Source organism: Amycolatopsis sp. NPDC104863 (assembly GCF_055582965.1).
Window position 1 is genome coordinate 620,720 of sequence record NZ_JBVJOW010000001.1, and the last position, 115,343, is coordinate 736,062.

At 73.4% G+C, this 115,343-nt stretch carries 80 protein-coding genes and 1 pseudogene (1 of these 81 cut by a window edge); 42 read left to right on the forward strand and 39 right to left on the reverse strand.

Annotation, left to right across the window (positions count from 1 at the left end; translation table 11 throughout):
- Positions 1-150: 150 nt before the first annotated feature.
- The 3 genes from ACZ63J_RS02940 to ACZ63J_RS02950 form a co-directional block, all read right to left on the reverse strand.
- Positions 151-1,362 (reverse strand): MFS transporter, encoded by a 1,212-nt coding sequence (locus ACZ63J_RS02940; protein WP_465408736.1) that lies wholly within the window; start codon positions 1,360-1,362, stop codon positions 151-153.
- Between the two features lie 54 nt (positions 1,363-1,416).
- A complete protein-coding gene (locus ACZ63J_RS02945; protein ID WP_465408735.1) occupies positions 1,417-3,456 on the reverse strand; it encodes a golvesin C-terminal-like domain-containing protein in 2,040 nt (679 codons plus the stop codon).
- Between the two features lie 88 nt (positions 3,457-3,544).
- Complete coding sequence (locus ACZ63J_RS02950) at positions 3,545-4,540, reverse strand: LacI family DNA-binding transcriptional regulator (protein WP_465408733.1); 996 nt, start codon at positions 4,538-4,540, stop codon at positions 3,545-3,547.
- 112 nt (positions 4,541-4,652) lie between these two features.
- Between ACZ63J_RS02950 and ACZ63J_RS02955 the strand changes: the two genes are divergently transcribed.
- From ACZ63J_RS02955 to ACZ63J_RS02965, 3 genes are read left to right on the forward strand one after another with little or no spacing between them, the layout of a single operon-like run.
- On the forward strand, positions 4,653-5,189 hold the full coding sequence (locus tag ACZ63J_RS02955; RefSeq protein ID WP_465312223.1) for an NADPH-dependent FMN reductase: 537 nt from the start codon (positions 4,653-4,655) through the stop codon (positions 5,187-5,189).
- Positions 5,190-5,200: 11 nt separating this feature from the next.
- Positions 5,201-6,178, forward strand: a complete 978-nt coding sequence (locus ACZ63J_RS02960; protein WP_465408731.1) for an ATP-binding cassette domain-containing protein — start codon at positions 5,201-5,203, stop codon at positions 6,176-6,178.
- Positions 6,175-7,020: an ABC transporter permease gene (locus ACZ63J_RS02965; protein WP_465408729.1), complete on the forward strand. Its 846-nt coding sequence runs from the start codon at positions 6,175-6,177 to the stop codon at positions 7,018-7,020. Before ACZ63J_RS02960 ends, ACZ63J_RS02965 begins: the two co-directional genes overlap by 4 nt.
- A gap of 520 nt (positions 7,021-7,540) precedes the next feature.
- Here the strand turns inward: ACZ63J_RS02965 and ACZ63J_RS02970 are convergent.
- Positions 7,541-10,615 carry an ATP-binding protein gene (locus tag ACZ63J_RS02970; RefSeq protein WP_465408727.1) on the reverse strand — a complete coding sequence of 1,025 codons (3,075 nt, stop codon included), beginning with the start codon at positions 10,613-10,615 and terminating at the stop codon, positions 7,541-7,543.
- 111 nt (positions 10,616-10,726) lie between these two features.
- On the opposite strand from ACZ63J_RS02970, the gene ACZ63J_RS02975 reads away from it, so the two are divergent.
- On the forward strand, positions 10,727-12,388 hold the full coding sequence (locus tag ACZ63J_RS02975; RefSeq protein ID WP_465408725.1) for a peptide-N4-asparagine amidase: 1,662 nt from the start codon (positions 10,727-10,729) through the stop codon (positions 12,386-12,388).
- Between the two features lie 53 nt (positions 12,389-12,441).
- On the forward strand, positions 12,442-13,719 hold the full coding sequence (locus ACZ63J_RS02980) for a cytochrome P450 (RefSeq protein WP_465408723.1): 1,278 nt from the start codon (positions 12,442-12,444) through the stop codon (positions 13,717-13,719).
- 3 nt (positions 13,720-13,722) lie between these two features.
- On the opposite strand, the gene ACZ63J_RS02985 is transcribed toward ACZ63J_RS02980, so the two are convergent.
- From ACZ63J_RS02985 to ACZ63J_RS02995, 3 genes are all read right to left on the reverse strand, one after another.
- The gene (locus ACZ63J_RS02985) at positions 13,723-14,679 is read right to left on the reverse strand and encodes a DUF1152 domain-containing protein (RefSeq protein ID WP_465408721.1); all 957 of its coding nucleotides are present in this window, start codon (positions 14,677-14,679) and stop codon (positions 13,723-13,725) included.
- Positions 14,680-14,960: 281 nt separating this feature from the next.
- The gene (locus tag ACZ63J_RS02990; RefSeq protein ID WP_395922712.1) at positions 14,961-15,587 is read right to left on the reverse strand and encodes an alpha-ketoglutarate-dependent dioxygenase AlkB; all 627 of its coding nucleotides are present in this window, start codon (positions 15,585-15,587) and stop codon (positions 14,961-14,963) included.
- A gap of 37 nt (positions 15,588-15,624) precedes the next feature.
- Positions 15,625-16,200 carry a dihydrofolate reductase family protein gene (locus tag ACZ63J_RS02995; RefSeq protein ID WP_465408719.1) on the reverse strand — a complete coding sequence of 192 codons (576 nt, stop codon included), beginning with the start codon at positions 16,198-16,200 and terminating at the stop codon, positions 15,625-15,627.
- A gap of 240 nt (positions 16,201-16,440) precedes the next feature.
- Between ACZ63J_RS02995 and ACZ63J_RS03000 the strand changes: the two genes are divergently transcribed.
- Positions 16,441-17,019 carry a hypothetical protein gene (locus ACZ63J_RS03000; protein WP_465339469.1) on the forward strand — a complete coding sequence of 193 codons (579 nt, stop codon included), beginning with the start codon at positions 16,441-16,443 and terminating at the stop codon, positions 17,017-17,019.
- Positions 17,020-17,042: 23 nt separating this feature from the next.
- Here ACZ63J_RS03000 and ACZ63J_RS03005 read toward each other — a convergent pair whose 3' ends face one another.
- Genes ACZ63J_RS03005 through ACZ63J_RS03015 form a run of 3 tightly spaced genes read right to left on the reverse strand, consistent with a single transcriptional unit; the run spans position 17,043 to position 18,977 of the window.
- Positions 17,043-17,630 (reverse strand): cadmium resistance transporter, encoded by a 588-nt coding sequence (locus ACZ63J_RS03005; RefSeq protein ID WP_465408717.1) that lies wholly within the window; start codon positions 17,628-17,630, stop codon positions 17,043-17,045.
- On the reverse strand, positions 17,627-18,568 hold the full coding sequence (locus ACZ63J_RS03010; protein ID WP_465408715.1) for an RluA family pseudouridine synthase: 942 nt from the start codon (positions 18,566-18,568) through the stop codon (positions 17,627-17,629). The genes ACZ63J_RS03005 and ACZ63J_RS03010 overlap by 4 nt, the downstream gene beginning before the upstream one ends.
- Positions 18,569-18,584: 16 nt before the next feature.
- A complete protein-coding gene (locus tag ACZ63J_RS03015) occupies positions 18,585-18,977 on the reverse strand; it encodes a DUF5313 domain-containing protein (protein WP_465408714.1) in 393 nt (130 codons plus the stop codon).
- 70 nt (positions 18,978-19,047) lie between these two features.
- On the opposite strand from ACZ63J_RS03015, the gene ACZ63J_RS03020 reads away from it, so the two are divergent.
- Both ACZ63J_RS03020 and ACZ63J_RS03025 read left to right on the forward strand, forming a co-directional pair.
- Positions 19,048-19,485: a MarR family winged helix-turn-helix transcriptional regulator gene (locus ACZ63J_RS03020; RefSeq protein WP_465312210.1), complete on the forward strand. Its 438-nt coding sequence runs from the start codon at positions 19,048-19,050 to the stop codon at positions 19,483-19,485.
- A 60-nt stretch (positions 19,486-19,545) separates the two neighbouring features.
- On the forward strand, positions 19,546-20,427 hold the full coding sequence (locus ACZ63J_RS03025) for a TIGR03854 family LLM class F420-dependent oxidoreductase (protein ID WP_465408712.1): 882 nt from the start codon (positions 19,546-19,548) through the stop codon (positions 20,425-20,427).
- A gap of 5 nt (positions 20,428-20,432) precedes the next feature.
- Here the strand turns inward: ACZ63J_RS03025 and ACZ63J_RS03030 are convergent, their stop codons facing one another.
- On the reverse strand, positions 20,433-21,950 hold the full coding sequence (locus tag ACZ63J_RS03030) for an MDR family MFS transporter (RefSeq protein WP_465408710.1): 1,518 nt from the start codon (positions 21,948-21,950) through the stop codon (positions 20,433-20,435).
- Positions 21,951-22,075: 125 nt separating this feature from the next.
- Here ACZ63J_RS03030 and ACZ63J_RS03035 point away from each other — a divergent pair, with 125 nt between their 5' ends.
- Entirely contained in the window at positions 22,076-23,236 is a 1,161-nt protein-coding gene (locus ACZ63J_RS03035; protein WP_465408708.1) for a DUF1015 family protein, read from the forward strand.
- Here the strand turns inward: ACZ63J_RS03035 and ACZ63J_RS03040 are convergent.
- The 3 genes from ACZ63J_RS03040 to ACZ63J_RS03050 are packed head-to-tail and all read right to left on the reverse strand — an operon-like array spanning position 23,193 to position 25,000.
- Positions 23,193-23,549 carry a hypothetical protein gene (locus ACZ63J_RS03040; RefSeq protein ID WP_465408706.1) on the reverse strand — a complete coding sequence of 119 codons (357 nt, stop codon included), beginning with the start codon at positions 23,547-23,549 and terminating at the stop codon, positions 23,193-23,195. The two genes, ACZ63J_RS03035 and ACZ63J_RS03040, sit on opposite strands and share 44 nt — an antisense overlap.
- Positions 23,550-23,570: 21 nt before the next feature.
- Entirely contained in the window at positions 23,571-24,494 is a 924-nt protein-coding gene (locus tag ACZ63J_RS03045; protein WP_465439290.1) for a prenyltransferase/squalene oxidase repeat-containing protein, read from the reverse strand.
- Positions 24,494-25,000 carry a DinB family protein gene (locus ACZ63J_RS03050; RefSeq protein ID WP_465339411.1) on the reverse strand — a complete coding sequence of 169 codons (507 nt, stop codon included), beginning with the start codon at positions 24,998-25,000 and terminating at the stop codon, positions 24,494-24,496. The genes ACZ63J_RS03045 and ACZ63J_RS03050 overlap by 1 nt, the downstream gene beginning before the upstream one ends.
- Positions 25,001-25,054: 54 nt before the next feature.
- Between ACZ63J_RS03050 and ACZ63J_RS03055 the strand changes: the two genes are divergently transcribed.
- Genes ACZ63J_RS03055 through ACZ63J_RS03065 form a run of 3 tightly spaced genes read left to right on the forward strand, consistent with a single transcriptional unit; the run spans position 25,055 to position 27,598 of the window.
- Entirely contained in the window at positions 25,055-26,134 is a 1,080-nt protein-coding gene (locus tag ACZ63J_RS03055; RefSeq protein WP_465439292.1) for an ATP-dependent DNA ligase, read from the forward strand.
- Entirely contained in the window at positions 26,131-27,135 is a 1,005-nt protein-coding gene (gene ligD / locus ACZ63J_RS03060) for a non-homologous end-joining DNA ligase (RefSeq protein WP_465439294.1), read from the forward strand. The genes ACZ63J_RS03055 and ligD overlap by 4 nt, the downstream gene beginning before the upstream one ends.
- Before the next feature lies 1 nt (position 27,136).
- A complete protein-coding gene (locus ACZ63J_RS03065; RefSeq protein ID WP_465408698.1) occupies positions 27,137-27,598 on the forward strand; it encodes a GNAT family N-acetyltransferase in 462 nt (153 codons plus the stop codon).
- On the opposite strand, the gene ACZ63J_RS03070 is transcribed toward ACZ63J_RS03065, so the two are convergent.
- From ACZ63J_RS03070 to ACZ63J_RS03080, 3 genes are all read right to left on the reverse strand, one after another.
- A complete protein-coding gene (locus tag ACZ63J_RS03070; protein WP_465439295.1) occupies positions 27,575-27,835 on the reverse strand; it encodes a hypothetical protein in 261 nt (86 codons plus the stop codon). The genes ACZ63J_RS03065 and ACZ63J_RS03070 overlap by 24 nt on opposite strands.
- 79 nt (positions 27,836-27,914) lie before the next feature.
- On the reverse strand, positions 27,915-28,937 hold the full coding sequence (locus tag ACZ63J_RS03075; protein ID WP_465439297.1) for a CobW family GTP-binding protein: 1,023 nt from the start codon (positions 28,935-28,937) through the stop codon (positions 27,915-27,917).
- Positions 28,934-29,290: a hypothetical protein gene (locus tag ACZ63J_RS03080; protein ID WP_465439299.1), complete on the reverse strand. Its 357-nt coding sequence runs from the start codon at positions 29,288-29,290 to the stop codon at positions 28,934-28,936. The genes ACZ63J_RS03075 and ACZ63J_RS03080 overlap by 4 nt, the downstream gene beginning before the upstream one ends.
- An 84-nt stretch (positions 29,291-29,374) precedes the next feature.
- On the opposite strand from ACZ63J_RS03080, the gene ACZ63J_RS03085 reads away from it, so the two are divergent.
- From ACZ63J_RS03085 to ACZ63J_RS03095, 3 genes are all read left to right on the forward strand, one after another.
- On the forward strand, positions 29,375-30,520 hold the full coding sequence (locus tag ACZ63J_RS03085; protein WP_465439379.1) for a nitric oxide synthase oxygenase: 1,146 nt from the start codon (positions 29,375-29,377) through the stop codon (positions 30,518-30,520).
- A gap of 94 nt (positions 30,521-30,614) precedes the next feature.
- Complete coding sequence (locus tag ACZ63J_RS03090; RefSeq protein WP_465312192.1) at positions 30,615-31,121, forward strand: flavodoxin domain-containing protein; 507 nt, start codon at positions 30,615-30,617, stop codon at positions 31,119-31,121.
- A gap of 80 nt (positions 31,122-31,201) precedes the next feature.
- The gene (locus tag ACZ63J_RS03095; RefSeq protein ID WP_465339418.1) at positions 31,202-32,497 is read left to right on the forward strand and encodes an MFS transporter; all 1,296 of its coding nucleotides are present in this window, start codon (positions 31,202-31,204) and stop codon (positions 32,495-32,497) included.
- 1 nt (position 32,498) lies between these two features.
- Here ACZ63J_RS03095 and ACZ63J_RS03100 read toward each other — a convergent pair whose 3' ends face one another.
- Genes ACZ63J_RS03100 through ACZ63J_RS03110 form a run of 3 tightly spaced genes read right to left on the reverse strand, consistent with a single transcriptional unit; the run spans position 32,499 to position 36,379 of the window.
- Positions 32,499-34,475, reverse strand: a complete 1,977-nt coding sequence (locus ACZ63J_RS03100; protein WP_465408691.1) for a hypothetical protein — start codon at positions 34,473-34,475, stop codon at positions 32,499-32,501.
- 35 nt (positions 34,476-34,510) lie between these two features.
- A complete protein-coding gene (locus ACZ63J_RS03105) occupies positions 34,511-35,170 on the reverse strand; it encodes a response regulator transcription factor (RefSeq protein ID WP_465408689.1) in 660 nt (219 codons plus the stop codon).
- 9 nt (positions 35,171-35,179) lie between these two features.
- The gene (locus tag ACZ63J_RS03110; protein ID WP_465408687.1) at positions 35,180-36,379 is read right to left on the reverse strand and encodes a sensor histidine kinase; all 1,200 of its coding nucleotides are present in this window, start codon (positions 36,377-36,379) and stop codon (positions 35,180-35,182) included.
- Between the two features lie 169 nt (positions 36,380-36,548).
- Between ACZ63J_RS03110 and ACZ63J_RS03115 the strand changes: the two genes are divergently transcribed.
- Complete coding sequence (locus ACZ63J_RS03115) at positions 36,549-37,163, forward strand: MmpS family transport accessory protein (RefSeq protein WP_465339421.1); 615 nt, start codon at positions 36,549-36,551, stop codon at positions 37,161-37,163.
- 85 nt (positions 37,164-37,248) lie between these two features.
- Here the strand turns inward: ACZ63J_RS03115 and ACZ63J_RS03120 are convergent, their stop codons facing one another.
- Together ACZ63J_RS03120 and ACZ63J_RS03125 are read right to left on the reverse strand one after the other, a co-directional pair.
- Positions 37,249-38,733 carry a sialidase family protein gene (locus ACZ63J_RS03120; protein WP_465399985.1) on the reverse strand — a complete coding sequence of 495 codons (1,485 nt, stop codon included), beginning with the start codon at positions 38,731-38,733 and terminating at the stop codon, positions 37,249-37,251.
- A gap of 118 nt (positions 38,734-38,851) precedes the next feature.
- Positions 38,852-39,826 carry a YeiH family protein gene (locus tag ACZ63J_RS03125; protein WP_465399984.1) on the reverse strand — a complete coding sequence of 325 codons (975 nt, stop codon included), beginning with the start codon at positions 39,824-39,826 and terminating at the stop codon, positions 38,852-38,854.
- Positions 39,827-39,897: 71 nt separating this feature from the next.
- Between ACZ63J_RS03125 and ACZ63J_RS03130 the strand changes: the two genes are divergently transcribed.
- The 3 genes from ACZ63J_RS03130 (at position 39,898) to ACZ63J_RS03140 (ending at position 43,324) form a co-directional block, all read left to right on the forward strand.
- On the forward strand, positions 39,898-40,800 hold the full coding sequence (locus ACZ63J_RS03130; protein WP_465399983.1) for a LysR family transcriptional regulator: 903 nt from the start codon (positions 39,898-39,900) through the stop codon (positions 40,798-40,800).
- 653 nt (positions 40,801-41,453) lie between these two features.
- Positions 41,454-42,233 carry a PadR family transcriptional regulator gene (locus ACZ63J_RS03135; RefSeq protein WP_465399982.1) on the forward strand — a complete coding sequence of 260 codons (780 nt, stop codon included), beginning with the start codon at positions 41,454-41,456 and terminating at the stop codon, positions 42,231-42,233.
- 59 nt (positions 42,234-42,292) lie between these two features.
- Positions 42,293-43,324, forward strand: coding sequence for a class I SAM-dependent methyltransferase (locus ACZ63J_RS03140; protein WP_465399981.1), 1,032 nt, complete (start codon positions 42,293-42,295; stop codon positions 43,322-43,324).
- Position 43,325: 1 nt separating this feature from the next.
- Here the strand turns inward: ACZ63J_RS03140 and ACZ63J_RS03145 are convergent, their stop codons facing one another.
- Complete coding sequence (locus ACZ63J_RS03145; RefSeq protein WP_465399980.1) at positions 43,326-44,645, reverse strand: M14 family zinc carboxypeptidase; 1,320 nt, start codon at positions 44,643-44,645, stop codon at positions 43,326-43,328.
- Between the two features lie 202 nt (positions 44,646-44,847).
- Here ACZ63J_RS03145 and folP point away from each other — a divergent pair, with 202 nt between their 5' ends.
- From folP to ACZ63J_RS03160, 3 genes are read left to right on the forward strand one after another with little or no spacing between them, the layout of a single operon-like run.
- Positions 44,848-45,711: a dihydropteroate synthase gene (gene folP / locus ACZ63J_RS03150; protein WP_465399997.1), complete on the forward strand. Its 864-nt coding sequence runs from the start codon at positions 44,848-44,850 to the stop codon at positions 45,709-45,711.
- A complete protein-coding gene (locus ACZ63J_RS03155) occupies positions 45,702-46,478 on the forward strand; it encodes a dihydrofolate reductase family protein (protein ID WP_465399979.1) in 777 nt (258 codons plus the stop codon). The genes folP and ACZ63J_RS03155 overlap by 10 nt, the downstream gene beginning before the upstream one ends.
- Entirely contained in the window at positions 46,475-46,975 is a 501-nt protein-coding gene (locus ACZ63J_RS03160; protein WP_465399978.1) for a DUF6630 family protein, read from the forward strand. The genes ACZ63J_RS03155 and ACZ63J_RS03160 overlap by 4 nt, the downstream gene beginning before the upstream one ends.
- 39 nt (positions 46,976-47,014) lie before the next feature.
- Here ACZ63J_RS03160 and ACZ63J_RS03165 read toward each other — a convergent pair whose 3' ends face one another.
- The 4 genes from ACZ63J_RS03165 to ACZ63J_RS03180 form a co-directional block, all read right to left on the reverse strand.
- Complete coding sequence (locus ACZ63J_RS03165; protein WP_465399977.1) at positions 47,015-52,486, reverse strand: ATP-binding protein; 5,472 nt, start codon at positions 52,484-52,486, stop codon at positions 47,015-47,017.
- Between the two features lie 263 nt (positions 52,487-52,749).
- Positions 52,750-52,989, reverse strand: a complete 240-nt coding sequence (locus ACZ63J_RS03170) for a hypothetical protein (protein ID WP_465399976.1) — start codon at positions 52,987-52,989, stop codon at positions 52,750-52,752.
- Between the two features lie 180 nt (positions 52,990-53,169).
- Complete coding sequence (locus tag ACZ63J_RS03175; RefSeq protein WP_465399975.1) at positions 53,170-54,786, reverse strand: DUF6345 domain-containing protein; 1,617 nt, start codon at positions 54,784-54,786, stop codon at positions 53,170-53,172.
- A gap of 146 nt (positions 54,787-54,932) precedes the next feature.
- Positions 54,933-56,258, reverse strand: coding sequence for a hypothetical protein (locus tag ACZ63J_RS03180; protein WP_465399974.1), 1,326 nt, complete (start codon positions 56,256-56,258; stop codon positions 54,933-54,935).
- Positions 56,259-56,350: 92 nt separating this feature from the next.
- Between ACZ63J_RS03180 and ACZ63J_RS03185 the strand changes: the two genes are divergently transcribed.
- The 3 genes from ACZ63J_RS03185 to ACZ63J_RS03195 all read left to right on the forward strand — a co-directional run bounded on the left by ACZ63J_RS03185 (position 56,351) and on the right by ACZ63J_RS03195 (position 59,153).
- Entirely contained in the window at positions 56,351-56,677 is a 327-nt protein-coding gene (locus ACZ63J_RS03185) for a hypothetical protein (protein ID WP_465339435.1), read from the forward strand.
- Between the two features lie 76 nt (positions 56,678-56,753).
- Entirely contained in the window at positions 56,754-58,271 is a 1,518-nt protein-coding gene (locus tag ACZ63J_RS03190; RefSeq protein ID WP_465399973.1) for a CehA/McbA family metallohydrolase, read from the forward strand.
- An 87-nt stretch (positions 58,272-58,358) separates the two neighbouring features.
- Entirely contained in the window at positions 58,359-59,153 is a 795-nt protein-coding gene (locus ACZ63J_RS03195; protein ID WP_465399972.1) for a hypothetical protein, read from the forward strand.
- 112 nt (positions 59,154-59,265) lie between these two features.
- Here the strand turns inward: ACZ63J_RS03195 and ACZ63J_RS03200 are convergent, their stop codons facing one another.
- The 3 genes from ACZ63J_RS03200 to ACZ63J_RS03210 are packed head-to-tail and all read right to left on the reverse strand — an operon-like array spanning position 59,266 to position 61,974.
- The gene (locus ACZ63J_RS03200; protein WP_465399971.1) at positions 59,266-60,291 is read right to left on the reverse strand and encodes an NAD(P)-dependent alcohol dehydrogenase; all 1,026 of its coding nucleotides are present in this window, start codon (positions 60,289-60,291) and stop codon (positions 59,266-59,268) included.
- A complete protein-coding gene (locus tag ACZ63J_RS03205) occupies positions 60,288-60,959 on the reverse strand; it encodes an iron-sulfur cluster assembly protein (protein WP_465399970.1) in 672 nt (223 codons plus the stop codon). The genes ACZ63J_RS03200 and ACZ63J_RS03205 overlap by 4 nt, the downstream gene beginning before the upstream one ends.
- A 1-nt stretch (position 60,960) precedes the next feature.
- On the reverse strand, positions 60,961-61,974 hold the full coding sequence (locus ACZ63J_RS03210; RefSeq protein WP_465399969.1) for an amidohydrolase family protein: 1,014 nt from the start codon (positions 61,972-61,974) through the stop codon (positions 60,961-60,963).
- Positions 61,975-62,136: 162 nt separating this feature from the next.
- Between ACZ63J_RS03210 and ACZ63J_RS03215 the strand changes: the two genes are divergently transcribed.
- Positions 62,137-63,600: an AAA-type ATPase lid domain-containing protein gene (locus ACZ63J_RS03215; RefSeq protein WP_465399968.1), complete on the forward strand. Its 1,464-nt coding sequence runs from the start codon at positions 62,137-62,139 to the stop codon at positions 63,598-63,600.
- Here ACZ63J_RS03215 and ACZ63J_RS03220 read toward each other — a convergent pair.
- The gene (locus ACZ63J_RS03220) at positions 63,575-64,801 is read right to left on the reverse strand and encodes an MFS transporter (protein WP_465399967.1); all 1,227 of its coding nucleotides are present in this window, start codon (positions 64,799-64,801) and stop codon (positions 63,575-63,577) included. The genes ACZ63J_RS03215 and ACZ63J_RS03220 overlap by 26 nt on opposite strands.
- Positions 64,802-64,882: 81 nt before the next feature.
- On the opposite strand from ACZ63J_RS03220, the gene pdxR reads away from it, so the two are divergent.
- A complete protein-coding gene (pdxR, locus tag ACZ63J_RS03225) occupies positions 64,883-66,292 on the forward strand; it encodes a MocR-like pyridoxine biosynthesis transcription factor PdxR (RefSeq protein WP_465399966.1) in 1,410 nt (469 codons plus the stop codon).
- Here pdxR and ACZ63J_RS03230 read toward each other — a convergent pair.
- Together ACZ63J_RS03230 and ACZ63J_RS03235 are read right to left on the reverse strand one after the other, a co-directional pair.
- Entirely contained in the window at positions 66,289-67,683 is a 1,395-nt protein-coding gene (locus ACZ63J_RS03230) for an MFS transporter (protein WP_465399965.1), read from the reverse strand. The genes pdxR and ACZ63J_RS03230 overlap by 4 nt on opposite strands.
- 81 nt (positions 67,684-67,764) lie before the next feature.
- On the reverse strand, positions 67,765-68,241 hold the full coding sequence (locus ACZ63J_RS03235) for an SRPBCC family protein (RefSeq protein WP_465312163.1): 477 nt from the start codon (positions 68,239-68,241) through the stop codon (positions 67,765-67,767).
- Between the two features lie 159 nt (positions 68,242-68,400).
- On the opposite strand from ACZ63J_RS03235, the gene ACZ63J_RS03240 reads away from it, so the two are divergent.
- The gene (locus ACZ63J_RS03240) at positions 68,401-68,916 is read left to right on the forward strand and encodes a bifunctional nuclease family protein (protein WP_465399964.1); all 516 of its coding nucleotides are present in this window, start codon (positions 68,401-68,403) and stop codon (positions 68,914-68,916) included.
- A 77-nt stretch (positions 68,917-68,993) separates the two neighbouring features.
- The gene (locus ACZ63J_RS03245; protein WP_465399963.1) at positions 68,994-69,935 is read left to right on the forward strand and encodes a sigma-70 family RNA polymerase sigma factor; all 942 of its coding nucleotides are present in this window, start codon (positions 68,994-68,996) and stop codon (positions 69,933-69,935) included.
- Between the two features lie 37 nt (positions 69,936-69,972).
- Here ACZ63J_RS03245 and ACZ63J_RS03250 read toward each other — a convergent pair whose 3' ends face one another.
- Positions 69,973-70,458: a DUF2087 domain-containing protein gene (locus ACZ63J_RS03250; protein WP_465399962.1), complete on the reverse strand. Its 486-nt coding sequence runs from the start codon at positions 70,456-70,458 to the stop codon at positions 69,973-69,975.
- 588 nt (positions 70,459-71,046) lie between these two features.
- Between ACZ63J_RS03250 and ACZ63J_RS03255 the strand changes: the two genes are divergently transcribed.
- The 8 genes from ACZ63J_RS03255 (at position 71,047) to ACZ63J_RS03290 (ending at position 83,455) form a co-directional block, all read left to right on the forward strand.
- Positions 71,047-71,733 (forward strand): helix-turn-helix transcriptional regulator, encoded by a 687-nt coding sequence (locus tag ACZ63J_RS03255; protein WP_465312159.1) that lies wholly within the window; start codon positions 71,047-71,049, stop codon positions 71,731-71,733.
- 402 nt (positions 71,734-72,135) lie between these two features.
- A complete protein-coding gene (locus ACZ63J_RS03260) occupies positions 72,136-74,850 on the forward strand; it encodes an AAA family ATPase (RefSeq protein ID WP_465399961.1) in 2,715 nt (904 codons plus the stop codon).
- Positions 74,847-75,032, forward strand: coding sequence for a hypothetical protein (locus ACZ63J_RS03265; protein WP_465399960.1), 186 nt, complete (start codon positions 74,847-74,849; stop codon positions 75,030-75,032). The genes ACZ63J_RS03260 and ACZ63J_RS03265 overlap by 4 nt, the downstream gene beginning before the upstream one ends.
- Complete coding sequence (locus tag ACZ63J_RS03270) at positions 75,029-77,794, forward strand: AAA family ATPase (protein ID WP_465399959.1); 2,766 nt, start codon at positions 75,029-75,031, stop codon at positions 77,792-77,794. The genes ACZ63J_RS03265 and ACZ63J_RS03270 overlap by 4 nt, the downstream gene beginning before the upstream one ends.
- A gap of 9 nt (positions 77,795-77,803) precedes the next feature.
- On the forward strand, positions 77,804-80,542 hold the full coding sequence (locus ACZ63J_RS03275; RefSeq protein ID WP_465399958.1) for an AAA family ATPase: 2,739 nt from the start codon (positions 77,804-77,806) through the stop codon (positions 80,540-80,542).
- Between the two features lie 531 nt (positions 80,543-81,073).
- Positions 81,074-81,517, forward strand: a complete 444-nt coding sequence (locus ACZ63J_RS03280; RefSeq protein ID WP_465312155.1) for a MarR family winged helix-turn-helix transcriptional regulator — start codon at positions 81,074-81,076, stop codon at positions 81,515-81,517.
- Positions 81,514-82,884 (forward strand): MFS transporter, encoded by a 1,371-nt coding sequence (locus tag ACZ63J_RS03285; protein WP_465399957.1) that lies wholly within the window; start codon positions 81,514-81,516, stop codon positions 82,882-82,884. The genes ACZ63J_RS03280 and ACZ63J_RS03285 overlap by 4 nt, the downstream gene beginning before the upstream one ends.
- On the forward strand, positions 82,877-83,455 hold the full coding sequence (locus tag ACZ63J_RS03290) for a cysteine hydrolase family protein (protein WP_465439301.1): 579 nt from the start codon (positions 82,877-82,879) through the stop codon (positions 83,453-83,455). The genes ACZ63J_RS03285 and ACZ63J_RS03290 overlap by 8 nt, the downstream gene beginning before the upstream one ends.
- 1 nt (position 83,456) lies before the next feature.
- On the opposite strand, the gene ACZ63J_RS03295 is transcribed toward ACZ63J_RS03290, so the two are convergent.
- Positions 83,457-86,138, reverse strand: coding sequence for a helix-turn-helix transcriptional regulator (locus tag ACZ63J_RS03295; RefSeq protein WP_465399955.1), 2,682 nt, complete (start codon positions 86,136-86,138; stop codon positions 83,457-83,459).
- 208 nt (positions 86,139-86,346) lie between these two features.
- Here ACZ63J_RS03295 and ACZ63J_RS03300 point away from each other — a divergent pair, with 208 nt between their 5' ends.
- Positions 86,347-89,106 carry an AAA family ATPase gene (locus ACZ63J_RS03300; protein ID WP_465399954.1) on the forward strand — a complete coding sequence of 920 codons (2,760 nt, stop codon included), beginning with the start codon at positions 86,347-86,349 and terminating at the stop codon, positions 89,104-89,106.
- A gap of 10 nt (positions 89,107-89,116) precedes the next feature.
- On the opposite strand, the gene ACZ63J_RS03305 is transcribed toward ACZ63J_RS03300, so the two are convergent.
- From ACZ63J_RS03305 to ACZ63J_RS03320, 4 genes are read right to left on the reverse strand one after another with little or no spacing between them, the layout of a single operon-like run.
- The gene (locus ACZ63J_RS03305; RefSeq protein ID WP_465399953.1) at positions 89,117-90,658 is read right to left on the reverse strand and encodes an MFS transporter; all 1,542 of its coding nucleotides are present in this window, start codon (positions 90,656-90,658) and stop codon (positions 89,117-89,119) included.
- A complete protein-coding gene (locus ACZ63J_RS03310; protein WP_465399952.1) occupies positions 90,655-91,590 on the reverse strand; it encodes an ACP S-malonyltransferase in 936 nt (311 codons plus the stop codon). Before ACZ63J_RS03310 ends, ACZ63J_RS03305 begins: the two co-directional genes overlap by 4 nt.
- Before the next feature lie 27 nt (positions 91,591-91,617).
- On the reverse strand, positions 91,618-93,030 hold the full coding sequence (locus tag ACZ63J_RS03315; RefSeq protein WP_465399951.1) for a class I adenylate-forming enzyme family protein: 1,413 nt from the start codon (positions 93,028-93,030) through the stop codon (positions 91,618-91,620).
- A 19-nt stretch (positions 93,031-93,049) separates the two neighbouring features.
- On the reverse strand, positions 93,050-94,738 hold the full coding sequence (locus tag ACZ63J_RS03320; protein ID WP_465399950.1) for a flavin monoamine oxidase family protein: 1,689 nt from the start codon (positions 94,736-94,738) through the stop codon (positions 93,050-93,052).
- 352 nt (positions 94,739-95,090) lie between these two features.
- Between ACZ63J_RS03320 and ACZ63J_RS03325 the strand changes: the two are divergent.
- The 4 genes and pseudogenes from ACZ63J_RS03325 to ACZ63J_RS03340 all read left to right on the forward strand — a co-directional run.
- Positions 95,091-101,357 (forward strand): annotated as a pseudogene (locus ACZ63J_RS03325) (SDR family NAD(P)-dependent oxidoreductase); the annotation flags it as partial.
- Positions 101,357-101,575, forward strand: coding sequence for a hypothetical protein (locus ACZ63J_RS03330; RefSeq protein ID WP_465341177.1), 219 nt, complete (start codon positions 101,357-101,359; stop codon positions 101,573-101,575). The pseudogene ACZ63J_RS03325 and the gene ACZ63J_RS03330, both read left to right, overlap by 1 nt.
- Positions 101,576-101,591: 16 nt before the next feature.
- Complete coding sequence (locus tag ACZ63J_RS03335) at positions 101,592-111,485, forward strand: SDR family NAD(P)-dependent oxidoreductase (protein ID WP_465399996.1); 9,894 nt, start codon at positions 101,592-101,594, stop codon at positions 111,483-111,485.
- Between the two features lie 170 nt (positions 111,486-111,655).
- On the forward strand, positions 111,656-115,343 hold the 5' portion of the coding sequence (locus ACZ63J_RS03340) for a type I polyketide synthase (protein WP_465439381.1). The gene runs 674 nt beyond the window's last position; the window shows 3,688 of its 4,362 coding nt (coding positions 1-3,688); the start codon lies at positions 111,656-111,658; the stop codon falls past the right edge of the window.

The window sequence follows — 115,343 nt, forward strand, 5'->3', positions numbered from 1 at the left end:
TCCCCTCTTCGCACCGAGACTTGTCCCGGTCGGGTACTTTGCCGTTGTGGGGGGGGCCTCCCCCTCCCCCCCCCCCCCCCCTCCCCCCCCCCCCCCCCCCCCGCCCGGCATCAAAGGGGCCTTTCCGAGACAGGGGAGGGCCCCCGTGTGTCAGCTCGCGGTCTCGGCTGTCGCTAGTTCCGTGCGGCGGAACGCTTCCGGCGACAGCTGGATCCACACCAGGACCGCGCTCACCGCCTGGATCGCCGCCACCACCAGCCAGACGCCGCGCAGGCTCCAGTGCGCCGCGACCAGGCCGCCGGTCAACGCGCCCAGCGGGGTCAGGCCCCAGGCCAGCGCGCGGTGGCTGGTCAGCACCCGGCCCAGCAACGGCGTCGGCGTGAAGCGCTGGCGGCTCGACTGGGAGCAGACGTTCCAGACCAGCACCGTCGAGGTCAGGAACACCAGCACCACCCCGATCAGCGGCGGCCACGGCGGCAGCACGGCCAGCAGCAGCGGCGCCACCACCCCGAGGCTCTGCGCCCACCGCATCGACCACGAGTACCCGAGCCGGTCGACGATCTTCTGCACCACGAACGACGACGCCACCCAGCCGACCGCCAGGCAGGCCAGCAGCAGCCCGTAACCCACCGAGCCGACGTGCAGGATCTGCGTCGCGTACAGCACGAACATCGAGTTCCCGGCGCTGGCGGCGAACGACCCCAGCGCGACGTTCATCGTGATCGACCGCAGCAGCGGCGTCCGGACCAGGTGCCTGAGCCCGGCCGAGAGGTCCTTCAGCGGGTGGGTGCGCGCGGCCACCACGGACGCCGACGGGATGCGCCGCGTCAGGAGCAGGGCGAGCAGCGCGCAGGCCGCCGCGAGCCACGCGGGAGCCCCCGCGGTGACGGCGACCAGGAAGCCGGTCAGCGGCGGCACGACGAACTGCACGACACCCCGGTCGATCACCGTGAGGCGCGCGTTGGCGTGGGCGAGACGGTCCGGCTCGACGAGCTCGGGCACGAGCGCGCCGCTGGCGCCGTCCCCGAGCACCTGCGCCGAGGTGACCACGAACGCGACGACCAGCAGCACGGGCAGGCTGAGCACCCCGGCCGAGGCGACGGCGCCCAGCACCAGCGCCGCCCCGACCTGCACGGCGTAGGCCCAGGCGAGCACCGCCGTCCGCCGCACGCGGTCGATGAGCACCCCGGCGAACAGCGACAGCAGCAGCCACGGCGCCTGCCCGGCGACGTTGACCAGCGAGATCTCCCGCGGGTCGGTGGTGACCGACACCGCGAGCAGCGGGATCGCGGCCAGCATCAGGCCTTCGGCGGAGGAACCGGACACCGCGACGGCCTGCAGCCGCACCCATCTGCTCGTCACGCCCGCATCCCCATGATCGGCAGGATCTCACAGGCCGCCAACCGATTTAGCCGGTCATTGGCGGATCAGCCGGATGGCGTCCGCGATGACAAAGCCGTCGGCGTCGTCGCTCTGCGACACCGTGGTCCCCGCCGCGAGCCCGCCGGTCAGCCGGAACGTGCCCAGCGAGACCCACTGCCCGCTGCGGACGTCGGCGGCGCCGGTGACACGCTGGTCGACGCGGACCAGGCTGGTGCCCGTGGCGTGCTTGACGTAGTAGGGCGCGTTCGACGCCCGGTTCGGGTCCGCGGTGTAGCTGGCCTGGATCTGGTAGAGGCCGTCGTCGGGGACGACGAGCCGGAACCGCACGACGTTGTCGCCCGCGCCCGCGGCGTGGGTCTTGTACCCGCTGCCCCAGTAGCCCGCGACGCCGGTCGCCGCGTTCCAGGTGCCGGCCCACTCGGTGTAGCCGAGGTCGTCGGTGTCGACCAGGACCTCGTTGCGCACGTCGGCCGCGCCGCGCGCGGTGACGAGGTTCAGCTCGTCGAACGAGAGGGTCGTGCCGCCGCCCCGGCCCGCTCCGGCGAGCCGGAACCGGACGACGCTGCGCCCGGCCGGCAGGGTGAGCGTGCCGAGGTGGGCGACGTCGTAGCCGTCCTCCCGCTCGCGGGTCAGGTCGAGGAAGGCCTGCCGGGGCCGGGTCCCGTTCACCGTCACCTCGACCAGGCCGCCGTCGGCCGGCCGGTAGTGGCGCAGCAGGAGGTCATACGACCCGGCGCGCGGCACGTCGACGGCGTACTCGGCGAAGTCGCCCACCGCCTTCGGGATCCAGACCGACCGCTTCCCGCTGCGGGCGACCGCGTCGCTGACGGTCGTGAGGGTGCCCGCCGACACCGTGGCCGCGGCGTCGAGCGCGGTCCGGCTTTCGGTGTAGCCGGGCCCGGCCGCCAGGCTGTCCCGGCCCGAGGTGAGCCAGTCCAGGTCGAACCGCGCGACCACGACCCGGCGGGGGTAGCTCGCGACGTCGCCGTCGCGGCCGTAGACGAGCACTATCGTCCCGTCGGACAGCCGGGCGATGTCGGAGTAGTAGGACCGCGCCGTGGTGATGACGCGGCTGTAGCGGAACGAATGGCCTTCGTCGTAGCTCACCGACACGGTCATGTTCCGGCGCACCGGGGCGTCCGGCCGGCTGAACAGCAGCCGGTCGACCTCACCGCTGCCCGGCCCGCCGGTGTAGCGGACCAGCCCGGCGTCGCAGGCGTTGAACTTGCCGGTCGCGCCGTCCAGCTTCGGGTTCGACCAGGTGAGCCCCCGGTCGCCGCTCACCGCGACGATCCGGTGGCGGCTGCCGCCTGCCGCGTCCCGGCCGTTGACGAGGACCGTGCCGTCGCGGCGCTGCACCAGGCGCGCCTCGTTGATCTGGAAGTCGGGCGACACCGGGATCTCGCCGCCCGCGTGCCAGGTGTCGCCGTGGTCGTCGCTGTAGATCACCGAGACCCCGCGCAGGATCGGGCTGCCGCCGCGGCGGTGGATGACGTTGAGCAGCAGCCGCCCGTCGGCCAGCTGGATGCCGTGGCCCGGGCCGGGCCCGTGCGAGGTCCAGGCGTAGGCGGAGCCGTCGAAGAGCCCGGGCAGCGTGCGCGGCGCCGACCAGGTCGCGCCGCCGTCGGTGCTGGAAAGGTAGTAGAGCGGGCTGTTCGCGGGGGAGAACCCGTAGAACAGGAACACCTTGCCGGTCCGGCGGTCGACGACGAAGGTGGGGTTGGCCCAGCCGTCGTCACCCACCGACTCGACGAGGGTCCGCGACGTCTGCCAGGTGGCCCCACGGTCGACACTGCGCCGCAGCAGCAGCGAGCGCCACCCGGAGTCCGACGTCGCGCTCTTGCGCCCTTCGGTGGCCACCAGGATCGTGTCGTCGGGCAGCACGGCCAGGCCGTGCACGTGGTAACAGGCGAGCGGGCCCACTTCGGCGTCCCACAGGGTCGTCTCGGTGAAGGACCCCGCGGCCGCGGCCCGTCCCGGGAGGGCGCCGGCGACGGCGGCGCCGAGGACCGCGCCGGTCAGGCCGAGCACGAAGGTGCGTCGGCGGATCGAGGGGAGGTCGTGTGCGGTCATCACCAAGTCCTTGTCGCTCGGCCGGGTTGCCGGCGACGAGTCTGGACGCGCGCCGTACACACGACGTACAAAGAACGTCCACAAAGGACTAGCGGCGCACCCGGGTCGACTCGCGGACGACCAGCTCGGGGGTGAACACCACGGCCTGGTGCTCGGCCTTCGTGTCCGCCGTCTCGGCCAGCAGCAGCTCCGCCGCCGTGCGGCCGAGGCGCTTCGCCGGCTGGCGGACCGAGGTCAGGGGAACCGCCGCCGCGCCCGCGAACTCGATGTCGTCGTACCCGACGATCGCCATCTCGTCCGGGACCCGGACACCGGCGCCGACCATCGCCTGCAGCACGCCGAGCGCCAGCAGGTCGTTCGCGCAGAACACCGCCGTCGGCCGGGGGCTCGTGCCCAGCAGGCGGGCGCCCGCGTCGCGCCCCGAGGAGACGTCGAGGCCGATCGCCTCCAGCACCGTCAGCTCGGCCGTCGAGCCGGAAAGCGCGCTGCGGACGCCCTGTTCGCGGTCGCGGCACTGCGCGAGGATCGCGGGCCCGTTGACAAACGCGATCCGGTGGTGGCCGGTCTCCAGCAGGTGCCGGGCCGCCAGCGAGCCGCCCGCGACGTCGTCGACCGACACCGAGCTGGCCTCCGACGCCGGCGCCTTGCGGTCGACCAGGACGTACGGCGTGCCGCTGCGGCGGAACGCGTGCAGGGCCTCGCCGGTGGTCGCGACCGGGCTCAGCAGCACCCCGCGGACCCGCTGCTCGGCGAACATCGCGAGGTAGGACGCCTCGAGGTCGGAGCGCTGGCTGCTGTTCGCCGTGATGACGTTGAGGCCCTCGGCGTGTGCGGCCTGCTCGGCGCCGCGCGCGACGTCGACGAAGAACGGGTTGCCGAGGTCGAGCACGAGCAGGCCCATGATCCGGCTGCGGCCCGCGCGCAGCTGGCGGGCGGACTCGTCGCGGACGTAGCCGAGCTCCTCGATGACCGAGAGCACGCGGTTGCGGGTGGCCGCGGCGACCACGTGCGGCCGGTTGACCACATTGGACACCGTGCCGATCGAGACGCCGGCCCGCTTGGCGACGTCCTTGATGCCGACCAAAGCACCCCCTCGCAGAGAAGGCGTGAGCCTATCACGCGCGGTGAAACGTTTCAGCCAGATTCGATCTGGCGGCGCGTCTCGCGCCTTCCCCATGAGACGAGGGGAGGACGGCATGGACGACGCGCTGCGGGTGACGGTGCTCGTCGGCAGCACCCGCGAAGGCCGGGCCGGCGGGCGCGTCGGCCGGTGGTTCACGGCCGCGGCCGCCGCCCGGCCGGGGCTCGCGCTCGACCCCCTCGACCTCGCCGACGCCGGCCTCCCGGCGGGCTACCCGGCGGCGCCGACCCCGGCGCTGAGCCGGTTCCGGGAGCGCATCGCCCGGGCGGAGGCGTACGTCGTCGTCACCCCCGAGTACAACCGCAGCTTCCCCGGGCCGCTCAAGCAGGCGATCGACTTCGCCTACGACGAATGGCACGCGAAGCCGGTCGGTTTTGTCTCCTACGGCTACCGCGCCCGCGGCCGCCACGCCGTCGAGCAGCTGCGGGAGGTCTTCCTGGAGCTGCACACGGTGACGATGCGCGACGCGGTCGCCCTCGACCTGCTCGCCCCGGCGTTCGACGACGAGTGCGTGACCGCGCTGCTCGACGAGCTCACCTGGTGGGGGCTCGCGCTGCGCGACGCCCGCCGGACCCGCCCCTACTGCGCGTGAAAGGACCGCAGATGAACGCACCCGCGATCGAAACCTCCGGACTGGTCAAGGTTTTCGGCGACACCCGGGCGGTCGACGGTGTCGACCTCGTGGTGCCCGCCGGCACCGTCTACGGCGTCCTCGGGCCCAACGGCGCCGGCAAGACCACGACCGTCCGGATGCTCGCCACCCTGCTCCGCCCGGACGGCGGTGAAGCCACGGTCTTCGGCCACGACGTCGTCCGCGACGCCGACGCCGTCCGCAGCCGGGTCAGCCTCACCGGGCAGTACGCGTCGGTGGACGAAGACCTGACCGGCAGCGAAAACCTGGTGCTGCTGGGCCGCCTGCTCGGCCACCCCCGGGCCGCGGCGCGCGACCGGGCGGCGCAGCTGCTCGCCGCGTTCGGCCTCACCGAAGCCGCGGCGAAGCAGGTGAAGCAGTACTCGGGCGGGATGCGGCGGCGCATCGACATCGCCGCGAGCATCCTGCACACCCCGGACCTGCTGTTCCTCGACGAGCCCACGACCGGGCTGGATCCCCGCAGCCGCAACCAGGTCTGGGACATCGTCCGCGCGATCGTCGCGCAGGGCACCACCGTCCTGCTCACCACGCAGTACCTCGACGAGGCCGACCAGCTGGCGTCCCGGATCGCGGTGATCGACCACGGCCGCGTGATCGCCGAAGGCACCAAGGGCGAGCTGAAGGCGTCGGTCGGCGCGGGCGCGATCCACCTGCGGCTGCGGGACGCGGCCCAGCGCGAGGCCGCTTCGGACGTGCTGGGCCGGGTGGTCGACGCGGCGATCCAGCACGAACCCGACCCGGTCGCGCTGACCGCCCGCCTCACCGCGGCGGCCGGCGAGGCGGCCGCCGCCGAGCAGTCCGCCCGCGCGCTGGCCGAGCTGGCCGCCGCCGGGATCACCGTCGACACGTTCTCACTCGGCCAGCCCAGCCTCGACGAGGTGTTCCTGGCCCTGACCGACCACACCGCGAGCGGAGAGGAAGCAGCGTGAGCGCCACCGCAGTCAAGGAGACCGAACTCGCCGCGCCGAAGGCCGAGGACCTGGCCGCGGTGCTCGTCGCGACCCACCGCCCACCCCGCCCGGGCCCGCTCTCGACGTCGTTCACGTTCGGCTGGCGGGCGGTGCTGAAGATCAAGCACGTGCCCGAGCAGCTGTTCGACGTGACGGCGTTCCCGATCATGATGACGCTGATGTTCACCTACCTCTTCGGCGGCGCGCTGGCCGGTTCGCCGGGGGAGTACCTGCAGTTCTTCCTGCCCGGCATCCTCGCGAGCAGCGTCGTGATGATCACGATGTACACGGGGATAGCGGTCAACACCGACATCGAGAAGGGCGTGTTCGACCGCTTCCGCACTCTGCCGATCTGGCGCCCGTCGGCCATGGTCGGCTACCTGCTGGGCGACGTGCTGCGGTACTTGATCGCCTCGGTGGTGATCATGCTGGTCGGGCTGGTCCTGGGCTTCCGCCCGGGCGGCGGGTTCCTCGGCGTGGCCGCGGGCGTGGCGCTGCTGATGGTGTTCTCGTTCGCGTTCTCGTGGGTGTGGACGATGTTCGGGTTGCTGCTGCGCTCGGAGAAGTCGGTGATGGGGGTCAGCATGATGGTGATCTTCCCGCTGACGTTCCTGTCCAACATCTACGTGAGCCCGACAACGATGCCCGGCTGGCTGCGGGTGTTCGTGGAGGTGAACCCGATCTCGCACCTGGTGACGGGGGTGCGCTCGATGATGGCGGGAGCGTGGGACGTGCCGGCGGTGCTGATCACGCTGGGGGCGTCGGTGCTGCTGGTCGCGGTGTTCGGCACGTTGACCATGCGGCTCTACAACCGCAAGTGATGCCGTTTCGTTGACGAGCTGTTGTGGCTTGGCGGGTGAGCAGAGTGTCTTGCCGCTCGTAGGTCATGGCCGCCCAAGGACCGAAGCGGTGCAGCGATTCCCAGCCGCTTGCGCAACGTGGGCGCGACCACCCGGTGAGGATGAGGCACGGGCGGTCCGTCCCGGGCGGAGGAGTGCGAAGGCGCGCGCCGGATCCACGCGCGACGCTTCCGCCGCTTCGGTCGGGACTGTTCTGGCGGCATCAACCTCGGCGGCGACGCAGTTCCGCCTTCGGGCGTTATGCCGCAGGTGCAGGCCGAAGCCCGAGGCCAAGGCGCGCCACAAGCAACGGGAACAGTTCGTTCGCCGGTGCCCACATTTCGGCGCGCGCCAGCGTCGGCTTGGCCGATGGGTCGCCCGGCAGGTCTCGTCTGCGGATTTCGTCACGCCACCACTCCGCCGGGGTGCGGATCGTCGGCAGCAGAGGCCTGCAGCAGCAGGTCATGGTCATGGCGACCGGGTCGCCCGCCGCACCAAACCGTTACAGCCGCCAGCGGGTCTCCGGCTCCGGCGCATACCTACACGACGCCCCAGTCGTCACCGCGGCCTTGAGATGCTCCGCCAGCTCCGGATGCAGCTCCGTCAGCTTGCGCAACGTGTCGCGGATCCGAGCCGTCACAGCCTTCCGGGCCCGCTCGGCCTCGTCGCCCAGGCGGCGGGTTCGGCCGCCGAGGCCTGCTGCCGTGCGTAGCTCCTGCAACAGGGCCTCGCGCTCGCGGTCCAGGGCTGCCGCTCGGGTGTCGTCGCCGCGGTCGGTGGCCTGGTCGATCTGTGAGTCCAGGTCATCGAGTCTGCGGCGGTACGCGGCCTTCGCCGCCTCGTCCAGGACCGGGTCGCCGCCGAGGCTGCGGGACGCCACCGCCGCTTCGCCGCCTTCCGGGGACAGCAAACGGACCGCCGGCACCTCCGAACCCGGACGGCTCAAGAGAATCTGCAGGTCCCGCAAGCCCTTCGTATCCGGCACCCGCACCTCACGACCCGCGAACCGCAGCGTCCACACCTCGTCGATCCGGCGGAACTCGTTGTCCGGCAGGGGAACCCGCGCCGGCACCGCGGCCGCCAGGTGCGGCATCTCCAGCTCCGCCGCCTCGGCCCGGACCGCCGCCGTCAGCGCCGAAGCCCGTTCCGCATCGCCCGGGGCGCCGCGGGTGGCCAGCACCGAAGCGAGCCGGCTGCGGATCTCCGCCGCCCAGGGGCGCATGCGCATCCGGTCCGCCGACGCGGCCGCCGCCGTCAGGTGCTCGACCGCCGCGTCCCGGCGGCCGAGCGCCGCCTCCAGGAGACCCGCCCACAGGTCGACCGGGCCGCTGATCTCGCAGCCGTACAACGCCACCAGCCACTCGCCGGAGTACGGCGTCAGCTCGCCGAGGAGCCGTTCGCACGCCTCGCGGTCGCCCGTCAGCGCGGCCACCTGTGCCTGGCACCGCAGCCACATCGGCGCGAACTCGCGCGAGAACGGCCCCGTCACCTCACGGGCCGCGGCCGTGTCGCCCCGCTGGGCCGCGGCCAGCGCCGCCAGCAGCTCCGGGTGCGGGTGGTCGCCGGCCGCCAGGCGCGCCACGTGGGCCGCGACGTCGTCGAACCGGCCCTGCAACAGCAGGAAGCTCCAGCGCACCTGGTCTACCATGTACCCGAACTCGTGGCCGAACGCCGTCTCCACCTGCGCCAGGTCCGCGTGCGCCTCGGCGAACCGGCCACGCAGCGCGCGGATGATGCTGCGGTCGAGCAGGCCCGCGAACTCGGCCCCGCGCAGGCCGCTCCCGGCGGTCAGCGCCTGGAACGCCCGGTACTGCTCGAGGTACCGCGGATCACCCTGCTCCAGCAACGCGACCCACTTCAGCGACGACGCGAAGTACTCGTTCTCGCGATCGCCGGTCCGCCGGGCCAGCACGGCCAGCTCGTCGGTCAGCCGCTCCCGCTCCCGCGCGGTGCCCGGCCCCCAGATCAGGTCGTGGCGCGCCCACAGCGTGAACGACAGCTCCTGGTCGTCGTGCCCGTCCCGCGCCAGCACCGCGGCCCGCGCGGTGAGCTCCAGCGTGACGCGGTCGAGCGACAGCGGCTCGGCAGGCTTCCCCGCGAGCCGCTCGTGCGCCGTCAGCAGCAGCTCCGACGTCAGCGCGAGCCGTGGCCCGCTCGGGCCGGTGCGCGAGAGCGTGAGCGCGGCCCGGGCGAGCAGCGCGTCGTCGTCGAGCTCGCGCACCAGCTCGACGGCCTCGTCGAACGACTGCCACGCTTGCTCTTCCTCACCCCAGCGGCTGAGCATCGTGCCGAGGTCGAGCGCGATCACGACCCGCTGCCGCGGCGCGACCGCCCGCTCCAGCGCCCGCCGGTAGTGGCCGATCGACTCGTCGCTCGCCAGCCGCGCGCTCGCGTCACGCGCCGCGGCCACCAGCAGGTCGGCCGCCCGGCCGGGCTCGACCTCCTCGCCCGCGAGGTAGGCGTGGCGGGCGCGGTCGGCCGCGAACACCAGCGGCACCAGCTCGGGTGACGCGTCGAGCGCGCGGACCACCGCGGCGTGTCTTCGCCGGACCTCGGCCGGCTCCAGCTCGGCGTACCGCGACTCCCGCACCAGGTCGTGCGCGAAGGCGAACCGGCCGTCGCCGAGCGTGGTCACCAGCCGCGCCGCGGCCGCGCGGGCCAGCAGCTGGTCGATCTCCGGCGCCGGCGTCGCGGTCAGCGCGGCGAGGATCCGCCGGTGGAACTCCCGGCCGAGCACCGCGGCGTCGGTCAGCAGCCGGGTGACCGGCGCCGGCAGCAGGGAAAGCCGCCGCTGCAACGCGTCCCGCACCCCGGGCGCGACGGCCGACACCGGGCTGCCGCTGTGCCACAGCCGCGCGGTCTGCTCGACGAAGAACGGGTTGCCGCCGGTCCGCAGGTGCACCTCGGCGGCCAGCGCGGGGTCCGGCTCGGCGCCCGCGGTGCGGCTCATCAGCTCGGCCACCTCGGCCGGCGCCAGCCCGGTCAGCGTCACCGTGGTCGCCTTCGCCACCAGCGGCAGGACGAGCTCGCGCAACGGGTGCCCGGGCGCGTCGACCTCGACGTCGCGGTAGGCGCCGACGAGCAGCAGCCGCTCGAACCACGTGTGCCGCGCCGCGAACTCCAGTAGCCGCAGCGACGCCGCGTCGGCCCAGTGCAGGTCGTCGAGCACCACGACGACCGGGCGGTCGTGCGCGGCGGCGGCCAGCGCGGTCGTGACGGCGTCGTGCAGCCGGAAGCCGTCCTCGGCCGGCGCGCCCGCCGACTCGCCGAGCAGCGCCGACAGCGTCGCGGTGTCGGCTCGCGCCCATTCCTCCTCCGGCAGCTCACGCCGCAGCGCGCGCACGACCTGGACCCACGGCCAGTACCCCGGCGCGCTGTCGGAGTCCCAGCAGGCGCCGGCGAGCACGAGCGCGCCACGCCGGCGCGCGTCGTCGGCCAGCCCGGTGACGAGCGTCGTTTTGCCGATCCCGGCCTCGCCGGTCACCAGGACGAGGCCGCCGTGGCTCCCGACGGCCCGGTCGAGCTCGGCCCGCAGCGCGGCGGCGGGGTGGGCCCGCCCGATGAGCGCGGCTGTCATGTCCGGTTCCTCCCGATTCCGGGGCTGAGCCTCTCACGCTTTCCCGCCGTTCGTCGCACGATTACCGCACTAGGCTGCGCAGCGGTGTGCCTGCCGCTGGGAGGAGTCCGGGTGCGGATCTTCACGATCGTCCTGTCCGTGGTGCTGACGTGGGTGCTCGCCGGGGCGGTCGCCTCGGCCGCGCCCATTGTGGAGGGCAGCACCGACAATCCCGTGACGCCGGCGCCCGCGGTCACCCGGCCGGCCACCCCGCACTGCACCGTCACGCTCGCGGACGCCTTCCGCTCCAACACCGCCGACGGCACCCCGCAGTTCTACGAAGGCACCCTCACCCCGCCGAAGGCCTGCCCGGGCCCGTGGGCGAAGGTCGTCATGGACCAGACGGTGACCGTGAGCGGCCGCCAGTACGACCGGATCGGCGACCTGAAGATCGGCGCCACCGAGGTCTGGTGGGGGACTACCGAGGAGCCCAGCGGCGAGGGCACCCGCCCGATCACCTACCACTTCGACAAGGACCTCACGCCGTACACGGCGCTGCTGCGCACACCGCAGCCCTTCCACGGCGGCATCGAGAACTTCAACTCGCCGATCTACACCGGCGTCTACGCCCAGACCGTGACGCTCACCTACTACCAGGCGGACCGGAAGCACCCGGCGCCCGACACCGCCGACCACGTCGCCGGGTTCGGCCACGCCGACGCGACACCCGCCGCGCCCACCGTGCACTTCACCGCGAAGGACCTGCCGCGCAACATCATCCGCGCCTACCTCGAGGTCACGCTCGAAGGCCATGCCTGTGACGAGCAGTGGTTCGACGACGTCCCCGACGACGTCTCGGCCAAGTACCCGGCCGCGGGACTCTGCGGCAAGGGGCCGTACCGCGAAGCGAACTTCGCGATCGACGGGACGTCCGCCGGGAGCGCGTTCACCTTCCCGCACATCTACTCCGGCGGCATCGTGCCGCAGCTGTGGCGCCCGATCGTCGCGATCGACACCTTCAGCCTGCACACCGAGACCTACGACGTGACGCCGTTCGCCGGCCGCCTGGTCGACGGCGGGACCCACGACCTGTCGTTCACCGTGCCGGACATCGGCGGCGAGTGGACGGTCGTGCCGACGTTGCTGCTCTACACCGACGACCACGCGGCTCGGACGTCCGGCGCGCTGACCCAGCACGACGTCGCCGCCGCGCCCGCGCGCAAGACCGCCGTGAAGGACATCGAAGGCGGCGTGAACGTGACGGTCACGGCGAAGCGCGACGACGTCACGGCGGGCTACGTCGACACCTCCGCCGGACGCGTCTACACGCGGGTCGAACGCACCCGCGACTACCGCAACAGCGACGACGTCACCGGCGGCGGCTTCACCCAGCACGTCGTGCAGGCCGACTCCGGCCAGCAGACGTCGACGTCCACAGTGGACGGCCGGGTGCGCTCCGCCGCCCGGCACACGTGGTCCTACCCGCTCACCACGGACGCGACCGCGAACGTCACCGACGACCAGAACCTGCGCATCTCCGGCTCGGCCGAGATGACGAAGATCCTGGCCGACTTCACCGGCGACGGCCGCGGCTGGCGCCCGGCGCGCGCGTCGCGGGAGTGGCTGAGCGCGTCCGGCGTGCTGGCCCGCACGAACGGCGTCAACACGGAGGCGGACGGCCGGTCGAAGACGCTGTACACCGGCGCGGACGATCTCGGGCGGCCGTACTTCCACTACGTCGCGAGCGAGCACGGGCTGGTCACCGAGAACCGGGAGCTGCCGCCGCGCGGGTGAGCCCGGTCTCGCGTCGCCTCACCCGATCGGGCTAGTGCGGTACTGTCGGAGGCATGGGGAGTCTCCGCTCACGGATCCTGGGCTGGGTCGGTCGCCGGTACCTCGCGCGGCAGTCCAAAAAGGGCTTCGACCTCGAAAAGATGTCGTCCCTCCTGCCCGACTCGGCGCTGCTGCCGCTGAAGCGGGACGGCCTGGACCCGGTCGCGGAGATGGGCACGACCCGGGCCGAGGCGCCGATCAGCAAGCTCGACCTGCCGTTCGGGATGAACGCCTGGTTGGTCACGGGTTACGACGAAGCGAAAGCCGTGCTCGGCAAGGCGAACGGGTTCTCCAGCGACTTCACCAACCTGGTGGGCAACGCCGGGGTGACCGAGGACCAGAACCCGGGCGGCCTCGGCTTCGCGGACCCGCCGGTGCACACCCGGCTGCGGAAGCTGCTCACACCCGAGTTCACCATGCGCCGGCTCGGTCGGCTGACCCCGCGGATCGACGAGATCGTCGCCGAGCAGCTCGACGCCATGGCCAAGGCCGACGGCCCGGTCGACCTGTGGCAGGCCTTCGCGCTGCCGATCCCGTCGCTGACCATCTGCGAACTGCTCGGTGTGTCCTACGAAGACCGCGAAGACTTCCAGCGGCTGAGCACCGCCCGCTTCGACCTCTTCGGCGGCGCGACCGCGTCGTTCGGCGCGATGTCGGAGTCGCTCGCGTACCTGCTCGAGATCGTGAAGAAGCAACGCGAAGAGCCCGGTGACGGCCTGCTCGGCATGCTGATCAAGGAGCACGGCGACGAGATCTCCGACCGCGAGCTGGCCGGCCTCGCCGACGGTGTGCTCACTGGCGGCCTCGAGACCACCGCGAGCATGCTCGCCCTCGGCGCGCTGGTGCTGCTGCGCGACGAAAAGGCGTTCGACGCCGTCCGCGGGGACGAGCAGTCCGTGCACCGGTTCGTCGAGGAGCTGCTGCGGTACCTGACCGTCGTCCAGATGGCGTTCCCGCGGTTCGCCAAGGAGGACATGGAGATCGCGGGGGTGAAGATCTCCGAAGGGGACATCGTGCTGGTGTCGCTGTCGGCCGCGGACCGCGATCCCAAGCTGGGCAAGGACATGGAGAGTTTCGACGCCGCGCGCGAACCGACGTCACACCTCGCGTTCAGCTACGGCATCCACCGCTGCATCGGCGCGGAGCTGGCCCGGATGGAGCTGCGCACGGCGTACCCGGCGCTGGTGCGCCGGTTCCCGAACATGCGGCTCGCCGTGCCGGCGGAAGAGCTTGCGTTCCGCAAGGTGTCCATTGTGTACGGTCTGGACGAGCTGCCGGTCCTCGTCGACTGAGCCTCAGTGCGGGATGGCCCGCCGCGGCCGCCGTTCGACGCGGTCACGGTGCGCCTCGATGACAAGCGCGACTTCGGTGGCGGTGGTCGTCTCCGCGAGCTCGCCGAGGTAGCCGACGCCGGCGGCCAGAAGCGCCAGATCCGCCGTGAAGTAGACGCCCATCAGCGGGTTCACGAACAGCTCACTGCCCGCGGTGCGGCTGGTGAACTGCACGTTCCCGAACTCGCCGCGCAGCGCGGCGGCGATCTGGCCCTGCACGATGCTCGGCCGGTCCGGGGTCGTGCGCTGCGCGTGGGCGACCGCGTCCAGGTAGGCGTGGGCTTCCGGGGATGCGGACGGGATCGACAGCGCGCCCAGGTACCCGCCTTCGCGATCGAGCGCGGCGAGGTTCTCGAGCACGTGGGCGTGGCAGACGCCGTGGAAGGCGTCGATGCCGAAGCCGAGGCTGACGACCAGGCGGTCGACGCCGTCGAGCGCCGCCACCGCGGCGAGGCTGGTCATGTCCTCTTCGGGAGTGCCGAGCCCGGCTTCGTCCCCGCGCAGGAGGATGTCGGTGCCGCCGTCGACGAGCACGACGGCGTCCAGCCCGAGGTGGGTCGCGAGCTCCCGGTAGGCCTCGCGCACCGGCCGGACGCCGACGCGCGGGAAGGCGTGGACGACCGGCTCCCAGCCCTGGGTTTCGAGCCACCGGGCGAGCGTGCGTTCCGGGAAGTACGCGTCGTCACCGGCGCTGCCGGGCCGCACCCGCGCGAGGCCGGGGGAGAGCCAGTCGTCGAGGTCGAGCCGGTTCAGGTCGCTGAAGGCGAGGTTGGCCAGGTGCACCTCTTTGCCCTGCGCGCGCAACGCGCTCGCGAGCGGCAGCCCGGCATAGACGTCGAAACCGCCCCCCGCCCCGGCGATCAGCACCCGCCGCGCGGGCCGCAGGCGGGCGAAGAGCGGAGGTTCGGCGAGAGTGTGCACTTCGCCATCGTACGGAGGCGGCGCCAGTCCTTTTGCGACGCGAGTTCCGCCCGCAGTCACGCGAGTTCCGGCTTCAGTCACGTGAGTTCCGCCTGCGGTCACGCGAGTTCGGGATTCGGTCACGGAGATCCGAGTTCAATCACGCGAGATCCGCCGGCAATCACGCAACATCCGGCTTCGGCCACGCGAGTTCCGCCCGCAATCACGCGAGGTCCGACTCGGTCACGCGAGATCCGCCTGCAAACACGCGAGAGCCGCCCGCAGTCACGCGAGATCCGGATTCAGTTCACCCCGCGCGGCCGGAACTGAACGCTGATCCGCGGCCCGACCGGCTTGGCCGTCTTCGGGATCGAGTGCTCCCACGTGCGCTGGCAGCTGCCGCCCATCACGAGCAGGTCGCCGTGGCCCAGGGGGCGGGCCAGGGTCTTGCCGCCGCCGCCCCGGGGGCGCAGCGCGAGCGTGCGCGCCGCGCCCACGGAGAGGATCGCGATCATGGTGTCCTCGCGGGCGCCCCGGCCGATGCGGTCGCCGTGCCAGGCCACGCTGTCACGGCCGTCGCGGTAGTAGCACAGCCCGGCCGTGCGGAACGGCTCGCGCAGCTCCCGCAGGTAGTGCTTGCTCAACGCGTCCCGCGCCGCCGTCAAGGCGGGGTGGGGGAGCGGCACGTTCTCGCGGTAGTAGCTGAGCAGCCGCGGCACGGCGACCAGGCGGTCGTACATCTTGCGCTTCTCCGCCTGCCACGGCACACCCTCGACCAGCGCCGCGAACAGCTCGTCGGCGCCCTCGAGCCAGCCGGGCTGGATGTCGACCCACGCGCCCGAGCCGAGGTCGGTCCGCTCGGGCGCGAGCGGGCGCAACGAGATCGAGCCCTGAGCGTCGAACAGCGAGGACTGGAGACCCGGGTTCATGGGCTCACCCTACACCAAGATCGAACACCTGTTCTACTCAGTGGACGACGTCGTAGACGAGCTTCTGGATCCCGTTGCCGTAGGACTCGCTGTCGACGACCTTCAGGTTCTGCTTGTCCTTGTCGGTCTCGCTGAACAGCCGCTTGCCCGCGCCGAGCAGGACGGGGAAGACCAGCAGGTGGTACCGGTCGACCAGGCCGGCGTCGGCGAGGGCGCGGTTCAGGGTCGCGCTGCCGTTCACGATGATCGGCCCGCCCTCGGTCTCCTTGAGCGCCGCGACGTCGTCCAATGAGCGGAGGATGGTGGTCTCGCCCCAGTTCGTCACCAGGTCGGAGTCCTGCAGCGTGGTCGACACGACGTACTTCGGCATCGCGTTGTAGCCCGCGAACTCCACCGTCATGCCCGGCCACACCGGCGCGAACGCCTGGTAGCTGACCCGGCCCAGCAGCAGCGCGGTGGCCTCCTCCTGCTCGGTGCCCTTCATCGCGTAGGCGGCCGGGTCGAACTCGATGTCCTTGAAGGTCCAGCCGGAGTTGCGGTAGCCGGGCTCGCCGCCGGGGCCTTCGACAACGCCGTCGAGCGAGACGAACGAGGTGGAGATCAGGGTGCGCATGCGGTGCTCCTCGGGTGATCTTGCGTGCTTTCACCAGTGTGTCGAACGGCGGCCCGCGGATTCGACAACGCCGCGCGGAAAACTTCGGACGGGGTACGGCCGCCGGAAGTGGGTCTTGTCCGCGGCTGCGCGGACTCGTACAGTCAGGCGCACGCCGGACAAAGGTCTGAACCTGTGTCCGGGCACCGCCGCCTCGAGTGACACAGGAGGTCGACGGTGCGCAGACTTCGCGGAGCGGGCGTGCTCACGGCGGTCGCGGCGGCACTGGTGGTGCTCGCCCCGGCGGCGGGCGCCCAGGTCGGGACGGGCCCGTGGGTTTCGGACTCGCCGGGGTTCTCGACGCAGCAGAAAGGGTGCGGCCAGGTCTCCGGGCTCACCTTCAAGCTCACGTGTTCCACGGCGAGCGGCGAGCAGCGCGCGGAACGCCGGTACAACACCTACACCGGCGGGACCCACCAGTTCGAGGGCTCGTTCAAGATCACCAGCATGTCCGGCTCCCGGATCAGTCTCAAGCAGACGTTCCGGGACGGCTCGGGCGCCGGACCGTACTTCCTGCTGGCGGTCGAGAACGGCGGCCGGATGTACGCGGTGGAAGGCGGAGCGACGCTCGGCAGCGGCGCGACGGTCGGCACCTCGGTGCGGGTGAACACGATCAACCAGGTCGGCAGCTCGCACAAGGTGTACATCAACGGCTCGCTGAAGCAGACGATCTCGAGCCCGAGCGGCAGTTACTACGACAAGTTCGGCAGCTACCGCACGGCCAGCGGCGCCGGCCCGATCACGGTGACGTGGAGCGGCGTGAAGTTCTGGCACAAGTAGGAGCTCGCCCTGGTCGAGGGTGGCTACAGCCCGAAAGCGCCGCCCTCGACCAGGATGAGCACGCCGATGCCGACCAGGACGATCGGGAGCAGGACGTGTCCCCAGCGGGACAGGGCCGCCGCGATCACCGGCCGGGTGGCGAAGTAGCGGCCCGCCGCGATCCACACCGCGAGCAGAACCAGGAACACGATCACATACACGGCCATGCCACCGAGGCCGGCGGTGGCGAAAACCGGCACGTAGACGCCGATGTTGTCCCCTCCGTTGGCGAAGGTGACGGCCGCGACCTCGAAGAACTTCGGGCCGCCGCGCCCGGCCGTCCGCTCGTCGCCGGAGTCGCCGCGCCGGCGCCACGCCTGGACGGCGGCCTTGATCCCGAGCGCGAGGGGCAGCAGCCCGAGATAGGGGACAGCGCTCTCGGGCAGGAAGGTGGCCCCGAACGCCGCGGCGACCGTGACCGCGAGGATGGCCGTGAACCCGAGGTACTGGCCGAGCGCGATGGCTCGGGTCGCCCCGGCTCCTTGGGCGAAGAACAGCGCCAGCACGAGGACGTCGTCGATGTTGGTGACGGCGAAGAGCCCGACGGCCTGGCCGAGGACGGCCGGGTTCACGAACTCCGGCCGGCAGTCCAGGCGTCGAGGTCGTCCCAGGCGGACAGGCGCAGCCCGCTGGTGAAGCGGCGGGGGAGCCCGGTCAGCGGGTCGTCGAACGCGAGGACCTTCGCCAGCAGCTGCAGGGGTTTCGTGAAGTCGTCGAGAGGTTTCTCGCGCACTTCCGGGTAGAAGTCGTCGCCGAGGATCGGGACGCCGAGGCCGCTGAGGTGCACCCGCAGCTGGTGCGTCCGGCCGGTCGCGGGCCGCAGCCGGTAGCGGCCCAGCCCGTCGCGGTGCTCCGCGAGCTCGACGTGCGTCTCGGCGTTCGGCGGGCCCGGCACCTCCTGCGCCGCGAGCACGCCGCGCTCCTTGACGATCCGGCTGCGCACGGTCGTGGGCAGCACCAGCGCCGGGTCGTACGGCGCGATCGCCTCGTACTCCTTGTGCACCTTCCGGTCCCGGAACAGCGTCTGGTACTTGCCGCGCAGCTCCGGCGTGATCACGAACATCACGACGCCGGCGGTGACCCGGTCGAGCCGGTGCGCGGGGGACAGGTGCGGGAGGTCGAGCTCGCGCCGCAGCCGCACGAGCGCCGTCTCGAGGATGTGCCGCCCGCGCGGGATCGTCGCCAGGAAGTGCGGCTTGTCGACGACCAGCAGGTGCTCGTCGCGGTGCACGACGTCGAGGGCGAACGGCACCGGGACCTCGTCGGGCAGGTCGCGGTGGAACCAGATGAAGGAGTCCGGCTCGAAGGGCGTGTCGACGCCGAGCGGGCCGTCGGCGCCGTGGATGCGCTCCTCGCGCAGCATCTCTTCGATGCGCTCGGGCGCGACGCGCGGCAGCCGCTCGACGAGGTGCGCGAGCAGGGTCGGCCACTCGCCCTCGGCGGGCATCTTCAGCCGGGCGGGCTCGAGCCCGTGGCGGGGCGGGATCGGCGGCCGGAGCTTGCGTCTCATCGTCCCCCGACTGTAGCTAACCCTCCGGCGACGTCCGGTAGCGCGCGATGTACCGGGCGTTCACCTCGGCGTTGGCCACCGCGGCGGCCTCGGCGCGGACGCGGCGGCCGGTGTGGTGCGGGAAGCCGTGCCGGCCGAGCCGGTGCTCGATGCTCTCCTCCATGTACGCGCACGAGTAGAAGTACGCGACGAGGGACGCCATGACCACCAGCCCCAGGCGCAGCCAGAGCGAGCCGGGTACCAGCAGCCACACCAGGCACAGCGGCGCGATGCCGACCGAGCTGCGCAGGACGTGGCGGGCGCGCCAGTGTTTCGACGTCGCGTCGTGCAGGACCCACTCCGAGTAGCGCTCAGGCAGCCGTACGCCGACCGCGTAGCCGAACCAGCGAAGCACACCAGGTCGTTCCATGAGAGCGACAGTACACTAATACTTAGTGCACTAATCATTAGTGCGACGAGTGACACGGTAGGATCGGGGCATGATCGACCTGGGTGAGGACCCGCTGAAGCTCGACCGTCAGGTGTGTTTTGCCCTGTCCGTCGCTTCGCGCAGCGTGATCGCGATCTACCGGCCGCTGCTGGAGCCGCACGGGCTCACCCATCCGCAGTACCTGGTGATGCTTGCGCTGTGGGAGCGGTCGCCGCGGTCGGTGAAGGACCTCGGCGCGTCGCTGAGGCACGAGCCGGCGACGCTGTCCCCGCTGCTCAAGCGGCTGGAGGCGCTGGGCTACGTCACGCGTGCCCGGAGCCGTGAAGACGAGCGTCAGCTGACTGTCGAGCTGACCGCGAAGGGACGCGCGCTGCGGGCCGAAGCGGAGAAGATCCCGTACAAAGTCGTCGAAAAGCTCGGGATGGAGCTCAGTGAGCTGGAGGACCTGCACGCGGCGCTGGGGCGCGTCATCGCGGCGACGGCCTGAGCGGCGGAATGCCTGGGCTCGCCGAGCGTTGGTGATGGACATCGACTCCTTGGGGGCAGTGTGCTGAAGATCAGGTTGGGCGTCGCACCAGCGACGGGGACCGGGCCCGCGGAGTTCGCCGGGCTGGCGCGGCGGCTGGAGGAGGCCGGCGTGGACTCGCTGTGGCTGTCCGAGCTGGTCTACTCGCCGGAGGTCGACCCGATGATCGGGATGGCCCACGCGCTGGCGACGACGGAGAACCTCAAGGTCGGCACCGGCGTCGCGATCCTGCCCGGCCGGCACCCGGTGCTGGTCGCCAAGCAGCTCCTGACGCTGGCCGGCCTCGCGCCGAAGCGGGTGCTGCCGGTGTTCGGGCTCCGCCCGGCCCACCCGGCCGAGCACGCCCTGTTCCCGGTGCCGGACGGCCGGCGCGCCGAGGTGTTCGACGAGTCCCTGACCCTCCTGCGGCTGCTGCTGGAGAAGGAAGAGGTCTCGTTCGACGGCGAGTTCTTCCAGGTGTCCGGTGTCCGCCTAGGCCCGCGCCCGCAGAAGCGCCTGGACGTCTGGCTGGGCGGAACGGCCCCGGCGGCCCTGCGCCGCGCCGGCCGTCTCGCGGACGGCTGGCTCGGCAGCTTCCACACACCGTCCCAGGCCCGCGACGCGCGGATCGCCATCCAGACGGCCGCGGCGGAGGCGGGCCGCGAGATCGAGGAGGACCACTTCGGGCTCAGCCTGGCGGTGGTGGACAAGGGCATACCGGCCGAGCTGGCGGCGGTGGCGGCCCGCCGCAGCCCGGGCGCGCGGGTGGAGGACCTGGTGGCAACAAGCTGGCCCGAAGCCCGGCGGCTGGTGGAGCAGCACATCGAGGCGGGCCTGTCGAAGTTCGTGATCCGGCCGGGGCACGGGGACTTCGAGGGGTTCCTGGAGAACTTCCAGGCGGAGCTGCTGCCGCTGCAGAACTAGGACGCTCAGAACTCCAGCTGTTCCGTCTTCCGCGGCATCAGCAGCAGAGCCACCACGGAAAGCACGGCCACAGCGGCCAACCCGACGAACACGTAGTGCGTCGCATCTGCCAGCGCGCCGCGCACGAACACCGCCACCGGCGAATTGTCCGTGTGCCCGCTCAACACCAGACTCGTCGCGTCCACGGACGGCGGCAGGTGGCCCGCCACCTCGGCCGGCGGTGACGCGAAGCGCGAAGCCAGCGTCGCGTTCGCGATCGCGCCGAAGACGGCCGCACCCACCGCGCTGCCCAAGGACCGGCTGAACAGGTTCGTGCCCGTCACCACGCCGCGGCGGTCCCAGCCGACCACCGACTGGACCGCCACCAGCGTCGGGCTCGAGGACAGCCCGAGGCCGACACCCAGGACGAACGCCGCCAGCGCCGCCGACCAGATCGACGAACGCGCGTCCAGCATCGCCACCAGGACGCCGCCCGCGATGATGAACGCGCTGCCGATCAGGGCCGTGTCGCGGAAGCCGATGCGCAGGTAGATCTTGCCCGCCAGGGACGCCGACAGCGGCCAGCCGACCGTCAGCGCGGCCACCGCGAAGCCCGCCACCAGCGCGCCCGCGCCGAGGACTCCTTGCGCATACGTCGGCAGGTACGACGTCAGCCCCATCAGAACCGCGCCCACCACCACCGCGACCAGGTTGCCGCCCACCAGGACCCGGCGGGTGAACACCCACAGCGGCAGCACCGGCTCGACCGCGTGCTTCTCCACGAAGACGAACCCGACGAGCAGCGCCGCGCCCGCGACGAAGATCGCGACGCTCGGCAGCGACCCCCAGCCCCACGCGACGCCGCCTTCGAGCAGGCCCAGGATCACCAGCGAGCAGCCGGCGGTGAGCAGCCCTGCGCCCAGGTAGTCGACCTTGTGGGGCTTGCGCTCGACCCGCTCGGCGAAGTTCCGGAGCAGCATCAGCACGGCGATCGCGCCCAGCGGCAGGTTGATGAAGAAGATCCAGCGCCAGTCCAGGTATTCGGCGAACACCCCGCCGAGCGTCGGGCCGACCACCGACGCGATGCCCCACACGCTCGCGACGTACCCCTGCACCCGGGCGCGTTCCTCGACCGTGTACAGGTCCCCGATCACGGTCATCGACATCGGCTGGATCGCGCCCGCCCCGATGCCCTGCACGGCGCGCGCCGCGATCAGCACCGGCATGCTCCACGCGGCGCCGCACAGCACCGAGCCGACGAGGAACGCCGCGATGCCGAAGAACATCACCGGACGGCGGCCGAGCACGTCGGCGAACTTGCCGTAGAGCGGCACCGTCACGGCCTGGGTGAGCAGGTAGATCGAGAACAGCCACGGGAACTGCGAAAACCCGCCGAGGTCGCGGACCACCGAGGGCACGGCGGTCGCGATGATCGTGCTGTCCAGCGCGACCAGCGCGGTGCTGAGCATGACCGCGATCAGCACGGGGCCGCGTTCGGACCGGAAGCCGACCCCCTTCACGCTGGTGGCGGCGGGTGTCGTCATCGGCGGTGCGCTCCTCGGGACGGTCATGACCGGGGTCAACTACTTTGCAGTCCTAAGCATTCCACCGGCCGACGCCGCACCCCAGCGAATTTCGGTCACAGTCGTCTTCGCGGAAGATGGATCGGATGAGCAACTGGATCCGGCCGATCGGCCAGGGCTGGGTGGTCCGCGACACCGTGCCCGGCCCCGACGTCGACGAGTTCGCCGAGCCCGACCGCGTGGTCGCCGCCCTCGCCGCGCCCGGCGCCGCGGACAGCCTGCTGGCGGTGCAGCACCCGGCCCGCACCCCCGCGGCGCTGGCGCGCGGGCTCGGCCTGGCCGAGGCGGTCCCGGTCGCCCGCGCGGTGCTCGAACGGCTCCGCAAGCGGTACTACCGGCCGGTGCGCGAGTTCGTCGCGCCCTACCGGATCGACGGGCCCGACGGCGTCGCGCTCGGCCTGCTCTGTCTGGTCGACCCGGCCGCGGTGACCGACGACGGCGCCGCGCGGGTCCGGCACACCGAGGACGTCTACCCGGACGTCGTCGCCGAGCGGGCCGCCGTGCTGGCCGGGCTCGGCTGCGCGACCAGCGCCGCGCTGCTGGTCCCCGCGGCCGGCGGCGAGCGGCTGACCGACGAGGTCGACCGGGCGTTCGCCGGGCTCGGCCTGCCCGATCTGTCCACTTCGGACGCGGCCGGGCGGCGGCACGAGCTGTGGGTGGTGCCCGCGGGGCCGCTGCAGGAACGGCTGCTGGCCGCGGTCGCCGGCGCCGACCTGCTGGTGGCCGACGGCAACCACCGCGTGGCCGCGGCCACGGCGGCCGGGCACGGCGCGCTGCTCGCCCTGGTCACCGCCGGCCCGCGGCTGCGGATCGGCGCGATCCACCGCGTCCTCACCGGCACCGGCCTCGGCCCGGAGGAGCTGGTGTCGCGCTGGTGCGAGGCCGGCCTGGACGTCCGCTACGACGAGCACGCGGTCCCGGTCCCCGGCGAGGTCGTGGTGCGGGCGGGCCCGGCGGTGCTGCGGATCCCGCTGCCGTCGCTGGCGGGCCCGCAGCCGGTGATCGACCACGAGGTCGTCGAGCGGGTCCTGTTCGCCGAGGCGCTCGGGCTGGATCCGGACGGGCCGTGCGTGCGCCCGCTGCCCGCCGGCCGCCCGGTGCCGCCGGACGCGGACGCGGTGGTCCAGCTCGCGCCGGTGCGCTACGCCGACGTCCTCGCGGTGCACGCGGCGGGCCGCCGGATGCCGCGGAAAGCCACGTACTTCACGCCGAAACCGCGCAGCGGCTTGGTGCTGGCGGCGCTTTAGCCGGTGCCGGGCGAGCCGCCGAGACAACGCGGACGAGCTTTTCGGACAGCCACATGTCGTCGACGGCCGGCGCCGCACGCTCGTGGTGCCGCAGGTCGATCGCCGCGCGCTCGGCCGCCTGTGCGCTGGTCAGGAACCGTTCGAAGAGGCGGACGCGCTCGAGCCGCCGTGCTTCGACGCGGGCGGACTCCTGGCGCCGGCTCTCCAGCCGCTCGTTCGAGCGCAGGGTCAGCCGCTGCGTCGCGAACGACAGCACGCCGCCGACTACAACACCCGCGAGAGGACCCACCACGGAGACCGCGTCGAAAGCCACGGGGACTTCGTAGCACAGCCGCTAGGCCGCGTCCCACCAGTTCAGGACCCGGGTGGCGAACAGCGTCAGCCACTTCGACGGCTCGCCGGCGGGGACGTCGACGTCGAACCACACGCGGCCGGGGTCGGCGGCGGCCTGCAGCCAGGTGCCGTCCGGTTGCCGGGCCGTGCGGACCAGCTCGACCGCCTCCGCCAGCCGCGGGTCGGGCCGGTCCGCGGCGCGGAAGTAGCCGGCCGCGTTCAGCGCGGTGAACCGCCAGCGGATCGGCGACGAGAACGCGCCCACGTCCGCCACGACCGGCTCGCCCGTCGAGAGCCGCCGCAGGAGCCGTCGCTCCAGCAGGTACTCCTCACCCGCCAGCCGGGCGGCCCGGGTGGCGGGCGAGCCGCCGGTGGCCGATTCCCAGGCGAGGAGGCCTTTGAGGGAGTTCAGAGTCGAGTGGACCGAGGACCGCGTCGAGCCCTCGACCCACTCGCAGTTCCAGCCGCCGTCGGGCAGGCGGTGCTCGACGAACCACTCGGCGATGCCCTCGACGTCCGCGCCGAGCCAGAGCCCGTTCATCAGGGTCCACGCGTTGATGCAGCAGTCGACCTCGCCGCCCCAGTACGGCAGGTCGTCGTACTCCCAGCGGCTGTGCTCGGCCAGCCGAGCAGCCGTGTCGCCCAGCACCGACGCGTCGAGACCCCACTCACGCAGGGAGTTGAGCGACCAGGTCGTGGCCGTCCAGGGCTGGGGCTCGTCCCCGCGGAAGCCCGCCGGGAAGAACGCGCCGCCCGCCCACTGGCCGTCGGGATCCTGGTGCGCCAGCAGCCGGGCGCCGAAGCCTTCCGAGGCCACTCGCGCGCGGGTCGCCTCCCAGACCGGCGGCGGCTCGCCCAGCAGGTCGCGCTCGACCTGCCAGCGCAGGGCCGGGTCGGAGTCGCGCAGCCAGGCGAGCACGTCCATCAGGCCCCCGTGACGCCGTCGATGGCCTCGCGGAGGAAGTCGGCGTGGCCGTTGTGCCGCGCGTACTCGTGGATCATGTGCAGCATCACCAGCCGCAGCGAGACGTCCTCGCCCCAGCGCGGCTGGTAGCCGGTGACGTCCAGCGACTCGGCCGACTCCTCGATCTTGCGCGACTGCTCGACCTCGGTCTGCCACGCCTCGAACGCCTCCGCGCGCGTCGACGAGCTCGCGTCGTAGGCGGCCTGGAAGTCCCCTTCGGGTGACCACCGCAGGGGGACGTCCTCGGCGTTGATCACCCGCCGGAACCAGGTGCGCTCGACCTCGGCCATGTGCCGCACGAGACCCAGCAGCGAAAGGGTCGAGGGCGGGCTGGACGCGCGGCGCAGGTCCTCGTCGGACAGTCCGTCGCACTTCATGGCGAGGGTGGCGCGGTGGAAGTCGAGGAACGTGCGCAGCATTTCGCGCTCGCCCCCGACCAGCGGCGGTTCGGGGCGTTCGGTGGTCACGGAAGAGTGTGTATCACGCCCGGAAATGTCGGTGGGGTCAATTAGGATCGCCGCGTGGACCTGCCCGTGATGCCGCCCGTGCGGCCGATGCTCGCGAAAGCCGTGCACGACGTGCCCCGTGACCCGGGGCTCCTCTACGAGCCCAAGTGGGACGGCTTCCGCTGCATCGTGTTCCGCGACGGCGACGAGATCGAGCTCGGCTCCCGCAACGACCGGCCGCTCACCCGCTACTTCCCGGAGCTGGTGGAGCTGCTCGCCGCCGCGCTGCCGCCGCGGTGTGTGGTCGACGGCGAGATCGTCCTCGTCACCCCGGCGGGCCTCGATTTCGAGGTGCTGCAGCTGCGGCTGCACCCGGCCGCGTCGCGCGTGCGCAAGCTCGCCGAGGAGACGCCGGCCAGCTTCGTCGCCTTCGACCTGCTCGCGCTCGGCGACACCGACCTGACGAACGAGCCCTTCCGCGAGCGGCGCCGGCAGCTGGAGAGCGTGCTGACCACCGACGCCGAAGGGCTGCAGCGCGTCCACTTGACCCCGCTGAGCGAGGATCCGGAGCAGGCCGAGGACTGGTTCACCCGGTTCGAGGGCGCGGGCTTCGACGGGGTCATGGCCAAGCCCGCCGACCTGCCGTACGAGCAGGACAAGCGCGTCATGCTGAAGATCAAGCACGAGCGCACGGCCGACTGCGTCGTCACCGGGTTCCGCTGGCACAAGGACGGCGTGGGCGTCGGCTCGCTGCTGCTGGGCCTGTTCGACGACGAAGGCGTGCTCCACCACGTCGGCGTCGCGAGCAGCTTCACCAAGGCGCGGCGGGCCGAGCTGGTCGACGAGCTGGCGCCGCTGCGGGAGAACGCGCTCGAGAACCACCCGTGGCGGTCGTGGGCCGAGTACGAGCCGACGCCCGGCCGGCAGCCGGGCGCGAACAGCCGGTGGGCGCCGCAGAAGGACCTCTCGTGGGAGCCCGTGCGCCCCGAATGGGTGGCGGAGGTCCGCTACGAGCACCTGCAGGGCGGCCGGTTCCGGCACGGCGGGCGGCTGGTGCGGTTCCGGCCCGACCGCACGCCGGAGTCCTGCACGTACGCCCAGCTCGACGAGGCGCCGCCGGCCGAGCTGGCCAAGCTGTTCGGGGAGGCGAGATGAGCGAAGCCGTGCTGCTCGACGTCGACGGTGTCGAGGTCAAGATCAGCAGCCCCGGCAAGGTCTACTTCCCCGAGCGCGGCGAGACGAAGCTCGACCTCGTCGAGTACTACCGCGCGGTCGCCGGGCCGCTGCTGGCGCGCCTCGGCGGGCGCCCGCTGCTGCTGGAGCGCTACCCGGACGGCGCCGGCGGCAAGAACTGGTTCCAGAAACGCGTCCCGAAAGGCGCGCCGTCGTGGCTGAGCACCACGGTGGTCTCGACACCGAACGGCACGACGAGTGACGCGCTCGTCGCGAAGGACCTCGCGCACATCCTGTGGGCGGTGAACCTGGGCTGTCTCGGGTTCCACGTCTGGCCGTACCTCGCGGACACCCCCGAGGTCACCGACGAGCTGCGTGTCGACCTCGACCCGTCACCGGGGATCGGGTTCGACGAGCTGCGCGAGGCCGCGGTGCTGACCCGGGAGTTCCTGGCCGAGCTCGGCATCGAGGGCCATCTGAAGACGTCCGGTTCGCGTGGGTTGCACCTTTACGTGATGCTCGAGCCGCGCTGGGACGGCTTTCAGGTGCGGGCCGCGGCCGTCGCGTTGGCGCGGGCCTTGGAGCGGCGGCACCCTTCGAAGATCACGGCGCAGTGGTGGAAGGAAGAACGCGGTTCGCGGGTGTTCGTCGACTTCAACCAAAACGCGCCGCACAAAACGGTGTTCGGCGCGTGGTGCGTGCGGCCGCGGGTCGGCGGCCAGGTGTCGACGCCGATCGGGTGGGACGAGCTGGACACCGTCGAGCCCGGCGCGTTCACGCTGAGCACGGTGCCGGCCCGCGTCGCCGGGCGGGGCGATCCGTGGGCCGGGGCGGGGGAGCGGCCGCAGTCGATCGCGCCGCTGCTGGAGATGTCCGAAGCGGACCTGGCGAACGGGCTGATGGACGCGCCGTGGCCGCCGGTGTACCCGAAGATGCCGAACGAGCCGCCGCGGGTCGCGCCGAGCCGGGCGAAGAAGGCCTGACGTGCCCACGGTCGCCGAATGCCCGGCCGACGACGGGTTGCTGCTGGCGCTGATGACCGCGATGACGGCCGAGCTGGTGGTCGTCCACAACCTGCCCCCGGACGCCCGGCCGCGGCCGCTGGACCCCGAGAGCCGGTACCTGCTGGCCCGCGACGGCGAGCGGGCGATCGGCTGCTGCGCGGTCGAACCGGTCGAGCCGGGCCTGTACGAGCTGAAGCGGATGTTCGTCGCACCGGACGCGCGCGGCACCGACCTGTCGGGCGCGCTGGTGGCGGAGTCGGAGCGGCTGGCCCGCCGCCACGGCGCCCGCCGCATCCGGCTGGAGACGGCGGTGCGCCAGCCCGAGGTGATGCGCCTTTACGAGCGCGCGGGCTACCGGCGCGTGCCGAACTTCCCGCCGTACGAAGCCGATCCGGAGGCGGTGTGTTACGAGAAGGTGTTAAAGCTCGAGGTTGAGCGCTAGCTGCCCGAGATCGTCCTCGGCGGTCGTGCCACCGAGGGTGGCGACACACGCGGGGCACGGCGCGAGCTCGGAAGTGGTCAGGTCGACCGGCTTCCAGCTGCGCGACTCCCGCTCGCCGCAGGCCGAGCGCCGGTAGCGGAGGTCGCCGGAGCGGGTCATCAGGTGGGCCAGCGGAACGTCTTCGGGCAGCACGCCGACCAGGTACCAGCGTGGTGCGCTCACCTCGGTGGTCGTCATGGCGGCCAGTCTCCGTCGAGGTGGTGGGGGGAAGGAGCATTTCCCGATCTTCGGCGTGGCGGCGGTCGCCGCAGCGCCGTCAGGCCTCTTCGGGCAGGTAGCGGAGGATGTGCAGCAAGCCGCGTTCGTCCACCACTTCCGGGTCCGGCGCCAGGCACTCACCCAGCTCGGCCAGCACCGCGTCCGTGTCGATCCCCGCGCCGATCAGGACCAGCTCCGTGCGCCGCGGGGCTCGCGGCGGCCACGCCGAACGCTCGAGCTGCACGAACCCGCCGACGGTGTGCAGGTGGAAGCGCGCGCGAGGCCCGGTCGGGCCGAAGTCGGCCTGGCCCTTCATCCGGTACAACCCGGCCGGGCGGCGCTCGAGGAACTCGACGAACGCCCGCGGCACCAGCGGCGTCTCCGCGGTGAACGTGACCGACTGATAAGCCGCGTGCAGGTGCTGCGAGTGGTCGTGGTCGTCGTCCTCGCGCAGGTCGTCGAACGACAGCTGGCCGATGCGGTCGCCGCGGGGCTCGGGGTCGAAGAACAGCCGCGGGTCGACGCGGCCGTGGTCGGTGACCAGCACCGGGCGGCCCGGCGCGAGCTCCTCGACCGTCGCGGTCAGCTTCGCCAGCGCCTCGGCGCCCACCCGGTCGGCCTTGTTCAGCACCACGACGTCGGCCAGCCGCAGGTGGTCGGCTAGTTCGGGGTGACGCTCGCGTGCGGCCTCGAACTCGGCCGCGTCGACCACCTCGGCCAGCCCGCCGTAGCGGATGTCCGGGTTCTCGCTCGCGATCATCAGCCGGATCAGGTCGCGGGGCTCGGCGATGCCGCTGGCCTCGACCACGATCACGTCGATGCCCGCCTCGGCCGACGACAACCGGCCCAGCATCGCGTCGAGCCCGCTCGCGTCGACGGCGCAGCACAGGCACCCGTTGCCGAGCGAAACCATCGTGTCGACCTGCCCGGCGACCGCGAGCGCGTCGACGTTCACGCTGCCGAAGTCGTTGACCACCACGCCGACCCGCGCGCCTTCGCGGTTCGCGAGCAGGTGGTTGAGCAGCGTCGTCTTGCCCGCGCCGAGGAACCCGGCGACGAGGACCACGGGAATCCGGCTCACCCAGCGACTCTAACGTCGTGCTCGCGCGCGCTGATACACGGGTGGCCGCCCCGGTGAAAGGCCGTCCGGCGAAAACCCACGAACAGACGAAAGCATTCCCGCGGGAAAGGATCACGTGCGTTTACGCCGAGCACGTGATCGATTGACGGAAAATGCGCAGAGATATGTCCAGATAACGCTTGGTAGCAGTTATTTTCGCGGTGTTTCCGCTGCTGAAGACGGAGTTCCGTGATCGTCCGGAAGCTGTTCACGTCCGGTGGATTGCGTTCGGCGGAACGGGGAGTATCCTCCGCGGCCTGGCCGGAGGTGCTGCTGTGCAGCGACTTCCGGCCGTCGGCGTTGTCGGTGACCATCGGAGGAACGGTGAACCTTTCCGTCGGGACGCAGATCACGAATCCGGAGAGTGGGGGAGCGCGGTGACGGTTACACCCGAGCGGGTGACGGTCCCGCTGTCGCTGTGCCCCCAGCGTGTCTCGGGGGAGCAGTCCGTCAATTCCGCGGAAGCGGAGGAATTCCTCGACCGGATGTTCGCCGAAGGCGCCGCCGAAGAGGGGGCCCGCTTCGAAACGCGGCTGACGGAGGTCCGTGCGGAAATCGCCGAAACCGGCACCTACCGCCACACCCCGGCCGAGCTGGCGTACGGCGCGCGCGTCGCGTGGCGCAACTCGGCCCGGTGCATCGGCCGGCTGTACTGGAACAGCCTGCGGATCCGCGACCGGCGCCGGGTCACCGACCCCGCCGCGATCGCCGGCGAATGCGTCGCGCACCTCCGCCAGGCCACCCGCAGCGGGCGGATCCGCCCGACCATCACCGTCTTCGCGCCGGACACCCCGGCCGTGCCGGGCCCGCGCATCCACAACGAGCAGCTGATCCGCTACGCCGGGTACCGCCTCGAAGACGGTTCGGTCCTCGGCGACCCGCGCTACACCGAGTTCACCGAGCGCGTGCGAAGACTCGGCTGGCGGCCACCGGAGCGGAGAGGCTCCTTCGACGTCCTCCCGTTGCTGGTCGAAGCGGTCTCCGGCGAGCCGCGGCTGTTCACGCTCCCCGCCGACGCGGTGCTCGAGGTGCCGCTGACCCACCCCGACCACCGCTGGTTCGCCGGGCTGGGCCTGCGCTGGCACGCCGTGCCGGCGATCAGCGACATGCCGCTGGACATCGGCGGTGTCACCTACCCCGCCGCGCCGTTCAACGGCTGGTACCTCGGCACCGAGATCGGCGCCCGCAACCTCGCCGACGAGCAGCGGTACGACCTGCTGCCGGTCATCGCCGAGCTGATGGGCCTGGAGACCGGCTCGGAGCGCACGCTGTGGCGCGACCGGGCGCTCGTCGAGCTGACCCTGGCGGTGCAGCACTCCTTCGACGCCGCCGGCGTCACGATGGCCGACCACCACACCGAGTCGCGGCGGTTCCTGTCCCACCTGGAGCGCGAGGAGCGGGCCGGGCGCGGGTGCCCGGCCGACTGGAGCTGGATCGTGCCACCGCTGTCCAGCGGCCAGACCGCGGTGTTCCACCGCTACTACGACGAGCCCGACCCCGCGGCCCGGCCGGCGTTCCTGCCCCCGGAGGGATCCGCCGGGTGACGTACACGCACGCAGAGCAGCATGGGAGCGCCCGTTCGGCGGATCGTGACCGGCCCACGGCGCAGCCCGGCGCGGGAAGGCCGACAATGGACCCATGCAGGCAGTCCTCGTCGCCTACGCCGGGCGCCACGGCGGAACCCGGCAGATCGCCGAGGTGATCGCCGCGGAGCTCGGCGAAACCGGCCTGACCGTGGACGTGCGCGACGCCGCCGACGTGGCCACCGTGGACCACTACGCCGCGGTCATCGTCGGCAGCGCCCTGTACTACCACCGGTGGCGGCCGGAAGCCGTCCGGCTGCTGGAGCGCAACGCACGGGAGCTCGCCGAACGGCCCGTGTGGCTGTTCCACAGCGGACCGTGCGGCCCGGGCGCGGCGACCCACCAGGTCAGCCTGCCGGCGAACGTGGCGCTGCTGGCCGCGCGCATCGACGCCGAACGCACGGCGACGTTCGGCGGCAAGCTCGACCCGGCGACCGTGCGCGGGCTGGTCCCGCGCCTGATGGCGTCGGGGCGGCGCGCGGGCGACTTCCGCGACTGGGACCGGATCAAGGCCTGGGCGCGCGACGTCGGGCGCCGGGTCCGCACCCGCGTCACGCTCTGAGGGCTCTTGCCCGCGCGGGGTGGTGAGTGCTACACCGTGCCTGAGGTCTTCCGGTGAGGAACCGACGGGACGGGGCAAACGTGACGGATCGGCAGGCGGCGGCGGAACCAGCCAAGAAAGCGCTTACATCGGATCAGCGCAACGCGTTCCTCGCGGCGCTGCTCGGCTGGAGCATGGACTCGTTCGACTACTTCCTCGTGGTGTTCGTCCTGGCCGACATCGCCAAGGACAAGTCGTTCGGCGCGACGGCGACACAGCTGGCGTTCATCACGACGGCCACCCTGGTGATGCGCCCGGTGGGCGCGCTCCTGTTCGGCCTGTGGGCCGACCGGGTGGGCCGGCGGATCCCGCTGATGGCCGACGTCCTGCTGTACTCGGTGGCCGGCCTGCTGTGCGCGTTCGCGCCGAACTTCACCGTGCTGCTGGTGCTGCGGTTCGTCTACGGCATCGGCATGGGTGGCGAGTGGGGGCTGGGTGCGGCGCTGGCGATGGAGAAGATCCCGGTCGCGCGGCGCGGGTTCTTCTCGGGCCTGCTGCAGGTTGGGTATTCGATCGGGTACCTGCTGGCCGCGCTCGCGTACCTGCTGTTCCACTCGGCGCTGAACCTCGAATGGCGCTGGATCTTCGTGCTGAGCATCTTCCCGGCGCTGATCAGCCTGCTGATCCGCGCGCGCGTGCGTGAGTCGGAGGTCTGGGAGACCACGCGCGAGAAGCTGCGCGTGACGCGCACGTCGGTGAAGGACGTGCTGCTGAACGGGAAGGTGATCCGCCGGTTCGGTTACCTGATCCTGCTGATGACGGCGTTCAACTGGATGAGCCACGGCACGCAGGACGTCTACCCGAGCTTCCTGAAGGCCCACGACAACGGCGGCGCGGGCCTCAGTGCATCGACGAGCACGTGGATAGCGGTGCTGTACAACGTCGGCGCGATCATCGGCGGCCTGACGTTCGGCACGCTGTCGGAGCGTTTCGGCCGCCGCCGCACGATCGTGCTGGCGGCGGTGCTCGGCCTCCCGGTGATCCCGATCTTCGCAATCGACCACGGCGCGGGCATGCTGGCGCTGGGGTCGTTCCTGATGCAGATCATGGTCCAGGGCGCGTGGGGCGTGATCCCGGCTCATTTGACGGAGATGTCTCCCGATGCGATCCGCGGGTTCTACCCGGGGGTGACTTATCAGCTGGGGAACCTGTTGGCGGCGTTGAACCTGCCGATCCAGCAGGCGATCGCGGAGTCGCACGGGTACACGTCGGCTCTCGTGTGGACGGTGGCGCCGGGGTTGGTGGCGGTGGCTGTTTTGACGGCGATCGGGAAGGAGGCGAAGGGGATTCGGTTCGGGGAGTCGGCGGTGAGTACGGCGCCGGCGGGAGCGAAGTGAGCTACTGCATGTAGGTCTTGAGCAACTCGGATGCCTGAGGGTGACCCGTTTCGGTGGCGTACCGGTGCAGGTCGTCGACGACTTCTTGTCTCTTCGTGGTGATGAGACAGGTGGCGAAGGTGCGGAGAGCATTGAGGTTCTCAGTGTCGATCGCGTTCCTCGCGGCATCGGTGAATTCACTGAATCGCTCGAAAACGACCAGCCACTCGGCGACGGCCGCCAGGCTTTCGTCCTTGCCGCTGTGTGCAGCGTGTTTCAGGAGTGCGGTGGTGAGAATGGAGTTCGGCATCAGGACGTAGAGTACCCTGAGGACAGCGGCGCCCCTGTTGCTCTCGATCGCGTGCTGAGCGATGTTGTCCAGTTGATCGACGCTGAGCTTGGCCTGGACCCCTGCTGTGACCGGAATGATCATGTCTTCCGGGCCGTGCTCGATGGCAAAGTCGACCAGGGTGCAGAGGTCTGCTGATCGGGTGGTGAGAACCGGGGAAAGCGCGAGGAATGTATCCGGTTGAGAGTTCTCGATCGCCTGGCGGGCGACAACGAAGACTTCCTCAAAAATGCCGTTGAATTCAAGCGCCACGGCGATCGAAAGCAGGGTTTGTTTTTCTTCGGATCGTCCTGCTTCTCGGAGCATCTCGTTGACCTCGGCGAGGCGTCCCATCTTGACCATGGTGATGGTTCTCAGGGTGAGTGCGTCGTTTCCGGCGCGCCGGAGGAACCGTTCCGCCACCTCCAAACGCTTGGCTCGGTAGGCGGCCGTGCCAACCGCGACCAGGTTCTGCTCCGAACCGAGCGAGAACAACACGTCCCAGACGCGATCAAGAACCGGTGCGTCGCCGAGTGGGCTGTCGCCTTCCTGGGCCCGGTCGAGCAGGTAGTCCGAGGCCAGGAACGTCTCGTCCGCCCGCGGCTGCAGGCACGAACTGGCCCCCAGCACCGGCCGTGCCGCCCACTCCAGACCTTCCTCCACCGAGGGAAGGTCACCCCGCTCCCGCCACGGCACCGGCAGATAACCGCGATACAGCTCGGCCAGCACCTCCCGGGGCAGAGGATCCGGATACCCCGCCCGCCGGCAGTCGACCGCCGCGCTGATCAATGCCTGCCCGACGTAGAACAGCGGGCTGTCGCCCACGGACCACCGCTGCATCATCGGCGTCCCCGCCGCCAAATACTCCGCGAACCCCTCGGAAGCCGTCAACGCCCGGCCGATGCGCGGGTCGTGGGCCTCGGCCGCCCGGGCCGACTCCGCCGGTGTCAAATGCTGCTTGATCATCACCAGATGGCTCGGCGGGATCGATGCGATCACGTCGGCCGCCGCCTGGTTGATCGCGCCGTCCAGGGTTCGGTGGGCGGCCAGCTCGTTGTCGCGGATCGTGGCCACCACGCACGCCGATGGGCCCATTCGCTGCAGCAGCCCCACATCGAGGCCGCCCGGCACGAGGAAACGCTCCAGGTCGTCGAGCCACACCACGGTGTCGGTGAGCGGCTCCGAGGACTCGACGATCTTCCGCAACGCCGGGCCGTCGAGCGGCACGAGCAGGTCGTGACCCGGACGCAGGCGCCGCAACGCCTCCGCCGCCGCCCGGCTCTTGCCCGCCGCGGCACGGCCGTGCAGGAGCACCAGGCCGCCGCCGGCGATCGCCCACTCCAGGTCCTCGTCGCGGTCGCGCGGCACGTACCCCGGGAGGTCTTCGCTGCGGAACGTGTCCATCGCCCGCTTGACCCGCAACGCCAGCAGGGACACGTCGGCGACCTTCGGCAGACGCTCGTCGCCGTCGAGGTGGAGCGCGCGACCCTGGTAGACGCCGCGCTCGGCTTCCGCGTGCGGGGCTCGTTGCCTCCGCAGCTCCAGCAGGGTGAGCCCGAGTGCGGCCAGCGCCGCGAGCCAGCTCAGCGCCTCGACCGTCCGGCGGACCGGGCCGCCGTCCGCCACCAGCCAGCTCAGCCACCCCAGCCGCAGCGCCACCAGGATGAGCACCGGCACCAGGATGGCGACGCCGCGGCGGAGCCACCTCACGGCGAGACGAGCCCGGCCTCGTAGGCGAAGATCGTCAACTGGACCCGGTTGCTGACGTCGAGCTTCGCGAACGTCCGCGTGATGTGCGTCTTCACCGTCGCCTCGCTGAGGAACAGCTCCGTCGCGATGTCGGCGTTCGGCTTGCCCTGGGCGACCGCCGTGACGATCTGGCGTTCGCGGTCGCTCAGCAGCTCCAGCTTGCCCAGGGCGCGCGTGCGGCGCGGGTTGGCGCGGGACGCCACGAACTGGCCGATCAGCTGCTTCGTCGTGCGCGGGGACAGCATCGCGTCGCCGCCGGCCACCACCCGGACGCCCTCGATGATCTCCTGCGGTGACCCCTCCTTGAGGAGGAACCCGCTCGCGCCCGCCGCCAGGGCCTCGAACACGTACTCGTCGAGGTCGAACGTCGTGAGGATCAGGACCTTCGGCGGCCGCGGCTGGGCCAGTACCGCCGCCGTCGCCGCGAGGCCGTTCATGCGGCGCATCCGGATGTCCATGATCACCACGTCCGGCGCGTGCCGGGCGACCTGCTCGACCGCCTCGTCGCCGTCGCCCGCTTCGCCGACCACCGCCAGGTCGGGGGTGCTGCCGAGGATCATGGACAGCCCGGTGCGGACCAGCGGGTCGTCGTCGACGAGCAGTACGCGCACGCTCACCCGCCCATGCTAGGGCGCGGGCGCCGCCCAGGGCAGCCAGGCCTGCAGGACGAACGTCCGGTCGTCGACCGGGCCCGCCGAGAGGGTGCCGCCGAGCAGGGAGACCCGCTCGTTGACCCCGGTCAGGCCGGTGCCCGAACCGGGTGAGGGCACCGGGTGCGGTGGCAGGGGGTTGGCGACCTCCAGCAGCAGGCCCGTGCCCGGCCCGCCGCGGACGGCGACCTCGGCGGGCGCGCCCGGCGCGTGCCGGAGCACGTTGGTGAGCGCCTCCTGCAGGATCCGGTAGGCGGCCGTGCCGAGCGGCGCCGGGGCCGCCGACGCCTGGTCGAGCAGGATCGTGACGTTGACGGTGAGCCCGGCCTTGCGGGCGCCGTCGACCAGGTCGGGAATGGCGGCCAGGGTCGGCTGGGGCGGCTCGGCGGGCCCGCCGGCCGGCCGGTCGCCGAAGCCCGCGCCGCGCAGCGCGCCGATCACGTGCCGCAGGTCGTCGAGCGACTGCCGGGCGGTCGTCCGCACGGTCTTGGCCGCCTCCGCCGTGCCGGGTGACGTCCCGGAGGTGACCTCGAGCGCGCCCGCCTGCAGGGACAGCAGCGACAGCCGGTGCCCGAGGACGTCGTGCATCTCGCGGGCGATCCGGGCCTGCTCCTCGCGCCGCGCGACCTGGTCGCGCATCACGTCGTTCTCGACGATCCGGCGGCGCGTCTCGGCGATGTTGTGGCGCACGAGCCCCAAGGTCAGCGGGACGGCGGTGAACACCGCCGCGGTGATCAGGATGCCCGCCAGCTTGGCGCCGGCCGGCGCGGCCGAAACCCACATCCCGGCCAGCGACATGTCGGCGGGGCGGTCGACGTCGCGCCACACCGCCATGACGGTCGCGGCGAAGACGAGCGCCGTCGCGCCCCACCGCCGCCAGCCGGTGAACCGGGTCGTGAGCGCGGCGAGGGCGATCAGCGCGGGCAGGGAGTCCGCCCGCAGCAGCAGCGGGGGCACGATCGCGACGCCGGTGACGACCAGCGGCCAGCGGTGGCGCCAGACGAGCAGGACCGTCGCGCCGACCCCCAGGAACCAGCCGAGGATCGCCCCCACCGACGGCCGCAGCTCGTCGGAGTCCGGCAGGCTGATGTCCAGCGCCATGTAGCCGAAGCCGACGACCACGCACGCGATGACCGCGAGCACGGTGCTCACCACGCGCAGCACGGACCGTTCCATGGGGCAAGAGTACGAGGCCGCCGCCGCGCGTCCGTCAGCCGTTCCGCTGGTTCACCCGGCCGCGGGTGACGACTTTCGTCGTACCCGGGGCGAGGCCTCCGGACGACGCGGGGCCGGCCGCGCCGCTGGTTTCCTGCTCGTCGTCAAGCAGAGGCGAAAGGACACCCCGATGACCGACCAGATCCCGCTTCAGCAGTATCCGGCGCCCCAGTCCCGGCAGGCGCCCCCGCGCAACGGCCTCGGCACGGCGGGGTTCGTCCTCGGCCTGCTGGGACTGGTGCTCTCGCCGATCCCGTTCGTCGGCGTGGCCGCCTGGCCCCTGGTGGTGCTCGGCCTGGTCCTGTCCGCCGTCGGCGTGGCCAGAGCGCGGGCCGGGAAGGCCACCAACCGGGGGCTCGCGATCGCCGGCGTGGTCGTGTCGGTGCTCGGCCTGGTGGTGAGCGTCCTGTGGGTGGTCGTCATCGGGAAGGCGATCGGCGACGTCCAGGACCAGGCGACCCAGCACCACACCATCGTCTACGAGGTGAGCGGCGCGGCCAAGGCCGCCGACGTCGACTACAGCACCTTCGGCGACCACACGATCCTGGTCAACACCGAGCTCGGCGCCGCGGTGCCGTGGACGAAGACGGTCGAGGCGACGGGGTTCCTCGAGGGCGCCCAGTTCGCCGCGACCACCGGCGCCGACGGCGGCTCCGTCACCTGCAAGGTCGTCGTCGACGGCAAGCAGACCAAGACGGCGACCGCGTCGGGACCGTCGGCGAAGGCGGACTGCGCCGGGTTCTGAAGCCCCGTGCCGTCCGGGCGAGGGGGCCGGACGGCACGGAAACGCGGGGGTGGGACCCGGCCAGGGGGCGGGTCCCACCCGCGGCTCAGCCGCAGTGCTCGAACTCGCTGTCGAAGGCGGCGCCGCCGGTCGCGCCGCCCCACTTGACGCACTTGTCCGCCGCGGCCGCCTTGAGCGGGCCGGCGAACCAGGAGAACGAACCGGAATCCGTCTGCCGCGCCGCGCCCTTGACCTCCAGGTAGGCCGAGGTCGCCGTGGCCGTACCCGAGGAGGTGCTTTTCATCGTGGTGACACAGTTCTGGCCGTTGCTCGCGTTGTAGGAAAGGTAAACCGTGCCTGCGGTGCCGAGCGGCTTCGAGTCGATGACGCCGAAGCCGGCACCGCAGGCCGGGGCGCCGAGGGCGGTGTCGCTGACCGTGGCGTACCGGATCGAGTCGTTGGCGTGCTGTTCGGGCCCGGCCTCGAACAGCACACCGGCCGAAGACTGGGAAAGCTGCACCATGTCCGAGTAGGCCGCGTCCTGGCCCCAGACGAGCAGGCTGTCGGCGGTGCCGGTCCAGTTGGCGCCCTCGTCGAAGGACGAGTGGACCCGCAGCTGCTTGCGACGGTCGCAAGTGGACGGTGCCGCGAACAGGATCCGGTTGTACTTGCCGCCGGTGTCGGTGGCGCTCATCCGGGCCGTCGAACCCTCGACCGTCGGGGCGACGAGGTCGGTGGCGAAGGCGAACTTCGAGCTGAAGGTCTCCCCGCCGTCCGAGCTGATCGCGAAGGCGCGGTTGCGGGTGCCGTCGGCGAGGCACTTGTCACCGTCGTTGGCCTGGTTGCGGGCGGCGGCGTAGACCCGGCCGTCCTTCAGCTCGGTGACGCTGATCTCCTGCGGGTTCATCGTGCTCGCCGACGGCTTGTCGGTCGCCCCGAGGTGCCAGGTGAAGCCGTTGTCGTCGCTGTAGACCAGCGCGCCGATGTTCGAGTAGCTCATGCCGGCGACGAGCCGGCCCTTGTGCTCGCCGCGGGTGAGCACGATCCCGTGCGAGGGCCCGGTGGCCAGCCAGCTCGGCGCGGCCGCGAAGCCGAGCTCGGAGGTCAGCACCTTCGGCGCGCCCCACGTCTTCCCGTTGTCCTCGCTGATCGACACCCGGGGAATCCGGCCGCAGGCGGGGTTGGTGTAGCACTGCATGGTCGAGAGCAGCACCACGCGGTTGCTGCCCGGGATGACGATCGGCGCCGGGTTGCCCTTCGTGTCGCCGTTGGCCTTGATGACGGTCTCCAGCGCGCCCCAGGTCTTGCCGCCGTCGGTCGAGCGCTTCAGCACGAGGTCGATGGCGCCCAGGTCGTTGCACGCGCTGGCGCCGGCGTTGCGGCCTTCGGCGAACGCGAGCAGCGCGCCGTCGTTGGCCTTGACGATGGTGGGGATGCGGTAGCAGTCGTGGCCCTCGGTGTTCTTGTTGAACACCAGCGTGCTGGCCACGTCGGCCTGCGCGGTGGCGGCGCCGATGGCCGCCGGGACGGCGAGGGCGGCGCACCCCAGCAGCCCGGCCAGCAGGCCTCTGGCGATCCGGGTGATGTTCACGGGTTCTCCCTGTGGCTCGTTCTACGTCCTACGTCTCGGCGGTAGCGTCGACCGGGCCCGTACAAGAGCTGTATAAACGCGCGTATAACGTCCCTTATCCGCGTACGGCAGGGAAACATCAGGTGAACGCGGCGAGCGTCCCGAACCCCGTCGCCAGCACCAGAAGCGTGGACAGGAGACCCAGGAGCAGCGCTCGGCCGCCGCCGCGCAGCAGCGGGCCGAGCCGGACCGCGCAGCCGAGCCCGAACAGCGCGCCGGCGAGCAGGAGCGTCGACGCGGTCTTGGCGACGTCGAGCGCGAACGCCGGGACGAGCCCGGTGCTGCGGACCGCGACCAGCGCGAGGAACCCGAGCACGAACAGCGGCACGAGCGGCGCCGAGCCGCCGCGGCGTGTGCGTTCGGTGGCGCCGACGATCGCGACCACCGGGGCGAGCAGCACCACGCGGCTCAGCTTCACGACCACGGCGATCGTGACCGCGGCGGCGCCCGCGGGCCCGGCCGCCGCGACGACCTGCGCGACCTCGTGCACCGAGATCCCGGCCCAGCTGCCGGTCCGGGCCGCGTCCAGGCCGATCCAGCGGGCGAGCAGCGGGAGCGCGCCGAGGGTCAGGCTGCCGTAGCAGGTGACGAGCGCGACGGCCGTGGCGACGTCTTCGTCGTCCCGCTCGACGACGCCTTCCATCGCCGCGATCGCCGACGCGCCGCAGATCGAGAACCCGGTGGCGACCAGCAGGGCGAGCCCGCGCGGCACGCGGACCAGCCGGCCGAGCCCGAGGGTGCCGAGGAAGGTGACCGCGACCGTCAGGACCACGGCGGCGAGCGTGCCGGGGCCGAGCGCGAGGACCGTGGGGATCGCCAGCTGGAGCCCGAGCAGCACGACGCCCGCGCGCAGCAGGCGTTTCGTGACGCGGGCGACGGCTTTCCGGAGGTCGTCGGTCAGTATCGGTGTGCTGCCGACGACGATGCCCAGCACAACGGCGACGGTGAGCGCGCCGAGCACCGGCCAGGCCGAGCTGAGGGTGTAGGCCGCGACGATGCCGAGCCCGGTGATCGCGAGGCCGGGGAGGACCGGTTTTGCCGTCGTGAGTGCCATGCTTCCCAGCGTCGCCGCCGGCGGCCGCTTCCGGTAGCCGGTGAGTGGTGCTCAGGTCATAGAGTGAGGCTATGACCGGACCGGATCTGGACTCCCTGCGCCTGCTGGTGCTCGTCGACGACCTCGGCAGCATCGGCCAGGCGGCCGGCGCGCTCGGCATCGCCCAGCCGTCGGCGAGCAAGCGGTTGTCCACTTTGGAGAGACAGTTGGGGCTGTCCCTGGTGGACCGCACCCGCCGCGGCTCGGCACTGACCCCGGACGGCCGGGTGATCGCGGGCTGGGCGCACCGCGTACTGGCCGAAGTGGACGGACTGCGCACCGGCGCGGAGGCCCTCCGCACCCAGCGCGGCGCCCAGCTGAGGGTGGCGGCGAGCATGACGCTCGCCGAGCACTTCGTCCCGGCGTGGATCGGCGAGGTGAAGCGAACCGGGCCGGACACCTACGTCGGGCTCGAGGTGGTGAACTCCGAGCACGTCGCGGAGCTGGTGGTGGGCGGGCGCGTGGACCTGGGGTTCGTCGAGTCGCCGGGCCCGTGGCCGGGGCTGGCCACCCGCCGGGTGGCGACGGACCGCCTGGTGGTCGTGGTCCCACCCGGCCACCCGTGGGCGCGCCGCCGCCGCCCGCTGACGGCGGCCGAGCTGGCGGCGACACCGCTGGTGGTGCGGGAGCCGGGATCGGGGACCCGCGAGACGGTGGAGGCGGCGTTGCGGCGGGCGGGGGCCGGGCCGGTGAAGCCGTTGCTGGAGCTGGGATCGGCTTCGGCGGTGCGGAACGCGGTGATTTCCGGCGCGGGGCCGGCGGTGATCAGTGATCTTGATGTGGTGCGGGAGGTCGCGGGCCGGCGGCTGGCGCCGGTGGCGGTGGAGGGGGTCGAGCTGGGGCGGGTGCTGCGGGCGGTGTGGCCGGCGGGGAGAAGGTTGGCGGGCCCGGCGGCGGAGTTGCTGGCTTTGGCGGTGAAGTCGGGGACGGCTTGAGGGTGGTCGCGGTGGGCTTGCGGCGGCCGGGCTGATGGGGGAGCCGGGACGGGTTGCGGGGTGGTCGCGGTGGGGTTGCGGCGGCCGGGCTGATGGGGGAGCGGGGTGGCTTGAGAGCGGTCGCGGTGGGGCTGCGGCGGCCGGGCTGATGGGGGAGCCGGGACGGCTCGAGGTGGTCGCGGTGAAGCGGCGGCGGCCGAGCTGATGGAGGAGCCGGGGTTGCTTGGGGTGTGCCGTGGAGTGGTGGCCGGTTCGGTCGGCTGAGGTGCTGCTGCGGCGCGGCTGAGGTGTGCAGGCGGTGTCCCTTCTGGGTTGGCTGAGCGCTCCGATCGGGGCCGGTGCCGCGACCTGGGGCGGCGGTCGCCCGGCCTACCTTGCGGGCGATCCAACGGCGATATATCGTCGAAGTGTCGGCGATACGACCTACCGAGGAGGCAGGCATGGAAATAAGTGCTGGAGCAGGGCGGATGTTCGGCGGTTTCGGGGGCGCCGGGCCGTTCGGCGGGCCCGGGCACGGCCACGCTCACGGTCACCCGGGGCATGCGGGAGGTCGCGGGTTCCACCCGGGCGGGCACCCGGACCTCAGGCTGGGCGGCCGCGGCCACCCGCTGAGCGGCCTCGGGCATCCCGGCCACGAGCTGGGTGGGCATCCGATGAGCGGCCGTGGGCACCCCGGCCCCGAGTCCGGCGGCCACCCGCTGAGCGGCCGTGGGCACCCGGGGCGCGAGGCCGGTGACCACCCCGGCCACGACCACCTCGGCCACGACCACCTCCCCGGCCACGAAGACTGGGACGGTGCCCCCGACCTGGCCCGCGGCGGCTTCCCGCCCCACCCACCGCACCCGCCGCAGCCACCGGGCGCACCAGGCTTCCCCGGCTTTCCCGGCGGCCCCGGCTCCTTCGGCGGCCCCGGCGGCTGGGGTGGCGGTGGCCCCTGGCAGCGGGTGAAGGAGTTCCGCGGCGGACGGCCCGCCGCGCGGCCCGTCCGTCCCGCCGTGCTGGCTCTTCTTGCCGAGGAGCCGATGCACGGCTACCAGCTCATGCAAGAAATCCGTCGCCGCACGCACGATCGGTGGCGGCCGAGCCCGGGATCCGTCTACCCGATCCTGCAGCAGCTGGAAGACGAAGGCCTCGTCCACACCGCCGAGACCGGCGGCCGCCGGGTTGCCGAGCTGACCGATGCCGGGCGGGAACACGTCGCCGGGCGGGAAGCCGAGTTCGCCGCCCTCTGGGAAGAGCCCGAGGAAGAGCCCGGGGCCGACCGGTTCGCCGCCCTCTGGCATGCGCTCGGGGAGCTCTCCGGGGCGGCCGCGCAGGTCGGGTACAGCGGCAACGAGGCGCAGGTCGCCGAGGTGAAGAAAATCCTCGCCGACGCGCGACGCCGTGTTTACGCCGTTCTGGCCGACGCCGGGCTCGAGGACGAAGAAGCCTGACCACCGGGAGCGGACCGTCCGAAATGGACGGTCCGCCCCGAGGGGTACGCTCGGGCCGCATGGAAGAGAAGGACTTCGCGGCGCACCTGACGGCCACCATGACCGGCAGCGCGCTCACCATGCTCATCGGGCTCGGCCACCGCACCGGGCTGCTCGCCGCCGCGGCGCGTGGCCCCGCCACCAGCGCCGGGCTGGCCGAGCGGGCCGGGCTCGAGGAGCGTTATGTCCGCGAATGGCTGGGCGCCATGGTCACCGGTGGCGTCTTCACCCACGCCGCGGGGGAGTACACCTTCCCGCCGGAGCACGCGAAGTTCCTGCTCGGCGAGACCGCGGCCAACCTGATGCCGTCCCTGCTGACGCTGTCGGCCTTCACCGGCATCCTGCCCGACCTCGAACGCTGCTTCGCCGACGGCGGCGGCGTCCCGCGCTCGGCCTACGGGCCACACCTCGAAGCGCTCGGCGCCCGGACCGGCGACAGCTGGCGGCACATCTACCGCGAGCGCCTGGTGGACGGCTTCTTCGGCGCCGTCCCCGGGCTCACCGAGCGGCTCACCGCCGGCGCGCGGGTGCTCGACCTCGGGTGCGGCACCGGGCACGCCGTCTCCGTCGCCGCCCGCGCCTTTCCCGCGTCGCGGTTCACCGGGCTGGACATCGTTCCCCGTGTCGTCGAGCAGGCGCGGGAGACGAACGCCGGGCTGGCGAACGCCGAGTTCACCGTCGGCGACGCCGCGGAGCTGGCCGGCGACTTCGACGTCATCACCGCCTTCGACGCCATCCACGACCAGGACCGCCCCGACGTCGTGTTGCGCCGGATCCGTGGTGCGCTGAAGGACGACGGCCTGTTCTTCATGGTGGACACCAACTTCTCCAGCCACGTCGAGAAGAACGTCGGCAACCCGCTGGCCGCGCTGTGCTACTCGATCAGCCTGATGTACTGCACCACGACGTCGCTGGCCGAGGGCGGCGCCGCGCTCGGGGCGATGTGGGGCACCGAAACAGCAAGGGAAATGCTGGCGGACGCGGGGTTCCGGCACGTCGACGTGCTGGCGTCCCCGCGTCCGCAGAACTGCATCTACGCGTGCCGGCCCTGAATCACTGCTGGTACGGCGCCGCCGCGGCCTTCGCGGCCGTGACGAGCGCGCCCTTGTTCTTCGGCCAAAAAGTGCTGTCCACGCAGGTGTACCGCGGCAGGAAGCCGCCGCAGGTGCCGCTCGAGCCGCCGACCTCGAACGTCACGCTGGCGACACCGAGCTCGCCGTAGGTGAAGTCGTCGGTGGTGCCGCTCGTGTCGTACCCGACGGTCTCTTCGTTGGTGCCGACGAGGTAACCGTTGGATGCCGCGTACTTCGCGCCCAGCTTGCGGTACTGCGCGTCGTTCGGCGAGGTGGCCTGTGTGAAGCCCCACGGGATGATGATGTCGTTGCCGTAGCTGTGCAGCGTGATCATCGTGCCCTTGGCCGTCGACGGCGCCGGGTCGTTGTTGCCGGTGCCGCGCTGGTCCGGGAAGATCGCGCGGGCCAGCTTCTCCAGCGCCTGCGTCTCCGGCTCGGAGCCGGCGCTCACGCCCTGGTAGGTCTCGGAGCAGGCGGAGTTGGAGTCGCCGCCCCACTTGAACGTCGAGTTCCGGTTGAGGTCGATGCCGATATTCGTGCCGGTGCAGCCGCCGCGGGTGTTGTTGGCGTTCTTGCGCTGCAGCTTCGGCGAGTTCCCGCCAGAGGCGACGATGTCGACGCCGTCCGGGTTCGCGATCGGCACCACCCAGACCTCGGTAGTGTCCAAGATGGACTTCGCGGTGGCGTCGGTGGCGTAGCCGTCGGCGAGGTAGTCGATCCAGCGCCAGGCGAGCTCGCCGGTGGACAGCTCACGCGCGTGGATCTGGGCCATCAGGAAGAACTTCGGCTTCTTCGACGTCGTCGAGAGCGTGCAGTCGCCGGTCTGCTTCTTGGTCAGGCAGATGGCCTGGACGTCGTGCCCGCCCTGGCCCTTGGTCTTCTTCCACGACTGGCCGATCGTGTACTTCGTGGCCAGGTCGGGGTGCGCGGCGGCGACGGCCGTCAGGTGGTTCTCGTGCGCGGTGACGGTGCGGTACCCGCCGTAGAAGGTGTCGGCCGCCAGGGAGTTCGCCTGCGCGGGCAGTTCTTTGTAGACGGTGTCGAAGAACGACGGCCGGTAGCCCAGCGCCCGCAGCCGGTTCGCGACGGCCTGGCCGCCGACGACGAGCGCGGCGCCCGCGTCGCCCTCCTCGACGTCGAACCCGGCCGCGGTCAGCGCCTGCGCCTGGGCGGCGGTGGCGGGGACGCGCCAGAACACGGGGGTGTCGGCGGGCTGCGCGGCCGCGGTGCCGCCGAGCAGGGCGGACAGCACGACCCCGGTGGCCGCCAGGGCGAGCCGGGACAGGGACCTTGACGCCATCGGGGAGCTCCTCACGGACGCACGGATGGAGGTTCGGCCCGGGGCTCTCGGTCACCGGACCGGCACGCACAGTGTGTCGGCGCGGACAAAACCGCCATACCCCCGAAAGTCGCGAAACCGGTCGCGTCCGGCCCCGCGCCGCCGCCCTCACTATGCTCGGAGGCGGTCAGATCCGATCTTCGTCCGGGGGTGCCGCTTGCCGATCCACGATCTCGTCTTCCGGGGCAAACGCCTCACCAGCGACCACGCGCTGGTGATGGCGATCGTCAACCGGACCCCGGACTCGTTCTACGACAACGGGGTGACGTACCTGGAGGAGCGCGCGCACGCCGCCATCCGCAAGGCGCTCGAGGACGGCGCCGCGGTGATCGACATCGGGGGCGTGCCGGCCAGCCCGGGCCCCGAGGTCACGGTCGCCGAGGAGATCGCCCGGGTGGTCCCGACCGTCGAGTGGGCCCGCCAGCACTTCCCGGACGTCGTGATCAGTGTCGACACCTACCGCGCCGAGGTCGCCGACGCGGTGTGCCGGGCCGGCGCCGACCTGATCAACGACAACTGGGCCGCCTACGAGCCGGAGATCCTCGACGTCGCGGCCGAGCACGGCGCGGGGTACATCTGCGCGCACGTCGACGGCCTCGACCCGCGCACCGACCCGGTGAAGCCGCAGTACGACGACGTCGTCGCGTCGGTCGTGCAGGACACCACGGAGCTGGCCGAACGAGCGGTCGCGAAGGGCGTGCCGCGCGGGGGCGTGATGATCGACCCCTGCATCGACTTCTCGAAGAACACCTACCAGTCGCTGACCATCCTGCGGAACGTCGACAAGCTGGTCGCCACCGGCTGGCCGGTGCTGATGGCGCTGTCCAACAAGGGGGTGGTCGGCGAGACGCTCGACGTCGGCATGGACGACCGCGTCACCGGCACCCTCGCCGCCACCGCGCACGCGGCCGCGCAGGGCGCCGCGATGTTCCGGGCGCACCAGGTCCGCGAGACGCGGCACGTGACCGAGATGATCGCGAGCATCGTCGGCACCCGCCTGCCCAAGAACGCCGTGCGGTGGCTGTGAACCCGCCGACCCCGCCGAACCCGCCGATCCGCCAGATCTGGCCGCCGGAGCACACCCGCGAACTCGGCACGGACGAGCTCGAAACCCTCTACCGCTTCCCCGACGTCGCGAAGTGGCTGGTCGTCAACTTCGTGTCGAGCACCGACGGCGCGATCACGGTCGCTGGCCGGTCGCGCCCGCTGTCCACCGAGCCCGACCGGGTCGTGTTCAAGCTGGGCAGCGACCTCGCCGACGTGGTCCTGCTCGGCGCCGGGACGGCGGTGATCGAGGAGTTCGACGGCGTCCACCCGGACCCGGAGACCGCGGACCGGCGCCGCCGGCACGGGCTCGAGCCGATCCCGCCGATCGCGGTGGTCACCACGGGCCGCGCCCTGCCGCCGGACGCGCCGGTGCTCACGCGGGCCGCGGTGCCGACGATCGTCATCACCTGCGAACGGGCCCCCAGTGGCCTGCGTGACGCCTGGGCGGAAGCGGGCGCCGACGTCATCGTCGCGGGTGACGACGCGGTGGCGCTCGACGTCGCCGTGGCCGCCCTGACCGAGCGGGGCCTCCGGCGGATCGACTGCGAAGGCGGGCCGCGGTTGTTCGGGTCGCTGGCCGAAGCGGGCCTGGTCGACGAGTTCCGGCTGACCGTCGCGCCGTTCCTGGTGGCCGGCACGGCCGACCGGGCCGCGATGGGCGGCCTTTTCGACCCGGTGGAGCTCGACCTGGCCACCGTCCTGACCGATGGCGCGAGCCTCCTGACCCGATACCTGGTGCCCCGATGAGCGCTCGTGCCGCCCTGGTCGCCGTGGCCGCCCTGCTGGCCCCGGACCTCCCGCAGGTCGGCGAGCGCGCCGCGGCCGCGCACGACGACCCGGACGCCTACGTCGCCGAGCACGCCGACCGGCTCGAAGACCGCGGCATCGACGAGCCGTTCCCGGGCCTGGCCTGGATCGCGCTGGTGGACGCGCTCGACGACCACGGCCTGCTGGCCGAGGTGGACTGGAAGGAAGCGGCGGACGAGATCGTCGGCCGCCTGCGGGCCCTGCGGTCCGCGCCGCCGTCGGACGAGGCCTGGGCGGGGCTCGCGGAGTCGGACCTGCCGACGTACGAGTTCCTCGAGACGGCGGGGGACCGGCTGGCCGGCCACGGCACCGCGCTCGCCGTCCTCGACATCGAGTCCGACTGCTACCCGCTGGTCCTGCTGCCGGCCGCGCGGGCCGGTGAGCTGGGCGGGTTGGCGAAGGCGGCCGGGTTCGAAGCCGCCGTTCTCGGGGCATGAGCCGGGGCCGGCCACCGCGGTGACCGGCCCCGGAACTCCCTAGCGCTTCAGGCCGTGCTCGATGGCCTCGATGATCCGCGGCCGCAGCTCGGCCGCGCTGATGATCGCGTCGACCGAACCGACCTCGACCGCGCGCTGGATGCTGTGCACCCGGTCGAACTCCGCGGCCACTTCGTTCACCTTCTCCGCGCGGACCGACGACTGGACCTCGGCGACGCGGGCGTTGAGCGCGGCCCGCTCGGCGCCGGCGGCCGTCGAAGCCTGCGCCTGCAGCTCGGTCACCCGCGGGTCGTTCGCCGTGCGGTTGTTCACCTCGCCGGCGAACACCACCGCCGCCGCGGGCGCGCCGCCCAGCACCGAGGCGAACGAGCCTTCCAGCGCCAGCACCGTCATGTTCGGGTTGAGCGTCTTGGAGAACACGACGAACGCGCCGCCGTGGTACCGCGAAATCACGGTGAACACGATCGGGCCCTCGAAGTTGACGATCGCCCGGCCGATCTCCGCGCCGTACTCCAGCTGCAGCTTGCGCAGCGACTCCGGCGAGCCGTCGAACCCGGACAGGTTCGCCAGCACCACCAGCGGCCGGTTGCCCGACGCGGCGTTGATCGCCCGCGCCGTCTTCTTCGACGACCGCGGGAACAGCGTGCCCGCGGTATAGGTGTCCGGGCCGTCGGTGGGCGGGAAGCCGCGGCGCGGCACCGAACGCGACTCGATGCCCACCAGGCAGACCGGGCGGCCGCCGATGTGCACGTCCTGCACCGCCGACGTCTCCGCGTCGGCCATGCCCGCCCAGCGCTCCAGCACCGGGTGGTCCTGGTCGGACAGCGCGCGCATCACCGTGCGGATGTCGAAGGGCTTCTTGCGGTCCGGGTTGTGCTCGGCCGAGAAGATCTCGCCGACGGTCGTGAAGTCGCTGCCGACGATCGCGTGCGGGTACGACGAGACGTCGCGGGTGGCGGGGTCGTTGGTGGCCGTCTTGCGCGGCCCGGTCTCACCCGGCACGACGTAGGTGTGGTCGTAGTGGGCCATCAGCACGTCGCGGGCGGCCGGCAGGTTCGGCGCCCAGTACTGCGCCTGGCCGTTCGGGCCCATCACGCGGTCGTACCCGCCGATGCCGAAGTTGTCCTCGGCCGACACCCCACCGGAGAAGTCGAGCGCCTGCTTGCCGGTCAGCACCATCGCCGAGTCCGGCGTCATGACCAGGATGCCCTTGGTGTGCATGAGCATCGTGGCTTCGGCGTTCCAGTACGGCTGCGCGCCGACGTTGATGCCGTTGACGACGATGTTGATCTCGCCGCCGTCCTGGGTGAACGTGACGATCCGCTTGAGCGCCGCGCCGACCCAGTCCATGTTCTCGGTGCCCGAGGACATCGAGATCCGCGCACCCGAGGAGAGCGCGAACCACTCGAGCGGCACCTGCATCCGCTCGGCCAGGTCGAGCGCCGCGATGACGCGCGAGCACTCCGGCTCGGACAGCGCGCCCAGCGACTTCGTCGGGTCGCCGAGCAGCACGACCCGCGTGACGCCTTCGGGGTGCCGCTCGGTCACCGTCGTGACGACGCCTGCGACGATCGCCGCGGTGTTCTTGCCCTTCGGCCGGTCGACCGGGACCAGCTCGGTCGAGCCGTCGAAGTCGTGCTCGACGAACGAGCCCTCCGGGCCGGCGAGCAGCTCGGTCAGCTCGTACGGGTAGACGTTGCCGCGCCGCGCCGCGCGCTGCACCTTCAGGCGGTACTCGTCCAGCGGCCGGACCGGCTCGGTCGACGGCGGCCCGACGTGCAGCCGCGCGCCGTTGCCGGGGTCGAGGGTGATCCGGACGGCGAGCTCGGTCAGCTTGCCCGCCTCGGTGCGCCGCCGGCCCAGGAACTGGACCTCCTCCAGGCCCGCGCCGACCGACGTCGGCCGGATGCGCTGGACGAGCGTGTTCAGCTCGTCGGTGGTCAGCTCCGTCTGCGGCCAGACGTACATCATGATCCGGTTGGTGTCGTAGCGCTTGTTCTGCGGCCGCTGCGCCTGGATGTTGCGGATCGCGTCGAGGCAGGCGGTGACCGCGTCCTCGAGCGCGGGCAGCGCGACCAGCCGGCCGTCGGCCTCGCGCAGCGGGGTCAGGTCGCGGACCTGGCCCATCGCGATCAGCCGCTCGTCGGCCGGGTTGCTCTTGGCGGCCGCCTTGAACAGGTAGATCTCCTCGTCCGCCGACGGCAGCCGGGTGAGGTCGAACTCGCGCAGCCGCTCCAGCTGCAGCCGCTGCGCGATCTGCGGGTGCAGGCCGCGGATCAGCCGGTCTTCCGCGAAGCCCGCGCCTTCACGCAGGAACGTGAAGTGGTGGTGCATCACGGCGCCGCCGGTGCCGGCCACGGTGACGACGACCCGGTGCACCTCCGCCGGCAGCGGGTGCTCGGCCAGCAGCGCCTCGAGCCGGGCCGCGGTCGCGTCCGCGTCGGGCTGGTCCTCCCAGCGCAGGTACAGGTCGGCGACGACCCCGTCGGTGGCGACCTCGCCGAGCGCGCCCAGGGCGGCGGGCAGGTCGGCGATGTCGACGGCGGTGGTGACCAGCGGCAGCACGCCGTCCGGGCGGTTCAGCCGGGCGGTCAGCCAGCGGTGGCCCGCGACGTCGCGCACCACGACGTCGGAGAGCCGCCGGTTGCCGTAGTAGCGGCGGGTCAGCACCTCCAGCAGCGGCGCGTGGTCGCAGCCCGCGCGGCCGATCCGCTGGCCGATCAGCCGGACCAGCGGCTCCGAGCCGGTGATCATGGCCTGGATCCGCTCGGCGCGGTCCGGTGCGTCCGGGTTCCGGTCGAGGTAGCGCAGCTCGGTGCGGACGGCGGCGTAGACCTCGGCGCGGTGACGGCGCAGCAGCGGCTGGGCGAACCAGCGGAAGACCACCCCGCGCGCCAGGTCGGACACCGCGGGGAACCGCACCTGCGTCGCCTCGACCAGGTGCTCCAGGGTGAGCCCGGCGCGCTCGCTGAGCGACTCCGCCGGCGGCGCCCCGGTCAGCCACTGCCGCAGCAGCTCGGAGACGACGGCGATGTCGGCCGCCATCCGCTGCTGGGCCAGGAAGATCCGGAAGACCGCGGCCTCCAGCTCCGGGGTGCGGTCGAGGTCGGTGACACCGTAGTGCCCGAGTACGCGGCGCAGCTTCGCCTGGAAGCCTTCGGTGACCCCGGCGCGCTCGACGTCGAGGCTCTGCAGGTAGCTGTGGAAGAACTCGCGGGCGCTGTGCACCGAGCTGTCGGGCTCGGTGTCGAGCTCCCCACCCGGGGTGTTGCGGCTCAGCTCGGACAGGTCGGCGAAGACGGTGAGCAGCTCCAGCTCGCCCTCGACCGGCCGGTTGCCCAGCTCGGCCCGGGCTTCCCCGTAGGCCACGAGGAGGCGCTTGCGCTCGGCCGGGTCGACGTCGAAGCCGAGCAGCAGGCTCCGCAGGTCCTGCTGGCCGCGGTCGACGCGCTCGGCGGCCGAGACCTCCGGCGGCGCGGCCGGCAGGTCGATCTCGACGGTCTCGCCGCTGTCGGCGGCTTCTTCCTCGGCGCCGTCGGCCAGCGGCTCGAGGCGCATCAGCGGCGCCCCGGTCTCCACCTGGCTGCCGACCGACACCGGGCACTCGCGGACCCGGGCGCGGAACGGCGCGCGCAGCACCGTCTCCATCTTCATGCTCTCCAGCACGAGGATCGGCGCGTTCGCCTCGACCTCGTCGCCGACGGACAGCGGTGTCGCGACCACCAGCGCGGGCGCGGGGGAGCGGACGACGCCGCCCTCGTCGCGGCTGACGCGGTGGGTGACGCCGTCGACCTCGACGAGGTGGATCGGGCCGTGGGTGGCCGACACGAGCCGGAACCGGCGGCCGTTGACGTGGATCTGGCCGCTGTGGGCGTCGAACCGGCTGATCTCGACGTCGGCGTGGTGCACGTCCGAGCCGCCGGCGGAGATGCCGACGCGGAACCGGCTGCGCCCGGCCCTGGCCACGCTCACGCGGTAGCCGACCCCGCGCAGCTTGAGGTCGAGCGGGCGGCCGGTCTCGTGCTGCACCTGCGGGCGCCCGCCGTGCGCGGTGGCCAGCAGCCGCTGGACGGAGACCTCTTCCTCGTCCTGGTAGGCCTCGATGGCGGCCGCGGCGAGCGCGATCGCGGAGTGCCGGTGGGTGACCAGGCGGCCCTCGGCGCGGACGCGGTCGATCCAGCCCGTGTCGGCGCTGGCGTCGATCACCTCGGGCTGGTCGAGCAGGTCGAGCACGAAGCTCTTGTTGGTCGCGCCGCCCTCGATGATCACGACCGTCTCGGCCATCGCGCGGCGGAGGCGGGCGAGCGCCTCGTCGCGGTCGCGGCCGTAGGCGATGATCTTGGCGATCATCGAGTCGAAGTCGGCGGGGATGGTGTCGCCTTCGCTGACGCCGGTGTCGACCCGGATGCCGGGGCCGGCGGGCAGCGCCAGCCGCGCGATGCGGCCGGGGGAGGGGGCGAAGTCGCGGTCGGGGTCCTCGGCGTTCAGGCGCGCCTCGACGGCGTGGCCGCTCTCGCCCGGCTGGTCGCCTTCGAGCTTGCCGCCGCCGGCCACGTGCAGCTGCAGCTTGACCAGGTCGGTGCCGGTGGTGATCTCGGTGATCGGGTGCTCGACCTGCAGGCGGGTGTTGACCTCGAGGAAGGCGAACAGCTTCTCGCCCGGGTGGTAGAGGAACTCGACGGTGCAGGCGCCGCGGTAGCCGACCTTGACGGCGAGCCGCTCGGCCGAAGCCTTCAGCTCGGCCGTCTGCTCCGGGCCGAGGACCGGGGACGCGGACTCTTCGATGATCTTCTGGTTGCGCCGCTGCACCGAGCAGTCGCGGACGCCGAGCGCCCACGCCGTCGCGCCGTCGGAGATCACCTGGACCTCGACGTGCCGCGCGCCGGTGACCAGGCGCTCCAGGAACACGACACCGGAGCCGAACGCGCGCAGCGCCTCCTGGCTGGTGCGCTCGTAGGCGTCGGCGAGGTCCTCGCCGGAGGCCACCATGCGGATGCCGCGCCCGCCGCCGCCCGCGGTGGCCTTGAGCATCAGCGGGTAGCCGATCTCGTCGCCGGCGCGCAGGGCGTCTTCGAGGGTGGCGACCTCGCCGCGGCTCCACGGCGCGACCGGCACGCCGACCTCTTCGGCGATCAGCTTCGCGCCGATCTTGTCGCCGAGCTTGCGCATCGCGTCCGCGCTCGGCCCGACGAAGGTGACACCGACCTTCTCGCACAGCTCGGCGAAGGCCGGGTCCTCGGCGACGAAGCCCCAGCCGACCCACGCGGCGTCGGCCTTCGTCTCGACGAGCGCCCGCTCCAGCTTGGCGAGGTCGAGGTACGGCCGGGCGGACGCCGGGCCGAGGTCGTAGGCCAGGTCCGCCTCACGGACGAACGTGGCCGTGCGGTCGGCGTCGGTGTAGAGGGCGACCGTCTCGATCCGCGTCCCGGTTTCCGCCGACAGATCCCGGACGGCGTGGATGAGCCGCATCGCGGCCTCTCCGCGGTTGACGATGGCGACACGACTGAACACCGGCTGAGCCTCCCAAGTACCCACGCGCAGAAGGCGACGCACCTGTCCTGGGGCGTCGCCTGCACCTGCCTACACCCTGCTGGATTACCGCCGGGTAGACCAATGTCCGGCATGGCGCATGCCGGGGCGGTTGTGTTGTGGGAACCCCACAAAAAGCGACCCGCGCCACACTGGCGGGACGCTGTTTCTCGCGAGGCATGCCACAAAGCACACGCGCAGCCTACGGTGACGGCGGCTAGGGAAACAGCCAGTCGGGAGAAGTGTCAGGACGCCAGCAGGACGTCGGACTCGAGGACCTGGCCGAGCTCGCGGCGTTCGGCCTCCGACAGGGGGACGGCGGCGACGCTGCAGCGGCCGTCCGGACCGGGCGCGGTCGTGACGGCCAGCACCGGCCTGCCGTCGATCTCCCGCAGTGTGACGCGCCCGCCGCAGGCGAGGTCGACCGTCACGCCGGGGCGTTCGTGGTGCCGGCCCAGCCAGCGGCTGACGAAGTCGAAGGTCATCGCGGTCTCCCCTCGGTCACGTACACCCCTCGGCACACAGGTGTGCGTGGTTAATGCCCCGGATACACCGTGTTCACACGCGGACGGCGAAAAATTCGTGCCGGACGCCGTCCGCGCCGGGCGAGAGGCGGGGCGGCACCCCCCGACGAGGTGCCGGCCCGCCCGGGCCCGTGCGGCGCGTCAGCGCAGCGGCGCCTCCAGGACGTAGCGCTTCGCGAGCCCCTCGCCGCAGTCCACCTCGACGGTCCGGCGGGCCACCTGGGCGCCGTCGTCCCCGCGCAGCGAGTACCCGACGGCCGTCGAGTCCTCGATCGTGCGGACCTCGGCGGGCACCCGGCCCCCGGCGGAGAGCCGGCGCAGCAGCCGCTGCAGCGGGACGTCCAGCGCCTCGTCCACAGTGGACGGCCGGTGGGTCTCGCCGCGGGCGGCCGCGGGCGCGCTCTCGGTGAGCCGCTCGACCTCGCGGGTGGCGTCGACGATCGTGGTCACCGTGCCCGCGCCGTCGATGCCGACCCGGACCTCGCCGAGGCCGGGCGTGACGACCGGGTGGCCGTCGACCAGCTGCGTGAACACGACGTGCGTCTCGCGCACCCGCGGGTCGGCGACCTCCGAGGCCGTGCCGCCCGCGTGGTACTGGTGGCGCACCTTGTCCGCGACCAGGTCGACCCGGTCGGCCAGGCCGAACGTCTCGACGGCGTCCTGGGCGATCCGGACCGCCTCGGCGGCGCTCGGCGCGTCCCGGCCGGTGCCGTCCACCTCGGCGAAGGTGATCTCGCGGACGCCGCGGTGGTCGACGGTCAGACGCGGCCCGCCCTGGCCGTCGCCGAGCACGACCCCGTGCGAGCCGAGCGCGGCTTCGGCCTCGCCGCCGCCGAGCCGGACGCCGTAGTGCCCGGCCAGCTCGGTCAGCTTCGCCGTCGACATCCGGTGCGGCGCGAACCGGGCCGTCTGCGGCGACGCCGGCAGCTCCAGTTTGGGCTCCCGGATGCTCTTGGCGGCGTCGTACCAGGTCCACCACCACCAGTTCTTGGACGCGGCGGCGGTGTTGAAGGTGCCCTCGTTCCAGAGCCGGTCCTGCGCCTCGGCCTGCGTCGCTCCGCACGCCACGGCCGACGGCGCCTGGTGGTGGTCGATGTCCCACGACGCGTCCAGCCACGCCTTGCTGAACTTGTGGCCGTTGGCGTTCCATTTGTTGAAGAAGAACGCGCCGTAGTTCGGGTTGTCGACGCTGGTCGTCTCGAAGCCGAAGATCATCCGCAGCCCGAGGTTCGCCGCGTCCCACGTGCGGATCGGGCTGTTGCCGTCGCCGATGCGCAGCGAGAGGCAGGTGGAGAAGAAGAGGTAGCGCGCGACCTCGTTGCCGAGGCGCATGTCGTTCGAGCCCGCCCAGGCGGTGCCGCCCCAGGTGCCGCCCATCGGCATCCAGAACACGCCGTTGCCGTCCATCGTGCCGTGGCCGGAGTGGTACTCGGCGACACACGCGTCGAAGCCGTACGTGCCCTGCCAGTCGTCGTACTGCTCGCCGTAGATCCACGAGAGCACGCCGCCGTCCTGGTACCAGAAGTTCGGCGCGGTGAACTGCTTGACGTAATTGTGGAAACCGCCGGCGTCGTCGTGGGTGTAGGTGAGGTCGTTGATTCCGGCCGGGAAGTCCTCGATGGAGCAGACGCCGTACCGGTTCGCGCCGCGCTCGGCGGTCACCCCGGTGGCCCCGAAGGGATCTCCCGAGGTCAGTGGGTGTGCGGCGGCGGGCGCACCCGGCGGTGCGGTGACCGCGCCGTTCTTGAGCAGTGCCATGGTTCCTCCCCGGATCCGGCTTTCTCGAGCGCTGTGACGCTAACCGTCGAAACCGGGAAAACCGCCGGATACATCTTTTTGCCACACCTTCAGCGCAATTTTTTCAGCGCTGCACCGATTCCGTGAACCTTTTCCGTTTTCCCGGCCTATCCGGTCAAAGTGGACATGACGGCGACCGGGAGCGCCGGGTTGGCCGCGGCGGCGGTGACCACCCGGTCGTCCGCGTGGCCGAGAAGATCCACAATGGACTCCGGGCGCAGGCCCGGGTGGCCGGCGAGCACCCGCAGGGCTTTCACCGGCGCGCCCGGGAGGAGCGCGCGGGCGAGGTCCGCCGGGCACCGCGGGTTCGCCGCGATCCGCGCTGAGACCGTCGTCCCGTGCCGGGCGAGGGCGCGCAGCTGGGCCGGGGCCAGGTCCGGGTTGGGCGCGACGGCCCGGGCGACCCCGGCGTCCGGGTCTTCGGCGAACCGGGCGAGGAGGTCGGGTGGCAGGTCCGGGCTCGCCGCGGCCAGGCGCCGTACCTGAGCCGCCGGGGATCCGGCGAGTTCGCGTAGCTCCGCCTCGGTCGCGGCGGCGACGCGGGGCACCAGCAGCCCGATCTTCGTCGCGGGCGCGAGTTCGGCGAGGAGGGAGAGCGGGATCCGGGGGTTGAGGGCGGCGGCGCGTTTCATCTCGCGGCTGGTGTCTCGGGCGAGCAGCCGCGGCAGGAACGCCACGGCGGCGGGGTTGCTCGCGAGGTCCCGCCGGGCGCCCGGCAGGTCGTCCTCGGCGAGCTTCGCGTAGATCTCGGCGGTGAGGTCGGTGCGGGACGCCAGCTTCCAGCGGGTGAGGTCGTCGCCGTCGGCGGGCAGGGCGTGCGGGGGTGTGGCGGGGTTGCCCGCGAGAGTGTGGAGGAGGTTGTCGGGCGCCGCCCCCGGTTTCCATGCTACCGGGGACCACCGACAGGAATGGGCTTCGCGCAGGAGGCTGAGCAGCAGTTCCGGGGGTGACTGCTCGTTCGCGGCGAGGGCCAGGCGGACCTCGGGACGGGCGTCGGCGGCCAGGCGGGCGGTCGGCGGCCGGCACCGCGCCGCCGAGGTGACCACGTCGAGGTCCGGATCCGCGGCCAGCAGGTCCACGATCGGCTCGGGGAGCGGGAACCGGGCGCTCAGCTCGCAGCGGATCACCGGGTCGGGGTCGCGGGCGAGGCGGTCGAACCAGGCCGGGTCCGCGTCCGGGTGCGTGAGCACCGCGAGCCCGGCCCAGGGGTCGTCGGAAGGCACGTCGGCCGGGGTGAGCAGGCCTCGGTCCAGCAGCGGGTACAGGACACCCGCGCCGCAGCGCCCGGCCAGGACCCGCGCCTGGGCCGCGGTCAGGTCTTCGCGGCGGGCGAGGATCGGGCCCAGGTCGTCGTCCGCCGTTGTGACCAGGCGGTCCAGCAGGGGCGCGGGCAGCGCCGGGTTGGCGGCCAGGCCGCGCAGTGACGGGGTCATCGTCCGCTCCGAACGTCCCGTCCGGTGCGGAACACCGCAGGATCGCGGACGTTTTGCCGCGCCGCAACCGGATTTGCCGCCATGATGGCGGCATGAAACTCGGGCAGCTGGCGTCGAACGCGCGGGACCTGTTCACCGCGAAACTGGTCTACGGCGAACCCGTGGAGCGCGACGGGGCCGTCGTGATCCCGGCCGCCGCGGTGTTCGGCGGGGGCGGGGGCGGCGGCGGGGACACCGGCGCGGCGCCGCTGCGGGAGGGCGCCGGCTTCGGGGTGCTCGCCCGGCCCGCCGGGGCGTTCGTCGTCCGGGACGGCACCGTGGCGTGGGTGCCCGCCCTCGACGTCACGCGGCTCGGGCTGGCCGCCGCCGTCACGGTCGTCGCCCTCGCGAAGATCCTGGCCAAGCGCGCCGGACGGTGAATGTTCACCACCGGTTCTTGTCGGCGTTCGCGTTGCTCCCCTAGCGTCCGGAGCGTCTTTCGATGCGGAGGTACGCATGAGTTCTGGGGACTTGAGCCGGCGCGCGCTGCTGCGCGCGAGCGGGGTCGCGGCGGCCGGCGCGGCGATGGGGATGCTGCCCGGGGTGGCGTTCGCCGACCAGCCGGGCGGCACCGGCAGCCAGACCCGGACGGTCACCGGCACGCTGAAGCCGGACGTCCCGGACTGGTACTACCTGCCCGTCGACGTCCCGCGCGGGGTCAAGCAGATCGACGTCGTCTACTCCTACGACCGGCCCCAGGTGCCCGCCGGCACCCGCGGGAACGCCTGCGACATCGGGATGTTCGGCCCGGAAGGCCACGAACTGGGCAACGCGCGGGGCTTCCGCGGCTGGTCCGGCGGCTTCCGCGACCGGTTCTCGATCAGCGCGTCCGAGGCGACGCCCGGCTACCTCGCCGGCCCGATCCGGCCCGGGCGGTGGCACGTCATCCTCGGCCCGTACACCGTCGCGCCGCAGGGCCTGACCTACAAAGTGGACATCACGCTGACCTTCGGGCCGGACGCGGCGCCGTTCAAGCCGAACCCGGCGCCGGAGAGCGCGCCGGCCCGCGAGCGCGGCCGCGGCTGGTACCGCGGTGACGGCCACCTGCACACCGTCCACTCCGACGGCCGCCGCACCCCCGACCAGCTCGTCGCCGACGCCCGCGCGGCCGGGCTGGACTTCATGGTCTCCACCGACCACAACACGTCGAGCTCCCAGCTGGTCTGGGGGAACTACGCCACCGACGACCTGCTGATCCTCAACGGCGAAGAGGTCACGACCCGGTCCGGGCACTGGCCCGCGATCGGCCTGCCCGCCGGCACCTGGATCGACTGGCGCTACCGCGCGGCCGACGCGGCGGACTTCCGCCGCTTCACCGACCAGGTGCACCGCGCGGGCGGCCTGGTCACCGCCGCGCACCCGTTCGCCAACTGCTTCGGCTGCACCTACGAGTTCGCGTACGAGATCGCCGACCTCGTCGAGGTGTGGAACGGCCCGTGGACCCAGGACGACGAGGCGAGCGTCATCCACTGGGACGGCTTCCTGCGCGGCGGCCGGTTCATCCCGGCGATCGGCGACTCCGACGCGCACAACCCGGACCAGCGGGTCGCGCTCCCGCACACGGTGGTCTACGCCGACCGCCTGCGCCGCAAGGAGCTGCTGGCCGGGCTGAAGGCCGGGCGGTCGTGGCTGGCGGAGTCCTCGGCGGTCCAGCTGGACTTCACGGTGTCCGGCGGCGGACGCGCGGCGGGCATCGGCGAGCGCCTCCCGGCGGGCACCGGCACCCCGGTGACGGTGCGCGCGGTGGTCGGCGGGGTCCCGGGCACCACGGTGACGTTCCTCGACCAGCTCGGCCCGGAGCACACCGAGACGGTCGGCGACACGGGCACGGCGACCGTGACGTGGACCACGTATCCGCGGTACTCGCGGTGGGTGCGCGTTGAGGTCCGTCGCCCGTCCGGTGGCCCGAACACAACTCAGCCGAACGCCATGGTGGCGATGTCCAACCCGATCTTCCTCGGCACCGACCGCTGAACCTCGCCCGCTGCACCGCGTCCTGTCTTTGGGCAGACTGGTGCGAACGGGTGACGGGGAGGCAGTGTGCGTGGATGTGGCCTGAAGGTGGCCATCTTCCTGGGAGCGGTCATCGTGCTGACGGCGGGCGTGGTCGTGGCGGTGGTGCTGAGCCGCGGCCCGGACCGGACGCCGGGCTGCACCGTGGCGCTTCCGGGGGACAACACGACCTCGTACACGTTCGGCCCGGAGCAGATGAACAACGCCGCGACGATCTCGGCCGTCGGGACGAAGCTGGGGCTGGTCCCGCACGCGGCCACGGTCGCGCTGGCCACGGCGCTGCAGGAGTCGAAGCTGCAGAACCTCGCCGGCGGCGACCGGGACTCGGTCGGGCTCTTCCAGCAGCGGCCCAGCCAGGGCTGGGGCACGGTCGCGCAGCTGCAGGACCCGGTCTACGCGGCGACGGCGTTCTACGAGAAGCTGGACAAGCTGCCCGGCTGGGAGACGATGCCGATCACCGAGGCGGCCCAGGCGATCCAGCGCTCGGGCGCCCCGGACGCGTACGCGCAGTGGGAGCCGCAGGCCCGCGCGATGGCGGCGGCGTTCAACGGCCAGTTCCCGGCCGCGCTGACCTGCCGCAACCTGACCCTGGCCGCGCCGGGCGACGTCGCCGCGGCGGCGACGGCCGAGCTGGGCACGGCCAAGCTCAGCGGCGCCCACCCGGCGGCGCAGGGGTGGACGTACGCGAGCTGGCTGGTGGGCCGCGCGGAGGCGCTGGGCCTGGACAAGGTGAGCTTCGCGGGCCAGACGTGGACGGCGGAGTCCGGCGCCTGGGCGCAGGACTCCGCCGCCGGCCCGGACCTCTCGCTGCACCAGGCTCCGGCGGCCCAGCCCGGCCAGTGACCGCCTCTTTCCCGGGGAAAGAGATCCCGAGTCTGGCCCGGGGTCTCACTTTCCCCGGGAAAGTGAACCGGAGTTCCCGCTCCGGAGGACTCGTTCGGATGAGCGGGCTGGATCAGGGGACCAGGATCGCCCGGCCGCGGATGCGGCCGGCGTCGAGGTCGTCGAGCGCCTCCTGGAAGTTCTCCAGCGGGTAGCGGGCCGTGTGCAGCTTCACCCGCCCCTGCGCCGCCAGGACCATCAGCTCGCACAGGTCGTTGTACGAGCCCACCAGGTTGCCGATCAGGTTGATCTCGCTCGAAATCACGTCGATCGTCGGGACGTTGATGTTCTCGCCGTACCCGACGACGTGGTAGTCGCCGGCCCGCCGCAGCGTCGCGATCCCCTCCGCCGTCGCGCCGCCCTCGCCGACGAAGTCGATCACCGCTTCCGCGCCGTGGCCGCCGGTCAGGTCGAGCACCTCGCTCACCTGAGCGCCGCTCGCCACCACGCCGTGGTCCGCGCCGATCGCCAGCGCCAGCTTCACCGCGTCCGGGTTGCGGTCGACGACGACCAGCTCGGCCGCCGAGATCGCCTTGAGCACCTGGACGCCGATGTGCCCGAGCCCGCCCGCGCCGATGACGACGCACCGGTCGCCCGGACGCAGGCGCCGCGCCGCCTTGGCCGCCGCGTGGTACGCCGTCAGCCCGGCGTCGGCCAGGGCCGCGACGTCCGCCGGCTCCAGCGCGTCGTCGATCTTCACCACACTGCGCGCCGACGTCTTGAGGTACTCCGCGTAGCCGCCCGCGGTGTCGATGCCGGGGAACTGCGACTGTGCACAGTGGACGTCGTCGCCGAAGCGGCACGCCCGGCACAGCCCGCACGTGATGAGCGGATGCACGATCACCTTGTCGCCCTCCGCGACGTTGGTCACCGCGGCGCCGACCGCGTGCACCCAGCCCGCGTTCTCGTGCCCGATCGTGTAGGGCAGCGTGACACCGGACTTCTCCGCCCACTGCCCTTCCAGGATGTGCAGGTCGGTCCGGCAGACGCCGGCGCCGCCGATCCGCACGACGACGTCGTACGGGCCGCTGACCTCGGGCGCGGGCACCTCGGTCAGCCGCAGCGGCTCGTGGTAACCGACAACCTGGACCGCCTTCATGAAGCCTCCACTGTGGATTCTGGGTAACGGGTGCGGAGCAGCCCGCGGCAGAAGTGCGCGTTGCCCTCGATGGAGATCCGGACCGACCGCGCGAACCGCAGCCGCAGCGGGATTTCCTCGCGGGGGAACGGAGTTCCGTGCTCGTCGACCAGCACGAGCGCCGCCGGGTCGGGCGAGAGCCCGAGTGCCTCGCGACGCCGCAGCAGCGCGTCCGTCGCCGGACCGGCCTCCAGGTCCGCGAGCGTCACCGTGTGGAGGTCGACGTCCTCCCGGGCGCGCATCAGGACGGTCAGCGCGCGTTCCATCGCCGCCTGGTGCGCCTTCCGCCGGAACGTCTGCCGCAGCTCTTCGAGGTCCTCTTCGGCCTCGTGGCCGAACGTCCCGCGGTACCCGGCGTCGGCGGCGAGGCCACGGTTGATCAGGTCCGAGTCGTGGTGGTCGTCGAGCAGCACCACGACTTCGCCGGTCCACGGCAACGCCGTCAGCACGTCCTTCGCGTCGGAGGCCATGAGGTAGGCGAAGTTCGGCGCGCAGAACGACGTCGGCAGTCGCAAGTGGACGGTCACCCGGTCGCCGTCGACTTCCACCGAACGGACGAACCCGAGATCGGTGATGGGCTCGTCGAGCTCCGGGTCGAGAACCGCGTCCAGCGCGGTGTGGGCGTCCATCTCACGCCACCGACACGGCCTGCGTCTCGACCGGCGCGAGCTGCAGCTCGGCGGGCACCGGGATGTCGTACATCTTCGCCGCGTTGAGGCCGAGGATCTTCTTCTTCTGGTCCACGGTCAGCGGCGCGTACTCGGGCAGGTCCTCCGGGATCTGGAAGTCGACGAACCGCTCGACCAGCCACTTCGGCGTCCAGATCGCGTAGTCGCTGGAGAACTGGATCCGGTCTTCGTCGAGCCAGTACAGCAGTTCGCCGATGATCTGCGCGAAGTACTTCGGCCGGGTGTGGATGAACGGCATCGCGACGGCGAGTCCCGCGTGGACGTTCGGCTCCTGCGTCGCGATCCAGCAGAAGTCCTCCAGCCGCGGCAGCCCGCAGTGCTCCACGACGAAGTTCAGCTCGGTGAAGTCGGTCGCCACGTGGTCGACGTCGGCGACGTCGAAGGCGTCGCGGTCCAGCGGCCGGATCGTCGGTCCCTTGTGGACGTGGATGTTCCGGATCCCCAGCTCCTGGCAGGCTTCCAGGTACTTGTACGTCCACTTGTCGTCGAGCTTGTAGCCGCGGGAGTCACCCTGCCACTCGGCGGTGTAGAGCTTGACGCCCTTGAGGCCGAAGCGCTCGGCGTCGCGCCTGAGCTGGTCCAGCCCGGCCTGTTCGAGCCGCGGGTCGAAGTTGTGGTTGTAGGTCAGTTTGCCCGGATGCCGCTGCGTCAGCGCGAAGGCTTCTTCGGTCTGGCCGAAGCCGTTGTGGTAGAACGCGCCGAGGTGCGCGGGCTGGAAGATCGCGTGGTCGACGTACCCGTCCTCGAACAGGTCCTTCACCAGCCGTTCGCCGCCCTGGTAGAGGTAGTCCTCGTACGGCCAGACCTCGGACTCCGGGCTCAGGTTGCGGTGGTAGTCGTAGAAGCAGTCGATGAACTGCTTGCCGTGGATGTTCCGCTGGTTCTCCGGGCGGGCGTCCCAGAGCGCCACGTGGGCGTCCACGATGAAGTACGTCTCGCCGTCCTTGCTGTACATGGGTTCCTCCGCGGTTGGCACGTTGGAGGCGACGGTAGGGACGTCGGCGCTGGTCAGGGACCCGTCCGGTGTCTCGATATGAGACAGCGCGCGCTGCCGCCACCCGATCGGCCGACGTAGCCTGGGGGAGTCCGACGCAGAGCCGCGTCCCGGGAGGCCGAGGTGGAGAACCCGCAGGTGCACGTCACGCGGTCGTTCGACGCGCGCGCCGCGATCGCGCCCCGGCTGCGGGCGTCGTGGCAGCGCAGCGAGCGGTACGGCGTGCCCGAGGACGAGGTCCTGCCGGTGTTCTCGGGCGCCGTCGACACCGGTTCGCTGCTCTACGAATGCGGCACCGAGGTGCTGCGCGGCCTGCAGACGACACTGGCCAACGAGCCGATCAGCCTGATGATCACCGACAGCGAAGGCCTGGTGCTGAGCCGGCTGTGCACGGACGCCTCCATCAGCCGCTCGCTCGACAAGGTGCACCTGGCGCCCGGGTTCTACTTCGCCGAGAGCAACGCGGGCACCAACGGCCTCGGCCTCGCGCTCGCGGACCGCGTGCCGTCGCTCGTGCGAGCCGGCGAGCACTACTGCACCGACCTGCGGGGGTACACCTGCGCGGCGGTGCCGGTGCTGGACCCGCTGACCGGCGTGCTCGCCGGAAGCGTCAACCTGACGACGTGGTCGGAGCAGTCGTCCGAGCTGCTGCTCGCGCTGGCCCAGGCCGCGGCCGGGAACACCGCGGCGCTGATGCTGGCCCGCGCGTCCGGCCGGACCGCCCGTCCGACCCCGCGGGGTGAGGTCTTCCGGGTCTACGCCGACCGGGTCGACCCCGGTGACGTGCCGCGGCTCTCGTCGGCGTGGACCACCGCGGTCGCCGAGACGCAGGCGGCGCTGGCAGCCGGCCGGGTGGTGGCCGTCGTCGGCGAACCGGGAGCGGGCAAAACGGCGCTGGCCTCGCTCGCGCACCGGGCGCTGCGGCCCCGCGACCGGGTCCTCAACGCCCGCCCGCCCGCGCCCGACGACGCCGACACCTGGCTGACGCTCTGGACGCCCGAACTGGCCAAGGACGACACCTGCGTGATCGTGTCGGGGGTGGACACGCTGCCCGCGTGGGCGGCGTGGGAGCTGGCGCGGCTGTTCACCGAGGCGCGGCACCCGGGTGGGCCGGTCCCGTTCGTGCTCACCGCGGAGGACGGCGCGCTGTGCGCGGCGCTGAGCCCGCTGGTCGACCGGGTCGTCGAGGTGCCGGCCCTGCGGTTCCGCTCCGACGACGTCCTCCCGCTGGCCCACCACTTCGCCCGCCGGGACCGCGGCCGCGACGTCACCTTCACCTCCGCGGCGTCGCGCGCGCTGACGGCTTACGACTGGCCGGAGAACGCGAAGCAGCTCCGCCGCGTGATGCGTGAGGCCGCCGCGCGATCGGACGTCATCGACACCCAGCACCTGCCGGCCGAGGTGTTCACCGGCGTCGGGCACCGGCTGAGCCGCCTGCAGGCCCTGGAACGCGACGAGATCGTGCGGTGCCTGTCGGAGCCGGGCGCGACGGTGGTCCACGCGGCGACCCGGCTCGGCATGGGCCGCGCGACGCTCTACCGGAAGATGGCGCAGTACAGGCTCAACGCGCGGCAGCTGAAGTCGTAGCCCACCGCACCGCCGGTCCCATCGCCCAGCCGGCGGCGAGGAAGACCCCGCCCATGAGCAGCCAGCCGGGCAGGCCCCAGCCGATGACGACGGTGCTCAGCAGCACCGGGCCGATCGCGCGGGCCACCGACGTCCCGGTGCCGAAGAACCCCTGGTACTGGCCCTGCCGGTCGGCCGGGGCGAGGGCGAAGCCGATCTCCCACGAGCCCGCCGACTGCAGCATCTCGCCGAACACCTGCACCAGCGCGCCGGCCACGAGCACCGCGAACGCGACCCACGGCGAGGTGCCGGACGCCGACAGCGCGAACGCCACGCAGGAGGCGAACAGCAGCAGGCCGGACCGGCGCACCATCCGGGCCGCGGCGCCGATGCTCGCCAGCCGTCCGGCCACGCGGACCTGCAGCAGCACCACCACAACCGTGTTCAGCACGAACAGCGCGGACACCGCCCAGCCCGGCGCGGCCGTCCGTTCGACGATCCACAGCGGGATCGCGACGCTCAGCAGCGGCATGCGCAGCAGCAGGATCGCGTTCAGCAGCGTCACCAGCGCGTACGGCCGGTCGCGCAGCACGGCCAGCTTGGGCTCGCCGGAGCGGGGGACCGACGTCTTCACGGCCGGCAGCGCGAGCATGAGCGCCGCCGTGAAGACGAAACTCGCCGCGTCGAGCACGAACACCGTCAGGTACGCCGAAGCCGTGTCGGCCGAAAGCGCGAGCCCGCCCAGGCCGGCGCCGACGGCGAGCCCGGCGTTGCCCGCCGACTGCAGGTGCGCCCGGACGCGCGTCCGCCGCTCCGGGTCGGCGAGCGCGGCCAGCAGCGCCTGCCGCACGGCGGCCAGCCCGGTCTGGCAGCTGCCGTAGAGGCACGCGGCGAGGACGAACAGCAGCGGCGAGCGGACGAAGAAGAACGCCAGGATCGACACCGCCGTCGCCAGCGACAGCAGCACGGCCGAGCCGCGCGCGCCGTGGCGGTCGGCGAGGTGGCCGAGCGGCACCCCCGCGACCGAGCCGACCGCCCAGCCGAGCGTGAGGCCGAGCCCGACCTGCGCGGGGGTCAGCCCGGCGATGCGCGTGAAGAACAGCACTGAGCACGTGAGGAACGCGCCGTCGCCGAGCGAGCCGGTCAGCTGGGCGGCGGCGAGCAGCCGGCCGGGGCGCCGAAGCCGGTTCGGCAGGGTGGGGCGTTCCAAGGTCACCGTCATGCGGATGACGTTAGAGCGGAACTTGGCCCGATCCCAGATCCAATTATGGCTTCGTCGATTGGGCCAATGTAGCCTCGCCGGATGGACTTCCACGTCAGCCTGGCCGGGCGAGGTGATCTCAGCGCCCGGATCTACCGGCAGCTGCGCGACGCCGTCCTGGACGGCAGGCTGCGCGCGGGGGAGCGGTTGCCGCCGACCCGGGAGCTGGCGCGACGTCTGGCGGTCTCGCGCAACACCGTCGCGGTCGCCTACGACCGGCTCACCGCGGACGGCTTCCTCACCGGCCGCGTCGGCACCGGCACCTACGTCAGCGCTTCGCTGCCGACACCCCGGCCGCGCAAGGCGCTCTCGGTGCGGGGGCCGCAGCCGAAGGCGGTCTGGCGGTCCTTGCCGCCCGCAGTCGCGGCCGTCCCGCAGGCACCGGTGTACGACTTCCGCGTCGGCATCCCCGACGCCGCTCTGTTCCCCCTCGAGACGTGGCGGCGGCTGCTCGCGCGGGAGCTGCGGGACGCCGCCGGGTTCGCCCACTACGCCGACCCGGGCGGGCATCCCGGTCTGCGCACGGCGATCGCCCGGCATGTCGGCGTCTCGCGCTCGGTGCGCGCGGACGCCGACGACGTGCTCGTAACCCAGGGCGCGCAGCAGGCGCTCGACCTGCTGTGCCGCGTGCTGCTCGAACCCGGCGACCGGGTTGCGGTCGAAGAGCCCGGTTACCGGCTGGCGAAGCTGCTTTTCACGTCCCACGGCGCCGAAGTCGTGGGCGTGCCGGTGGACGGCGAAGGCCTCGACGTCGCCGCGCTGCCGCCGCGCACGAAGCTGGTGTACGTCACGCCGTCGCACCAGTTCCCGCTCGGCACCCCGATGTCCCTCGCGCGCCGCACGGCGTTGCTCGCCTGGGCCGAGCGCACCGGCGCGGTGGTCGTCGAGGACGACTACGACAGCGAGTTCCGGTTCTCCGACCGGCCCCTGGAACCCCTGCAGAGCCTGGACCGCGGCGGGCGCGTGGCGTACGTCGGTTCGTTCTCGAAGACGCTGCTTCCCATGCTGCGCCTGGGTTTCCTGATCGCCCCGGCGTCACTGCGGGACGCGCTGCGCCACGCCCGCCAGCTCACGGACTGGCACGGCGACCTGCCCGCGCAGGCGGCGCTGGCCCGGTTCGTCGACGAGGGCCTGTTCGCCCGCCACATCCGCCGTGCGACGAAGGTGTACGCCGAGCGCCACGAGCGGATCACCGAGACGCTGGACCGGGTGTTCGCCGGTCGCCTGCGGCTCGTGCCGTCGGCGGCGGGGCTGCACCTGTGCGCGCTCGGCGAGGCGGACCTGGAGCCGGTCGCGGCCCGCGCGGCGGCGACCGGGGCGGCGGTCCAGACGCTTTCCGATCTGTGCGGCGGGTTTCCGGGGCACGGGCTGGTCCTGGGGTACGGCTCGATCCCCCTGGAGCGCATCAACGACGGCCTCGCGGCTCTCGATCGAGCGTGGACCTCGCGCTAGGTCGTGACCGCGGCGGCCGGCTCCACGTGGTGGTCCGTGCGGCGGCGCGCGGCGATCGCCAGGCCGCCGGCGCCGGTGACCACCGCGGTGGCCAGTACCAGCAGCCAGCCGCGCCGGAAGTCCGCCAGATCCGGCGTCCCGGCGAAGACCGCGACCAGCACCGCCGTGCCGAGCACCGTGCCGACCTGCCGCATCGTGTTGACCATCGACGAGCCCGCGCCCCAGCGGGCCGCCGGGAGGACCGTGCCGACGACCCCCGAGAGGCTCGGCAGGATCAGCCCGACCCCGATGCCGGTCAGCAGCTGGCCCGGCAGCATCGTGCCCAGGTAGTCACGTGCCGAATCCATGCGCAGCAACCAGATCAGCACCCCGGCGCCGAACGACAGCCCGCCGAGGGCGACGAGCGGGCCGGGCCCGACGCGGTGCGCGAACCGGCCGCCGAGGATCGACACCGGCACCACCATCAGCGGCCCGGGCGCCAGGGACAGCCCGGCCACGAGGATCGAGTCGTGCCAGATCGAGGTCAGGAACAGCACGTTGCCGAACAGCATCGCGGCGAACCCGGCCGCGAACACACCCGTCGTCACACACGCCAGCCACAGCGTCGGGACGCGTAGCGCCGGCAGGTCCAGCACCGGCACCGCGTGGCGCGCCGAGCGCAGCGGCACCCACACCAGGGCGGCGGCGGCGACCGCGAACGCCAGCAGGACCGGCTGCCCGCCCCAGCCGTGGTCGGACGCCTCGACCAGTGCGTAGGCGAGCGCGCCGACGCCGACGAGCAGCCCGGCCGCGCCGAGCAGGTCCGGGACGCCGGTGGAGGTGTCCCGCGACTCGCGCAGCACCCGCGGCCCGGCCAGCAGTGTCACGGCGCAGATCGGCAGGTTCACCAGGAACACCCAGCGCCAGGACGCCTCGACGAGCAGGCCGCCGACCGGCGGGCCGAGCGCCGCGGCCGCCGCGCCCACCGACGCCCAGACCCCGACCGCCAGCGGCCGCCGGTGCGGCGGGAACGCCGTCAGCAGCAGGGCCAGTGACGTCGGCATGACCAGCGCGGCCCCGATCGCCTGCACCGCGCGGAAGGCGATCAGCACGGGGATCGACGGCGCGGCCGCGCACGCGGCGGAGGCGAGGGTGAACACCGCGACCCCGATCAGGAACAGCCGCTTCCGGCCGTACCGGTCGGCCAGCCGGCCCGCCGGGGCGAGGCACGCGGCGAACAGCACGGTGTAGCCGTTGAGCACCCACGACAACGTGGCGAGGTCGTCGCCGGGGAACGCGGCGCGGATGCCGGGGAAGGCGATGGTGACGATGAACGTGTCGAGGCTGGCCAGGAAGGCGGCCGTCGAGACGACCAGCAGCACGAGGCCGGGCTTCGGCGGGGTGTCGGTCATGACGCTCCTAGGTTTGAAAAAGCAACCTAGCTGCAGACAGTGAGTCTCAACAAGAGACTGACTTGACCGGAGCGACCTATCTCACGCAGTGGCGGCGTACTCCTCGGCCCGGGCCTTCAGCGCGGCGAGCGTGTGCTCGATCGAGCGGACGTTGTAGCCGGGCCGGTCGGCGCGCCCGGTGACCCGCGGGCCCATGAACTTCCGCACGATCCAGCTGCCGATCCGGTACCAGTTCTCGGTGACCAGGCAGCCGTCCGCGCTCGGCGCCAGCACGTACTCCCACCGCGAGACCCGCGAGCCGAACGGCGTCCGCACGTCGAAGGCGAACCGGCGGCCCGGCTCGAACACGACCACGCGCACCCGCGTCCACCACTGCAGCTCGCCGTTGCGGTTGCGGCCGCGGAACCGCGCGCCGAGCGCCGGGCCGGTGTCGTCCAGCCAGCGGCCGCCGACGTTCTCCGGGCTCAGCTCGCCCATCCGCGGCAGGTCGGTGACCCACGACCACACCGTGCCCGGGTCGGCGGGGACGGCGGTGCTGCGCGAAATCGTCGGTTCCACCCCACGACGGTGACAGCGCGGCCGCAGGTCGGGCAAGGGATCCCGGGGTTGTCCGCAGGGCAGGAGAGCCGCGGTGAAAAGCCGGTGACCCGGCCACGTTGCAAACGGCGTCATTCTGGGTACCTCGCGCGCGGAGGAGTCTGCGACACGGAGGGTGCGGTGGTGGGCGTGATCCTGATCGAAGTGGTGGGGATGGCCGTTCCGGTTCCCGGTGAGGCGCCGCTGATGCTGCTCCGCGAGCCGGACGGGGCGCGTCGCTGGCTGGCCATCATGATCGGGTATGGCGAGGCCGAAGCCCTCGTGCGGGCGCGGGAGCAGATCGCGCAGCCGCGCCCGGGCACGATCGAGCTGCTCGGCGACGTGCTCGCGGCGTTCGGCCAGGGGGTCGCCGCGGTGGAGCTGACCGAGGTGCGGGATGGCATCTTCTACGCCGACCTCGTGCTCGTCGACGGCACGCGCGTGTCGGCCCGCCCGAGTGACGCGGTCGCGCTCGGCCTGCGCCAGGGCGCGCCGATCAGCGTCGCCGAAGAGGTGCTCGACGTCGCGTCCGTGCAGCTCGAGGTCGAGCAGGAGGCGGAAGGCCCGGCCGCCGACGTGCTGGACACCGAGGCCGAGGTCGCCCGGTTCCGCGCCGAGCTCGACGGCCTGAGCCCGGAAGACTTCGACGACCTGTGAGCCGTTTCTCCCGTCCGCGATGAAAAGCGGCCGCGGCGCCGGTATACCTGCGAGGTCGCCGGCCGGACGGGAGAACGATGCAGGACTTCGCGACGCGCACCGAGCCGCACCGGCGTGAGCTGCTGGTGCACTGCTACCGCATGCTCGGCTCGGTCCACGAGGCCGAGGACCTGGTGCAGGAGACCCTGGTCCGCGCCTGGAAGGCGTGGGCGGGCTACGACCCGGCCCGCGCGTCCGTGCGCACGTGGCTGTACCGCATCGCCACCAACGCCTGCCTGACCGCGCTGGAGGGGCGGACGCGGCGGCCGCTGCCCTCGGGGCTCGGCCGGCCCAGCGAGGACCCGGCCGCGCCACTCACGCCGTCGTTCGAAATCCCGTGGCTGCACCCGTTCCCGGACGCGCGCCTCGACGACCCCGGGCACCGGCTCGCCCGCCGGGGCACCCTGCGGCTGGCGTTGCTCGCGGCGATGCAGACGCTGCCGCCGAAGCAGCGCGCGGTGCTGATCCTGCGGGACGTCCTGGCGTTCAGCGCGGCGGAGGTGGCCGGGTTCCTGGACACGACGCCCGCGGCCGTCAACAGCGCCCTGCAGCGCGCCCACGCGAGCCTCGGCGGGCTGTCGGCCGACGACGTCGCCGAGCCGGACGACACCGCGGTGGAAGCGGTCCTCGACCGCTACGTGCGCGCGTTCGAGCGCGCCGACGTCACGGGCCTGGTCGAGCTGCTCACCGAGGACGCGGTGCTGGAGATGCCGCCGGTGCCGCTCTGGTACCGCGGTCGCGAGGGGTACGGCGGGTTCATGGCGCGCCTGTTCGGCATGCGCGGCCCGGACTGGCGCCTGACGCGCACCGCCGCGAACGGGCAGCCCGCGCTGGTGGCGTACTGCCGCGACGACACCGGGGTGTACCGCCTGCACACGCTCCAGGTGTTCACCGTCCGCGGCGGGCGGGTGGCGCACAACGTCGTGTTCGCCGATCCCGCCGTGCTCGCCCTGTTCGAGCTGCCCGCGGTGGCGCCGTGACGGCGCGAAGATCCGGGCGCGACTCCGGTGGCGGCGCTCAGCCGGCGGCCCGGGCTTCCGCCGGGCGGCCGTAGGCGCTGCCGTCGTTGCTGCGCTGGAGAAGGCCTTCGTCGACGAGGAAGCGGCGAAGCGCGGCGTGGTCGTCGTGGACGGCCGAGAGCTTCTCGCGGACGTCGCGCTCGGTGTAGAGCCGGCCCGGTTCGAACCGCTCGGCGAGGTGGGCGAGCAGGGCGTGGCGGAGCTTGCCCGGCCGCGGGATCGTGACGAGCCGGCCGCGGCTGAACAGCGCGTCGAGCGGGTCGGCCGGGGTCTTGACGAGCGCGTCGCGGAAGACCTCGGGGACGGCGTGGTAGCGGTCGCCGGACCGGGTGACCAGCCCGGCCGCCACCAGGCGCTGCGCGAGTTTCGCCGTCTGCCGGTCTTCGGCAGCCGGGAGCCCCTCGGGCGCGGTGCAGATCCGGGCGAACAGGCGCAGGCGTTCGGGGTCGGCGAGGGCGGCGACCAGCGCTTCCGGTGCAGTCATGAGCGGACGGTACCGGGGCCGGGGCGGCGGGTGAACCGGTTTGGCCCGGCCGCGCTCCGGTGACCGGCACCGGGTGGGACGGCGCGCGGGCGGGTGTCTCACGGTTTCCGTCCACTGTGGACACTATTCGGCGATGGCGATATGCGCGGCCGAACATGAAGGCGTCTCGAATCCACCTTAAATGAATGTTAAGTATCCCGACGTTTGCTGGTACCGTGGCCGGGGAAAGCGGTGGGGGCGAGGGAGTGAACGGGCAATCCGGTTGCCCGAACACCCGCGCCCGGCGGTCCGTGAATTATCAAGGAATTGTGAGCGTCGAATTGCCTGCGGGGGCGGGCGTTCGGTACGGGCCACCCCCGCCCCGGGCTGGGAACCGGCGGCTGACCAGGGGATTCGGCTGCGGGAGCGGGGATACCGAACCTTCGGTGCGGAGGGTCCCGCACGGCGGGTACGGGCGGCCACGAACTTCACTCGCCAGCCCCGGGAATGCGTTGACCGTGCCGATCCGCCGTTCGTAGTCTTGCGGCGTCGTCTTCGAGTCGGACGGCTTTATTGGACGCTCAGACCTCAAGCAGAAGGGGGCTTTCCATGGCCGGCATCCGAACGATTTCCCCGCTCGCCACGCACCGCGCCGACCCGGGCCGCCGGGTGGTGCCCGGGCTGCGGCCCGGCATCATCGGCGACTTCGTCGAAGAGGCCGACATGCCGCTGGTCGTGCTCGGCTCGGGCCTGCGGGTCGGTGGCGCGAACGCCGCCTTCTACCGCTGGCTGGGCCGCCGCCCGGCGGAGGTGCTGGGGGAGTCCTTTCCCGACCTCGTCGCCACCGCCCCGGCGTACCTGCGCGAGCGGCTGAACCGGGTCGCCGAAGGCCGTGAGCAGCGCTTTCGCGGCAGTGTCTCGGGTCTGGTGCCCGCCGGCGTCGACCGCGTCACGATCGTGGCCGGCCGGATGCGGGCGCCCGGCGACACGATCCTGCTGACGGTGGTGCCCGAAACCGCGCCGGCCGGGCTGGGCAGCGCGACCGCGGAAAGCTCGCGCTCGGTGTCCGGCATCGAGGCGAAGATCCTCCAGGGCATCGCCAGTGGCCTGTCCAGCGTGCAGATGGCGTCGCGGTTCTACCTGAGCCGCCAGGGCATCGACTACCACGTCGCCCGGCTGCAGCGGAAGTTCAAGGCGGGCAACCGCGTCGAGCTGATCTCGCGGGCCTTCGCCTCCGGGCTGCTGGACTCCACCACGTGGCCGCCCCGGGTGCCGGACTCCCGGCTGGCGAGCTGAGCGCGGGCAGCCGTGCGGTTGCGATCGGCTGACGTCCCGGTGACCGGCCCGGGAACGGCTCCCGGATGCGGTGCTCGTCACACCGCCGGGGCGGTGCCCCGCGCGGCGATTACGCAACGACGTTGTGCGAACGGAAACGCTCATCTGAGCACTCGATCACCACTGTTCATGCCTCCATCACGGTATCTACTGGTAGCGGGCCGCATTGGTCCAGATCTTTCTTCGCGAGAACCGTCGCCGAACCGCTCAAATGAGCAGGCGACTTCGGGTAGTGAGGGATAACCCCTGCCGGGTCCCGTCACCCTGTTCGGTAAGTCGATCACGCGATGAGATGAGAGCAGTCAGGAACCGTGCGCTCTGTGTGACGGCACCGGCTCCGACGGGAGGACGGGGAGGCAGCAGATGGTGGATCGGGAGGCCACGACGACCGGGCCGACGCTGGCCGGGCGCGACGCGGAACTGCGTTGGCTCGCCGCGCGGCTGGGCCCCGGCGCGCCTCACCGCACCCCCGCCGTCGTCGTCGTGCGAGGCCCGGTCGGCATCGGCAAGACCAGCCTGCTCGACGCCGCGCTGGCCCGCTGCGGCGACGTCGTCGTCTGCCGGACCGCCGGCGCGGAAGGCGGCCAGGCGTGCCGGAACCTGATCGCCGGGCTGCACGCCGCGGGCGCCCCGGCGCCCGACCCCGAACCCCGCGCCTTCGAAGCGTGGTACACGGATTTTGCCGCCTGGGCCGCAAACCGGCCGGGCGTGGTGCTCGTCGTCGACGACGTGCAGTGGTGTGACGAGCCCACGCTGCGGTGGCTGAGCCTGCTGGCCCGCCGCGCGAACGGCCTGCCGCTGCGGATCGTCCTGGTCCGCGCCGGCGCCGCCGGTCCCGCGGCTGACCGGCTCTCGGACCTGGAATCCTCCTACAGCACCGAGGTCCTCGATCTCGGCCCGCTGCCGGCGGAGGCGGTCGCCCGGCTGGCGCGCGAGGTCGCCGGCCCCGGCGCCGGGGAGCTGTTCGTCCAGCACTGCGTCGAGCAGTCCGGCGGGAACCCGTTGCTGCTGCGGGAAATGCTCGACGACCTGAACAAGGTCGCGGCGGGCATCGCGCCGCTGGCCGGGGTGCCGGTCGACACCGGGCTCATCCGCTCGCTGTTCGCCTGCCTGCCGGAGTACGTCCGGTCCGTCGCGATCGCGGTGGCGGTGCTCGACGGCCAGGACCTGCTCCTGGTGGCGCGCCTGGCCGAAGTGCCGCTGCGCACCGCCGAAGCGGCCGTGGAGATGCTGCGGGCGCAGCACGTCCTCACCGCCGAAGGGCTCGCGTTCCGGCACGACCCGGTGCGCGCCGGGCTGCTCGAGGACGTCCGGCCCAGCGAGCTGGACCGGTGGCGTCGCACCGCGGCGACCCTGCTGAGCGACGCGGCCGAGCCGGCCGAGGTCGTCGCCGAGCAGGTGCTCGAAATCGGTTCGCCGGACGCGTGGATGGTCGACCTGCTGCGGGACGCGGCGAACAGCGCGTGCGACCGGGGCGCGCCCTGGGACGCGCTGCGCTTCCTGCGGCCCGCGTCGGCCGCCCGGCCCGGGGACGCCGGTCTGGCCGTGCAGCTGGCCGAGACCGTCGCGCGGATCGAACCGGGCAGCGGGTTCGACCTGCTGCAGCGGGCGCTGGAGCTGCAGGACGACCCCGAGGACCGGGCGCGCACCGCCGTCCGGCTGGGCCGGCTGGCGCTGGTCGCTCGCCGGTGCCGCACCGCCGTGGGCGTCCTGGAAAGCGCTCTCTCCCGGCTGGGCGAGGACGCGGACCCGCAGCTGCGATTGCACCTGGAAGCGTTGCTGTGCCTGGTGGGCATCGAAGATCGCGAGAGCCTCCAGAAGCTCGGCACGTGGCTGAACACCGACGACGACCGCGTGCCCGACGGCGTCGTGGAGGCGGGGCACCTGGCCGTCTGCGCGGTGGTCACCGCGCTCGACGGCGAGCGGCCGGCGCAGGCCGCCGAGTGGGCGCTGCGCGCGATCCGCGGCTACGACCTGACCGACGACGACTCGGCGGTCAGCGCGGCCGTGCTGGCCCTGCTGCTGGCCGACGAGGTCGACGCGGCGCAGGACGAGCTGACCAGGGTGGTCGAGCTCGTGCCCGCGCAGCGCAGTGAATACCTGGCCTTCCGCGCGCTGCTCGGGCACTGGTGCGGCGACCTGACCGCGGCCTCGGCCGACGCCGAACGGGCGTACGCGCTCGGGCGCCGGGCCGAGGGCCGCACCGGCGGGGTCGTGCCGCGCATCGCGTACGCGACCGTGCTGGCCGAGCTGGGGGAGACCGCGGAGGCGGACCGCCTGTTGCGCGAGTCGGACACTTCCCTGCTGTGGGAGCACACCGTGATGCGGCCCTGGTTCCAGCTCGTCGACGCCCGGGTCCGCTGGGCCGCGGGTGACCACGAGGCCGCGCTGACGGAGTTCCGGCGGTGCGGGGAAAGCCTCGCCGACGTCGGCATCGCCAACCCGCTGCTCGCGCCGTGGTGGTTCGAGGCGGCGTGCCTGCTGGCCGACGAAGGTCACCACGAAGCCGCCGCGGAGTTCGCGGCCCACGGCCGGGAACCGGCGCAGCGGTGGGGCACCCCGCGCGCGGTCGGGATGGCCCGCCTCGCCGCCGGGGTCGCCGCGCCGCCGGCGTCACGGATCGGGGTGCTGGAGGAGGCCGCGGCGATCCTGGCCGGCTCGCCGGCGCGCCGGGAGGAAGCACTGGCGGAGTACCAGCTGGGCCGGGCGCTGGTGTCGGTGGGGGACACGGCGGCGGCCCGGGCCCGGCTGCGCCGCGCGGTGGAGCTGAGCCTGCGGGGCGGCGACCGGCGGCTGCTGCGCCGGGCCCAGCAGACGGCGGCCGACGCGGGCATCCCGGGCCAGGCGTCCCCGCTGGCGTCGCTGAGCCCCGCCGAGCGCCTGACGGCCGGGCTCGCCGGGCGCGGGGTGAGCAACCGCGTGATCGCGGAGCGGCTGTTCGTGACGGTCCGAACGGTGGAGACCCATTTGACGAGCGTGTACCGCAAGCTGCGCATCACCGGCCGCGCGGAGCTGGCGGCGGCGCTGGAGCAGCCCGACGGCACGGCTCGCCCGGCCGCGCTGGGGGTGTCCCGGTGAGCGCCGTGCGGTGGTGGGTGGTCTCGAGCGGCGAGGGCGTGGCGGAGTGCTGGACCTGGCTGGGCGCCGCGCCCGCCGAGCGTCCGCCCGAGCCCGCGAGCACCGATCCCCGCGCCGAACCCGCGCCCGGCCGACCGGCTGACGGCGCCACCCACCCCGGCACCCTGGGAGCCTCCCGATGAGCGCCGTCCGGCGGCTGGACGCCGCTGCCGACCACCTGGTCGAGCGCGAGACCGAACTGCGCGTTCTCACCGACCTCCTCGACGACCTCGAACGCGGCCGCGCCGGGAACGTGCTCGTCATCGGGCCGCCCGGCAGCGGGCGCACCGCCCTGCTCGACCAGGCCGCCGCCCTCGCCGCGGAGCGGAACCTCCAGGTCTTCAGCGCGCGCGGATCGGCCACCGAGGCCGAGCTCCCGTACGGGCTGCTTTCCCAGCTGCTGGCCGGAGTTCCCGAGCTCGCCGCCGTCCCCTGGCTGCCCGCTCTCCTCGAGGACGGCGCCGACGTCCAGGTGCTGCACGAGCTGCTCTGCCAGCGCCTGCTGGAAGCGGCGCGGCGGCGGCCGGTGCTGCTGGTCGTCGACGACATCACCCTCGTCGACGACCGGTCCGCCGCCTGGCTCGCCGCGCTGCAACGCCGCCGCGGGCCGGCGCCGCTGCTGCTGCTCGCCGCCCACGCCGGCCTGCCGGAGCCCGGTGGTGACGAGCCGGGGCCGTTCAGCCCGGCCGGGCTGCCGGGGGAGCGCCGGCTGGTCGTGCGGCTGCGGCCGCTCAGCCCCGCCGCCGTCCGCCGGGTCGTGCACGCCGTCCCGGCGCCGCGGCCGCCCGCCGGGGAGCTTTACGCGGCCACCCAAGGGAATCCTGCGCTGCTGGCCGAGGTGCTCACCCGCTCGGCGGCCCGGCCGGGCCGCGGCACCGAGATCGGCGCGATCACCGCCGACGTCCGCCGCGAAGGCGTGCTCGGCCTGCTCGCGCGGCTGCCGGCGGACCTCGCCGCGCTGGTGCGGATGATCGCGGCCGTCGGCACCGTCGACGAGGCCTACCTGCGCCCGCTCGCCGGCCCCCTCGGCATGCCGATCGCGCGGGCCCTGCGGGTGCTCGCCGACTTCGGTCTGATCGGCGCCGACCCGGGCGAGCCGATGGACCCGGAGGTCGCCACCTGGGTGCTGGCCGCGACCGGTCCCGAGGAGCGCGCCCGGATGCGCCGCAGCGCGGCCGAGCTCGGCCACCGCCGGGCGGCGCCCGAAGAAGAGATCGCCGAGCTGCTGCTCGGGTCCGAGCCGGTCGGCCAGGCCTGGGCCCTCGAAACCCTGCACGCGGCCGCGCGGCGACGTCGCGAAGCGGGCGACCGCGCCGGTGCGGCCCGCTACTACCGCCGTGCGCTGACCGAGCCGGCCCCCGACGGCGCCCTCGCGCGGCTGCGGCTCGAGCTGGAGACGGTCGAGGCGTCGTCGTGCCCGTTCACCGGCGACCTGCGCCTGGTCCGGGCCACGCCCGTCGCCGCCGACGGCGAGTCCGTCCGAACGCGACTGTCCGCAGTGGACCTGATGCTGCTGCGCGGCGCCCGTGACAACGCTTTGCGCGAGCTGGCCGGGTTGAGCGCCGCGGTGCTCGGCGAGGACGACCGCGCGAACGTCATCGCGTTGCACTGGCTGGCCGAAGGCACCGGCCGCGGCGCCGTCACGCTCGGCGTGCCCGCCGTCGCCGACGTCGACCCGGCCGGGATGAGCCCGGCGCAGGCCGCCGTGGCGGCGTGGCTGGCGACGATGGCCGGCCGCGACAGCCGGGCCGCGCGCCGGCTGGCCCGGCGGGCGGGAGAGACCTGGCACGACCGGGTCTCGCTGTACGCGCCGAGGCTGGCGATGGCCGCGGCCTTCGGCCAGACCGACGACGTCCTCGAAGCACTTTCGGTCTACGACAGCGTGATCGCCGCCGGCACGGCCACTGGGGCCCGCGTGCCGGTGGTGCTGGCGCTGACCGGCCGCGCCTGGATCCACCTGCAGCGCGGCCGCGTCCAGGCCGCCGAAGACGCGCTCGCCGAGGCGACCGCGTCCGACCCGCCCGGGGGCCGGCCGCCGACCGTGGCCGGGGCGCTGAGCACGATCGCGATCGCCGCGGCGCTGACCCGCGGCGACCTGGTGGCCGCCCAGCGCGCGGTCGACGCGGCCGGTGGCGACACCGGGCCCGGGATCACCACGCCGTACCTGCTGTTCATGCGCGGCCTGCTGGAGCTGGACCTGAAACGCCACCAGCGCGCGCTCGGCCTGTTCCAGGAGTGCGGCCGGCGGATGCACGCGCTCGGCTGGACCAACCCCGGCATGGTCCCGTGGCGCTCGCACGTCGCGATCGCCGCGCAGGCCCTCGGCGACGAGCACACCGCCGCGGCGATGATCAGCGAAGAGTGGCAGCTGGCCCAGAACTGGGGCACCCGCACCGCGATCGGGCGCACCCACCTCGGCGCCGGGGTCGCCGTGCGCTCGGAGGACGCGGTGTTCCGGCTGACCCAGGCCGTGAACGCGCTCCAGCAGTCACCGGCCAGGGTGCTCTACGTCGAAGCGCTGCTGCTGCTCGCCGCGGCCCAGCTCAACCGCGGGCAGACCGGCGGGGTGGCGCGCCAGCTGCGCGAGGCCGAGCGGCTCGCGACCGCCTACCAGCTCGGCTGGGCCACGACGCGGATCGCCGACCTCGGGAAACGGCTGTCGATGCGGCCCAAACCGCGGCCGAGCCACCGCGCGGCGTCCCGGCGGTGGCGGTCGCTCCCGCCCGCCGCGGCCGACCTCGTCCGCCGGGTGCTGGCGGACGCGTCCAACGCCGACCTGGCGGCCGAGCTGGGGATCAGCAAGCGGGCCGTCGAGCTCCGGCTGACCGCGATCTACCGGCAGCTCGAAGTCACCGGGCGGGCCGAGCTGCGTGAGCTGTTCGCGGCGCTGGACAAGGAGCTCTGATCCGTCGTCATGATGATCGAGCGCGCTGAACAGCTGGCCGCGCTCGCCGCGGCGGTCGCCCGCGTCCGGGCGGGCGAAGGGGAACTGGTCGTCGTCCGCGGCGGGCTCGGCACGGGCCGGTCGGCCCTCCTGCACGCGGCGGGCGAAGAGGCGGCGGCCCGCGGCCTGCGCGTCGTCCGGACGGTGGCGACGCCGTCGGAGCGCGACGTCGACCACGGTGTCGTCCGGCTGCTGCTGGACCCGCTGCTGGAGTCGGGGCAACGCGGGGAGCTGCCCGCCGAGGTGCGGCTGGACCGCGGTTTCCCGCCACCGTCGCCGTGCGGGCGGCGCGCGCACCTCGTGCTGCACGAGCTGCTGGGCCTGTTCACGAAGGTGGTGCACGACAGCGGCCCGGTCGCGCTGCTCGTGGACGACCTGCAGTGGGCGGACCCGGCGTCGCTGCGCTGGCTCGCCTACCTCGCCAACCGGCTGGGCCACCTGCGTGTGCTCGTCGTGGCGACCCTGCTGGAAGGGGACAGCGGCGCGGGTGAGGTGGTCGTCGAGGACATCGTCCACGCCGCGGCGCGCCGGGTGCACGCGACGCCGTTGTCGGCCGCGGGGGTGCGCGCCTACCTCGCCGCGCGCTGCGGCGAACCGCCCGAGGACGAGTTCGCGGCGACCTGCCACGCCCGGACCGGCGGGCTGCCGATGCTGCTCGAAGCCCTCGTCAACGCGATGCTCGGGCACGGGCTGCGTCCGGTGACGGCCACCGCGGCCGAGCTCGCCGCCCTGCGGCCCTCGCCGGCCGCGGCCCGGCTGTCGCGGTGCCTGCGCGCCCAGCCGGAAGCCGTCGGCACGGTCGCGAAGGCGATGGCGGCGCTCGGCGAGGCGACCGAGGCCGAGGTGATCGCCGAGGTCGCCGGGCTCGACCTGCCGGACTTCGACGCCGTCGAGCGCACCCTGCGGCGGCTCGGGCTCGTCGAGGACCCGACCGGCGGCGGGCTGCTGCGGTTCGCCGGGGCGATGACCGGCGACCTGATCGCCGACCAGCTGACCGCGGACGAGCAGGACCGGCTGCACCTGCGCGCGGCGAACGTCTACTACCGCCACGGGCGGCCGGTGGAGCAGGTCGGGCGGCAGCTGCTGGCGACCGTCGCCGAGCCCGAGCCGTGGGCGGCCGAGGTGCTGCGGACCGCGGCCGGTGCGGCGCTGGCCAACGCCGCGCCCCGCACCGCGGCCCAGTACCTGCGGCACGCGCTGGCGCACCCGGGCGCGGACCGCGCGGAGCTGCTGGTGGACCTCGCCGCCGTCGAGCGCGGGTACGACCTGCCGGCCGCGCACCGGCACCTGCACCAGGCGCTGGGGCTCGTGCGCGACCCGGCGGACCGCGCGTTCGCGCTCGGCCTGCTGCCGGTGGTGACCGGGCCGCGGTTCGGCCCGGACGTCCGCCACCTCCGGCGGACGCTCGAGGAGCTGCGGGCCGAGGCGGGCCCGGACGCGGCGGAGGCGGCGCTGCGGCTGGAGGCCCGGCTGCGGTACCTGGAGCGGGCCCAGCCCGGCTCCGGGAGGGCGGCGGCCGAGCGGCTGGCCGAGCTAGGGCCGTCGCCGGCGCAGGGTTCGTCGGCCCAGCGCGAGCTGGTCGCGGTGCTGCTGCACCTGATGACCGTCGCGGACACCGCGCCGCGCGAGTTCATCGCGGACCTGGCGCGGCAGGTGCTGGAGCGGGAACCCGGCTCGCCGAACCAGATGTACACGACGTTGCCGCTCGTGGTGGTGGTGCTGGCCGCGGCGGACGCGCTCGAAGGCGTCGAGTCCTGGCTGGCGGCGGCCTGCGGGCCGGACGAGAACCCGGACCTGCCGACGCTGGTGGCCTGGACCGGGCAGGCGCTGGCGGCGTTCGCCGCGGGCCGCCTCGGCGCGGCGCGCGAGCGGGCCCTGGCGGCGCTCACGGCGGCCGGCCCGAGCCGGCTCGGCATCACGTCGACGGCGATGCGCGTGCTGACCGAAATCGCCGTAGAGCAACGGGATCCGGCGCTGGCCCGGCTGGTCGTCGAGCACTGCGAGCCGGAGCACGAGCCGTGGCTGAAGTCGTTGGCCCACGGCGGTCTCGCGCTGACCGAAGGCAACCACACGGCGGCGATCGAGTACTTCGTGGACTGTTCGCACCAGGTGGAGCGGTCGGGCCGCGCCAACAGCGTGCTGCTGCCGGTCCGCGGCAAGATCGCCCTCCTGCTGGCGGCGACGGACCAGCCGGAGCGCGCCGAGTCGATCGCCCGCGAAGAAGTCGACCGCGCCACGGCGTGGGGTGCCCCGGCGGCGGTCGGCCGAGCCCTCCGAATCCGGGCGACGCTCGTCGACCGCGACGAGGAAGCGGTGCCGCTTCTGCGTGAGGCGGCGGAGGTGCTGGCCCGGTCGGCGGATCGGTTGGAGCTGGCCCGGGTGCTGCTGACGCTGGGCGAGCGCGACACGGGCCCGGACGCGCGCGAGCATCTGGAGGAGGGTCGCCGCCTGGCGACCGAGTGCGGCGCGACTTGGCTGGTTCGCGCGGCGGCGGAACCGGCCGAGCCCACGGACGGCGGCCCGCTGACGGCGACTGAGCAGCGGGTGGTCGATCTCGCCGTGTCGGGGAGCCGGAACCGGGACATCGCGGAGCTGCTGCAGGTGACGGTGCGGGCGGTGGAGAAGCATTTGACGAGTTCGTACCGGAAGCTGGGGATTTCGGGACGGGCGCAGTTGGCGGCGGCGATGCGGGGGCATCGGGCTGGGTGAAGCCGGGCGCGGGCCAAGACACTCGATCGGCGGCGGTGATGCGGCGCTGCGGGGCGGGCTTAAGCGGCGCGCGGTTCGGCGGTGGTGGTGCGGCGCTGCTGGGCGGGCTTATGCGGCGCGCGGTTCGGCGGTGGTGGTGCGGCGCTGCTGGGCGGGCTTAAGCGGCGCGCGGTTCGGCGGCGGTGGCGCGTGGAGCATCGGGCGGTCGGGGGCCGGTCGGCGGCGGCGATGCGAGGCCACCGGGCGGCAGGAGCCGGTCGCGGGCCGAGACACTCGGCCGGGCGCAGCGATGCGGCGCTGCCGCGCGGGCGTGGCCGGTTGCGGGCGCCGGTGAGGTGCGCGCGGGTTACTGGCGAGCGGAGCGGGGCCAGCCGCAGCGGCACCGGTCCGCGACCACCACCCGCCTCACCGCCCGTCCGCACCCGCGCCCCGACCAGCCCCAGTCCACTGTGGATTCCCGACATCCCGGACAACCCACCGCCCCAGTCCCGAAAAATTGACAGCCTTACCTGTTCAGTTTACCCTGCCTATATGAGCGCAAAGACAGTCTCCCCCGCCGCGGTCACCGCCGCGCAGGCGTTGCGCGTCGTCGTCGGGCGGCTGCGGCGGCAGATGCAAGATGCCTCCGCCGTCGGTGAACTCACCTCCGCCCAAGCCTCGGCCCTCGCCCGCCTCGCCGTGAGCGAACCGTCGTCGGCGAGTGTGCTCGCCGGGGCCGAACGCGTTCGGCCGCAGTCGATGGCGGCCACCGTTGCCGCCCTGGAGAAGCTGGGGCTCGTGCGGCGGGAGGCCGATCCCGCCGATGGGCGCCGTCAGCTGCTCTTCCTCACCCCGGCCGGGCGGAAACACGGTCAGGGCGCCCGCGCGTCGCGGCACGAATGGCTGGCGCGGACCCTTGCCCAGCGGCTCACCGAACCCGAACTCGCCGTCGTCAACGAAGCCCTGGTTCTGCTCGAACGCGTCGTGGAGCCGTGAAGAGCGCAGCACGCAGCGAAGCCGGCTTCAACCGGAAACTGCTCGCCCCGCTGATCTCGGGCGCCGTCCTGAACCCGGTCAACTCGACCGTCATCGCCGTTGCGCTGGTGCCGATCGGGGTCGCCTTCGGGGAACCGGCGTCGGCGACCGCGTGGCTGATCTCCTCGCTCTACCTCGCCACCGCCGTCGGGCAGCCGGTGGCCGGCCGGCTGATCGACCGCTATGGCCCACGGCGGGTCTTCCTGCCCGCCACCGCCCTGGTCGGCCTCGCCGGTGTGATCGGCGTGCTCGCGCCGAACCTCGCGGTGCTCGTCGTCGCGCGGGTCGTCCTCGGCTTCGGGACCTGCGCCGGCTACCCGGCCGCGATGCGGCTCATCCGCGACGAAAGCGAGCGAACCGGCCAGGACAGCCCCGCGGCCGTGCTCACCGTGCTCGCGATCTCGACCCAGACGATCTCCGTGATCGGCCCGGCGCTGGGCGGGCTGCTCATCGGCGTCGGCGGCTGGCGGACGACCTTCGCCCTCAACATCCCGCTGGCGCTGTTCGCCTTCGTCCTCGGCGCCCGCCGGTTTCCGAAGCGGCCCAGGGAAACCGGGCCGAAGCGGGCTTTCGACCTCGACCTGCCCGGGATGGTGCTCTTCGCCGCCGCGCTCGTCGCGCTGCTGCTGTTCCTCATGCACCCCGGCGCGGGGGACTGGTACCTGCTTGTCATCACCGCCGTCGCGGCCGCGGGCTTCACCGCGCGCGAGCTGACCCACGCCCGGCCGTTCATCAACCTGCGGCTCCTCGGCCGCAACCGCCCGCTGCTGGCCACTTACGGGCGCGCGCTGCTGGCGTACGTCGTGTCCTACAGCGTCGTCTACGGCTACACCCAATGGCTCGAACACGGCCGTGGCCTTTCGGCGAGCGAAGCCGGCCTCGCCACTTTGCCGCTGTTCGCGGCCGGGATCGTCGTCTCGCTGGTCACCGGACGGCGGGAGGCGGTGCGCGGCAAGCTCGCCGTCGCCGCGGTCGGCCAGCTCGCCGGCTGCGCCCTGCTCCTGACGCTGGACTCCGACGCCGCGGTCTGGCTGCTCGTCCTCGTCGCGATCGTCTTCGGGATCCCGCAGGGACTCAACAGCCTCGCCCTGCAGAACTCCGTGTACCGCCAGGCCGATCCGGCCGACACCGGCGCGTCGGCCGGGCTGCTGCGCACCTTCGGCTACCTCGGCGCGATCATCTCCTCCGCGCTGCAAGGCGCGTTCTACGGCCAGGCCGCCGACACCGGCGGCCTGCACCACCTGGCGCTGCTGCTCATCGGCATCGGCGTCGTGTTCCTGCTCATCACCGTGTTCGACCGATCGTTGAAGGAAAAGAACCATGCCTGAAGCCACGACCACCGCGCTGCTCGTGATGGACTACCAGAACGGGATCGTCGGGCAGCTGCCCGACACCGGCCCGCTCCTCGACCGGGTTTCCTTCGCCACCAAGCAGTTCCGCGAGCGCGGCGGCCACGTGGGCTGGGTCCGCGTCGCGTTCGAAGACGCGGATTTCGACGCCATTCCCGAGACCAGCTTCTTCGGCGGGCTCGTCGCCTCGGCGGAGATGCGGGCGGCGATGCACGCCGACGCCCCCACCACGCAGCTCGACGCCCGGCTCGACCCGCAGCCCGGCGACGTCCAGGTCCGCAAGATCCGCGTCGGCGCCTTCACCACCACGGACCTCGACGAGCAGCTGCGCGCGCGGGGCGTCACCACGATCGTCCTGGCGGGGATCAGCACCAGCGGCGTGGTGCTGTCGACCGTGCGCGAGGCGATGGACCGCGACTACCGGATCGTCGTCCTGCGCGACGCCTGCGCCGACCGCGAAGCCGAGACGCACGACTTCCTCACCCGGCAGCTGTTCCCGCGGGCCGCGCTCGTGACCGACGTGGCGGACCTCGACGCCGTCTGGGCCTGACTCAGGCCGGGATCGCCGCCGCGCCCAGGCGGCCCTGCAGCCACGCCGCCGCCAGCTCGACCCGGGAGTGGCAGCCCGTGCGCTCGAACAACGACGTCAGCCGGGCCTCGACGCGCTTTTCGCTGATCCTCAGCGCCGCCGCGATCTGGCGGTTCGTGCGGCCGCTCGCGACCAGGTCGGCGATCCGCCGCTCCAGCGGGTCGAGCGCCGCGCGGTCGGTGCGGTCGCGGGGGACGGTGATGCGGCGGCGGTCCAGCAGCTCGGCCACCGGGGCCATCGCGGCCGACGCGCCGAGCCGCTTCAGCGTCCGGTGCGCTTCGAGCAGCCACGGCGCCGGGACCGGGCTCAGCTCACCCAGGGCCACGCACGCTTCGGCGACCCGGAAGACGTCGCCGGAGCGGCGGGCCAGGTCGAGGCCCGCGCGGACCGCCACCGGGTCCTCGCGGACCAGACCGCCGTAGACCAGGAACGTCTCGCGGGTCGACAGCGTGGGGTGGTGTTCGGTCAGGTCCTCCAGCTCGGCCAGCAACCGCTCGACACCGGTGTGGTCGTTCACCGAGCGCGCGCACCGCAGCAGCCGCGCCAGCAGGAACTCCGCGCCCGCGTGCACGCCCTGCCCGCGGCAGGCGACGTACTCCTCCCAGCCCAGCTCCACCGCTTCACCGGGCTGCCCGGCATAACGGCGCAACGCGCAGCGCACCCAGGCGACGTACGCGGCCGCGGCGGCCGGGAACGGGATCCGGCGCAGCCAGCTCGCGGCGCGGTCCGGTTCCCCGCGCTGGGCGCAGATCTCGGCGGCGAACACACTCGCGAACCGGTGCCGCCGCGGCGACTCCCACCACAGCCGGGCGCCTTCGAGACGCCGGGCCCGCGACAGCGCGGTGTCCCAGTCGCCCGCGCGGTAGGCCTCGCGCACCCCGTGCCAGCCGGCCGCGAAGCCGGTCGACGGCGCGCGATAGCGGACGGGCAGCAGGTTCTCCAGCACGTGGGGGAAGTCGTAGAGGTCGGCGGCTTCGGACACCTCGTCGGCGGCGGTGCCGGGCAGGCACGCGAGCAGGACGGTCGCGCCGAGGTCGAACAGGTCGTCCCCGCTGCCGCCCAGGTCGTGCGCGGCGGCCGCGGCCGCCGTGCGGTCGGCCCGCCGGACCGCGCCGAACAACCGGGTGGCGGCGGAGCCGAGCGTGCCGGCCAGCGGCCGGACGACGTCGAGCTCGAGCAGCCGGTGTTCGTGGGCGAGCGCGCCGAGCCAGCACACCAACGCCGTGGCCGACGGTCCCCGGCCGGTCAGCCGCGGCGCGACGACCGTGGCGAGGTCGTCCGCGAGCTGCCCGTACGCGCCGGTCGCGAAGCTGTCGGCGAGCACCGCCCGCAGGACTTCGGGGAACCGCGGGTCGTCCGGATCGAGGCACCGCAACGCCGTCACGCGATACCGGCGCGCGTCCTCGGGGGCCGCGGTCGCCGCGCCTTCCACCAGCACCCCAGCCGCGTCGACGTCCACTGTGGACGGCGGCAGTTCGGCGAGGTGCCGGGCGATCGCGGACGCCGGGAGCGTCGAGCCGGCGCGCCGTTCGGCCATCAGGTGCCCGGCGATGCCGCCGTGCAGGGCCCGGCGCCAGCGGGCGTCCCGCTCCACCCGCAGCCGGTCGGCCAGCGCGGGCACGGGGAACCCGACCGCGCCGTCTTGCCCGATCCGCAGGACGTCGGTGCGCACCAGCTCGTCCAGCACCCGCCCGGCGGCGGGCAGCGACATCCCGGCCGAGGCGGCCAGCCCGGTCAGGTGGTCGACCGCCGGGGTGCAGTGCTCACCTAGCACTGCGACGACGGCGGCCAGCTTCCGCGCGGCCGGACCGAGCGCGTGCAGCCGCAGCGGCAGCGGGTGGTTCGCCGGCAGCAGGATCGGCAGCCCGGTCCCGGCCAAGCACACGTGGTCGTCGACGACTACGAGGCGGCCGCGGGCGCGCAGCTCGGCGACCGTCGCGCGGACCGTGCCGGGGTTGCCGAACAGCGGGCCCAAGGCCGTGCGGAGGGTGTCGACGAGCCCGGGGTCACTGGCGCGGCGGCCGTCGGCGGTGGTCCAGTCGGGCAGCAGCGCGGTGGTTTCGGCGGCGGTGAGCGGGCGCAGGTCGACCGTGCCGTCCGCGACGGCGAGCAGCCGGCCGGCGGGTCCACCGCCCCGCTCCGCGGCGGTCGCCACGGTGATCGTCCCGGCGGCGCGAGCGCCCTCGGCGACCAGCGCCAGCACCGCCGCGATGTCCGGCGGCAGGTGGTCGAAGTCGTCGCACTGCAGCACGATCCGGGTGTAGGGCGCGAGGGTGGCGAAGATCGTGACGAGGTCGTGCGCCACCGGCAGCGGCCGGGGCCCGGCGCCGGAGTCGAGCCGGCTGCGCAGCCACGCCACCGCGGTCAGCATGCTCACCAGCTCGGGCCGGTCCAGCGCGGTGATCAGCTCGACCAGTTCGGTGGTCAGCCGCACCAGCGCGGTGTGCGGGGCCGCGCCCGCGGGCACCGCCAGCACCGCGGCGCCGGTCCGGCGGCCGCGCGCGGCCATCGCCGCCAGTGCCGTGCTGCGTCCCGCGCCGAGGCGCCCGCGCACCAGCCACACCGCGCCCGGACCGGTGAGCACACGATCGAGCGCGGCGAGCGCGTCGCCCGGCCCGGCGTCCGTGACCGCCGTGACTCCCATGTTCCTCCTCGACCGGCCCGGCGCCGGCGGCATCGGCGCGAACGGGCGGCGGATCGTCCCCCCACTTTCCGAGCGTGCTGCCGCCTGTCCGGTTCGTCCAGCCGGGCCGCGGTCCCCGGTCACCTTCAGGCATCGTTGTTGCCCCGGCACACCCGGTCGACCGATCGGGACCGACGGGCGCCTCGCGGGAGCTGGTCAACTGGACGGCATGGTCGCTGCGAAGGGGGCGCGGGCGGACGCCCGCGCGGAGGAGGTCGGCTTCCTCCGGGACGACGCGTGGCTCGGCACGACACCGCTCACGGTGCTGGCCGGCGAACCGGGCAGCGGGCGCAGCACGGTGCTCGACCGGCTCGCCGCGGAGCTCGCGGGGTCGGCGACCGTCGTTGTCCTGCGGCTGGCCGAGCTCGACCGCGAACTGCCCTACGGCGTGGTGTACCGGCTGCTCAGCGGTCTGGAACCGGGCCGGTCGGACGACGACCCGCCGGTGCAGCCGGCGTTGTCGCTGCTCTCCCGCGTGAGCGCGGCGCCCGGCGGCCGGCCGGAAACCGCGGCGATGGTCGCCACCGCGGTGTTCCCGCTCCTGCGCGCCCGGGGCCCGCTGGTGGTGCTGGTGGACGACGCCCAGTGGCTGGACGAAGGCACCGCCGGCCTGCTGGGACCGTTGCTGCGCCAGTGTTCCGAGGAGACACGCATCGGCGTCGTCGCCACCCTGCGGCTCGGGGCCGGCGCCGACGCCCCGGCCCGCGCGACGTTCGCCCGCCTGCGGGCCGAAGGCCGGGCGCGGCTGCGGCTGCTGCGGCCGTTGTCCCGGACGCAGTCGCGGTCCCTGCTGGCCGGGCTGATCTCGGCCCGGCCGAGCGCGAGCCTCGTCGGCGAGCTGTACGCGGCGGGCCGCGGCAACCCGGCGGCGCTGACCGCGCTGGTCCGCGGGTACCGCTCCGCCGGGGCGATGCGGATCGTGGACCGCACCGCCTACCGCGCCGACTGGGTCGACCCGCCGGTCGCCACCGAGGACCACCCGCTGCTGCGCGTCACGACCGACGCCGGCGAGCAGGACCGGGAGGTGGCCGAGGCGATGGCCGTGCTCGCCCCGCTCGGCGAGGCCGCGGCGACGCTGGCCGCGGCGGCGCTCGGCCGGGACGAGACCACCGTCCGGGCGGCGGTCGAGGGGCTCGTCGACCGGCGGGTGCTGGTCCGGCACCGCGACGGCCGGCTCTGGTTCCGGGTGCCCGCCGTCCGCGACGGCCTGCTGTCGCGGCTCGGGCCGTACGCCTGGCGGAACCTGGCCGCGCACGCCGTCCACGCGGTGTGGGAGGGCGACGTCCGGGTTCCCGACGACGACTTCCTGCTCGACCGCGTCGCGCAGGCCGGCGCGCTCGTCGACGCCCGCCGGGCCGCCACCGAGCTGCTCGCCCACGGCCGGCGGGTGCTGCTCACCGACGGCGTCAAGGCCGAACGCTGGCTCAGCGCGGCGGTGGCCCGCGTGACGACCCCGGCCGAGCGGGCCGAAGCGTTGCTGCTGCTCAGCGGCGCGCGGGCGCTGCACTACCGGCAGGCCGAGGCGGGGGACTGCGCGCGGCACGTGCTGCGTGACCACGTCGCGCACCTCGAGCCGCACCAGGCGCAGGAGCTGTCGATCGTGTTCATCACCGGGCTGACCGCGCGCGGGGAGTTCGGCGAGCTCGCCGAGATCGCCGCAGGGGCGTCGCCGGTGCTACCGGACGACCCGGCGCTGAAGGTCGTCAACCAGGCGTTCGCGCTGATGATGTCCGGCCGCTGGATCGAGGCGTGCGACCTGCTGGAGCGGCGGCGGGAGGTGTGGAGCGGCAGCAACAGCGTCACCGCCGACTTCGGGACGATGTTCCTGGCCGGCGCGCGGGTGGTGCTCGGGGACTCGTCGCAGCTGTTCGAGCTCGTCGAGCACCCGGAGCGGTGGCGGTCCGGACACCTGCCCAACCACTGGTTCGAGCAGCGCCGGTTCGAGCTGGACATGTTGCTGCAGCTGGGGGAGCACCAGCACGCGCTGCGGCGGATGGCGGACGCGGGGCTGACCGTCGAGCAGCTGTCCGGGCCCGACCGGTTCTACCTCAACTACCTCGGCGGCGACTGGCCGGAGGCGATGGAGCTCGCCCGCCGGACGATGCTGGAGGGCACCGACCCGGCCCGGCCGATGCACAACATGATGATGGGCGGGGCGATCCGCATCCTCGGCGGGCAGGGCTGGCTGGCCCGCGCCCGGGCGCTGGCCGCCGACGGCCGCGACATGCCGATGTCCCACGTGATCGACCACGCGGAGTTCACCGTGCTGCGCAAGCTCGGCGACGACGAGGCCGCGGACGAGCTGCTGTTCGCGGCCGCCCGCAGCGCCGACCAGGGCGGCTACCTGCTCGGCACCGAGGACCTCTGGGCCGACCTGACGCGTTCGGCGCTGCTGCGGAAGAACCGCCGCGAGGCCGAGCACTGGGTGGACCGTTCCGCACGCACGGCAATGCGCCTCGACACGGCCCGCGCGCACCTGTGCCACCACCTGTCCCGGGCGGCGGCCTACCGCGACACGGCGGCGGCCCGCCGCGCGGTGGCGATCGCCCGCGAACGCCGCGACGTCCCGTACGAGACGGCGATGGCGTACCTGTGGGCCGGCCTGGCGGGCTACGACACCGAGCGGCTGCTGAACGAGGCGTACGAGCTGTACGGCGAGGTGGGCGCGTGGTTCTGGCGCGCACGCCTGCGGAAGGTGTTGCGCGACATGGGGTTCGCCGGACCGGGACGAGCGGAGGCGGCGGCGGAGAACGAACGGCTGCTGGCGATCCTCGTGGCGGAGGGGTTGAGCAACCGGCAGCTGGCGGTGGTGCTCGATACGAGCGAGAAGAGCGTGGAGGGGCGGTTGTCGCGGATGTTCGCTCGGATCGGGTATGGGTCGCGCGTGGAGCTGGCGGCGGCGATCCTCACGGGTGAGTACCTGTCCTGACCCGCGCTGTCTACTGTGGACTCTCCACCGGCTGCGGCTGGTCCAGCGGGTTCTCGATCACCTTCGGCACTCGCCGCAACGTCCGCAGCGCCACCACCGACAGCACCACCATCACCGCCGCGCTGCCGAGCATGCTCGTCCGGATGCCGCCGACGAACGACTGCTCCGCCGCCAGGCGGACCGCGCTCGCCACCGGCTCCGGCAGGCCCGCCGCCACTGCCGCCGTGGCGCTGAACGACTCGTGGACCTGGGCCGCCAGGGCCGGGGGCACGCCGGCCGGGAGGGTCAGCTCCGCGTGGTACACCGCCGAAAGCACGCTGCCCACCACCGCGATGCCCAGGGAACCGCCGAGCTCGTATGCTGTCGCGGAGATCGCCGCCGCCGCGCCCGCGCGGTCCCTCGGCGCCGTGCCGAGGATCGTGTCGCCGGTGACCGTCAGGGTCAGCCCGGCGCCCGCGCCGAACGCCACCTGGGCGGCCAGCACCAGCGTGTACGGCGTGTCCGCGCCCACCGAGCCGAACAGGCCGAACCCGAGCGCCGCCAGCGCCAGCCCGCCCGACACCGTCGGCGCGCGGCCGAACCGCCGCACGCACTTGGCCGCCAGCACCCCGCCGGCCACGAGCGCGGCCAGCGCGCCCGGCACGAACGCCAGGCCCGAGCGCAGCGGGCTCCAGCCCAGCACGAGCTGGAAGTACTGGCTGCTGATCAGCGCGAACGCCGACATCGTGAACACCGACACGAGGTTCGACCCGACCGACGCCGAGAACCCGCGCCGGCGGAACAGTTCCACGTCGATCAGCGGCGACGCCAACCGGCGTTGACGGCGCAGGAACACCACCAGGCAGCCGCCGCCGAGCGCGAACGCGCCCAGCACCTCCGGGTACCACAGCCCGGCGTAGAACGCGCCCTTCAGCGCGTACACCAGCGCGATGACCCCGACGATCGAGAGCCCGACGCTGAGCGCGTCGAGCGGCAGCCGGTGGTTGCTGCGGGACTCCGGCACCAGCCGGGTCGCGAGCAGGATCAGCGCCGCGACCGGGACGTTGACGAGGAACACCGAGCCCCACCAGAAGTGGTCCAGCAGCACCCCGCCGACGATCGGGCCGATCGCGAACCCGGCCGCCGACACGCCGGCGCCGGCGCCCACGGCCGCGGTCCGCGCCCGTTGGGTCGTGAACACCGCGCGCAGCAGGGAAGACGTCGAGGGCAGCACGGCCGCGCCGGCCACACCCAGCAGCGCGCGGGCGACGATCAGCAGTCCGGCTGTCGGAGCGTAGGCGGCCAGCAGCGACCCCACGGCGAACGCCGTGACGCCGATGACCAGCACACGCCGCCGGCCGAGCCGGTCGCCGAGGTTGCCCATCGTGACCAGGAGCCCGCCCATGGCGAACCCGTAGACGTCGGCGATCCACAGCAGCTCCTCGGCCGACGCGCCGAGCTGCGTCGTCAGCGCGGGCACGGCCAGGTGCAGCACGGTCATGTCGATCGCGACCATCAGCTGCGCCAGGCAGGACACCAGGATCGTCGCGAGGTTGCGGACCCGGGTGCTCATGCCGCCACCGCCCGGGCCAGGCGCGGCCGCCGCGGCGGTTTCAGGGTGGCGCGCAGGTCGGCGCGCAGCAGGGTGAACCGCCCGGTGAGACCGGGCAGCCGGTGCAGCAGGTGGTCCGGACCGGCGACGAGGACCCGGCCGACGCCGAGCCGGGCGAACCGGTGGACCAGCTCGGGTAGCCGCACCGCGTTGACCGTCGACTCCAGCAGGAGTGACGCCGCCCCGTCGCCGGTCCGGACCGGCTCTCCGTCCTGATCGGACACGATCGGCAGGGCCGGGTCGGTGAACCCGAACCCGCCGAAGACTTCGGCCAGCTCGTCGCGCAGCGGGCCGAGCGCCCGCGCGTGCGCCGCCGGCCGCATGGTGGTGAGCGCGTAGCCGCCGGCCGCGCGGACCCGCCGGACGAACTCGTCGAGCTCGCTTTCCCGCAGTGTCACCAGGTGCACGTCGTCGTCGAACCGGCCGGACAGCTCGTGCCCGATCCCGTCGAGGACGTCGGCGAGCGCGGTTTCCGGGGTCCGGACGACGAACTGGCTGACCAGGTCCTGGTGTGCCCGCTCGAAGTAGGCCCGTTCGCGCCGGGCCACCTCCGCGACCAGCCGGACGAGGTCGGCCAGCGGCAGCGCCCCGGCGCGCACCACGGCGGCGCGCTCGCCGAAGCTGGACCCGCCGACCGCGACCGGCGCCAGGCCGTGCTCCTGCTCGGCCCGCTCGGCCACGGCCAGCGAGGCGAGCACGAACGCGAGCTGGCTGTGCTCGGTGTACTCGTCGCCGTCGCGGGCGAGCGGGTCCAGCAGGGAATGGCCGAGCGCCTGCTCCGCGACGCCGAGCAGCTTCCGCGCGCGGGGGTCGACGACGAGGAACCGGCCCAGCTCCCCGGCGCGGGCCGGGCCCATGCCGGGGAAGAGGACGGCGTCCGCGGTGTTGTCCACTGTGTACACCCAGTTTCGGCAGGAGGTTCAGAGCTGTTCGGCGACGGCGAACCGTTCCAGCTGCTGGCGGTCGGGTTTCCCGTTGCGGTTCAACGGGAACTGCTCGGTGACGAGCACGCGGTTCGGCTGCTCGGCCGGCGGCAGCACCCCGTTGATCCGGTCGCGCCAGTACCGCGGGTCGCGCAGGGCGTCGTCCTGGACGACGAACACGAGGCTCGACCCGCGCCGCTGGTCGGGCAGCGCGACGATCTTCGCCGAGCAGCCCCCTTCGGCCAGCCGGTGCTCGATGACGTCCGGGTGCAGGGTGTGCCCGTTGCGGTGCACCGCCCGCTTGCGGCCGACGACGAACAGGTTCCCGTCCGCGTCGAGCAGCCCGAGGTCGCCGGTGGCGTACCAGCCGCGGTCGACGGGCCGGATGCGCCCGGCGCCGTCGAGGTAGCCCTCCATCAGGTCGGGGTCGAGCACGAACAGCTCGCCGACCTCGCCGGCGGGCAGCACGGTGCCGTCCTCGGCGCGCACCTCGACCTCGAGGCCCTCGACGACGTGCCCGCAGCCGTGCGGGTTCTCGAGGTTCGCGAAGGCGACGTTGCCCATCTCGGTGCTGCCGTAGCTGTCGAGCAGCGTCAGGCCGAATAGCTCCTCGCCCTGCTCGACGACGGCTTTCTCCAGCGGCGCCGCGCCACTGCACAGCATCCGCACCCGGCCGAAGTCCTCCTTCAGCGCCGGGCGCTTGGTGATGATGTTGAACAGGCTGCGGTAGGTCGACGGCGTCGCGTCGACGACCGTGGCCCCGGCCCGCCCGGCCAGGCGCAGCGCCCGGTCGGGGCGCCGGTAGGGCGCGATCACGAACTCGCAGTCCCGCAGCCACGCGATGAGCACCATCGACAGGCCGTACTGGTGGTTGAACGGCAGCAGCGGCAGCAGGACGTCACCGGAGTGGTGCCCGACGAGGTCGGCGTTGCGCTCCAGGTTCTTCAGGAACTTCGCGCCGTTCTTCGCGACGCCCTTGGGCACGCCGGTCGAGCCGGACGACCACATCACCAGGCTGTCGGGCAGCTTCTCCCACGCGTCGAAGCGCAGGTGGACGTCGTCCGGGACGCGGTCCGCGGCGGCGACCATGATCTCGTAGGTGAACGCCGAAGGCGCGTCGGCGGGCATCGGCGCGTCGTCGTCGACGACGGCGAGTACGACCCCGGACGAGGCGATCGTCTCGGCGGTCCGGTCGGCGTGCTCCATGTGGTCCACCAGCACGATGGACGCGCCGACGTGCATCAGCGCGAGCAGGACCGTCAGGTAGCCCAGCGTGTTCTCGGCCTTGAGCAGCACCCGGTCGCCGGAGCCGACCCCGCGGTCGCGCAGCACCTCGGCCACGCGCAGCGCCTGCTGTTCGAAGGCCGCGCCGCCGGTGACCGCGTCGGGGGAATAGATCTTCGCGAACATGGGAAGTCCTTTCCGCTGGTCAGTCGAGGCTCACCGGGGCGATCTCGTCGAAGACGTCACCGGGACCGGGGTTTTCCGGGTGTGTGCCGCCGCCGAGGTGCCCGACGACGCCCCAGACGGCGTTCAACGCCGTGGTGACCGCGCTCTCGGAGAACCCGGCGATCCACGCGACGTCGTCGCCGGCCAGGAAGAACCCACGGTGGTCCGGCGCGGTGTCCCGCTGCATGAACTGGGTGAACAGCCGCCGCTGGTAGCGGTAGCTGCCGGGCAGGCACGACTTGAACGCGCCCTTGAAGTGCGGCTGGGTCTCCCAGGTGATGGCGATCGGCGGGCCGATCATGTGCGAGCGGATGTCGACCCCGGGGTAGATCTTCGCGAGCGCGTCGAGCATGACGTCGAGGCGCTCCTCGGCGCCCAGGGACGCGACCTTCAGCGAGTCGTCGTTCCAGGTGTAGGACAGCAGCATCACACCGGGCTCGTCGGGGCCGTTCTCGATGAGGTAGACCCCGCGCGGGAAGCGGTCGGTGAGGGTGGTGCTCATGACGTCGCGGCCGGTGGCCGGGTCCTGGTCGAGCCAGAACGGGCGGTCGGTGATGACGAACAGCTTCGACGCGCCCATGTAGTGGGTGCGCTCGAGCGCGGTCCACACCGGCTGGGGCAGCAGGTCCTCGTCGGCCTTCATGCCGGAGAGCAGGTTCCAGTTCTGCGCGGCGAAGATCGCCGCCGGGTAGGTGCGCACGCCGCGGCCGGAGTCCTCGATCGTGAACCCGCGGCCGGTGCGGTCGATCCGCACGACGCCGGGACGCGGCTCGCCGCCGTGCAGCTTCGCCAGCGACGTCCCGACCGGCCAGTACTCCAGGTCGGCCGGCTCGTCGGCCCACAGCCCGAGCGGCAGCTGCTGGCAGCCGCCGAGGATGCGGTGGTGCTCGTCGCTGGTGTCGGTGGCGATGACCCGCAGGATCTCCAGCGCGGAGTTGGGGAAGTCGGTGTCCCAGCCGCCGCAGCCGAAGCCGACCTGGCCGAAGATCTCGCGGTGCTCGAAGGAGGAGAACAACGGGGACGAGGTCAGGAAGCCGTAGAACGACTCGTTGTCGAACTTGGCCACCAGGTGGTTCCACAACGCCTTGATGGTCGCGAAGTCGCGGCGCCGGATGGCGTCCTCGAGCAGCGACATGTCCGCCTGCTCCTGCAGGGTCTTCGTCCAGGCGTCGTTGACGTCCCGGTAGACCGCCGGCAGGTCGGCCGACGTGCGGGCCCAGTGGCTCTCGCCGTGCAGGTTGATCACCGTGCTCGGGGACGCGGCCGAGAGCGGGTTGGGGAACGGCGTGGTCTGCAGCCCCAGCTTGTCGATGTAGTGGAAGAGCGTGCCGGCCGACGGCGGGAAGCGCATCGCGCCCAGCTCCGCGACGGCGTCGGGGTACCCGTCGAGGGTGACCGAGCGCATCCGGCCGCCGAGCTGCTCGGCTTCGTAGATCACCGGCTTCAGGCCGAGCTTCATCAGCTCGTAGGCGGCCACCATCCCGGACAGCCCGCCGCCGATCACGGCTACCTCGGTGCCGTGCGCGTGCTCCGGCACGCGGCCCAGACCGGCGGGGTGCTTGACCCAGTCGTCGTAGGCGAACGGGAAGTCGGGACACAGCATGCTCGCCGAACCCGCCTCGGCCCGCAGGCCGGGCCGTGTGCGTTCTTCAACGGGGGACATGGTCATCGGCGTTACCTCCGGCTCGGGTTCTGGCGTCGCGCGGGCATCCCGTGGCCGGCCACGCCGCCGGGAAGGGATGCCTTCGCTGTCGCCGGACGCGGCCTGTGCGGCCACGGGTCTCGGCGCTGAAATCCGGTTCGCCGAGGGCCACGTTATCGATTCCGCGCGCCGGCGCTCGGATACCTTTTCCACTCCCCGCCCACGGCCCGGAAACTCCGCGCCGGTTACCGGGGCGTGGAACAGTTCCCCCCGGCCGGACGCAGGGGCGTCGCTACCTTGACCGGCGAGACCCCTGTGCCGGCGACCCGAGGTGGCGAGTGCGCGCATGAGCGAGCTTGCGAGTGAATCATCCAACACTGCGCGGCTGGAAGGCCGGCCACGGCCCGAGCGGCGGCGGACGCTGCTCGGCCTGGTGCGGCGCGCGACGGCGGCGGTGCTGGACGGGCCGGCGCCCGCGGCCGGCCGCACGTTCGCCGACCTCGGCTTCGACTCGCTGCTCGCGGTGCGCCTGCACGAGCGGCTGAGCGCCGAGACCGGCGCCGACCTGCCGGTGACGCTGGCCTACGACCACCCCGGGCCGGAGGCGGTCGCGGACTTCCTCGACGAAACGCTGTACGGCGGTGGTTCCGCGGCGGCTGCGTCGGTGTCCACAGGGGACACCGCGGAGCCGGTGGTGATCGTCGGGATCGGCTGCCGGTTCCCCGGCGGCGCGCACTCCCCGGCCGACCTGTGGTCCATTGTGGACGACGGCAGGGACGTCATCTCCGAGTTCCCGGACGACCGCGGCTGGGACGTCGACGGCCTGTACGACCCGACACCGGGCACGCCGGGCCGGACTTACGTGCGCCACGGCGGTTTCCTGCACGATGCCGCCGAGTTCGACGCCGGCTTCTTCGGTGTCTCGCCGCGCGAGGCGCTGGCGATGGACCCGCAGCAACGCCTCGTCCTGGAGACGGCGTGGGAGGCTCTGGAGCGCGCCGGGATCGACGCCGGGAGCCTGGCGGGCAGCCCGACCGGGGTGTTCGTCGGCGCCGAGCCGCAGGAGTACGGCACCCGGCTGGCCGACGCGCCCGACGGCCTCGACGGGCACCTGCTCACCGGCAGCGCCCCGAGTGTCGTCTCCGGCCGGATCGCCTACACCCTGGGCCTGCAGGGGCCCGCGCTGACCGTCGACACCGCGTGCTCGGCGTCGCTGGTGGCGGTGCACCTCGCCGTGCGGGCGCTGCGGGCCGGCGACTGCAGCCTGGCGCTGGCCGGCGGGGTCGCCGTGCTCGGCACGCCGGGGCCGTTCGTCGCCTTCTCCCGCCAGCGCGGCCTGGCCGCGGACGGCCGCTGCAAGCCGTTCTCGGCCGCCGCGGACGGGACGGCGTGGGCCGAAGGCGCCGGGATGTTCGTCCTGGAACGGCTTTCCGACGCCCGCCGGCACGGCCACCCGATCCTCGCCGTGGTCCGCGGCAGCGCGGTGAACTCCGACGGCGCGTCGAACGGCCTCACCGCGCCGAACGGGCCTTCGCAGCAGCGCGTGATCCGGGCCGCGCTCGCCGACGCCGGACTGTCCACTTCGGACGTGGACGTCGTCGAGGCGCACGGCACCGGCACCACCCTCGGCGACCCGATCGAGGCGCAGGCCCTGCTGGCCACCTACGGCCGCGACCGCGCCGAGCCGCTGCGGCTCGGTTCCGTGAAGTCCAACCTCGGGCACACCCAGGCCGCGGCGGGCGCGGCCGGCGTCATCAAGCTGGTAGAGGCCTTCGGGCACGAGTGGCTGCCCCGGACCCTGTACGCGGAGGTGCCCACCCCGGCCGTCGACTGGACGGCCGGCTCAGTCTCCCTGCTCACCGAGCCCGTGGCCTGGCCGCGCGGGGAGCAGCCGCGGCGCGCGGCGGTGTCGTCGTTCGGCATCTCCGGCACGAACGCCCACCTGATCCTCGAAGAGCCGCCGCTGCCGGAGCCGGCCGAGCCCGAGCCGCTGGTGCCGTCGCCGATCGTGGTGGCCTTCTCGGCCGCCGACCCGGACGCGCTGCGGGCCCAGGCCGAGCAGCTCGCGACCGTCGACGCGCACCCGGCCGACCTGGCCTTCTCCCTGGCTCGCTCCCGCGCGACCCTGCCCGAGCGCGCGTTCGTCGTGGCTCCCGACCCCGCGGGCCTCGCCGACGCGCTGACCGCGTTCGACGAGCGTGTCCTGCGGGGCGGCCCGCTGCCGGAGGCGGCGGACCTCGCCTACCTGTTCACCGGCCAAGGCGCGCAGCGTGTCACGATGGGCGCCGAGCTGTACGACGCGTTCGACGTCTACGCCGACACGTTCGACGAGGTCTGCGCGCACGCCGACCTCCAGCTGGACGTCCCGCTGCGGGACGTCGTCTTCGGGCGTTCGGAGCTGCTGGACCGCACCGACTACGCGCAGCCCGCGTTGTTCGCGGTGGAAGTCGCGCTGTACCGCCTGCTGGAGAGCTGGAGTGTGACCCCGGCGTACCTGTGCGGGCACTCGGTCGGCGAGTTCGCCGCCGCGCACGTGGCCGGGGTGCTTTCGCTGGCCGACGCCGCGATGCTGGTCACCGCGCGCGGCCGGCTCATGCGGCAGCTGCCCGAGGGCGGCGCGATGGTGTCGCTGCGGGCGTCGGAAGAGACGGCCCGCGCCCTGCTGGCGGGCCACGAGGACCGCGCCGGGATCGCCGCGGTCAACGGCGACGAAGCCGTTGTCCTTTCCGGTGACACCGAGGTCCTGCGCGCCGCGCTCGCCGGCTTCGACGGCAAGACGAAGTGGCTCAACGTCAGCCACGCGTTCCACTCGCCGCTGATGCGGGACATGGTCGGGGAGTTCGGCCGGATCGCGCGCCTGGCCGACTACCGGCCGGCCGCACTGCCGATCGTCTCGACGGTCACCGGGGAGATCGGCGGCCACGACACCGCCGACTACTGGATCCGGCACGTCGAGGCCGCCGTCCGGTTCGCCGACGCCGCCCGCACGCTGGGCGCGGCGGGCTGCGGCACCTACCTGGAGCTGGGCCCGGACGGCGTGCTGTCCGCGCTGGTCGACGCCGGCGTCGCCCGGCCGCTGCTGCGCCGCGACCGCCCCGAGGTCCCCGAGCTCCTCGCCGCGCTGGGCACCGCCCACGTGCGCGGGGTGGACGTCGACTTCGCCGCCCTCGCCCCGGGAGGGCGGCGGATCGACCTCCCCACCTACCCCTTCCAGCGGTCGCGGTTCTGGCTGACGCCGGGTTCGGCCGCGGACGCGCGCGGGCTGGGCCTGCGGCGCGCCGAACATCCGCTGCTGGGCGCGGTCGTCCCGGTCGCCGACGGCGACACCGTCTTCACCGCGCGGCTGTCGGCCGCCGACCAGCCGTGGCTCGCCGGGCACCGCGTCGGCGGTGAGATCCTCTTCCCGGGCACGGGTTTTCTCGAGCTCGCGCTGCACGCCGGAGCCGAGACCGGCTGCCCGGCCGTCGAGGAGCTGACCCTGGGCGCGCCGCTCGTGCTCTCGGCTCCCGCCGAGGTCCAGGTGGTCGTCTCACCCGAGGAGGGCGGCCGCCGCACGCTCACCATCCACTCCCGCCCCGAGACCGCCGACGACTGGACCCGCCACGCGACCGGCACCCTGGCCGAGCTTTCACGTGAAAGCTCGGGATCGGTGCCGTGGCCGCCGCCGGGGGAGGCCAGGGAGCTGGACTACGACAACCTGCCCGGTTTCGAGTACGACGGCGTTTTCCGTGGTTTGCAGGCCGCGTGGGTGGACGGCGACGACGTCTACGCCGAGGTTTCCGTGCCCGAAGGCGGTTTCGGGATCCACCCGGCGCTGCTGGACTCCGCGCTGCACGCGCTCTTCCTGCGGGAGTCCGCCGAGTCCGCGGGCGGCCTGCCGTTCTCCTGGTCCGGGGTCCGGCTGCACGCGAGCGACGCGAAGTCGCTGCGCGTCCGGCTGTCGTTCCAGGCCGGCGACACCGTGTCGCTGGTCGCGGCCGACGACGCCGGCGAGGTGGTGCTGAGCGTCGACGCGCTGGTCGTCCGGCGGCCCGCCGCGCGGAGCCGGGAGCTGCCGTCCGGGCTGTACACCGTGGACTGGGTTCCGGTGCGGGCGGCGGAGCCCGTCGAGCCGGCGGCCCTGCTGACCGTCGAGACGGACGGCGACCCGGTCACCGCCACCCATCGGGCGACCACCCAGGTTCTCGCGGCGCTCCAGGACCGGGTGACGCGCGACGAGTCCACTTTGGTCGTCCACACGCGACAGCAGGACCCGGCCGCTGCGGCGGTCTGGGGCCTGGTCCGCAGTGCCCAGGCCGAGCACCCGGGCCGGTTCGTCCTGGTCGAGGGTGACCTCGCCGACGTGCCCCTGGCGGTCGGCACCGGCGAGCCGCAGGTCGCGGTGCGCGACGGCGTCCCGCTCGTGCCGCGGATCGCCGAAGCGGGCGGAGTTCTCCTGCCTCCCGAAGGACCATGGCGGCTGGACAAGGCCGGTGAAGGCACGGTCGACCACCTGGTCTTGACGGACGCCGACGAGCCGGAGCTGGGCCCGCTCGACGTCCGCATCGCGGTGCGCGCCGCCGGGCTGAACTTCCGGGACGTGCTGAACGTCCTCGGCATGTACCCCGGTGAGGCCGGGCCGCTCGGCTGCGAGGTCGCCGGCACCGTCCTCGAGACCGGCGCCGCGGTCACCGACCTCACGCCGGGCGACCGGGTGATGGGCATGGTGCACGGCGGCATCGGCCCGGTCGCCGTCGGCGAGCGCCCGATGCTCACCCGCGTCCCGGACGGCTGGACCGACGAGCAGGCCGCGACCACTCCTCTGGTGTTCCTGACCGCCTACTACGCCCTCGTTGATCTCGCCGACCTCCAAGCGGGGGAGTCGATCCTCGTCCACTCCGCGGCCGGTGGGGTCGGCATGGCCGCGACCCAGCTGGCCCAGCACCTGGGCGCCGAGGTCTACGGCACGGCGAGCGAGGGCAAGCAGCACGTCCTGCGCGCGGCCGGGCTGGACGACGACCACATCGCGTCCTCCCGCACCCTGGAGTTCGAAGAGCGGTTCAGCGGCATCAACGTCGTGCTCAACGCCCTGGCCGGGGACTTCGTCGACGCGTCGATGCGCACGCTGGCGCCCGGCGGGCGGTTCCTCGAGATGGGCAAGACCGACGTCCGCGAAGGCCCCGGCTACCGGGCGTTCGACCTCATCGAGGCGGGCCCCGAGCGGACCGCGCGGATCTGGGACGCGCTCACCGAGCTGTTCGCCGCCGGCGCCCTGACCCCGCTGCCGGTGCGGACCTGGGACGTCCGCGAGGCCCGGGAGGCGTTCCGGTTCCTGAGCCAGGCCAAGCACATCGGCAAGATCGCCCTGACGATCCCGCGCGCGCTCGACCCCGGGCGGACCGTGCTGGTCACCGGCGGCACCGGCGGGCTGGGCGCGCTCGTGGCCCGGCACCTGGTGACGACGCATGGCGCGCGGAAGCTGCTGCTCACCAGCCGCCGCGGCCCGGACGCCCCGGGCGCGGCGGAGCTGCGCGCCGAGCTGACCGGGCTGGGCGCGCAGGTGGACGTCGTGGCCTGCGACGTCGCCGACCGCGACGCCGTGGCCGCGCTGCTCCAGGACGTCGACCTCACCGGCGTGGTGCACACCGCCGGGGTGCTCGACGACGGCATCCTGACCTCGCTCACCCCGGAGCGCCTCGCCGGGGTCCTGCGCCCCAAGGCGGACGCGGCCTGGCACCTCCACGAGCTGACGAAGAACCACGATCTCGCCCTGTTCGCGCTCTATTCGTCGGTGTCCGGCACCGTCGGCTCGGCCGGGCAGGCGTCCTACGCGGCCGCGAACACCTTCCTCGACGCGCTCGCCGGACACCGGCGGGAGCAGGGCTTGCCCGCCGTCTCGCTGGCGTGGGGCCTGTGGCGGGAAGGCATGGGCAGCGGGCTGGCCGACACCGACGTCGACCGCATGGCCCGCGAAGGACTGCCGGCGCTCACCGCGGAGACCGGGCTGAAGCTCTTCGACGCCGCGCTCGCCGGCGGCTTCACCACCGTGCTGCCGATCGAGCTCGACCGCGCCGCGCTGCGGGCCCACGCCCGCACCACCGAGGTCGCGCCGGTGCTGCGGGGCCTCGCGAAGGTCACCACCCGCCGGGCCGTGACCACCGCACGCCAGGAGACCGGCCTGCGGGAACGGCTGGCCACACTGCCGGACGACGAACGCCGGAGTGTCGTCGTCGACCTCGTGCGGCACAACGCCGCCGCGGTGCTCGGCCACGAAGCGGGCGGCGCGATCGACCCGGCCCGCGCGTTCAAGGACCTCGGCTTCGACTCGCTGACGTCGGTGGAGCTGCGCAACCGGATGAACGCCGTCACCGGCCTGCGGCTGTCGGCGACCGCGGTGTTCGACCACCCGACCGTGGCCGCGCTCGCCGCGCACCTGCTCGCCGAGCTCGCACCACCGGAGGTGGACGCCGCCGACGCGGTGCTCGCCGAGCTCGAGCGCCTGGGGACCCGGCTGGCGGCCGTGGCCGACGACGGGCGGATCGCCGCACGGCTGCGGCAGCTGCTCGACGGCGTCACCACGACCGGGTCCGACGTCGGCGGCCGGCTCGAGGACGCCAGCGCCGACGAAGTTGTCGACTTCCTCGCGACCGAGCTCGGGATCTCCTGATGGCGGAGAAGGACGTCGAGCGGGTGCGGGCGGAGATCGACGCGCTCGGCAAGAGCCTGCGCGCGCTGAAACCCAAGGAGCGCAAGAAGGTCGCCAAGCCGCTGAAGAAGCTGCTGCTGGAGTACGCGTCCGCGGACGGCGACAAGGAGTTCGACGACCTGCTGTTCGACGCCGCCGTCGACAAGGTCTTCGACTTCCTCGCCGACGAGATCTTCTGACCACAGTGAGGGAATGATGGCGGACCAAGAGAAGCTGCTGGACCTGCTCAAGCGCGTCACCGGCGACCTGCACCGCACGCGGGAACGGCTGCGCGACGTCGAGTCCGGCCGGCACGAGCCGGTCGCGATCGTCGGCATGGCCTGCCGGTTCCCCGGCGGCGCCGACTCGCCCGCCGCGCTCTGGGACCTCGTCGACGCCGGCCGCGACGGCATCGGCGAGTTCCCGGCCGACCGCGGCTGGGACACCACCGGCCTCTTCGACGACGACCCCGACCACCGCGGCACCACCTACGTGCGCACCGGCGGCTTCCTGCCCGGCGCGGGCGGGTTCGACGCCGAGTTCTTCGGCATCTCGCCCCGCGAGGCCCTCGCGATGGAGCCGCAGCAGCGGCTGCTGCTGGAGACGTCGTGGGAGGCCGTCGAGCACTCCGGCATCAACCCGGCCGCGCTGCGCGGCAGCGCCACCGGCGTCTACGTCGGCGTGTCCGCGCAGGAGTACGGGCCCCGCCTGCACAACCCCGGCGACGCGGTCGACGGGTACCTGCTCACCGGCACCACCTGCAGTGTCCACTCCGGACGGATTGCCTACCAGCTCGGCCTCGAGGGCCCGGCGGTGTCGATCGACACGGCGTGCTCGTCTTCGCTGGTCGCCGTGCACGCGGCCGTGCGCGGGCTGCGCGCGGGGGAGTGCTCCCTCGCCCTCGCCGGCGGGGTCAACCTGATGGCCTCACCCGGCATCTTCGTCGACTTCGCGCGCCAGCGCGGCCTCGCCCCGGACGGCCGGTGCAAGTCGTTCTCCGACGACGCCGACGGCACCGCCTGGGCCGAGGGCGTCGGGGTCCTGGTGCTCGAAAAGCTGTCCGACGCCCAGCGCAACGGGCACCGGATCCTCGCCGTCGTGCGCGGCACGGCGGTGAACTCCGACGGCGCGTCCAACGGCCTCACCGCGCCGAACGGCCCGTCCCAGCAACGCGTGATCCGGGCGGCCCTCGCCGACGCACGACTGTCCACTTCGGACGTCGACGCGATCGAGGCGCACGGCACCGGGACCCGGCTGGGCGACCCGATCGAGGCCGAGGCGCTGCTGGCGACCTACGGCGCCGACCGCGACCGGCCGCTGTTCCTCGGCTCGGTCAAGTCGAACTTCGGGCACGCCCAGGCCGCGGCCGGGGTCGCGGGCATCATCAAGATGGTCGAGGCGATGCGCCACGGCGTCCTGCCGCCGACCCTGAACGTCGGCACGCCGAGCCGCGAGGTCGACTGGGCCGCCGGGCCGGTGTCCCTGCTGACCGAGCGCACGCCGTGGCCGACTGCGGGGGAGCCGCGCCGGTGCGCGGTGTCGTCGTTCGGGATCAGCGGCACCAATTCGCACGTCGTGCTGGAGCAGGCTCCCGACGTCGTCGCCGAAGAAGCCATGGCGGCGCCCGCGGTTGTCCCGCTGCTGCTGTCCGCGGCGACGGAACCGGCTCTCGCCGCGCAGGCCGCGCGGCTCCTGGCCACCCGGCCGGCCGAGCCGGCCGATGCCGCGCACACCCTGGCCACGACCCGGGCCGCGCTGCCGTACCGCGCGGTCGTCACCGGCGCGGACTGGGAGACGCTGTCGGCCGGGCTGGCCGAGGTGGCCGAAGGCCGCGGGACCACCGGCCGGGTCACCGAGGGCGGGCTCGCGTTCCTGTTCACCGGACAGGGTTCGCAGCGAGCCGGGATGGGTGAGGGCCTGTACGAGGCGTTCCCCGTCTTCGCAGCCGCCTACGACGAGGTCCGCGCGCTCCTGCCGGACTTCGGCGACCTGTCCCGCACCGAGTTCGCGCAGCCGGCGATCTTCGCCCTCGAGGTGGCGCTGTTCCGGCTGGTGGAGTCGTGGGGGGTGCGGCCGGACGTGCTGGCCGGGCACTCGATCGGCGAGATCGCGGCGGCCCACGTGTCCGGTGTGCTGTCGCTCGAGGACGCGGCCAAGCTCGTCACCGCGCGGGGCCGGTTGATGCAGGCCCTGCCCGAGGGCGGGGTCATGGTCGCCGTACAGGCCTCCGAAGCCGAGATCGTGGAACACCTCACCGACGGTGTTTCCCTGGCTGCGGTGAACGGCCCGTCCTCGGTTGTCCTGTCCGGCGCCGAGGAACCGACACTCGCGCTCGCCGCGCGGTTCGCCGACCGCAAGACCAAACAGCTCGACGTCTCGCACGCGTTCCACTCGGTGCTGATGGAGCCGATGCTCGAGGAGTTCGGCGAGCTGGTCCGCGGCCTGACGTTCAGCCGCCCGCGCATCCCGATCGAATCGACGGTCACGCCGGACGCCGACTTCACCGACCCCGCCTACTGGGTCACCCACGTCCGCGAGACCGTCCGGTTCGCCGACGCGGCCGGCCGCCTGAACGGCATCACGAAGTTCCTGGAGCTCGGCCCCGACGCCGTCCTCAGCGCGCTCGTCGACAACGGCGTGCCCCTGCTCCGGCGCGGGCACGACGAGGCGACGCAGGCGGTCACCGCCGTCGGCGCCCTGCACACCCAGGGTGTGCCCGTCGACTGGACGGCCTACTTCGGCGGCGGCGGCCGGTTCACCGAGCTGCCCCCTTACCCCTTCCAGCACGAGCACTTCTGGCTCGCGCAGGACGACGAAGCCGACGTCACCTCGGCCGGCCTGGCCGCCGCCGACCACCCGCTGCTGGGCGCCGCGGTGTCCGTCGCCGACCACGACGGCCTGCTGCTCACCGGCCGGCTTTCCCCGGACCGGCACCCGTGGCTGGCCGACCACGTGGTCGGCGGCCGGGTGCTGGTGCCCGGCACCGCGTTCGCCGAGCTGGCCGTCCGCGCGGCCGACGAAACCGGCTGCGGCGGCGTGGAAGAGCTCGTGCTGCAGGAGCCCCTCGCGCTCGACCCCGGCACCGCGCCGGAGGTCCAGGTGGTGGTCGGCGCGGCCGACGAGCACGGCCGCCGTCCGGTCTCGATCCACTCGCGCCTGCCGGAGCACTCGTGGACCACCCACGCCACCGGCACCCTCGGCGCCCCGGCCGTGTCCACTGTGGACCTGCCGTGGCCACCGGAGGCCGACGCCGTCGAGCTGGGTGACGCCTACGAGCGGCTCGCCGCCGCCGGGCTCGCCTACGGCCCGCTGTTCCAGGGCCTGCGCCGGGTCTGGCGCCGCGGCGACGAGATCTTCGCCGAGGTCGCCCTCCCGGACCCGGACCAGGCCGCGAAGTTCGGCCTCCACCCGGCGCTGCTCGACGCGGCGCTCCAGGCCACCGCCGTCCCGGGTGGCGACGACCAGGGCTCGGTCCCGTTCGCCTGGCGTGACGTCGTCCTGCACGCCCGCGGCGCGACCGAACTGCGGGTCCACGCCCGCCCCACGGCGGAGGGCTTCACCTTCGACCTCGCCGACGGCACGGGCGCGCCGGTCGCGTCGATCGGCGGCCTGAGCGTCCGCGCGGTGACCCCCGCGGCGGCTCCGGCGCGCGACGGCCTCTACCGCGTCGAGCTCGCCCCCGTTCCGGCGGGCACGGCCGAGATGACCGTCGCCGACGTCTTCGAGGTGCCCGGCGCCGACCCGGTGACCGCGACGCTCCTTGCGGTGCAGCAGTTCCTGGCCGCCGACCACGACGGTGTGCTCGTTGTCCTGACCTCCGGCGGCGCCGCCGACGGCCTGGTCCGCACCGCGCAGGCCGAGAACCCGGACCGGATCGTCCTGCTCCACGGCGGCCGCGCCGACATCGACGCCGCGCTGACCACCGGCGAGCCGGAGGTCCACGTCCAGGACGGCAAGCTCTTCGCCCCGCGCCTCGCCCGGGCCACGGCGTCCGAAGGGTCCACTGTGGACACCGACGGCACCGTGCTCGTCACCGGCGGCACCGGTGGCCTGGGCGCGGAGCTGGCCCGGCACCTGGTCACGACCCACGGCGTCCGGAACCTGCTGCTCGTCAGCCGCCGCGGTCCGGCCGCACCGGGCGCCGAGGCCTTGGCCGCCGAGCTCACCGGGCTCGGCGCCACCGTGCGGGTCGAAGCCGCCGACGTCGCCGACCGCGACCAGGTCCGGGTCCTCCTCGGGCGGGAGCCGGTGACCGGGATCGTCCACGCGGCCGGGATCCTCGACGACGGTGTCCTCACCGCCCTGACCCCCGAACGCCTCGAAGGTGTCTTCCGCGCCAAGGCCACCGCCGCCCAGGTCCTCGACGAGCTAGCCGGCGACCTCGGCTTCTTCGTGCTGTTCTCCTCGATCGCCGGGGTCTTCGGCTCGCCCGGCCAGGCGGCCTACTCGGCGGCCAACGCCTCCCTCGACGCGCTCGCGCGGCAGCGGCGGGCCGCCGGAAAGCCCGCGCAGTCCCTCGCCTGGGGCCTGTGGCAGCACGGCATGGGCGCCGGGCTGGCCGGCGCCGACCGCGACCGCATCGGCCGGGACGGCTTCGGCGCCCTCGACGTCACCGAAGGCCTGACCCTCTTCGACGCCGCCCTGGCCGACGGCGGGGAGCTGCTCGTCCCGGTCCGCCTGGACCTGGCCACCGTCCGGAAGGCCGGGACCGTTCCGCCGCTGCTGCGGGGCCTGGTCCGGGTGCGGACCCGGCGGACCGCCGCCCGCGGCGCGGAGGCGAACGGGCTGGTCAAGCGCTTGGCCGCGCTGCCCGAAGGCGACCGCGAACCGGCGCTGACCGACCTGGTCCGCGCCCGGGTCGCCGCCGTGCTCGGCCGCGCGGGCGCGGACACCGTCGAGGCGACCCGGCCGTTCACCGAGCTCGGCTTCGACTCGCTCACCGCCGTCGAGCTGCGCAACGAACTGAGCACCGAGACCGGGCTGCGGCTGCCCGCGACCCTCGTGTTCGACCACCCGTCCCCGGCCGCCGTCGCGCGGTTCCTCACCGGTGAGCTGCTCGGCGGCGAGGAGAAGAAAGCCGCCGTGACCGCGCCGCGCCGGGGTGCGGCCGACGAGCCGATCGCCATCGTCGCGATGGCCTGCCGGTACCCCGGCGGGGTCCGCTCGCCGGAAGACCTGTGGGACCTCGTCGACGCGGGCACCGACGCGATCTCGCCGTTCCCCGGCCGGCCCGGCTGGGACGTCGACGCGCTGTACGACCCCGAGCCCGGCCTGCCCGGCAAGACCTACACGCGGCACGGCGGCTTCCTGCACGACGCGGGCGAGTTCGACCCCGAGTTCTTCGGCATCTCGCCCCGCGAAGCGCTCGCGATGGACCCGCAGCAGCGACTCCTCCTGGAGGTCAGCTGGGAGGCGTGCGAGCGCGCCCGGCTCGACCCCGCGTCGCTGAAGGGCAGCGCCACCGGGGTGTTCGCCGGGATCATGTACTACGACTACGCCGCGAAGCTGGCCAGCGTGCCCGACAGCGTCGCCGGATTCCTCGGCACCGGCACCTCGGCCAGTGTCCTGTCCGGCCGTGTCGCCTACACGCTCGGTCTGGAGGGCCCGGCGGTGTCGGTGGACACGGCGTGTTCGTCGTCGCTGGTCGCCCTGCACCTCGCCGCCCGCGCGCTGCGGGCGGGGGAGTGCACGATGGCGCTGGCCGGCGGGGTCACCGTGATGGCGACCCCCGAGACGTTCCTCGACTTCTCGCGCCAGCGCGGGCTCTCGCCGGACGGCCGCTGCAAGTCCTTCTCTGCCGACGCCGACGGCACCGGCTGGTCGGAAGGCGCCGGTGTCCTCGTGCTGGAACGGCTGTCCGACGCCCGCCGCAACGGCCACCCCGTGCTCGCGGTCGTCCGCGGGTCCGCGGTCAACCAGGACGGCGCGTCGAACGGCCTCACCGCGCCGAACGGCCCGTCGCAGCAGCGCGTGATCCGGGCCGCGCTCGCCGACGCCGGACTGTCCACTTCGGACGTCGACGCGGTCGAGGCGCACGGCACCGGCACCCGGCTCGGCGACCCGATCGAGGCCCAGGCGCTGATCGCCACCTACGGCGCCGAACGCGAAGAGCCGCTGTGGTTCGGGTCCGTGAAGTCGAACCTCGGACACACGCAGGCCGCGGCCGGGGTCGCCGGGATCATCAAGATGGTCGAGGCGATGCGCCGGGGTGTCCTCCCGCGCAGCCTGCACGCCGGTGAGCTGTCGCACGAGGTCGAGTGGGACGCTGGAGCCGTCTCGCTGCTGACCGAGCCGCGGCCCTGGCCGGAGACCGGCCGTCCGCGGCGCGCCGGGGTGTCGTCGTTCGGCATCAGCGGCACGAACTCGCACGTCGTCCTGGAGGCCGTCCCCGAGGAACCGGCGCGTGAACCCGTCTCGCACGGGGTGGTGCCGTGGGTGCTCTCGGCGAAGTCGGACGCGGCCCTGGCCGAACAGGCCCGGGCGCTCCTGCCGCTGGTGGGCACGGCCGACGCGGACGTCGCGTTCTCCCTGGCCACCACGCGGACCGCGCACGAGCGCCGGGCCGCGGTCGTCGGCGACCTGAAGGCCGGACTCGAAGGGCTCGCCGAGGGCCGCGGGAGCATCGGGCGGCCCCAGCCGGGGAAGCTGGCGTTCCTGTTCACCGGCCAGGGCTCCCAGCGGGCCGGGATGGGCGAAGGGCTGTACGAGGCATTCCCGGTGTTCGCGGCGGCCTACGACGAGGTGCACGCGCTGCTGCCGGACTTCGGCGACCTGTCGCGGACGGAGTTCGCGCAGCCCGCGATCTTCGCTTTGGAAGTGGCGTTGTTCAGGCTGGTGGAGTCCTGGGGCATCCGCCCGGACGTCCTGACCGGGCATTCCATCGGCGAGATCGCTGCAGCGCACGTCTCCGGCGTGCTCTCGTTGGAAGACGCGGCCAAGCTCGTCACGGCTCGCGGCCGGTTGATGCAGGCGCTGCCCGAGGGCGGGGTGATGGTCGCGGTCCAGGCGTCCGAGGACGAGGTCGCCGAGCATCTCACCGACGGCGTCTCCCTGGCCGCGGTGAACGGTCCGGCCTCGGTGGTGCTGTCCGGCGCCGAGGAGCCGACGCTCGCGGTGGCGGCGAAGTTCAAGGACCGCAAGACCAAGCGTCTCGACGTCTCGCACGCGTTCCACTCGGTGCTGATGGAACCGATGCTGGCGGAGTTCCGCGAGGTCGTGCGCGGGTTGACGTTCAATGACCCGCGGGTTCCGATCGTCTCGACGGTGACCGTGGACGCCGACGTCACCGACCCCGAGTACTGGGTGACCCACGTTCGCGAGACCGTCCGGTTCGCCGACGCCGTGGAGCGGCTCGGCACCGCGAAGTGCCTCGAACTCGGCCCGGACGCCGTGCTCAGCGCGCTGGTCGACACCGGCGTGCCGCTGCTGCGGCGCAACCAGGACGAAGCCACCACCGCGATGACCGCCGTGGCGACGCTGCACGTCCAGGGCGTCCGGCTCGACTGGGCCGCGGTCCTGCCCGGCGCGCGGCCGGTCGCGCTGCCGACGTATCCCTTCCAGCGCAAGCACTTCTGGCTCGCCCCGGCCGGCGCCGCGGACCTCGGCCAGGCCGGGCTCGAGACCCCCGGGCACCCGCTGCTGGCGGCCGGGCTGCAGCTGGCCGAGGCGGAGGGCACCGTCCTCACCGGACGGCTGTCGCTGGCCACCCACCCGTGGCTGGCCGGGCACACCGTGCACAACACGGTGCTGCTGCCCGGCGCCGCGCTCGCCGAGCTGGCCGTCCGGGCCGGCGACGAGGCCGGGCTGCCGCGGCTGGCGGAGCTGACCCTGCACGCCCCGCTCGTCATCCCGCCCGCCGGTGCGGTCGAGCTGCAGGTCGCGGTGACCGCGGCGGCGGCCGTCACGATCCACTCGCGGGTCCCGGGCGAGGCCTGGGAGCTCAACGCGTCCGGTGTGCTCGCCGAGGCGGCCCCGCCCGTGTCCGGCTTCCCCTGGCCGGACGGCCTGGAGCCGGTCGACCTCGGGACGTTCTACGACGACCTGGCCGACCGCGGCTTCGCCTACGACGCGCTGTTCCAGGGCCTGCAAGCGGCCTGGCGCCACGGCGACAACCTCTACGCGGAGATCTCGCTGCCCGAAGAGGCCCACGACGACGCCGCGCGCTTCGGCCTGCACCCCGCGCTGTTCGACGCGGCACTGCACGGCATGTTCCTCGGCGCCGGTGAGGAAGCCGGGGCGCTGCCGTTCAGCTGGACCGACGTGAGCCTGCACGCGAGCGGCGCCACCGCGGTCCGCGCCCGGCTGCGGTTCACCGGGCCCGGCGAGATCGCCGTCGACCTGACCGACCTCGCCGGCGCGCCGGTGCTGACCGTCGGCTCGCTGGTCGTCCGCGCAGTCAGCGGCGACCAGCTGCGCGGCGGGGAGGACCGCTCGCTCTTCCGCGTCGAGCACGTCCCGGTGGCCGTCCCGGCGGTGACTCCGGTGGTGTCGCAGCGCTGGGACGAGGTCACCGAGCCGGTCGGGCCGGTGGTCGTGCTGCCCCGGCCGGAGGGCGACCTGCGGGAGACCACGCACGCCGTGCTGGACGTCCTGCAGCGGTTCCTCGCCGAGCCCCGGTTCTCCGGCTCCCGCCTGGTCGTGCAGACCGGGACCGGGCTGGCCGACGCGGCCGCGTCCGGCCTCGTCCGCTCGGCGCAGGCGGAGAACCCCGGCCGGTTCGTCGTCCTGGACGGCGCACTGTCCGATGTGGACACTGCGCTGGCGCTGAACGAGCCGCGCGTCCGGGTCCGCGACGGCCACGCCGAGGTCCCGCGGCTGGTGCGCGCCGAACCCGGCCGCAAACCCGACTGGGAGCCGGCGGGCACCGTGCTGGTCACCGGCGGCACGGGCGGCGTCGGCGCGCGGCTGGCCGAGCGGCTCGTCACGCACCACGGCGTCGAGCGCCTGGTGCTCACCAGCCGCCGTGGGTTCGCCGCGCCGGACGCTCCGGAGCTGGCCGCCCGGCTGGGCGAGCTGGGCGCCGAGGTGCGGGTCGAGGCGTGTGACGTCGCCGACCGCGACGCCGTGGCCGCGCTGCTCGCCGGGATCCCCGACCTCAAGGGGATCGTGCACGCGGCGGGTGTGCTCGACGACGGCGTCGTGACGGCGTTGACTCCCGAGCGGCTGGACCGCGTCCTCGGCCCGAAGGCCGACGGCGCCCGGCACCTGCACGAGCTGACGCGGGACCGGGAGCTGACGGAGTTCGTGCTGGTCTCGTCGGTCTCCGGGGTGCTCGGCGGGCCCGGGCAGGGCAACTACGCCGCCGCCAACGCCTACCTCGACGCGCTCGCCGAGCAGCGGCACACCGACGGGCTGCCGGCGCGGTCGCTGGCCTACGGGCTGTGGGCCGCCGACGGCATGGGCGGTGTCCTCGACCCGGCGCTGGTCGACCGCATGCGCCGGGACGGCTTCGGCGCGCTGACCCCGGAGGAGGGCGAAGTCCTGTTCGACCTCGCCGCCGGGCCGGTGGCGGTGCCGGTCAAGCTGGACGTCGCGGGCCTGCGCGACCAGGCTCGCGCCGGAGTGCTGCCCGCCCTGCTCACCGGCCTGGTCCGGCTGCCCGTGCGGCGCTCGGCGACCAGCACCCCGGCGGCGTCGCCCGACCTGGCGTCGCTGGCCCCGGCGGCCCGCGCCGAGGCGCTGGCCGACCTGGTCCGGACGCACACCGCGCAGGTGCTCGGCTTCGCGTCGGCGTCCGAAGTGGACCCGGAGCACGCGTTCACCGACCTGGGGTTCGACTCCCTGACCTCGGTCGAGCTGCGTAACCGGCTCGCGGCCGCGGCGGGCCGGCCGCTGGGGGCGACGGTGGTGTTCGACCACCCGACCCCGGCCGCCCTCGCGACCCACCTCGGGGCGCTGCTGTTCCCGGAGGTCGTGGTGCCGGACGAGAGCCGGCTGCGCCGGGCCCTGGCGGGCGCGTCGCTCGACCGGTTCCGCGAGCTGGGGGTGCTGGAGGCGTTGATCCGCCTCGTCGACGACCATCCCGAGGAGGTCCGGGAGCCGGAGGAGTCGATCGACGACCTCGACGTCGGCGACCTGATCAGCCGGGCGATGTCCACCTCCCGCGACTGACCCGCGACCCCCTCGACGCCCGGCCGGAACCCCTCCGGCCGGGCGTTGTCGTGTCCGGGGGATGGGTCCCCGGTTACCGGGTGGTGGTGAAGCGCCCGCCGGGAACCGGGCCCGCGCGCCCAGGATCGAGGCATGCCCGAGCTTCGCCCGTCTCGTCCGGTCCGGAGAATCTGATGGCGACACCCGAGGAGCTGGTTGCCGCGCTGCGGGAATCGGTCAAGGAGAACAGCAGGCTGGCCGCGCGCAACCGGGAACTCGCCGAGGCCGCGCGGGAACCGGTCGCGATCATCGGCATGGGCTGCCGGTACCCCGGCGGCGCCGACTCGCCCGAGGCGCTGTGGGACCTGGTCGCCGGCGGCCGGGACGCGGTGTCGGAGTTCCCCGCCGACCGCGGCTGGAACCTCGCCGAGCTGTTCCACCCCGACCCCGACCACCCCGGCACGTCCTACGCGCGCGAAGGCGGCTTCCTGCACGACGCCGCCGAGTTCGACGCCGAGTTCTTCGGCATCTCGCCGCGCGAGGCCCTGGCGATGGACCCGCAGCAGCGGCTGCTGCTGCAGGTCAGCTGGGAGGCCGTCGAACGCGCCGGGCTCGACGCCGCGGCGTTGAAGGGCAGCCCCACCGGCGTGTTCGCCGGGATCATGTACCACGACTACGGCTCCGGCGCCGGTGAGCTGCCCGAAGGCGTCGAGGGGTTCCTCGGCACCGGCACCGCCGGCAGTGTGCTCTCCGGGCGTGTCGCCTACAGCTTCGGCTTCGAAGGCCCGGCCGTCTCGGTCGACACGGCGTGTTCGTCGTCGCTGGTCGCCGTCCACCTGGCCGCCCAGGCGCTGCGCAATGGCGAGTGCACGCTCGCCCTGGCCGGCGGCGCGACCGTGATGGCCGTGCCCGACACGTTTGTCGAGTTCTCCCGCCAGCGCGGTCTCGCCCCGGACGGGCGGTGCAAGTCGTTCGGCGCGGGCGCCGACGGCACCGGCTGGGGGGAAGGCGCCGGGGTCCTCCTGCTGGAGAAGCTGTCCGACGCCGTCCGCAACGGCCACCCCGTGCTCGCGGTGGTCGCCGGATCCGCGGTCAACTCCGACGGCGCGTCCAACGGCCTCACCGCCCCCAACGGCCCGTCGCAGCAGCGGGTCATCCGCGCCGCGCTGGCGAGCGCCGGACTGTCCACTTCGGACGTCGACGTCGTCGAGGCGCACGGCACCGGCACCAAGCTCGGCGACCCGATCGAGGCCGACACGCTCCTGGCGACCTACGGCCAGGGCCGCGAGACACCGCTGTACCTCGGCTCGGTGAAGTCGAACCTCGGGCACACGCAGGCCGCGGCCGGCGTCGCCGGCATCATCAAGATGGTCGAGGCGCTGCGCCGCGGTGAGCTGCCGCGCACGCTGCACGCCGAGGAGCCGTCGCCGCACGTCGCGTGGGACTCCGGCGCCGTCGAGCTGCTCACCGAGCACCGCGCCTGGCCCGCGGTGGACCGCCCGCGCGCGGCCGCCGTGTCGTCGTTCGGCATCAGCGGCACCAACTCCCACGTCGTGCTGCGTCAGGCCCCGGACGTGGTCCCGGCCGGCGCGGACCGCCGGCCGCCCGCCCGGATCCCGTGGGTGCTGTCCGCGCGCAGCGAGGCCGCGCTGCCCGACCTTGCAGAGCGGCTCCGCCGCGCCGAAGGTGACCCGCTCGACATCGCGTACTCCCTGGCCACCGGCCGGGCGGCGCTGCCGTTCCGGGCCGTGGTCACCGGCGCCGACCGCGACGAGCTGCACGCCGGCCTCGACGCCCTCGTCGAAGGCCGCGGGGTCACCGGGCGCGCCGGCAGCGGGAAGGTCGCGTTCCTGTGCACCGGCCAGGGCGCGCAACGGCTCGCCATGGGCAGCGAGCTGGCACGGGCGTTCCCCGTCTTCGCCGAGACCTTCACCCGCGTCGCCGAGCGGCTCGACGCGCACACCGGTTACCAGCTCGCCGACGTCCTCGCCTGCGGCGACACCGCGATGATCAACCGCACCGAGGTCGCGCAGCCCGCGCTGTTCGCCTTCGAGGTCGCGACGGCCGAGCTGCTCCGCTCGTGGGGCGTCGAGCCGGACTTCCTGCTCGGGCACTCGATCGGCGAGCTGGCCGCGGCGCACCTGGCCGGCGTGTGGTCGCTCGACGACGCCGCCCGGCTGGTCGCCGCCCGCGGCCGGCTGATGCAGGCCCAGCCCGCGGGCGGCGCGATGGTCGCCCTGCAGGCCACCGAAGCCGAGCTGGACCTGCCGGACGGCGTCAGCATCGCCGCTATCAACGGGCCGGCGTCGGTGGTGCTCTCTGGCGAGGAAACCGCGGTCGAAAAGGTGGTCGCGGGCCTCCCGGACCGGCGCGCCAAGCGCCTCGCGGTCAGCCACGCCTTCCACTCCGCGCTGATGGACGGCATGCTCGAGGACTTCCGCGCCGTCGCCGAGAGCGTCACCTACGCCGAGCCGCGGATCCCGCTGGTTTCGGGCCTGACCGGCGACATCGCCGATGTCCGCGACCCCGGCTACTGGGTGCGGCAGGTCCGCGAAGCCGTCCGGTTCGCCGACGGCGTGCGGACGCTGCACACACGCGGGGTCCGCCGGTTCGTCGAGATCGGGCCGGACGCCTCCCTGTCCGCGCTCGCCGCCGACTGCGTCGACGACGGGGTTTTTGTTCCCCTGCAACGCAAGGACCACGATGAGGTGGCGGGTGCGGACCTCGCGCGGGCCCGGCTCTTCACCGCGGGTGTCCGGCTTGACTGGGCGCGGATCTTCGACGGCACCGGCGCCACACGCGTCGACCTGCCGACCTATCCGTTCCGCCGGGACCGCTTCTGGCTCGCCGCCGCGGACCGGAGCGCCCCACCGGCCCGGCGTCACGAAGTCGTCTGGCGCCCCTTCGAACCGGCTCCGGCGCCGGAAGCGAGCTGGACCGTGTACGCCCCCGAAGGGCACGCCTGGGCCGAAGTCGCGGCAAAGGCCCTCGGCGCCCCGCTGGTGACGGAGGTGCCCCAGGACGGTCCGGTCCTCGCGTTCCCGGCCGACGGCGCCGCGCTCGCGGCCCTCCTGCGGGACACCCCGGCGAAGATCTGGTGCGCCACCACCGATCCCGGCGTGGCCGCGGTCGGCCGCGTCGCGGCGATCGAGCAGCCCCGGCGCTGGGGTGGCTGTGTCACCCTGCCTGCCCAGCCGGACGACCAGGCCGCCGCCCGGCTGCGGGCGGTTCTCGGCGGCGCCGAGGACGAAGTCGAGATCCGCGAGGACGGCGTGTACGCGCGGCGGCTCGTCCCGGCCGCACCGGCGTCCGCGGACTGGACGACCTCCGGCACGGCCCTGGTCACCGGCGGCACCGGCGCGCTCGGCGCGGTGGTGGCCGAGCGGCTGGTCCAGGCCGGGGCGGAGCGCCTGGTGCTGCTGTCCCGCCGCGGTGCGGACGCTCCCGGCGCGGCCGAGCTGCGCGAGCGGCTGGAGGCGCGAGGCGCGCGTGTCAGCATTCACGCCTGCGACGCGGCCGACCGCGCCGCTCTGTCCACAGTGGTCAGTGCGATCGACGACCTGCGCGTGGTCGTGCACACGGCGGGCGTCCTCGACGACGCCCTCCTCGACGACGCGACGCCGGAGCGGTTCGAAGCCGTCGCCCGGCCGAAGGTCACGGCCGCGCACAACCTGCGTGAGCTGACCGGCGACCTGGACGCGCTGGTGCTGTTCTCCTCGGTCGCCGGGGTGCTCGGGAACGGCGGCCAAGCCGCCTACGCGGCCGCGAACGCCGAACTCGACGCCCTCGCGACGCGGTGGCGCGGAGAAGGCGTCCCGGCGGTGTCGATCGCCTGGGGCCCGTGGGCCGAGGGTGGCATGGCCGAGGACGTCGACGTCA

Bases quoted from the DNA above. Each gene is read 5' to 3' on its own strand.
- ACZ63J_RS02945 (WP_465408735.1), bottom strand. From the start codon at position 3,456: ATGACCGCACACGACCTCCCCTCGATCCGCCGACGCACCTTCGTGCTC.
- ACZ63J_RS02955 (WP_465312223.1), top strand. From the start codon at position 4,653: ATGGACGACGCGCTGCGGGTGACGGTGCTCGTCGGCAGCACCCGCGAA.
- ACZ63J_RS02960 (WP_465408731.1), top strand. From the start codon at position 5,201: ATGAACGCACCCGCGATCGAAACCTCCGGACTGGTCAAGGTTTTCGGC.
- ACZ63J_RS02970 (WP_465408727.1), bottom strand. From the start codon at position 10,615: ATGACAGCCGCGCTCATCGGGCGGGCCCACCCCGCCGCCGCGCTGCGG.
- ACZ63J_RS02980 (WP_465408723.1), top strand. From the start codon at position 12,442: ATGGGGAGTCTCCGCTCACGGATCCTGGGCTGGGTCGGTCGCCGGTAC.
- ACZ63J_RS02990 (WP_395922712.1), bottom strand. From the start codon at position 15,587: ATGAACCCGGGTCTCCAGTCCTCGCTGTTCGACGCTCAGGGCTCGATC.
- ACZ63J_RS02995 (WP_465408719.1), bottom strand. From the start codon at position 16,200: ATGCGCACCCTGATCTCCACCTCGTTCGTCTCGCTCGACGGCGTTGTC.
- ACZ63J_RS03010 (WP_465408715.1), bottom strand. From the start codon at position 18,568: ATGAGACGCAAGCTCCGGCCGCCGATCCCGCCCCGCCACGGGCTCGAG.
- ACZ63J_RS03015 (WP_465408714.1), bottom strand. From the start codon at position 18,977: ATGGAACGACCTGGTGTGCTTCGCTGGTTCGGCTACGCGGTCGGCGTA.
- ACZ63J_RS03020 (WP_465312210.1), top strand. From the start codon at position 19,048: ATGATCGACCTGGGTGAGGACCCGCTGAAGCTCGACCGTCAGGTGTGT.
- ACZ63J_RS03030 (WP_465408710.1), bottom strand. From the start codon at position 21,950: ATGACGACACCCGCCGCCACCAGCGTGAAGGGGGTCGGCTTCCGGTCC.
- ACZ63J_RS03035 (WP_465408708.1), top strand. From the start codon at position 22,076: ATGAGCAACTGGATCCGGCCGATCGGCCAGGGCTGGGTGGTCCGCGAC.
- ACZ63J_RS03045 (WP_465439290.1), bottom strand. From the start codon at position 24,494: ATGGACGTGCTCGCCTGGCTGCGCGACTCCGACCCGGCCCTGCGCTGG.
- ligD (WP_465439294.1), top strand. From the start codon at position 26,131: ATGAGCGAAGCCGTGCTGCTCGACGTCGACGGTGTCGAGGTCAAGATC.
- ACZ63J_RS03070 (WP_465439295.1), bottom strand. From the start codon at position 27,835: ATGACGACCACCGAGGTGAGCGCACCACGCTGGTACCTGGTCGGCGTG.
- ACZ63J_RS03080 (WP_465439299.1), bottom strand. From the start codon at position 29,290: ATGGTCACCGACAACGCCGACGGCCGGAAGTCGCTGCACAGCAGCACC.
- ACZ63J_RS03090 (WP_465312192.1), top strand. From the start codon at position 30,615: ATGCAGGCAGTCCTCGTCGCCTACGCCGGGCGCCACGGCGGAACCCGG.
- ACZ63J_RS03110 (WP_465408687.1), bottom strand. From the start codon at position 36,379: ATGGAACGGTCCGTGCTGCGCGTGGTGAGCACCGTGCTCGCGGTCATC.
- ACZ63J_RS03115 (WP_465339421.1), top strand. From the start codon at position 36,549: ATGACCGACCAGATCCCGCTTCAGCAGTATCCGGCGCCCCAGTCCCGG.
- ACZ63J_RS03125 (WP_465399984.1), bottom strand. From the start codon at position 39,826: ATGGCACTCACGACGGCAAAACCGGTCCTCCCCGGCCTCGCGATCACC.
- ACZ63J_RS03130 (WP_465399983.1), top strand. From the start codon at position 39,898: ATGACCGGACCGGATCTGGACTCCCTGCGCCTGCTGGTGCTCGTCGAC.
- ACZ63J_RS03135 (WP_465399982.1), top strand. From the start codon at position 41,454: ATGAGCGGCCGTGGGCACCCCGGCCCCGAGTCCGGCGGCCACCCGCTG.
- ACZ63J_RS03140 (WP_465399981.1), top strand. From the start codon at position 42,293: ATGGAAGAGAAGGACTTCGCGGCGCACCTGACGGCCACCATGACCGGC.
- ACZ63J_RS03145 (WP_465399980.1), bottom strand. From the start codon at position 44,645: ATGGCGTCAAGGTCCCTGTCCCGGCTCGCCCTGGCGGCCACCGGGGTC.
- ACZ63J_RS03160 (WP_465399978.1), top strand. From the start codon at position 46,475: ATGAGCGCTCGTGCCGCCCTGGTCGCCGTGGCCGCCCTGCTGGCCCCG.
- ACZ63J_RS03170 (WP_465399976.1), bottom strand. From the start codon at position 52,989: ATGACCTTCGACTTCGTCAGCCGCTGGCTGGGCCGGCACCACGAACGC.
- ACZ63J_RS03175 (WP_465399975.1), bottom strand. From the start codon at position 54,786: ATGGCACTGCTCAAGAACGGCGCGGTCACCGCACCGCCGGGTGCGCCC.
- ACZ63J_RS03180 (WP_465399974.1), bottom strand. From the start codon at position 56,258: ATGACCCCGTCACTGCGCGGCCTGGCCGCCAACCCGGCGCTGCCCGCG.
- ACZ63J_RS03185 (WP_465339435.1), top strand. From the start codon at position 56,351: ATGAAACTCGGGCAGCTGGCGTCGAACGCGCGGGACCTGTTCACCGCG.
- ACZ63J_RS03190 (WP_465399973.1), top strand. From the start codon at position 56,754: ATGAGTTCTGGGGACTTGAGCCGGCGCGCGCTGCTGCGCGCGAGCGGG.
- ACZ63J_RS03200 (WP_465399971.1), bottom strand. From the start codon at position 60,291: ATGAAGGCGGTCCAGGTTGTCGGTTACCACGAGCCGCTGCGGCTGACC.
- ACZ63J_RS03205 (WP_465399970.1), bottom strand. From the start codon at position 60,959: ATGGACGCCCACACCGCGCTGGACGCGGTTCTCGACCCGGAGCTCGAC.
- ACZ63J_RS03210 (WP_465399969.1), bottom strand. From the start codon at position 61,974: ATGTACAGCAAGGACGGCGAGACGTACTTCATCGTGGACGCCCACGTG.
- ACZ63J_RS03220 (WP_465399967.1), bottom strand. From the start codon at position 64,801: ATGACGGTGACCTTGGAACGCCCCACCCTGCCGAACCGGCTTCGGCGC.
- pdxR (WP_465399966.1), top strand. From the start codon at position 64,883: ATGGACTTCCACGTCAGCCTGGCCGGGCGAGGTGATCTCAGCGCCCGG.
- ACZ63J_RS03230 (WP_465399965.1), bottom strand. From the start codon at position 67,683: ATGACCGACACCCCGCCGAAGCCCGGCCTCGTGCTGCTGGTCGTCTCG.
- ACZ63J_RS03245 (WP_465399963.1), top strand. From the start codon at position 68,994: ATGCAGGACTTCGCGACGCGCACCGAGCCGCACCGGCGTGAGCTGCTG.
- ACZ63J_RS03250 (WP_465399962.1), bottom strand. From the start codon at position 70,458: ATGACTGCACCGGAAGCGCTGGTCGCCGCCCTCGCCGACCCCGAACGC.
- ACZ63J_RS03255 (WP_465312159.1), top strand. From the start codon at position 71,047: ATGGCCGGCATCCGAACGATTTCCCCGCTCGCCACGCACCGCGCCGAC.
- ACZ63J_RS03260 (WP_465399961.1), top strand. From the start codon at position 72,136: ATGGTGGATCGGGAGGCCACGACGACCGGGCCGACGCTGGCCGGGCGC.
- ACZ63J_RS03270 (WP_465399959.1), top strand. From the start codon at position 75,029: ATGAGCGCCGTCCGGCGGCTGGACGCCGCTGCCGACCACCTGGTCGAG.
- ACZ63J_RS03275 (WP_465399958.1), top strand. From the start codon at position 77,804: ATGATGATCGAGCGCGCTGAACAGCTGGCCGCGCTCGCCGCGGCGGTC.
- ACZ63J_RS03280 (WP_465312155.1), top strand. From the start codon at position 81,074: ATGAGCGCAAAGACAGTCTCCCCCGCCGCGGTCACCGCCGCGCAGGCG.
- ACZ63J_RS03290 (WP_465439301.1), top strand. From the start codon at position 82,877: ATGCCTGAAGCCACGACCACCGCGCTGCTCGTGATGGACTACCAGAAC.
- ACZ63J_RS03295 (WP_465399955.1), bottom strand. From the start codon at position 86,138: ATGGGAGTCACGGCGGTCACGGACGCCGGGCCGGGCGACGCGCTCGCC.
- ACZ63J_RS03300 (WP_465399954.1), top strand. From the start codon at position 86,347: ATGGTCGCTGCGAAGGGGGCGCGGGCGGACGCCCGCGCGGAGGAGGTC.
- ACZ63J_RS03305 (WP_465399953.1), bottom strand. From the start codon at position 90,658: ATGAGCACCCGGGTCCGCAACCTCGCGACGATCCTGGTGTCCTGCCTG.
- ACZ63J_RS03315 (WP_465399951.1), bottom strand. From the start codon at position 93,030: ATGTTCGCGAAGATCTATTCCCCCGACGCGGTCACCGGCGGCGCGGCC.
- ACZ63J_RS03320 (WP_465399950.1), bottom strand. From the start codon at position 94,738: ATGACCATGTCCCCCGTTGAAGAACGCACACGGCCCGGCCTGCGGGCC.
- ACZ63J_RS03330 (WP_465341177.1), top strand. From the start codon at position 101,357: ATGGCGGAGAAGGACGTCGAGCGGGTGCGGGCGGAGATCGACGCGCTC.
- ACZ63J_RS03335 (WP_465399996.1), top strand. From the start codon at position 101,592: ATGGCGGACCAAGAGAAGCTGCTGGACCTGCTCAAGCGCGTCACCGGC.